Origin of the sequence: Bacillus sp. CR71 (assembly GCF_003429245.1) — a bacterium.
Lineage (GTDB): Bacteria > Bacillota > Bacilli > Bacillales > Bacillaceae_G > Bacillus_A > Bacillus_A thuringiensis_S.
This window is the reverse complement of sequence record NZ_CP031748.1, coordinates 3,640,402-3,755,744: the sequence shown is the minus strand read 5'-3', so window position 1 is coordinate 3,755,744 and position 115,343 is coordinate 3,640,402. Positions and strand designations below refer to the sequence as shown.

Genomic DNA, 115,343 nt, shown 5'->3' with positions numbered 1-115,343 from the left:
AAACTGTATACATACTAATATATCTTTCCATGAAAAATCAAATTCATACATAAGAAAAACGACTGATAGTTCTTTAGTATAAGTATCCAGCTATTAGGAGCATTATTTGTGTGTGCTATATTACTTAATCCATTCAACAATTGTATCCATAGTCTGTCTTGTTTTATCACGCTTTGGCTCTTCTTTACGGTAACCAAAGGCAACCATAACTGATGCTTCAAAGTTATCGCCTTGTATAATGCCTTCTTGACGAAGTAAAGAATCTACTTCCTCTTTATCAAATCCTTCTATTGGACAAGAATCAATACCGATTTGAGCTGCGCTCGTCATCATATTACCTAAAGCAATATAAGTTTGTTTAGATGCCCAATCAAATACAGCACGATCGGATTGTAATAAGTTAAAATCTGTTTCCTGGAACTTTTTGAAGAATTCATATCTAATTTTTTGAGTGTCTTCAGGCAATCCAATAATATCGTTCATCATATATTTAATATACTCTGCATCATAGTGCATATCTTTAATGTTTCTTGAAAGAACAATGACGAAGTGGCTTGCTGTTGCAAGTTGCCCACCAGCGCCCCATGAATACGGTTGTAGTTTTTCTCTTAATTCTTTATTTTGTACGACAATAAATTTCCAAGGCTCATATCCAAAAGAAGAAGGAGATAATCTGCCTGTTTCTAAAATGAATTTAAAATCCTCTTCTGAAATTTTGTGTATAGGATCGAACTCTTTACATGCATGTCTGAAATGAAAAGCCTCCATAATTTTCTCTTTTGTAATTTCTTTTGTATTTGTCATAAAAGTTCCTCTTTTCGTTAATTTATTTTGTAAGTAAATTATATTTTTAAAGTAACATAGACACAAGTACGCACATTTTTGTGTTATAGTATCAAAAAAGATACTATTGGTAAGGGAAAGGAGTTATGATGGATTGTTCGAATGAAAATAATATAAATTACCCATTTCTAAATAAATATTCTTGTCCAGTTGAAGCTATGGTTGAGGTTATTGGTGGAAAATGGAAAGGGGTTATTTTGTATCATTTATTAGATGGTACAAAGCGGTTTAATGAATTAAAAAGATTAAAACCTAATATCACACAAAGAATGTTAACACTGCAGCTGAGAGAACTTGAAGCAGACGGCATCATCCATCGTGAAGTATACCGTGAAGTTCCACCTAAAGTAGAATATTCGTTAACTGAGCTTGGTGAATCACTACGTCCAATGATTCTATTAATGATGGAATGGGCGACTCATAATATGGAGAAAGTTTTGGAAAGTAGGAATACGAAAAATAATAGTTAAGAGTTGTAGAAATAAAAGGTGTTTTCCATACGTAAAGACACCTTTTATCCCGCATTAACGGGCAGTAAGATCCCCACCTCAAAATTCAGTGGAAGCAAAGAAGTTAGGTGGGGGATGAACAAAACCCCCACTGATTAAAGTTTCACTTTATTTCTATGTTTTTACTTTTTAACTTCAACTGCTGAAATTGCAAAGTCATTCAAGTTTACAGTTTTACCATACCAATCAGAGTGTTTGAAGACGATACCTTTACCATATCCTTCAGTTGAAGTACGATCCCATAGTGTTGTCGAATAGCTAGCAGTAGGGGATGCTGTACTTACAGAAGAAATTCTATTTTGCCAATTAGGAGGCAAATTTTTAAAACCGCTACTAAGAGAAAAATACTCGCCACCTTTATTTGCATGTTCATAGAAATCTGTACTATTAGGTCCGCTCCCTCCAACACCAAGGGGATTGATTGTATTATTCAACCTTTGTTTGTCTTTTTCAATAAAAGAATCTAAACTTTCTTTGTTCGAAAATCCATAAGATAACCAGTCTCCATTTTGATTTTGTTTCGGTAGAACTACAGTTATTTTTACGTCTTCCTTAGATGGAGCACCCAATTTGTTAAACGAATCTACAGTCTTTTCATCTACAGTTACATATTCAAAAGAGCTAATCGAATAATCCTTTTCGGTACTAGCTGATACTGACCCCAGTCCTCCAGTTAACGACGAAACAGTTAATAATGCACCTGCTACCAACTTTTTCAGCATGGATTCATCTCCTTAAAACTTAGATTTTTTACATAACTAAAATGTATGTTAATTTGAATGTATTATAAATATTTAGAAATTTATAAAAATTAAACAGAATATTCTTTTATTAGTCTGGAGTAAGGAAAGTAATTAAAAATGAAAAAAGGTTTACTTAAAAAGTAAATCTTTTTTGCTGACCTATTTCAAAACTCAATGGATTAAAATTTCATTTTATCCATCTATGAATCATAAACTTCTTTTGCATTCGTAGAAGCAGCATCTAATAAAAGGAAGATGGCTGCTATCATATGTAGAAGGATTTCTATATAAGGAAAGAAGGCAACTAGAGTAACGATAATACCTATATAATGAGCGTACGTATTCATGCCTGCTTTTTTAGCTAATAAAATAGTAGTGATATGTAAAGCAATCAATAGTAGTAAAGGTATCCCATCTAGGTTAACAAGACTTGGAAATATATAATAGCAAGGAAGTAATAAAAGATGATAGATCCCTGTAGGCCACTTTAGTGCTTATATGTAAGTTTTCAAAGTAAATCCTCCTAAAATAATCAATATCTATATATTACCAAAAAAGTTAGGTGATTGGATATTAAACACTTGTGGTTTTTAGTATAATATAATTATTTTATGTTAACTAATTGTTTCCTTATCTATAAAATAGAAAAACCACCCAAACGAGGGTGGTTCGTATTATAAATAACTACTTAAAGAAGAAAGGGGAACCTTCACCTCACTACCTTCCTTCATATTCCGCAGCATAACGGTTTCTGTACTAAGTTCTTCTTCACCAATAATAAGCACGTAAGGGATATTCTCTTTATTGGCATAATTAAGAGCACGTTTTAATTTGCGTCCTGCTAGTTCGAGTTCGACTTTTAAGGAAGTGGTAGAACGTAATTGCTGGGCAATTTGTAAGCATTGTAATTCTGTCCCGAGTGAGATGATAAATACATCCGCTGTAGATGATATCGTTTCTTTCTGTGAGAGTGCTGTATAAATAACGTCTAAACCGAATGAAATACCGACTGTTGGATAGCTAATATTATCGCCACGGAATGCCCCAATAATATTATCGTATCGACCGCCGCTACCGATGCTAGATGTAATCGATCCATCTTTTAAAAAGATTTCATATACGGTGCCTGTGTACATTGTAAGTCCTCGCGCTAAAAACGGATTGAATATAGCATTTTCATTTATTCCAAGAGCGATTAAATATTGCTGTAATTGTTGCAATTCGTTTACTCCATCGGCAACGATTGGAGTATTGAAAGCGTCTTTAAAGTCATCAATTGAAAGCTTTAGACAAGATAATACAGTATTACATATTGTATCAGCCATTTCTTCAGAAATTCCGCGCTCTAATACATCTTTTCGTACACCATCAATCCCAATCTTTTCGATTTTGTCTAATGATAAAATGACGTCACTTGTTAATTCAGTAGGGATGTTAATGGCCTGAAGAATACCATTTAACAGTTTTCGGTTATTATATTGGATCGTTATCTCTAAGTTTAATGTTCGGAACAGCTCAAACGCCATGCTCATGAGTTCCGCTTCAGCCATGACTGATTCTACACCGACTATATCAACGTCGCATTGTATAAATTCACGAAATCTTCCTTGTTTAATTGGCCCATCTCGAAATACTTTCCCAATTTCATAACGTTTAAACGGAAGGCGGATGTTCGGATTCATTGCCACGACTTTTGCGAATGGAATAGTTAAATCGTATCGTAAGGCAAGGTCACGTTTTCCTTGATCCTGAAGTGTATATATTTCTTTTAATATTTCATCGCCACCACCGTACTTGTAAGACATAAGCTCATACATATTTAACATTGGTGTCTCTAACGGTTTGCATCCGTATCGTTCAAATGTATCTTCGCAAGTTCTTTTAATTTTATTTCGCAGCACTTGCTCCTCTGGTAAATAGTCTTTCGTTCCTTTTACATTTTTCATTTCCATTGTAATCACTCCTTTTTTTAATTAAAAAAAGCTATGCAGGTATAAAAATACCCACATAGCTTTATGAACGCTTCGTGGGTCAACAGGAAAAGCCCTGTACCCACGAAGAAAAATTTTTCTTCGGATACACGGCGTTACGTATGATGATGAAGTTGGAAAGAAGTATTAAAATTTCGCATTGCAAATCTCTCCTTAACGTAAGTTTTTCCAAATTATATCAGATGATTTTTGAATTATCAATATTTTTAGTTTTGAAATATACGTGAAGTTATGTAGGAGAAATGGAAAAGGGTGTATAATAAAACTTAATAATATGAAATAACCTTTTAAGGAGAACGTTATGAAAAAAGATAAAACAAATGCGATGCGAATATTAGATAAAGAAAAGATCGAATATTCGATGATGTCATATGATCCAGACGATGGGAAAATTGATGGCGTATCAGTAGCCGAGAAAATTGGACGAGAAGTGAGAGAAGTATATAAAACGTTAATCGCTCAAGGAAATAGTAAAAATTATCATGTGTTTATCATCCCAGTAGATGAGGAATTAAATTTAAAAGCTGCCGCAAAAGCAGTAAGTGAAAAGAAGATTGAAATGATTCCTGTAAAAGATATTACGAAAGTGTCAGGATACATTCGCGGTGGTTGTTCACCAGTCGGAATGAAGAAGTTATTTTCTACATGTATCGATGAAAGCGCCCAATCACTTGAAACGATGATCGTAAGTGGCGGGAAGATTGGTATACAAATTGAGCTGAAAGTGGATGACTTGGCGAAAGTGACGAGAGCGCAGTTTGGAGAGGTAACGAAGTAAATATACATATAAAAAGAAGTTCTAGTTTTATAGGACTTCTTTTTATTTTAGGAAGATTTTCATTAACGATTGCTGTAGGATAAACTAGTTTAGTATATAATTTTTTTACGATGTAAGTTATTTGGGAAGGTTATTTTTTCATCGGATTTATCTTTAAAAACGAACATTTTTAAAAACTTAACGAAAAATGTTCATGTTTTAATTGCGCGCACACTAATAGTTTGTTATATTATCCATATAATAATTTTGAATAACATCACTCGTATATACTCGGTAATATGGTCCGAGCGTTTCTACCTAGTTCCCAATGAAAGAACTGGACTACGGGTTAAAGTATTCGGCCGTTCTATGCTAATGAGCGCTACCGATCTATAATTTGGCATTTGTTTTATCTTTTGCTCAATTAACTTTGACTACCGTAGTTCTAGAAAGTAGAGATTCTTCTACAATTTCTAGAACTTTTTTGTTTGGACCAAAAGCATCGAGTATAGAAAACACAACAAGAGAAAGAGGAGAGATTATTTATGAAGAAGAATACGTTGAAAAAATGTGCTGCCCTAGTAACTACTGTTGCATTGTCATTCTCGATACTTGCGGGATGTAATGCGAGTCCGAAACAAGTTGAGGAAAAAAGCAATCAAAAACCTATCTTAATTCAAGGGCCAATGCCGATAGAAGCAGAAAAGTTTGCGAAAAGGCTAAAAAATGTGAAAGAAGAAAAGTCTGGAACTTTTGTATTTTATAAAGGAACTGTCGACAATTATCCTGTAATCGTTGCGAAAACAGGTAAAGGAATGGAGAATACAGCAGCTGCTACAGCGGTGGCTATTGAAAAATATAAACCTACAGCAATTATTAACCAAGGAACATCAGGTGGACATGATCCAAATTTAAATGTATTTGATATTGTATTAGGAAAACAAGTTGCAAATATAGGTTCATTAAAAACAACAAATATGGATGAGAATCAAGGAATTGAGCCGACAAAATGGATATCTATGGACTTAATGGCTTCTGAAGGAAGTGCAGGAGAAGATCCAAATGCTGAGAAAATCCGATACTACGAAGGAGATAAGGATTTACTTGCAGCAGCTAATGCGGTAAAAGATAAATATACAAAAGGTAAAGTGGTTGAAGGTACTATAGGCTCAGCAGACCTTTGGAATAATGAAGTAGATAGAATTAAGTGGTTCCATACAAAATACGGTACATCTGTAGAAGAAATGGAAGGAGCTGCTGCAGCTCAAATCGCGAAAGCTTATGATGTCCCATTTTTAGGGATTCGAGTATTATCTAATAATAAAACAAACGGCGGGAAATATAACCCAAATACAGCAGCCGCAAATCAAGAATATGTATATGAAGTAGTTAAAAAATATATAGATTCAATGCAAAGTAAATAGTAGTAGTTCTGCTCCAGCATAAACGTCAAGTAACTGTAAATGTTTTCGAGACGGATAAACTTGTCTTAGGAATGGTAGTTGAAAAAAAAAGCTTGTTTCTTATAGAAAATATAAGAAACAAGCTTTTTTATTTAAAATAAATTGGGTAATTAAACTATAACGTCAATATATACCGTTGAATATCATAATAATATAATGGGGGTGATGTTATATGGCACTTACTACAGGACCAATTGAAAACGTAGGAAATCAACCTGCTAATGCAAATAGAGTTAGGGTAAAGATCCTTAACCGTACTGCGGGCCCACTTACTGGAGTAGCTAGAGTTTTTAGACTTGACGGTTCATTAGTATTAATTGAACAGGTAAACTTCAATGTGAATTCTAATGCTTCTACTTTTGCAACTCTAAGTTTAGTTCATCCTGCTTTTGGACAAGCATTTGAATATGAAGTTCAAATTGTTCCTAATCAACCTGGTGGACTATATAGTGTTTATGGACTAACAGCTGACAGTGTTATCATTACTGCACAACGTGTTGTGAACTCAGAATTGACACAGTTTCTTTAATTAAAATAGATTGGTGCCTACATGGTATCCAATCTATTTTTGTACGTATTATTCAGAGAAAGAAAGGTTTTACACAAAAATAAAGACAGTTATAGAAAAGGGAAAAGTCGAGCTATCATCTTGATTTTTATTATTTCTGTCTTAGATTGTATCTGTTTTGTGGCATGGTTTTCTTTGAATGCTTTTTATTCAAACTGTTTTTTAAAGTATTTATCAAATATGCATTATTGCATAAATAAATTTAAATTTATAAGTTAATATTAAACTACTTTTTAATTGTAAAGAATATTTTAATAATCTTTATAAGAGAAGGATATTCCATGTAAAAAGTGAAATTGTTTGGAATGTGAATAAACAAAAAGTTTAGAAGTGATACAGACTGGATAGAGTCGTGTATTAAATAAACAGAAAAGGGGTATGGATTTCTAAAAGGTTTCGGGGGTTAGAAAGCACTTTTTAGTGAATAGCTTCAAATTATATTTTAAAGGGGAATGGGTATATGAAGTTTCGAAATACAAAGATTGCTATGATTACACTATCTTCATTTTTTATTTTAGGTTCTGCATCGCTATCATTCACAGATACTATACACGGTGAAGTAGCTCCTGCATCAGCACAAGAGATTATTGTAAAAAGTTATGACGATACATATTATAATAACGCAATAGGAAAAACGGGGTTAGAATTAAAGAAGGAACTGCATAATATTATTGATAATCATACAAAGTTATCATACAGTGCGGTTTGGGAAGCACTAAGAGATACTGATGAAGATCCAAATAATAAAAATAATGTGTTACTCTTATATACTGGTCGTTCGCAAGGGAAGCTTACGAATGGATCAGGAGTAAATAACTGGAACCGAGAGCATGTTTGGGCAAAATCTCACGGTGACTTTGGAACGACTGCAGGACCTGGAACAGATCTACATCATTTAAGAGCGACGGATGTATCTGTAAATAGTTCACGTGGAAATCTGGATTTTGATAACGGTGGTGTAAATCATTCTGAAGCGACAGAATGTAAATATGATAGTGATTCTTGGGAACCTCGTGATAGTGTAAAAGGAGATATTGCTAGAATGCTGTTTTATATGGCTGTTCGTTACGAGGGGGACAACGGCGAAATAGATTTAGAACTAAATGAAAAAGTGAATAACAATAAAGATGCATACATGGGGAAACTATCTGTTTTATTAAAATGGAATGAACAAGACCCGGTCGATGATTTAGAGCGAAAGCGTAATGAAGTGATTTTTACAAAATATCAACATAACCGCAATCCTTTTATTGATCATCCTGAATGGGTAAATAAAATTTGGAACTAAGATTTTTAAAGGTATTATATTTTGATAAAAGGGATTAATCATTATGATCAATCCCTTCTTATATGTTTACTAGAATAAATGATTTTTATAGGATTGAAGAGGAGAATAGGATAGATATTTTATCAAGTTAAGTATATATGGGTATTTTAGTACGGTCCCCACTCAATATTCACCCCAATAATAAGAAAAACAAGTCCAATGATAAACCAAATGAATGCAAGTGGAGCCATGAATCGAATCCATTTGCCGTAAGAAATGCCGCTTGCTGCGAGAACGCCCATTAAAACACCGGAAGTTGGATTTAAGCAGTTGACTACACCTTCTCCAAGCATAACAGCCTGTACTGTAACTTGGCGTGTAATGTGCATGAAATCAGCTAATGGAGCTAATATCGGAATAAAAATAACCGATTCTCCTGTCCCGGATGAAATAAGGAAATGTAATGCGGCACTACTTACGTACATACCGATAACACCAAATACAGGGCTTTGTCCTTCGAGAGCTTGTGCGAGTTGGTTAACAATTGTATCAAGCAATTTTCCTTGTTCTAAAATGACTGAAATACAACGAGCCATTCCAACGATTAAAGCACCATATATGAGATTTTGGCAGCCCGCTAGAAAAGTAGAAGCGATATCGTTTGCTTTCATGCCACCTATTATTCCGGCTGTAATTGCTATGAAAATAAAAGTAGCGGTCATTTCTGCGTCCGTCCAATGTAGACGAAAAGCGCCTATTAAAAATGCAATTAATGATAAAGCTGAAACGAGTAAAATTAATTTATGACGTATAGTCCAAGGAACTTCTTTTTTCTCTGTTTCTTTTTCGCTTGAAAGAGCGTTACTTGGAAACCAGTTATCGCCAAGAATGCTTCCTTTATTCGATTTTTTCAAGCGCTTTACATACCAATTTATATAAAGGATAGTGGCAAGTAAAAAAGATATATAGATTGCGGTGCGTAAACCAATTCCGGAAAACATCGGAAGTTCTGCAATCTTTTGTGAAATGCCTAAAGGTGAGGGAGATAAAATAGTAGCATTAAAGCCAGCATAAGTACCTAAATAAATAATTGCTACACCGACGATAGCGTCCCATTTCAATGTGCGTGCAACGATGATGCCGATGGGGATAAAACCGATAACTGAATTAACGATAATGCCAGTCGTTCCAAGAATAGAAAAAAGTGCAGCAACGATACAAATGAAAAGTAATTGCTGATTACGAAATTTGTTAATAACATGATAGATTAAACCGTCAAGGGCACCTGTTTTTTCAAGAATTGCAATGGCTCCACCTGTAAATAAAATTAGAAAGATAATAGGAGCAGCAAGTGTCATTCCTTTTTCAATAGCGGTAAAAAAAGAAACAAATCCTACGGGTGATTGCGGAACAGAATGGTAGCTACCTGGTATTGTTGTTGTAACGGTCCCGTTTGTAACCCTTTTAAATTCTCCAGCAGGAACGAAATACGTAGCAATGGCGCAAAGTAAGGCAATAAAAAATAGTAGTACGTAAGCATCAGGCATTTTAAACTTTTGTTTACTAGGTTGTTTTTTTGCCTCAGTTTGTATTTGCATAAAATCCCTCCTTCTTCACTTGGTTAATTTTTAATATTCTGAATTTAATCTGTGAAATAGATTATAATAAAGGTGGCTTCTTAAGGCAATAGTTTTTGTATCCTTTCCCGTACATACAAATTATTGCAATGTTAGACAGGGAAACGAAAATAAGCCAAGAATATGTTATGTAGAAAGAAAAAGGAAAAGAGGGAATAAGATGTGGAAAACTACGGATCTATGTGATGAATTTGAAAAGGAATTACAAATATGTCGTCAGTCTTTTCGATCTTTTGGGAAGAAAGAACAATTCCACGGGAAAATTGCAACTGTAAAAGTGAAAGATGATAATGTACTAGTGCAGGAAGGATTGCAAACATTACCAGAAGGAACAGTATTAGTTGTTGATGGCGGAGCGTCTACTAATTGTGCGTTACTCGGTGATAATTTGGCAGCTATTGCGGAAGAAAGAAAGTTAGCAGGAATTATTGTGAATGGGTATGTTCGTGATTCTAGCGAACTAAAGAATATTAATATTGGTATTTTAGCGTTAGGAACGATGCCAAATAGAAGTGTGAAAGAAGGAAAAGGAGAACGAAATATTTCATTGCACTTTGGAAAAGTGGATTGGAATCCAAATGAATATGTTTATGCGGATGAAGATGGCGTCATTATTAGTGAAAAGAGTTTACATAGTTAAGAGTTAATAAGTTATTATTCTTAGAAAATAAATCCGATAAAGCATGGACAAAATTCTTTGTCAATAGTAAAATAATACAGAAATTTAAAGTTTACAGAATGTATAGGTTTATCGTTTTACGATAACTTAAATGGAAGTAAGTTGTGCCAAGAAAAGTGAATGTTATCACAATGATACGTTCATAAACAAAATTATTTTTCCTATACAAATATAGCCGCGAATAATGCGGGTAGGAGGTGTTGTACATTTTTGTTCGACACTTACAAAAAGAGAGTGTCAATCGCACGCCCTTGAAGGGCCTTTTTTTGTGTAAATGGTAGTAAGGGAGGAAATTTTGGGATGGCAATGTTGAAAAAGTGGCTGCTTACGTCGTTAATGGCAGTGACACTTGTATTTGTTTCTTTTGCGAATACAGTACATATTACGTTTGCTGAAGAAAATACAGCAAAACTTGCAATTATTGGGGAATCACAAAAAGGCATTATGTTATGTCCGAAAGAAGAGCAAATTAAAGATGGGGAAACAGCTTTAAGTTTGCTGCAAAAGGTCATGGGGGACAAGGTAGAATCTGAAACGATGTCGTTTGGAACATATGTAAAAGGCATCGATGGCTTAATGGCCGGGGCTACAAGTGGTTGGACATACGATGTAAATGATACATCTGCACAAGTTGGGGCAGATAGTTATAAATTAGAGTCTGGTGATGTTGTTGTATTCCGTTTTGTTTCAGACTGGAGCAATATGAGCCAGGAAACATTGAAAGAAACGTTAGATAAGTTCGGGACTTGTAAAACAGAAGAACCTAACGGTGGCAAAACAGAAGAACCAAAATCAGAAGGTCAAGATGATAAAACGCCAGATGGGAAAAACCAAGGCGACCAAGACGGTAAAACGCCAGATGGGAAAAATCAAGGTGACCAAGACGGTGAAAAACCAGATGGAAAAAACCAAGGTGACCAAGACGGTAAAACGCCAGATGAGAAAAACCAAGGTGATCAAGACGGTAAAACGCCAGATGGGAAAAAAACAGAACAACCACAGCAAGAGAACATTCAAGATCCAAGTGCACAATTAAACGAAGCCATTTCTAAAACATCAGATAAGATGTTACAAGATGGAATTGAAAGTGACTGGGTAGCTGTAGCGCTTTCTCGTTCTGGAAAGAATGTGCCAATTGAGGCAAAATTAAATTATGTTAAGTCAGTAACTGAAAAAGTAGAAAAGCGTATTAACCGTTTTTCAGCGACAGATTTAGCTAGAACAATTATTATGATGAATGCAATGAATGCAGACCCTAAAAATGTAGGTGGACATAATTTAGTTCAAAAATTGTATGAGTCAGATAAAGTGAATTCTGTTACAGGTTATGCATTTGCTTTACTTGCATTTGATACGAAGAAGTATGAGATTCCAGTTGAATCAAAATGGAACAGAGTTGCTCTAGTGGAAGCACTGTTAAATAATCAGCATACAGACGGTGGATGGACTTATAATAGTTCAGGTAGTAAAGATAGTGCTAGTAGCGTTGATGTAACAGGTATGGTTTTATCAGCATTAGCTCCTTATCAAGAGCGATCAGATGTGAAACCAGCTATACAAAAAGCTGTTGCTTATTTATATAACGAACAGCTGCAAAATGGTGGTTTTTCAGCTGATGGACAAGAAAATTCAAATAGTACTGCGCAAGCAATTATTGGATTATCGCTTGTTAAAGATGTAGATCAAAACCGTCTTCATAAGGCAATACAAAACCTATTATCATATCAACTTTCAAATGGTGAATTTAAATGGTTACCAAGTGATCAAAATGGTAACGGAATGGCTACAGAACAGGCTCTTTTGGCATTACTTCAATTTAAGGAAATGGGAAAATCTATTTATGATTGGTCTAATGTAGACGTTGGTGATGTAATTAAGCCAAAACCGATTGAAGAGCCAGAAAAGGTCGTTGAACTAGAAAATAATGTAGTAGAAAAAGAAGTTACTGAAGAACCGAAAGAACAAGACCAAGTACAACAAGAAACAAAAGATGAAAATCTAAAAGTAGTTGTAGATAACGAACCGGTTAAGAATAAAAAAATCGGAAACGGTAACAGTCTACCAAAAACAGGAGCATCTTCTCATAGTGCAGCAACAGAAGTAGGTATGGGTGTATTATGTATTGCTTCTGCATATGTATTATGGAGACGTAAAGCAGCTTAACAAAAAATTAGGAGCAATTATTTGCTCCTAATTTTCGTATGAAAGGTGAGAGATAGGATGAGTAAGGTGAAATGGTTCATTTCTTTACTGCTTTCGCTCGGGCTACTTGCCGGATGTGAAGAGGCAGCTGTAAAGCCTGAGAAGAAGGTAGAACCGAAGCAAGAAGAGGTAGCGAAACAAGAAGAACAAAAAGATGAAGCGAAGCCGGAAGAAAAAACAGAAGAAAAGCAAGCTGAATCAGAGCAAAAGCAGCAAGAAGAGCAGAAAGAGAAACAAGAACAAAAAGTAGAAGAGAAGCCGAAAGAGGAAAAGCCGCAGGCACAACCAGAGGTAAAGAAAGAAGAGAAACAACAGGAACAACCGAAAGAACAGCCGGCTGTAAATAAGCAACCAGAGCAGCAACAAGCACAAGAAGAGAAACAACAACCGAAAGCACCAGAAGTAAAAGAAGAAGCAAAGGTTGTGAATCAGCCGAAAGAAACACCGAAGCAGGAGCAAAAGAAAAAGTCAGAAGAGAATAATAGTGTACCAGCTCCACCAACACCGGTACCACCACCAAACCCAGTGCCACCACCAGTACCACCACCAGTACCACCAGTACCTAAAGCAAAACAAGTAACAATCTCGGTAAAAGGAAATAACGGATATATAATGGGTGCGAAAAAGATGGATGTACAAGAAGGCGATACAGTGTATAAAGTATTGCAACGTACAGGATTAGATGTTGATGCAAGCGGATCTAGAGATAGTATTTATGTAAAAGGTATTAATGATTTATATGAAAAAGATATTGCGGATACTAGTGGATGGAAATATCGTGTGAACGGTGCTTTTCCAAACCATAGTGCTGGTGTAGCTACGGTAAAACCAGGAGATACAATTGAGTGGGTATACGTATTACAATAAGAAAGGCATTCGGTAAAGGGCTATGAAAATAAGTTTTTCTTCTTTACATCCTTTTGTGAATTTTTTCTATTATATCGGGGTGATGATACTATGTATGATGTGTCTTCATCCTCTTTTTTTAATTGGAGCAATACTATTAATTGTTATTTTAAATGTGATGCAAGGGAATAGCGAAAAGATAAGAAAGATGTTACCAAGCACAATTATTTTCTTTTTTATGGTCATTTTATTTAATTCGTTATTAACGCATAGAGGCCGAACGACATTATTTTGGTTAGGTGATAGCCGTATTAAGCTTGAGGCGATTATGTTTGGAATAGTAATGGGGTTATTACTAGTTGCAGTTATGTTTACGTTTGCGTCATACAATGATATTATTTCCAGTCATAAATTTTTATATTTGTTTTCAAGAATTTCACCGAAAGTTGCATTGTTAACGATGATTACAGTGAGATTTGTTCCTTTGTTTATAAGGCGATTAAAGAAAATCACACTCATTCAAAAGACGAAAGGTGTGCAGGTAGATTCAGGTTCGATAATTGAACGCGTCAAAAATGGTATGCAATTGCTGCAAGTATTATTAATTTGTTCATTGGAAGATGCACTGCAAACGGCAGATTCTATGCAAGCTCGTGGATTTGGTGTAACGGAACGAACGACATATATTCGCTATAGAATGGAAAAACGAGATTGGTATACGCTCAGTTATTTAAGTATTCTATTTATAATTGCTATCATATGTAGTACGTATGGCGGAGGAAAGTTAATCATTTATCCGAAAGTCGAATCTATTTTATTTCAGCAATACGATGGGATGATGTTTATCGTATTTACGATGTTTATTAGTTTACCAATTATAATGGAAGGAAGGGAATGGTTATGGTGGCGCATGCAGAAATAAACAATTTATCATTTGTATATGCTGATGAAAATGAAAAAGCGTTACAGCATATTTCTCTTTCTGTTCAAAAAGGTGAGTTTATTGCACTTGCTGGAGAATCGGGATCTGGGAAGACGACGTTATTAAAACATTTTAAAAAGGAGTTACTTCCAATTGGTACGCGTTCTGGAGAGATATTTTATGAGGGTGTTTTAATAGAGGAAGTAGCTGATTTGTTATCTGCCCAAGAAATTGGGATGGTATTTCAAAACCCAGAAAACCAGATTGTTATGGATACAGTGATTCAAGAATTAGCATTTTCTTTAGAAAATATCGGATTACCATCACATATTATTCAAAAAAGAATAGCAGAGCTTATTAGCTTTTTAGGATTTCAAGATTTATTGCATCAATCTGTTCATACGTTATCTGGTGGGCAGAAGCAGCTTGTCAATTTAGCTGCGGTATTAGTTATGCAGCCGAAATTGCTATTATTAGATGAACCGACAGCGCAGTTAGATCCAATTGCTGCAAAAGAGTTTTTAGGATTATTAAAACGGATTAATGAAGAACTTGGAATTACGATTATTTTAAGTGAACATCGTTTAGATGAAGTTATCCCGCTTGCAACACGCGTTGTTTGTATGGATAATGGCTGTATTATGTATGATGGTAGTCCTAAAACTGTTATTACGAATATGTGGGGAGTAGAAACATTCCGTCCATTTATTCCGCAAATTCCAAGGCTATTTTTAGAGTGGAATGTGAGAGATATTCCGTTTACGGTGCGAGAGGCGCAAATGAAAATGAATAATTTTTCAGCGATATCATATGTAAATGAGCTAATAGCACAAAGTGAAAAGCAAGAGGTAATTTTAAGCGCAGAGCATATTTCGTTCCAGTACGAAAAAAATAGTCCGCTTATTTTACGTGATTTATCAGTTTCGATTGAAAAAGGAAAATGGGTAGCGCTCGTTGGAAAGAATGGGACAGGGAAGTCTACACTGTTAACGCTTTTAGCTGGTTTGCAAAAAGTGAGAAGAGGGAAAGTAAAGTGGAATGGGAAAGTGATACATAAAATTGATTCGAAAGAACGATTTAAAAGTATTGGGTATGTATCGCAGCATCCATATTATCATTTTACATTTGATACAGTGTGGGATGAGGTGTATGAACGTGCACGTGAATTATACGGAGAACAAGGAAAAGAAATAGCAGAAGATACGCTAAAACAGTTTTGGTTGTACTCGCTTAAAGAACGCCATCCGCACGATTGTAGCGGAGGAGAGCAACAATTACTTGCGTTATGTACGACATTATTATCAAAGCCAACTTTATTATTACTGGATGAACCGACAAAGGGGCTAGATCCGTGGAAGAAAGAAAGAGTAGGAGAGCTATTTAGGAAGCTACAAAAAGAAGGTACAACAATTGTAATGGCAACGCATGATATTGAGTTTGCAGCGAAATACGTGGATCAATGTATGATGTTATTTGATGGGACAGTCATTATGAATGATGCACCGAAAGAATTTTTTAGTGGTAACTTCTTTTATACAACATCTATTAATCGATTCATTCGAAAAGAATTACCATATGCATTAACGTGGGAGGATGTGTACGAAGCGTGTCCAAACGATATGTTGCATTCATAATATGTATTTTTGCAGTAATAATAGGCACATTACTCTTTACTACACTTATTATGGACGGTTATTACATGTTAAGTAGTTTGTTTTTATTAGTTGTTATTATGTTACCTTTCTATATCCGTTTTGAAAGGAAGGCGTTTGTTTCACGTGAAATTGTTCTCGTTGCTGTATTAGCGGCAATTGCAGCAGTAAGCCGGGTGCCATTTTCTATTTTACCAAGTGTACAACCAACTTCTTTTGTCATTATCGTTTCTGCAATTGTATTTGGAAGTGAAACTGGTTTTATGATTGGTGCTACAGCAGCAATCATATCCAATATTTTTTTAGGACAAGGTCCATGGACACCGTGGCAAATGTTTTCATGGGGCATGATTGGTTTTATAGCAGGTCTACTTCGTAATACATTTTTTATGAAAAAGCTATGGGGAAGACTTCTTTACGGAGTAATTGTTGGCTTTTTATTTGGCTGGATTATGAATTTCTGGGGCCTTCTCGGTTTTATACGAGAAGCAACGTGGGAAACTGTCATTTCGTATTATATCGCAAGTTTTTACTTTGATTTGAGCCATGCGATTTCGAATGTTATTTTCTTATTACTATTTAGTACTTCATGGATTACGATTCTTACAAGATTTAAAAAGAAATACGGTATATTAGATGAGCATAACGTGACATAGAAAAGCATACTCATATAAGGTAGGGTCGCGACTTACATATTCGTTTGCCTCTTTCATGCTTCTTACATATTGTAAGGAGCATTTTTTTGTCAAAAAATTGATTTAATATGCATCCGTTATTATATAAAATTATTTGTATAATGGTAGGTGAGAACTTTTTTCAAAAGTGAGGTGTATAGTTAATGAAGTTAGTTATTCCGAAGCAACATGGTGCATGGGCCATGCTTGTTATTCCTTTTTTATTAAGTGTCGTACTTGGGAAACCTACTATTTATCATATTCCATTGTTTTTAGCGTGGTTTTTTATCTATTTAGCCACGTATCCATTTCTTACGTACATAAAGCAAAGACGAAAAAAAGAGTTTTTACAAGCTGCCATTGTTTATTTCAGCATTGCGTTCCTATTTGGGATGATTTCTTTATTATATGAGTGGCGAATTCTTTTATTCTTAATAGTAATGATTCCATTATTTATAGTGAATATGTATTACGCCCGTCAAAAAAATGAAAGAGCACTATTAAATGATATTTGTGCAATCATTGTGTTTTGTATCGGTGGGTTAATTAGTTATTACTTTTCAATGAAGCAAATCGATCATACAGCTTTATTCATTGCACTTATTTCATTTTTATACTTTTTAGGTAGTACGTTCTATGTGAAAACGATGATTCGTGAAAAAAATAACCCGAAGTATCGTCTTATATCTTGGGGATATCATATCTTATTAACGATAATTGTATTTGCGATTAATCCGTGGTGTTCTCTTATTTTTATACCAAGTGTCATTCGAGCAATTGTGTTGTATGGCAAAAAAATTTCTATTATAAAAGTAGGAATTTTAGAAATTGCTAATTCTGTATATTTTTTAATCATAACGGCAATAATTATGAAGTATGCCATTTGAAAAAACTTCCCATCAATAGATGGGAAGTTTTTAATCTTTTTCTAAAATGTGAACGGTGTACTCGCAACGTTGAATAGCTTGTTCAACAGCATAAAGTGATTGTTCAATACGAGCGCGATTAAAATCTTTTTCAACTGTTTCGAGCGCTTCTTCTAAACAATTTTTAGCTTCTTGTAATGATTGAAAAGAATCTTGTACATATCCGCGAGCATTTTGATGCATTTCATAATCCTCCTTGCATGTTCGTATATGGGTAGTATGAACAGTAAGGAAGAAAATATAATTTGTTATATTTATTATATTTGTTTGACAATTAAAGTGGAATTACGTATAGTAAGAATTAAGTGAATATTTTCTTATCCAGAGAGGTGGAGGGACTGGCCCGATGAAACCCAGCAACCGCGATGCAGGTGCTAATTCCAGCAGAACATATTTGTTCTGGGAGATAAGACGAAGATATATACGTAACTTCTTCTTATCGGAGAGGTTTTTTTATTGCAAAAAAACCGATTACGAAAATTTATATTAAGAAGAAAGGGGTTGCGCATTACTGTGACACTCGAAAAATACGTAAAACTGCGTAGTACAGTTTATGAATATATGATAGAGCAAGATAAGCCGATATCATTGTTAGATATTCAAGAACATATCGTTTCGCATCATGAAGGAAAATTCACGAAAAAGATGTTGCATCAATTTTATTTATCAAGATTATTAGACGAACTAAAACTGGATGGGAAAATTACATTAGCTGATGAATATCTCTATGCTGAAAAAGGTGTATTGTATAAGGCGAGAAAAGGGAGCTAAGCTCTCTTTTTTTCTTAAAATAACGGAGTATGTAGAGTAAAAGACTGCTAAAGCAGCCTGATACAGGGAATGGTGTTGAGTGTGTAGTGTCAAAAATTGAATGTGCCTGAAAGAGGCAATTCATATCGGCTGCAAATGAAAAGAGACACCTTCGCCGAATAGGTGTCAGTCGTTTTGTCACGTAGACTTGCTACTTAACAGTAATTAGAATAACATGCAGGATTTTTGAAGTCAAAAGGGAATTAAAGGAAGGGGTACAATTATGTACGCTTACTTATTAAAAGATATAACGAAATGGATCCCAAAGTACATTGTAGATAAGGGATATGAATATTATGAAGATGGGCATGTAGAAGATGTTGAAATACAAGATAAAAAAGTGTTTGCTTTCGTTACTGGAAATGCAGGGAATTATGAAGTAGTTATCGATCTCGAAGATTTTTCAGAAAGTAACTGTGAGTGTCCCTATGAAAATTATTGTAAACATATGGTGGCAGTTGTTTATGATATTCAAGGTGCTGGTGAGAGTGCAGTTAAAGAGAAACTGAAAGATTTAAAAAAAGAAGAGTTACTTATATTATTAAATCGATTGTTGCAAAGTTCGAAAAACGTACAAATTGTAGAGAAGTTATTAAAGAAGGAGAAACTTTAACGTATAGAGGGAGTTGTTTTGTAGTGAACGTACTAATTATATATGCTCATCCTAACCCTTCAAGTTTTAACGCGGCGATTTTCAATCATGTGCAAAAAGGACTACAGGAAACAAATCATTCAGTTACCGTACTTGATTTATACAAAGAACAATTTGATCCAGTCCTCGTATTTAATGAAGAGAAGAAAAGACGCGATTTAGTAAATGAAGAGGAAACAGCTCGGTATAGAACGTTAGTAGAAGAAGCAGATACACTTCTATTCATCTATCCAATATGGTGGTGGGGGATGCCAGCAATTTTAAAAGGATTTATCGATCGTATTTTCGTAGCTGGATTTGCTTATAAATATGAAGGGGCTCTGCCGAAAGGATTATTGCAAGGGAAAAAAGCATGGGTTATTAATACGTTAGACTCGCCTCTATGGTACGTCGCATTGTTATATCGATCAGCAGATTGGATTATGATGAAGAGAGGTATTTTACGTTTTTGTGGCATTCGCGATATAAAACGGTCAGTGTTTCAATCTGTGAAAACGAGTAAAGTATCAAAGCGTGAGAAATGGTTATTACAAATAGAAGAAAAGGCTCGTGCATTATGAATGAAGTCGATCGTATTATAAACTGTGTTCAGTATGATGGCGAACTTTTTCGGAAGTATGTTACGTGTTTACTTCAATTGAAAAAATGCAGCGAAACATTTCAGCAAATTCAAATAGAGTTAAGAAATGATTATTTAATAAGAGGAATTTGTGAAAGAGAAGTTGATCAGGTAGTACGGGGAAGTAAAGAATATGAAATGCATTTTCTTCCTAAAGTATTACAGTGGAATTTTTTGAGGGAAAATCCACATCTAATTGAAAAAGTGTGCGAAGATTTTTTTGCATTTGAGTCATTACATCTTACGGAGTTAGAGTGGGAGAAGATTATAAATTTCATGGGAAATAATTGATTTATTATGTAAAAAAGCTAGTATAAAACTAGCTTTTCGTTTAAATAAATAAGAAGCATAGACTAATGATAAAACCCGCATATAGTAAGTTCACAACACAAAATCCCATAATGTCACGAGCACCTAAACCAGCTATCGCTAATGCTGGTAATGCCCAGAAAGGTTGAATTAAATTCGTCCAAGCATCGCCCCATGCAATTGCCATTGCTGTTTTTGCAGCAGGTACACCAAGTTCAGCGCCAGCTGGAATCATAATTGGTGCTTGCACAGCCCATTGACCGCCGCCAGATGGAACGAAAATGTTAACAATGCCAGCACTTAAAAATGTAAAGAGCGGAAAAGTCGTTTCATTTGAAATGCTAATAAAGAAATTAGAAATAGCTCCTCCAAGTGAAAGTCCTTCACTATTTGCTCCAATCATCATGCCCATAATTCCTGCGTAAAACGGAAATTGAAGTAAAATGCCAGAAGCACTTTTCGTAGAGTCTGAAAAAGCACGAATATACTGAATCGGAGTACGGTGGAAAATAAGACCTGCAATTAATAACATAAAAATCACGATATCGAGAGTAAGGTTAAAACCTTTCGTATAAAAGTAATTGAAAATATAAATGAGACCTAACAATCCAACGCAAAGTGTAATAATAATGCTATTTTCCATCTTTTCAGCGAACGTATTTTTTTCTACTTCTTGAGCAGCAGCTTCTTCATGGAACACGCTAGGATCTACTGTAATCGTATGTTTTTCATCTGGATGCATCGCTTTATTAATGAGAGGCATCGTAATGAGAAAAATAATAACTGGAACGAGAGCGTATGGTGAGAATAACGTTTCTGTTATTGGAATCGCCTCTTTAATACTTCCAGCAGTCGTTTTAATTAACGTTTCACCGCCTGTTGCTAACGTAAGAGGAATAGAGGCAGAAAGACCGGCATGCCAAATGAGAAATCCAGAGTAAGAAGAGGCGATTGCTAGTCTATAATCTAATCCGTCCAGCTGCCTTGCCACTTCTTTTGCGTATAAAACAGATACAACAATTCCAAAGCCCCAGTTTATGTATGCACCGAGTAAACTTACAATTGAAATGGCAATAATGCCTTGTCCAATTGTTTTTGGTAGTCTGGCAGCTTTCGTTAATCCTTTTTTAATAAGAGGAGCATTTGCTAAAGCAGATCCAGTCACGAGTACAAGTGCCATTTGCATAGAAAAGGCGAGGAGTCCCCAAATTCCATTACCCCAGTGATTAATCATTTCTACAGGTGTTTGGTGAGTCGCAAACATACCAAAGAAGATAACGAAAACAGTTAGTAAACATGATAAAATAAACGGTTCTGGCAAGAAGCGTTGCACTAAGGCGACGCAACCATTTGTAAAGGAACGAAACAAAATAGATCAACCTCCTTATGTATATGTATTACAATTATTCGAGGTTGTTTAGGAGATAACCTTCAATGTAAAGAAAATTCAGATATTTATAGAGCGGTAATTTATTGATAGATTGATATAGAGCCTCGTATCAAATTCTGCTTTTAATATACTAGAAGAAAAACGGTTGGAAATGGGGTAGCACTTATAGGGATAGTATAGAGAAAGGTTACTAGCTGGCTTCAAAGCAACTGTTGCAAAGGGAGAGGAGATTCAATACAATAGTGTTGCATTACATGAGAAATATGTTTTAGCACAAATCTAGCTAAAAATGTTTATACAAATACATTTAAAATTGATGGGGGAATTATGATCAAAAGTTTTTATCTTTTAAAGCCTAAAATGTTTACGGCAGATATATATTATAAAGTTTTTATTACAGGTGACTGTATATATTTTATAAAGATTGGCGGACAGTTTCATAGCCGACATGCTTATAAAAAACAATTACCTGGTATTTCAGAGCTATTGTTTTTGTTTTGGTTCAAAAAAATTGAGAAAAAACAATTAAACTTAGAAACTGAAATAGATGCAAAAATACATACTGGCGATGTACATGAACTCTTGCAATTAAAGAATAACTTTTCAATTGAAATAAATATAATTGAAGAGGTACTATTAAATAAACGAGGAACGTTTCATACAGGTTTTAATGATAATGGAACAATTTCCTTTATGTTAAAAAATGATCAAAAAATAAAGTTCATCATACCGGAAGAAACTTTATTTTCATCTATAGAAGAAATTTTCGACCAATATGAACAGACAATCTTTGTAAGGGAAGTGTTTTAATACATTCTCCAAAAGATGTGGGTGTATTAGTTAAACGCTCAATTAAAATTGTAACCTGCTTATAAAATTTTCGATAGGTGTATTTTAGGTAATTGTTTTTTCAATCTTTTCTAATAACGAAAAGATAATTGGTATAGTAGTGTAAATAATGTACTGTAATGAAAAAGCTTCCACTACTGTGGAAGCTTTTCTAAATGATGTGCAATATCAATATACATATTTGAATAAACCGAATGTATTTCATTACTTGGCGTTGCGTTAGAAGAGAAATGAACGATTACCATATTTGCTTTCGGATCGATGTAAAGTGTTTGTCCGTAACTACCTAACACTTCGAAAGCACCTTGTTCATTGTGGGGAATCCACCATTGATTATGATAAGAAATAGAAGCGCCAATACTAATTTCAAGTTCACCTTCTTGTACATTTTTTACACTTTCTGTAATAGAAGAAGGGAGAATTTGTTTTCCGTTATATTCCCCGTTGTTTAATAGTAATTGCCCGAATCTCGCCATATCTCTAGCAGTTGCATTTAAGCCAGCGCTTGCTTGTTCTATTTTCATTTCATCTGTAACGTAATACGCGTTTTCTTCCATACCAATTTGAGACCAAATTCGTTCGCTTACATTTTCAGCTAGTGATTTACCAGTAATAGTTCTAATAATCCAAGCAAGCGTTTCTGTTGATCCGTTATTGTAAGAAAAGGAAGAACCAGGCGGTGCAGTTTCTTCGGCTTCCCGTAACATATCATAAATTTTCATCGGACCGTCGTAATTTTTGCCGCGGGGTAAAATATTGCTAGCTAAATATAATTGTGCATCTTGATTTTCTAGCCCAGGTTGCTCATATCCATGAGTAGGATATTCAGCTGAAACTTGCATGTCCATTAATTGCTGAAGTGTGGCATTACCGAACGGTGTGTTTTTTAATTCTTTTATGTAAGTGTCAGCTGTTTTTTCTAAGTCAATACGTTTTTCTTCAGCGAGAGATTGTATAATTGCCCCGGTAAAGACTTTTGCTAATGATGCCATACCATGAGGTTCATTCTGTTTATACCCATTGAAATATCGTTCGTAAACAAGTTGTCCATTATGTACAACGACAAAAGCATCTGTTTTGTTATCGTCTAAAAGTTTTTTTAGAGGAGTTGTATTTCCGAATCTACGCTCCACAGCAAAATCATCTAAGTTTTGCAATGCGGAAGGGAAGTGAGCAATTTGGTCAGGGTTGTTTTTTACGTTATTAACTAAAGTGAATTCTTTCATATGTGTATACGACCAACGTAAGTAAGGGTCATTTAACCAGTTTTCTTTTGTCACATTATGTTTTGATGGGGTCGTTTTATTATGTTTGAAGTAAGTAAACCCAAGCCCTGTAATTACAAATATGAATGTTAGTATAAGTAAGAGTAGGGGAGATTTTTTTAGTTTCATATATGGCCCTCCTTTTTATTTCTACTATAAGTATACGCTCGTCTTGAAAGAAATACAAAATAAGGAAAGTAAACGGGGAAGTTTACTTTCCTTATTAACGTTAAGCGGAAATTTTTCCGTCTGTAGGTTGTTTCTTGAATTTTTGTTTTCGTCCGTGTAATCCGTAATATAAAAGTAAAGTGAACGCAACGATAATAGCTGCGATAAAATACATATTATGATAACTGGATTTCGCTGCGACAATACCTAAAATGAAAGAACCAAAACCAATACCACTATCAAAGAATGAAAAATACGTAGCTGTCGCAGAACCACGTCTATGGTTTGGGGCGGCAGAAATTGCAATCGTTTGGAAACTCGGAATTAATGTTCCGTAACCTAAACCGATTAGCATACCTGCGCCAAGGAACCAAAATGAAGTTTGTGCTTGGCTTAATATGAACATTCCGATTGTGAAAATAATGATTGCAGGGTAAACGAGTACATTTTCACCGAAGCGATCAAAAATCTTTCCTGTAAATGGACGAGAAATGACAACAACAAGTGCGTATACAATAAAGAAGTAACTTGCAATTTCACTTAAACCGAGTTCTTTCGCATAAATAGGAATAAAGGATAAAATACCACTATAAGAAAAGGCTAAAACAAATCCTGTAAGTGCAATCGGAATAGAAGATGGTTCGATTAAGTCTTTCCATTTCATTTTTTCACGTTTTTGTTTGCTAACAGGTGCTTCGTGAGGAATATCGACAAGTAGCCCTAATAAAAATGCAAGTAATGAAAATACGGAACAAACGATAAATAACACAGTAAACGAAAAATGAGAAATAATTGTTAAACCTAAAAAAGGACCAATTACCATTGGCAGACTCATAAATACGCCGAAATATGCAAGTGCTTCGCCTCGTCGATGAGCTGGCGCAACATCAGTTACAATCGTACCAGTAGCTGTCGTTGCCATCCCGAACCCAATACCGTGTAAGAAGCGAAGGGCAAGTAATAAGAATAAACTTTGCGCACCGAAATACATAACAGTAGCGGCTAAAAATAATGAAAGTGAAATAAATAATATTTTCTTTCTTCCTAAATCATCGAGCCATTTTCCTGTGAATGGTCTACATAAAACAGAAGAAATAAGAAACACAGTTGCAACTAAACCAATTTCCTCAGGTTTTCCTTTTAGGCCGTCTATTACATAGACAGGCAGAGTAGTCATAAGCATGTAAAATGTTAAGAAGAGAAATAGACTACTAAAACAAGTTCCGAGGAAATCCTTCGTCCAAAGTTTCTCACTTTGCATCGTCATCCCTCCAATTTAATCTAAATTTTTAATAATTTGTTGTAACATTTGAAATGCTTGATGTAAATCATCTTCGTTAATACCTTCTAGCGTTTTTTCTTCGAAAGTGTCAACTTCTTCTTGCCATACTGGAATCATCTTTATCGCTGTTTCGGATAAAGAAATAAGCTTCTCGCGGCGATCTTTACCTTCTGTACGAATAATCCATCCCATCGTTTCCATACGTGTTAACGTACGAGTCATCGTTGGTGATTCAACATTTAAATACTGGCATAATTCTGTTTGCGTACAAGAACCAGTTTGATTAATGCGGAAAATAACAGCCCATTGCGCACTAAATAACCCTGTTGGAGATACACGTTCATTAAATTTCTTCGTAAACTTTCGAGAAGTCTGGCTGACGATGTGAAAAAAATGTTGTTTTTCGTCCATGTATTTTGATCCTTTCAAATTAGTTACCTAGCTAACTATATACTTTTTTATAATAATTGTCTAGTAATAGACATGTTGATTTATGTAAAAAATTCTTATAGGTTTTATGTTGCGAACGTATATTCTACGTGCTATTCTTTAATTAAGTAAAGAATTTTCTTTCTATTAAATAGAATGGGGGAACTTGTGATGATTAAGCCTGCAACAATGGAGTTTGTTTCACTATCGAACGGAGAAACGATTGCATATCAGGAAGTTGGAAGGCGAAATACAGATATTCTTGTACTCATTCACGGGAACATGACATCGTCACAACATTGGGATTTAGTCATTGAAAAGTTGCAAGATCAATACCATATTTACGCTCTTGATTTAAGAGGGTTTGGACAATCAACGTATAATCAGTCCATAGATTCATTACAAGACTTTGTAGAAGATATAAAATTATTTATCGACGAGTTAAAGCTAGAGAAATTCTCATTAATGGGCTGGTCAATGGGCGGTGGCGTTGCGATGCAATTTACAGCGAACCACCCAACTTTTGTAGAAAAGTTAATTTTAGTAGAATCAGTAGGAATGAAAGGATACCCAATCTTTAAAAAAGATACGAATGGGCAGCCGATTGTATCAAGTTTAGTAAAGACGAAAGAAGAAATTGCGCAAGATCCAGTACAAATCGCTCCAGTATTAGACGCGATAAAAAATATGAACAAACTATATTACCGTACAGTATGGAATCTATTAATATATACACATAATCAACCTGAACCGGACCGTTATGAAAAGTATTTAGATGATATGTTAACGCAACGTAATTTCGTAGATGTGAATTATGCGCTCATTACATTTAATATTTCAGATGAACATAACGGGGTTGTAGGGGGAAGTAAGCAAATTCATCGTATTAAAGCGCCAACACTCGTCATACAAGGTGATAGAGATTATGTCGTACCGCAAGTAGTCGGTGAGGAATTAGCGAAACATTTGCCAAATGCAGAGTTGAAGGTATTAGAAGATTGCGGACACTCGCCGTTTATTGATTGTTTAGATGTATTTATAAAACATGTAGAGGATTGGTTAGAACAGAAATAATCCCCGAAATGAGAAGTGTTGCATATACTATAACATTTGTATGTATAAGGGGAGATTATCAATGCATAAACCATCCTTAATCGCTTATTCGCCATATAATCATCATATCTATACAAAAATAATGATAGATCCGATGTATATGCAAGTTTCACCAGCTGTAGTTCCTTTACAGATGCAGCAGCCACTAACAGCTCATATGCAACATTACTTATATGGACCTTCATTTTATGAAGATCCATATTTTAAACACTTTCATTACAATGTGAAAGCGCAAGTTTGGGAAGGATAGGAAGCTAAAAGGTTCATTCTTTTAGCTTCTTTTTTATTATGAATATTCGTACACGCATTTGCAGAAACAGTTTATAATGAAAAGTGGAAGCGTGAGAAGGAGAGGGAAAGGGATGTCAATGCGTTTTACTTTTTGGATTATGGTTGGGATTGTAGCAATCTCGGGTTTGTCACAAGGAATGCTCTTACCTGCCATTGCAATGATTTTTGAACAAGAAGGGGTTAGTTCAAGTATTAACGGTATTCATGCAACGGCATTATACATTGGGATATTAGTTATTTCGCCGTTTCTTGAAAAACCGATGCAAAGGTTTGGAATGAAGCCAATTATCGTTATAGGTGGGTTTCTCGTTATTATTTCATTATTCTTTTTTACACAAACATTTTCGTTTTGGGTATGGTTTATCCTTAGATTTCTAGTTGGAGTCGGAGATCATATGCTGCATGTCGGAACGCAAACGTGGATCACGACAACATCAGACCCAAGTAAAATAGGGAGACAAGTATCGATATACGGTGTATTCTTCGGAATTGGTTTTGCTGTTGGTCCGTATTTAGCAAGCACTGTGCAGTACGGTCTTGCAACACCATTTATTATATCTACTATACTTTGTTTAATAGGTTGGCTTTTACTACTTCCAACAAAAAATGCATTCCCAGCGCAAGATGAAAGAGAAGTGAAGAGTGAATCATCATTTTCTCGTTATAGACAAGTTGTTGGATTAGGATGGATTGCGTTACTAGGACCACTTGCATATGGCGTACTTGAGGCGATGTTAAATAGTAACTTACCAGTATACGCGCTTCGTAAAGGGTGGTCTGTTTCAGATGTATCCTTCTTATTACCAGCATTTGCAGTTGGGGGTATTATTACACAAATTCCGCTCGGTATATTGAGTGATAAATACGGAAGGGATCGTATATTAACGTGGACGTTTAGCATAAGTACGGGCATTTTTCTACTTGCCGCCGTATTTGATCAATATTACTGGATCGTCTTTGCCTGCATGCTTTTAGCGGGTATGGTTATTGGATCGTGCTTCTCTTTAGGGCTTGGATTTATGACTGATTTATTACCGAGACACTTACTACCAGCAGGTAATATATTATCCGGAATCGCTTTTAGTTTAGGAAGTATTATGGGACCTGTATTAGGCGGCGTATTTATAGAAAAAATACAGTATACAAGCTTTTTTATTGCGGTTATGATTATAATGGGAATTCTCGCAATGTTATATATGGTCTACATGAAAAATCAATTCGCATCAAGAAAAATAGAAAGTAGGTTAGGGCATGACAAAACAACCTAATAAAAAGAAATTTGAAGTACTTGAAAATGAAACAATTACAGACTGCTTAGCACGTATGGAACAAGAAGGCTACGCTCCGTCTCGTCGTATGGAAGAGCCAATCTTTCATGAAGTAAAGAAAGACGGCAAAACAGTAGTTGAGCCGTGCGGTAGGAAGATTGTTTTTGAAGGGAAATTGAAGTAATCCAATAACAAATTCTCTTTATAGTATAGAGCCATCCAATAGTTGGGTGGCTTGTTTTTTTATTAATCAATGAAGGAATTGAATAGAATGAATCTCTCGTTCATTTCTCCTAATTGGCTTCTTTATATGGGGCAAAAGATTGCTACTTTTTTCGTATATTGGTAAAATAAGTTCTTGGGTCTTACTTATTGTTATCGGTATAATGTTTGTCGCTTGAATGAAAGAAATTAGTTACAAAAATTTCGCACTATGCAAAGGGGTACAGCAACGATCCCTTTTTTGGAGGCACCTTAAACATAAAGCGAGAGAAGAGGCTATATGAACGATTCTCCTATCTTGTTTAAATATTAAACGAGTTATTGCAATTGGAATAGGTATATCAAACTAGTCGACATCCTGATGGATTATGTTTTTCTAGCAATCTATCAATTCTGATGGAATTGATAGATTGCTAGAGAATGGAAAATGATTATCTGTATATTCCGAAGTAAATGTAACAGAGTGTCCTTCCATAATTAAGGGTAAAACCAAAATACGTTGTTTTAAAGAATGATTTGTTAGAACTGGTTATAAGTAATAAAACAGAAAAGAGGATCACATGTTAGATACTTTACAGAGAAGTAAAAAGTTTTTTTTATTATGTCTTATTTTTTTAGTGCTTTTAACTGCTTGTGGTAATACAGATGTTAAGACATCTAAAGCTTCATTACCACCGGCTGAATCTAATATAGATACATCATTAAAAGCACCAAATTGGGTAGAGAAGAGTCCTATCCAACAGTCTCCTAATTTTACGGAAGATAAAAAAGTAAAATCGGTTGTGAATTTAATAGCAACGGGTGATAATTTATATCATGACGCAGTAATTAAAGATGGCAAACAAAAAGACGGTTCATATGATTATAACTATATTTATGAAAATATCAAAAAAGCTGTTAAATCAAGTGATCTTGCTATCGTGAACCAGGAGACTCCAATTGCAGGAAATAATCTAAAAGTACAGGGATATCCGACTTTCAATACACCTGAAGAAGTAGGACAATCTTTAGTGGACACTGGATTCAATATAGTGACTCAAGCGACAAATCATGCTATGGATATGGGTATTAAAGGTGTTGCGAATACAAGAGAATACTGGAAGAAATATCCGGATGTTATCCCAGTAGGCATGAATGAGAGTCAAAACGAGCGTAATGAAATAAAAACGATTACAAAAAATGGTATTCGCTTTGCGTTACTAAATTATACATATGGTACGAATGGAATTAAAATTCCGGCTGATAAGTCTTGGGCTTTAAATTTAATTGATAAAAAAGCGATACAAAATGATGTGGAAAAGGCAAAGAGTAGCTCTGATATGGTGATTGTTATGGTGCATTGGGGAGTAGAATATACCTCAACACCTTCAAAGCAACAAAAAGAAGTTGCTCAATATTTAACAGATTTAGGTGTAGATGTAGTAATTGGAAATCATCCACATGTAATTCAACCAATTGAGTGGAAACAAAATAAAGAGGGACATGAAACGCTAATCTATTATTCTCTTGGAAATCTTATTTCTGCGCAAGAAAAATTAGAAACATTGGTTGGAGGATTATCTTATGTACAATTTGTTAAGTATGAAGATAAAACTTTTGGTATACGACAAGCGGCAATCGTACCGACAGTAACCGACTACGCTGATGGTAAGAAACAATTTAAAATTCAATTTTTAAAAGATTATTCGGATGAAGATTCTAAAAAACATGGAATTAAAAAATTTGTCGGCCCCGTTTCTTTGAAGGATTTTAAGGAGATTCCTAGAGACGTGTTGGGAAATTGGTATAAAGACTAATAAACAAAAAGGGAATGAGATACAATTAAAAAATTTATAATTTTAGCATTGGTATTGGCAATGGGATGGAGTCTTGCTGCTTGTAGTGGAAAGCAAACATCTCAGGAAACTACTAATAATAACGATAAAAATAAAAAAGAGATACATGCGAATAAAAAAGATGTTTTACCTATCTCTGATCCTAATGATTGGAGAATTATTCTTGTAAATAGAGAGCATATGTTATCAAAGGAACTAGGAATTGAATTAACAAGTATCACCCAAAATGCGAAGCCAAATATGAAAATAGATAGTAGAATTGCAACTTCCTATCAGGATATGGTAGCAGCTGCAAAAAAAGAGGGAATCAATCTTTATTTAAGATCAGGTTATCGAGCTATAAAATTACAACAAACTTATTATGATGCGTCAGTTAAAAGCTATAAATCTCAAGGTTTGTCGGATAAAGAGGCTAGTGCTAAGGCGTTGGAATATCTTCAGTATCCTGGTGCAAGTGAACATCATACTGGATTAGCGTTAGACATTATTTCAGTTGAATGGCAGAATACTGTAGAAGATTTAAATGCAAAATTTGAAACTACCGATGCATTCAAATGGTTAGATAAGAATGCTGCAGAGTATGGGTTTACTCTCCGCTATCCAAAAGATAAAGAGAATAGTACTGGCATTAAGTATGAGCCATGGCACTATCGTTATGTAGGAAAAGAAGTTGCCGTTTATCTAAAAGAAAAAGGGTTAACTTTAGAAGAATATAACGAAAAAATTAAGTCTGGTAAGTAAAAATATGCTTTAATTTTATTAAACATTATGCACTGCTACAAGAAAAGGTGAATCTGAGGATGTGTTAACCTTCCGCCTAGTATTGTAAAAACTGAGTATGATAATTTGAGCACGTACGAACCAGTTATCTTGTAAAAAGATGTATGTATTAAGAAATTAAAGTTAAGGATCTGATATTCATATCAGATCCTTTTTCTATCGTTCTTTTAAGAGCGACTGAGCCAAAATATTGGAATGAATATAGAAATAAAACAGCCAAAGGAATAGTAAAACGAATCAGGGAGTCTACTCGTACGCTTCATTGGGATTATCCAGAAATAGTTGTTGATGAAAATAAGAAAGAATTGGTCTTACTCTCAAGCAAGGATTTAATATGAATGAATTGGATAAAAGGTAGTAATAAAAAACACTGCGCCTGGCAGTGTTTTTTATTATTTCTGCACATAAATACATAGTCATATTGATTAAAGTTTCACTTTATTGAAGAAAAATGCGAAAGCCATTCATAAAATATGGAAATGTTAAAATCCCTTTGATAAAATAGCAATATGTAAAAATAATTATTTGTTAATTCTTAATGTAATGAATATTAATGTTTAAATATATGAATTTAACTACATAGTTATTGTGCTAAAGGGGGAGAAAGATGTTAGATGAATTGTACAATGCTTTTTTAAATGCGTCTGGTTTTACAGAAAGTGCGAGGAAACGAGATCGGTATGATGATTTACACGATTATTTAAAAGATAAAGAAAGAGAGTTAAAGCAATTCATTCAAGAGGCTGAATCAGCAAAGAGAGATTATGAGAGTAAAAGTAATGGTTTAGAAGCTAATAAAATTCCAGCAGTTGAATTTGAACAAAAACGTCATGAAAAGGATGAAGAATTACATACATTAGTATCCTATTTTAAAAGTGCATTAAGCGATATTGGATCTGCAAAAAGTACAGCTTATGCAAAGTATTTGGAATATAAAGCGAAAGCAGAATCGGAGAAAGCGTCAGCATACGCTGCCGCGACCAAGGCTTTTGAAGAAAAGAAAAAGGAAATTGAAAAACTTATCCATTAAGTATACAAAGAATGGAGGGAACGAACATGAGTGGTAAAGAGGTTGAAATTATAGGAAGTAACACTGCAAGTGCCATTTCTTACGCACAAAACATTGAAAATGGTATGAAGGATTCTTTAAACCAAGCGAAAGATTTAAAAGCATATGTCACAGGTGCGAAATGGAATGGAAAAACGAGAGATGCATTTTTAAGTTATCTTGATTTGATCATTCAATATAATTCAGAAATGGTAGAGGCATTTGAAGGACATACGAAAGCTTTGAAAGAGTTAGATAAAAGCATTCAAACGTACGGAGATAAATCGGAAGTAAGGGCGATAAAACAATTGTGATGGAGAAACGAGGGATAAAAGAATGGGGAAAGAAATGAGTTTTGCACCTGCTGAATTATATGTTCTCGCAGGTGCAGCTGGGGTTACCGATATATTTGGATTGCCAAACCGTGACGCAATTATTTTACTTGATGAAGAATGTGTCACGAAAGCAACTACGAGTTTAAAAGAAAAGGGCTTACTTACAAGTGAAAATGGAATTACCCCTGCAGCTTTTCAAATAATTGAACTATTAAAGGAATATGAAAATTGTCATGAATACACGAGAATGAATAATGTATTAATTGGCTTTTTAAAAGAGGATAAAGACCGAGTGGCTGTATTAACAGAAATAGAACCAAATAAAAAATACGAGATCGACTACATACCAAAACCGGACGTATATTTTTCATTATTAACACGCATACCCTTCTTATTGAGAGAACCGAGAGAAATAGAAGATACATTTTTCTCAAAGAGAATGACAGAGGCAGAACAACAAACATTTGAGGAAAAAGATTTATCAAATAAAGACGTTATAGCGATAGAAACGTATACGAGGCCTCGAAGTAATAGAGGAGGAAAATGGGAATGTTTCTTATATTTCACTGAAGGAGAAGATTTCGTTCAAATAGATGTAGATCGTAATCGATATGACTGGGTGAGCCTCTATGCGGTTAATAAGAAATTGTATGACGTGTTAAAAATGCCATATAAAAAGTTAATTGACCCGAGACAATTCTCGTTAGGAGGTATTCAATAATGCAAGTATCAATGGGAGATAGTGGTTCTGGTGGTGGAGAAGAAGTATTAGTTAATTTTCAAGAACTACTTGATATAGTAATGAAGTTAGAAAATATATATAAAATCCATGTAGACGTCATTGGAACGAATATTGAGAGTTTATTAAGCTGTGATTTTTATCAAAAAGGTGAAGCGATGAGAGTAATTGAAAAATATCCTGATATATTACACAAAACACTAGAATTGGCTGAACACTATTCTAGGTCAGCGACAGTTGTAGGAAATGTATGTGTAGAAATGCTTGAAAAGGACGAACAATTACGTGAAATATTAAGTAAGTTGTAGAAATCACCATACGGCTGGGGGATGAAAACGAAATGGATGTGAAATATAGACCTGAACCATGGCAAAACATGGGGGATGGTATGAATCGAATTACAAAAGATGCACTCATAAAATTACGGGACGCAAATGAACTATTAAAAAAAATTGATGGAAGAATACGAGATTTAGACTCGGATGGTAGTATACATTTTAATCCTAAAGATCAATCGCAAAAAATCGGGGAATTACTCGAGAGCTATTCGACATTACAAAAATATTGCGGAGAAGCAGGGCGATTAGTCTCTGAACATATAGATAAACCTTTTTTAGTAGAAATGGATAAATTCGCTCAAAAAGTGAGAGATACATCTATTCTCAGTTTTGAAACAAATAACCGAATTGGCTCCACAACAACGACAGTATTACCAGGTGCGCATGCGGGCTACGGAAGTGTACCACAAACAATACAGAAGAAGAAAGATAAAATAACAGTAGAAGATATTTTTAAAGATTCACCTGCATTTGATAATGTACTGAGAGAGGAATACAAAGAACTAAAAAAACGAAATCCAGATGCAAAACTAAATTATGAAGAATACAAGAAAGTAGTCCCATCCACACGAGGATTTGAATACAAATCGATAGAAGATGAACAGAAAAAACTAGAAATGGTGCGAGACATAGGAATAGGCGTAGGAATCATCATCACAACAATCCTTTGCCCACCACTCGGGGCCGCTGCCGCAGTAGTATACGGAGGTGTACAAATAAAAAGCGGTATCGACGGAGAAGACTGGGGAACACACCGGAAATTGAGCCAAGAAGAGCGGGTAGGAAACATCATTTTTGGCGGATTAGATGCAATCCCAGTTGTTGGAGCAGTAGGAAAAGGAGTAAAAGCATTCAAAGGGACGAGTGAATTAGCTGATTTAGCCAAATTATTAAAATTCAAAGAAGGAATGCCTGGTTTTAATCCAAATTTGGGTAAAAATGTGGTACAATCGCTTAAGGAAAATAAGACTTTAAAGAATGCACTAGATGCTATGAAAAATACTCCTATTCCAGTAGCAGTTAGGACGGTGGATACTGGAATAGGAATGAAGCTTCCTTATATAGAATCTTCAACTGTTGGAGAAGTAGCCGGAAAGTTTTCAAAGGCAAGTACGGCAGCTAAGGATGATGCTTATCAACTTGCTAAGGGTAGTGGTGGTTCAGGAGTTAGTAAGGAAGGTAGTGTGGCTAAGGGTACGGGTAAAATTGATTATGATTTAGCTAAAGATTATATTAGAGATGTAGAGTCAAAAACAGGATTGAAGCTTCATAAAAACCAAATAGAACAATTAAAGGCTGCTCTAAGGGAACATAAGTATGAAAAAATGACGCCATTGGAAACGTTAAAACACAGAAATAAATTTAACAATGTGAAAAACAAATTGATAAGTGAATGGGAAGAAAAAACAGGTCAAACATGGCCAAGATATACTGAGGAAGTTTATGATAAAAAAGGTAGAGTAGCAAGGGATATTGGGCAACCCTATGATGCGCATCATATTATAGAGAATAATTTTGGTGGGCCTCATGAATGGTGGAATATACATCCAGCTAAGTTTCCTGATGAACATCAGGCAGGAATTCATGGTAAAGGGTCACCATCAAATAAATTATTTCCAAGGAGGTAGTTTTTATGGCTACATTTGATTTTATAAAAAATAGTCATCATAAGTTTTTTAAATTACAAGAAAATGAACTTATAGTGGCAGAAGAGAGACTTGGATTTACATTTCCTAATGAACTTAGAAATTTTTACTTAGAAGTTGGCTATGGTTTTATAAAAGGAAATAATGTGGATGCAATAAATAGAATAATGGATCCAGATACTATAGCGGATATTACATTGAGAGAAGGTATTTACGAGTTTGATCCAGATTTAGAGGGAATATACGAGGAAGAAGATAAATTAGTTTTTTATGAAGTAAACGAGGGTGTATATTTAACACTTGATTTGAATACACCTCAACAAACTCCTGTATATTTTTTTGAGACTCAAATAGCTGATTCATTGGAGGAATTTATACGAAAAATTAATCAAGATACTGAATACTTTGTGGATATGGTTGATTAATGCTCTATAGTATAGATTAAAAGTCTTCAGTAATAAGTAAACAAACGAGATTGGTTATAGTAGCTTTATAAGTATCATAGTCATCGATACTACTCGATGTATACTTTACACACGAGAATGACAAAGTTCGTGATGCTAAAGTTAAATATACACTGGCACATAAGACAAGCAAACGAAAAAGTACTTTTTTTGAAGTGGACAGAAAAAGAATAGGCTGTTAAAAAGTATATACTCCATGATGGTTGTACCATCATAGAGTGTTATGTGCAATGATAGAATAGAAAATAAAGTACGAGCTTAGGCGAGATGACATTTTACTGGGCGATAAATATAAACACATGGAATGTATATTAAACTAACGAACTCGTACAAACTCGTAAGTTTTAATATAGTATTTGTCATGATGTACAAAGGGTGTCATACTGTTACTACAAAACTTACAAATTTACGCTACTTAAAAACATATGAACTTAAAGCACTTGATTGTCAATTAAAGGCAACAAGTGCTTTTTTGTGTTTTAGCGTAGAAAATGGAAAAACAGCATTAGCATTTTGGAAGCAATATCCGTCACCCTCTTGTTTAGAGGGGGCAAATATAAAGCAATTAACGGCTTTTTTAGTAGAGGTTAGTCACAATACATGTTCGGTAAAGAAAGCAAGCGACATATTAAAACTTGTAAAAGAAGATGGACATACAATGAAGGAATATTAAGACACACGAGACTTTTTAGTGAGAAGTATTATACGGGAGATTGAGTTTAAAAAGAAAGAAATGAAATACATCGAAAGAGAATTAAAACAGCTAGTAAATCTACTAGATTATCAATTAGAGACGATGCCGGGAATAGAACTTGTGACGGCATCAGCATTAATTGCAGAAATTGAAGATGTAAGACGATTTCCAAATGCCAACAAATTAGCACGATTTGCGGGGATTGCGCCTGTTTACTTTGGTTCTGGTGGGAAAGGTAAGACACACAAAAGCAAACAAGGAAACAGGCGCTACACGCTTTATTTTATAATTTAGCAGTGGTGCAGCAAGTGCAAGTAGCAAAAGGCAGTAAGATGCCACGAAATCCAGTGTTTCATGCGTACTATCAAAAGAAGCTTAAAGAAGGAAAAACAAAAGGACAAGCATTGGTATGTATTATGAGAAGGCTTGTAAACATTGTATATGGCATGATGAAATATAAAACGGCATATGAATTGCCGATAGTAGAAGAAAAAGAAGTAGTTTAATAAGGTTTACATGGTTTGCTTTTTTATTGTGAGGGTTTAAGATTACAACATAGGGTACGGGTGATAGTAGTAAGACAAACCCTAACAAAATTAAACTAACCCCGGAAAGAGAAAAATACTATCGAATAAAAATAGATGAAGCCAAAGCACGGGGGGATTATAAGGAAGCAGATAACATTAGGTATAATCGTCATTGTGAAGAAACAAAAGAGCCTTTAGAACGTAAAGAGTGGGATGTTAAGCGTGAAAATTTAAGGAAAAGTCAAGAGCGAGGAAGAGAAGAAGAAATAAAAGGGAGAAAAGCTTTGGGAGAACACCTAAATCGTACATTAGAGGACAATAACTCTGGCAAGGTTGTTACGTATACATCCAGTGAAGGGCATCTTACGCGTCCAGATAGTATAGGTCGTAATGCTAAGGATGAAATCGATTTAGTTCATGATCACAAACACAAAATAAGTGACAAAGAACACGTTATTCATAATGACAGTCAAATGCGAGCTGAAAGGGAAATGCTCGAAGATAAAAATGGAAGTCATATTGTGACAATATCAAGTGATAAACCCGATTTGAATGGGATACCTCCTCATCCAAGACCAAGTGGGCCTTTAGGAGAAAAGAGTGAGATTTACTATACTGACCCAAGTAGTGGAAAAGTGACTCATAAATGGGAGAACAATACACGTTTACCTGGTGGAGGTAGGTGGAAAAAGCTGTGAATAAAAATTATTATGTGACTATATTTTTTAATATTAAGGGGGATATACATGAAACCAGATTTTTTCACAATTACAATGTATCCTACAGTATCTTTTAACGAAGAAGAATTATTAGGTCGTCTTTTGGATGTGTTTGAGTCAAATGAAAAATTTGCTCCTACTCATTGGGGCAACTGTGAAACGGTACGGGTAGAATATAACCGTCAGGAAATGCTGGAAAAAGTAGATTCAGAGCGTATAGTATCAGAAGTTTACCTGTATCGTGATAAATCTGTGAACTACACAGGACGTTTTCAAGTTAACTGGAGCCATCGTTCATTTTTAGAGTTTGAGTTTCATAAATCAATACCTAAAAAATTATGGGCTGCTTTTTTTGAGTTATCTGACCAAATCGCAGAAATTGCGAAACCAAGTTATGGAGTAACTCAAATTTTTTGGCCTTTATCATATCCGTGGAATACCGAACATGAACGCTTACAAATGTGGATGGAAATATCTTCCCAACCAATACCAGTTAGGTTTCTTCCTAACGGTCCCTTAGGGATAGGGGCTAGAACATACTTTAGTGGTCATATTTTAGAAATGTTTGATAAGGAATTATTACAAAATAGTCCAGCTGTGGTATCTGAGCTAGATTGGGGTGGCCTTTGTATTGATATTTTAAATAATCCATTAGAGAGTGACAGTGATACATTACTTGATAATTGGCTACAAGTAATGAAGTATTTGGAACCAGCACAAGTAATGGCTATACCAAGTTTTGATGAAGATCAGATGGGTATAACTTATTCTCCAAATGTTGCTTGGAAGGAGTATCTGGAAAGTTAAATGAAAGGAATTTGTAATCATGGATGAGAAAAATAATGATAGAATAAAAGTCATGGAAATATTAAATCGATCTCAATACAATGATGAAATTATAGATGGGCTAGATATGAGCAATTTAGACCTTACTTTTTCTGATTTGTCAGAGGTGATGGCAGAGGGTATCATGGCAAAACAAGTCCATTTAAGAGCTTCTTCACTAATGAGAGCATCTTTTTTTGATTGTGATTTTGAGTTTGCTGATTTCAGAAGTTGTAATTTAGAGGAAATACACATTGCAGATTGTAGGTTTGGTGAAGCTAATTTCTCTAAAGCGAATATGAAATATGCAAAATTGAATATAAGTAGTTGTTTTGAAACATGTTTTGACGAAGTTGATTTTTCATATGGAGAATTAGTTGGAACAATTTTAAATCATGCTACTTTTCGACGAGCAAATTTATATAAAATAGATGCAAAACAGGCCGACTGTACGGGAACGGATTTCAGCAACGCGAATCTTACAGAAGGTAACTTTGAAAAAGCATATTTAGAAGATGCTAATTTATCAGAAGTAGATGCTAGAAATACAGATTTTACAAACGCAGATTTAACAGGAGCAATCCTTTTAAATGGGAATTTCACGGATGCGAATTTTACCGGTGCTAAACTTGACAATGTAGTTTGGAAGGGAGCAAAGGTAGAAGGAGCCAAGTTTGACGAAGATGTTAAGGAACAAGTCTTAAAAATGATTTAAATATGATGGGAAGTATATACATTTAAGCACTCGAAAACCTATGATTGGTAGCGAGTGCTTTTTTCTTAGAGATATTAGAGATTGATAAATAAGTAAAAATCAATATAGATTATTTTTAAGGATTGTTAGATAGATTAAGTCGTGAATATTATATAATTGAAAATACATTAGTAAAAGGTGTGGACTCCGTAACCCCATTCGCTAAAGGTGTAGAAATCATGCCAGATGGAAGTGTCGTTAGATCTGGAACGAACTATAACTATAGCGGGAAATTCCAAGAAGCCCATGATGCCTCAAAGGCGAGTATTCAGAGTAGGATTTCGAATTTGGAGAGTGGTGGGGTTAAGGGTACGGGTAAAGAATATAAAAACTATAAGGATGTAGAATATACTGGAACAACTAAAGTTAATGGAGAAGTAAGGGATATTAGCAGACGGGTTTTTCAAAGGTTAGATATTGATTATATGAGAATTGACCCTAAAACTGGTATGACAAATCTCCAATTGATGAAAAAAGGAAGAGCACCAATTTGGCAAGATGGGACTGCTATAGAACTTCATCATTTAATTCAAAGAGAGCCCGGATCAATGGTGGAGCTCCCGGGTAGTATGCATAAGGAATATTATAAAATATTGCATGGCTTAGTGGAGAATGGTGGAAGCTTTAGAAACGACCCTGTGTTAAAAAAGCAATATGAAAATTTTAGGTCGAAATATTGGAGATGGAGAGCTAAACAAATAGATAAAGCTGAATTATAAAAGGAGGAATTTTGAATGAATAAAGAGGAATTAACCAATTTTATTAAGATAAATATGGAATCAGATGACTTTACTGGTGGAGTAGATAAAAAACAAGTTGATTATGTTCAAGATACCCTACAGTTAAAATTGCCAGAAAGTTATAAGTGGTTTTTAACTAATTATGGCTCTGGTGGGTTATTTGGTGTTGATATTTTAGGGGTGGCTAAGTCTAATATAGCTTCTGTTGTTATTGAAACAGAGAGTTATAGGGATTTAGGAATGAGTGAGAATTTAGTAGTTATTGAAGATATTGGGGAATATGCTTATTGTCTAGACACTAGTAATATGGAAAACAATGAGTGCCCAGTAATAGCATGGGATAGACAAGGTGGACTTGATGACTACAATACAGCAAAGAATTTTTATGAGTTTTTATCACAAAGGTTATTGGATGCAAAAGAAGCATGGGAAGAAGAGTTTTAATATAGATAAATGACCTTGTTTAGCTTAAAGCTGAATAAGGTCATTTTTATTATAAGAAGATTAATTGTTTATGATGAATAGAAGTTATAAGTATTATTTGTATATTTTTTGTTTTATATATGATTATATTTAAAGTTTAATGCGTAGGTAGACAAGAAAAGAGAATGAAAACGAATTTGTTTTTGATGTGGATAGAAAAAATATATGGTGTTTGAAAGTAAGTACTCCATGATGGTTGTACCATCATGGAGTACTGTGTGCAATGATAGAATAGAAAACGAAGTATGAGCTTAGGCGAGATGACATTTTACTGGATGATGAATATTAAGGTATGGAATGGACATAAAACTAACGAATTCGTACAAACTCGTAAGTTTTAATGTAGTAGTTGTCATAACATGTAAATGGTGCCATGCTATTACTATAAAATTTACAAATTTATGCTACTTAAAAACATATGAACTTAAAGCACTTGATTGTCAACTAAAGGAACGAGTGCTTTTTTAATAGATAGACATGCTATAAATTTTTAGAAATTATTTTTTATGAATTCAGGCTAACAAAAATTACTAGTATTATATAATTGAAAGTACATTAGCAAAAGGTGTGGACTCCGTAACCCCATTCGTTAAAGGTGTAGAAATACTGCCAGATGGAAGTGTCGCTAGAACTGGAACGAACTATGGCGGGAAATTCCAAGAAGCCCATGATGCCTCAAAGGCGAGTATTCAGAGTAGGATCTCGAATTTGGAGAGTGGTGGGGTTAAGGGTACGGGTGAAGGTAGTACAAAAGTTAAAAAAACTGATAGTTTGTATAAGAGAAGTAGTTTTAGAAAAGGTACTCGTGTTAAAGCAGAAAGTGAAGCACCAAAAAATGCAACAGGAAAAATGATTTGTCCTACGTGCGGAAAAGATATTCCAGATAGTATTACCATTAATACTAAAAATGGACCAGTAAAAAGAATTGGATATGACTTAGATCATTATCCAGATACTTGGGCAGAAAGAGTTGTAAGTATGAAAACAGGTGAAGTAAAACCAACACGAAAAGAAGTATTGGATGAATATAATGCTCGAATAAGGGTTCAATGTCATGAATGTAATATAAGTCATAAATTTGAAGGAATAGAAGGAACATATAAAGGGGAGATAAAAGAATGATAAATTACGGAGAGCTTTATTATGACCATTATAGTAAATATTTAGGTGATCCAATAGACCGAGAGGTTTTTAAAAATAATGAAGAGCTTCCGAGTATGCAAATTTTAAAATATGAAAATGTATTTGAAGAATGTTTAGTTTTTAATACACTTGGACTCAGTAAATATGAAGAAATAGTAAGGGATAATGTTGAAATTTCAATGGTAGTTGATGGGGCATTTAATAGTACAGGGTATATCCTTGCAAGTGCTTTATTTTATTGTATAGGTAATGGAATAGAAATAGGACGAGGAACAGCAATTAGTGGTATTGAAAGTATTGATAAATCATTTGTTCAAAAATATAATAAAAGTGCAGTTTACTTTACTGAACCATTCGCTTTTCCAGAAGAATATGGTGATGTACGTACTGGAAGTGAAGATCAAGATGGTAAAATTTTGTTAGCATTCTTTATTTCCCAGTCGGAATATGAATGTTTTGTAAAATACGGAACAGAAAAATTTGAAGATTTGTTAGAGGAAAATAACGTAGATCCTTTTAATATTAGCAGGAAATCTATAATTTGAGGGTTAATTAGTATTGAAAGGTATAGACAATTAGGGTTAGAAATTAAAGAATTCACATAAGACAAGTAAACGAAAAAGAATTTATTTTTGAAGTGGAAAGAAAAAGAATAAGCTGTTAAAAAGTAAGTACTTCATGATGGTTGTACCATCATGGAGTATTGTGTGCAATGATAGAATAGAAAACGAAGTACGAGCTTAGGCGATATGACATTTTACATGGTGGTGAATATAAAAACATGAGATGGACATAAAACTAACGAACTCGTACAAACTCGTAAGTTTTAACGTAGTAGTTGCCACGATATATAAAAGGTGTCAAACTGTACTACAAAACTTACAAAATTAGCGATACTTAAAAATATATTAACTTAAAGTACTTGATTGTCAATTACAGGCAACAAGTGCTTTTTTTGTTTTAGTGTAGAAATAATATGGTACAATCGCCTAGGGAAAATAAGACTTTAAAAAATGCACTAGATGCTATGAAAAATACTCCTATTCCAGTAGCAGTTAGGACGGTGGATACTGGAATAGGAATGAAGCTTCCTTATATAGAATCTTCAACTGTTGGAGAAGTAGCCGGAAAGTTTTCAAAGGCAAGTACGGCAGCTAAGGATGATGCTTATCAACTTGCTAAGGGTAGTGGAGGGGTTAAGGGTACGGGTAAAGAAAGTAAGATTGATATTGGTAAAACTGATATAGATGCACTAAGGAAAAAATGGAATGTTCCAGAAACTGAAACAGTGGCAGTTGGAAAAACTGATGTAAAAGGATTAGAAGATTTGAATTTTGAAGGAGGATCGCCGAAAGTACGAAAAGAAGCTGGATTACCTGATTTAGATGAAGTAATGCCTGACAGGAATATTAAAGCCCCAGGGACTAACCCATTGTTCACTAGGCATGCAGAGGAAGGGGTTCTGAATGAATTTGATTCAGCAGTAATAAAGGCAGGTATAAAACCAGAAGATGTAACAGGAACATTAAAACTTCATCAATCGAATCCTTCAGGTGTATGTAGAAAGTGTTATCAAGGATTAGCGAACGATAAAGTTCCGCCTGGTGTGTTAAAGCAATTAAGTTTAAAATATCCTAATCTAAAAATCGAAGTAACATCGGAAACCGATGAAAGCATTAAAGTAACTGGTAGGCTTAATCTAATGATTAAAAATGGAAAGTATATTGATTAGTTGGAGGTTAATTATGGCTAATACTAACTTTAGTAGTTTAACAGAAGATGGTAAAGTAATATTTTTTCTTGGACTTTCAGAAAAAGTTTTGTCGGTATTTTCTCAAAAGGAAGATCAAATTTTAGCCCAGGAAGTTATATTTAAATGTTGGGAATGGCTAAAAGGTAAAGAAAATATAGGGGATATTCTTTATGAATTATTAGATAATGAGGAAAATGGTATAACAATAATTCAAGAGATGTCAGATAATGAAACAGATGTCATAGCTTGGAACTGTGTTATTGATGCAGTTGCTTATACTAGTAGAAAAGCATTTGAAAGAGAAGGTGTCAAATATTATCCAGAACCAATTGCTTTAGTTGATGATACATTAGTAGACCATTTTATGGATTGTTTCGCGAAATGTATAGAGAATTCAGATATTTATATTCAGAGAATAAATTTTTTATTGGATGATTATAAGAATGGGAATATTGCGAGTGATTTGCGGACAGAAGTTTTAAGGGAATTACAAATAAAAAATTAACTATTACTCTATTATTTTATGAATTTTTTTAATTAGAGTTATCAAATTAGAAAAGGATGTTTGCAGTTTAGAGTTGCAAGAATCCCTATTATGCATAGAAATAGCACTTGATTTCCTTTTAGGTAACAAGTGCTTTTGTTTTCTTATAAAGTATTTATGTCTGAACGATTAAAAATGCTTACTTGAAATTCAAAACTCATGATGGTTGTACCATCATGACATATTGTTTTAATACAGGTTTTGTGAGAAAAGTATGATAAATAGGTGAGATGACATTTTACTGGTTCACGAATATAAACACATGGAATGGATATAAGACTAACGAACTCGTACAAACTCGTAAGTTTTAACGTAGTAGTTGTTACCACATATAAAAGGTGTCATACTGTTACTATAAAACTTACAAATTTATGCTGCTTAAAAACAGATGAAACTTAAAGCACTTGATTGTCTATTTGAGCAACAAGTGCTTTTTGCGTTTTAGCGTAGAAATAATGTGGTACAATCATTGCGTGATAATAAAGCTATTATGCTTGACCGTTTGAAACTAGCGAGCCTTAAAATGGAGAAATCCGGAAATGAAAAGATGTATCAATTTGGCGAAAAAATAGCCAAAAGCATAGATGATAGGACAGCCAAATCGGCAAGTTTTGAAGTTGACGGAAATGGCTTACTAATATCTAAACAAGGTGGTACAGATCTCCAAAGCTGGGTGAATAAGCATCATACAGAAAGTAATAAGATTATAGATGATAAGATTAAGGGTGTGGAGGCTTCTCTTGCTAGTAAGGGTACGGGTGAAGCTACTAGACTTATTCCAGGTACCCCTGGAAAGGTTACAGGAGGTAGTTCTACAAAATTAGGGCAAAATTTATTGGAATCCATGGGGCTTCCACGTTCTGCATCACGGAAAGGATATCAGGCGCAACATATAATACCTAAAAATTTAAGAAATCATCCGGTATTAAAGAAAATTGGAATGGATATGGATCATGCTGATAACGGGATATTTTTACCGATACCAGCAAAAGATCCAAGTGCTTTGTCTAGGCATAGAGGATTTCATAGTGTATATAATAATGTGGTTAAAGATCAGTTAGATAAATTAAATATCAATCAAAGTATTAAGGAGTTGGAACAACAAGTATTTGAATTGCAACAAAAATTAAAAAAAGGTACAGAAAGTGGCTTGCCATTATACAAATCAAAGGTATTAGAAATTGGTATTGAGAAGTTTTACAAAACAAAATTAAATGAAGAAATAAAGATTTGGCAAAGAGGTGGCGGTGCTACTGAAGAACTTTGGGAAAGGTGGATAAATAAATGAAGTACGGAAAAAACACTCAATTAGTCGAAGAGGTTATTAATTTTATTACAAATTTACAACTTTTTCATAATGAAAACCTTCTAAATCGTGATGTTGTTATGGTTAATGAGTATGAAAGAGCACAAGAATTGGCATGGTCTCAAGATTTGGATGAGGTTGAAAACGTTTGGGAAGATATTAAATCCTCAGAAGGTGGGGAAATAATAGGACAATTATATGAGCATGATTTAAACTCTATGGAGCGTCCTATAAGGGAGATTATTCAATCATCTGAGAACTATCCAGGTGATTTTGTATTACAATATATTGATATTTTTGAAGAAATAATTGGAGATTTACATATGTGTGCACTAAATCGTTTAGTAAATGGAAAAGTTGATAATTTTTATGAAAGAATCTTTGAGGTTTATAAGCTTGGGGGATGGCCTTGTGGATGGGAAGGTGAATATCCACAAGGGAGAATAATTGTATATTCACCAGATAAAAAATAAAGTATATTTGTAGTGGAAAGAAAAACAATAAGTGGTTTAAAAGTAGAGACCCATGATGGTTGTACCATCATGGAGTATTACGTACAATGATAGAACAGAAAACGAGGTGCGAGCTTAGGTGAGATGACATTTTACCGAAAGATGAATATAAACGCATGGAAGAGACATAAAATTAACGAACTCGTACAAGCTCGTTAGTTTTAAATTAATATTTGTCACGATATATATAAGGTGTCATACTATTATTATAAAACTTATAAATTAAAGCTACTTAAAAACAGATGAACTTAAAGCGCTTGATTGTCAATTATGGCAACAAGTGCTTTTTTGCATTTTAGAGTAGAAATAAGTTGGTAAACGTATAATTTTATAAATGTATTAAGTGTTAAATTTTATAAACTGTAGTGGCTTTGTACAGTGTACGACACTACTAGAGAAAAAACTATTGTAAAAATAAAGGGTTGTATTATGTTTTGAAGTCATCGTAAAGTACGTTTTAACGGATTTACGTTACGAACACGTTATCCGCAAAAAAACGGATAAACGTTACAGGGACTCAAATTACTGTAACGGGAGGGGATTTATGATGGGAAAGAAAGTAGTTGGTTACATACGAGTTTCAACGGAAGGACAAGTACGTGATGGGTATAGTTTAGCGTATCAAATAGAAGAGATTGAACGTTACTGTAACGAAAATAATTTAGAACTACTTCGTGTGTATGAAGATAGAGGATTAAGCGGAGCGACTGTTGATGAAGAGGGATTAACAGTTGAACGTGATGGACTACAAGAGCTATTGTCCGATATGGCGTATAAACAAGTAAGCTATGTTGTTGTGTTGAATACATCACGATTGTGGCGCTCTGATATGGCGAAAGTATTGATACAACGAGAACTAAAGAAACATGAAGTAGATGTGAAGGCAATTGAACAATCAAGCTATAGTATTTACACACATGATCCAAATGACTTTTTGGTGAATGGCATGTTAGAACTATTAGACCAATATCAAAGACTTGAAATTGCATTGAAGTTAAGTAGAGGTAGAAAGAAGAAGGCTGAACGAGGTGGATATGCAGGTGGTGGCGTACTTTTTGGCTACAAGGCCAAAAAAGGACAAAAGGTGTTAGAAGTAGATGCTGGGAAAGCAGTAGTTGTACGTAGACTATTTGAGTTAAGACACATTTTTAAACATTGGTCACTTACCCAATTGGCAGAACAATTGAATGTAGAAGGCTACTGCGCAGCGAAAGGTAAACAATTTACGAAAGTACAAGTGAAACGCATGTTAGATAGAGAGAATTTTTATCGTGGCATGTATAAATACGGGAAAATACAAACAAAAGGACAACATGCAGCAATTATTTTATAAACTCACTTAAAAAATTAGCTCATTTTACTATACATACTACTAAAGAGATGAAAAATGGATAGGCTTGCGTACCTATGCGCATCGAAAGATGAACGCTCGAACTAAGGTTGCCGACATTTTTGTATATGACTAAATCATTGAATAGAGGGATGAGTTATGCATAATAGACAGAACTATTTGTATGTAGGAGTAGATTTACATAAGGAGCATCATACGGCTGTTATTATTAATTGTTGGCAAGAGAAATTAGGAGAAATACAATTTGAGAATAAACCATCTGCATTTTCGAAGTTTTTATTAGAAGTAGAGACATATGTGAGTGATGGTTTATCAGTTGTATTTGGTTTAGAGGATGTTGGCGGTTATGGAAGAGCATTAGCGAAATATTTAGTAGATCATGAACAAGTAGTGAAAGAAGTAAATCCAGCTTTATCATTTTTAGAACGAAAGAGCCAAGTGATGATACAAAAAAATGATAGTTGGGATGCGGAATGCGTAGCCCGTATACTAATAAATAAGTTAAATCAATTACCAGATGCAAAGCCAAACGATTTATTTTGGTCGATACAACAACTAGTGTCAAGAAGGAATGCATTAGTAAAAGCACAAAGTGCGTTAAAGAACCAATTACATATTCAATTAAACCACCATTATCCAAGTTATAAAAAGTTTTTCTCAGAGTTAGATGGAAAAACAGCATTAGCATTTTGGCAGCAATATCCGTCACCCTCTTGTTTAGAGGGGGCAAATATAAAACAATTAACAGCTTTTTTATTAGATGTTAGCAACAATACATGTTCAGTAAAGAAAGCAAGCGACATATTAAAACTTGTAAAAGAAGATGGACATACAATGAAGGAATATCAAGAAACACGAGACTTTTTAGTAAGAAGTATTGTACGGGAGATTGAGTTTAAAAAGAAAGAAATGAAATACATCGAAAGAGAATTAAAACAGCTAGTAAATCTACTAGATTATCAATTAGAGACGATGCCGGGAATAGAACTTGTGACGGCATCGGCATTAATTGCAGAAATTGGGGATGTAAGGCGATTTTCAAATGCCAATAAATTAGCACGATTTGCGGGGATTGCACCTGTTTACTTTGGTTCTGGTGGGAAAGGTAAGACACACAAAAGCAAACAAGGAAACAGGGCGCTACACGCTTTATTTTATAATTTAGCAGTACAGCAAGTGCAAGTAGCAAAAGGGAGTAAGATGCCACGAAATCCAGTGTTTCATGCGTACTATCAAAAGAAGCTTAAAGAAGGAAAAACAAAAGGACAAGCATTGGTATGTATTATGAGAAGGCTTGTAAACATTGTATATGGCATGATGAAATATAAAACAGCTTATGAATTGCCGGTAGTGGAAGAAAAAGAAGTAGTTTAATAAGGTTTTACATGGTTTGCTTTTTTATTGTGAGGGTTTAAGATTACAACATAGGGTACGGGTAAAAATCCAGAAATAGTGAAATTTACAGAGGAACAATTATCTACTAAACCCTTATATTCTAGAAATCCTGAAAAATGGCAGAAAAAAGGTGGGAAAATCGAAATTAGTGAGGAAGGAATATGGACTTATATTGATTGGGAGATTCCTCCAAATCGAGTTTCTTATCCTGGAGGTTTTCCCAACTTTAAATCTGCTGGGTTGGTAAGACAAGAAGTTCCGATAGGTGAATTTAATAGATATGACATTGATTTTGCTAAAGCTGATGAATTAGCTCCAAATGGACCAAAATTAGATGAAAACACATGGCACCATCATCAAGATTTAACAACAATGCAAGAAGTTAGTAAAGAGATACACAGAAGATTTCGACATATGGGTGGAATGTCATTAGCTAAGAAGTTAAAAGATTAAATAGGAGTGAAATAAATGAATTTAAATGCTTTTGGTAAAGCAACTGAAGAATCAATTGAAGAATTAGAAGAGTTTTTAGGATTTTTACTTCCGGAAGATTATAAAAAATTTTTAAGTGAATATAACGGAGGGACTTCGAAAGTTAGGTATAGTAAATTTTTTGTTAAAGAATTAAATCAGGAAATCCCTTTAGATGTTTTGTATGGTATAGGTGTAACAAAAACTTTTGATTTAAGTGAATGCTATGAAGAGTTTGAAGAAGATATGTTACCGACCAGTTTAATCATAGGAGATGATCCGAATTCAGGGTTAATTGTACTTATTACAGATACTGAAAACCATGGTGTATATTATTGGGATCAATCTTTTTATTTTCCACAGTCTAGTGAAGAAGAAAATACGTATAAAATAGCTGATAGCTTTAAGGATTTTATTAATGGATTGAAGAATCCTTAATTACCAGCTTTTGTATGTTGTAATTAATAATTTAAGATATTAAGCAAATATACGAAATGGGTTACAGTAACTTTATACATGAGAATGCTAAAAAATGTGGTACTTGGTTAAAGATAACAATCATATATGTAGATGAATAGAAAATAAAGTGTATTTGCAGTGGAAAAAAAGTAGGCTATTAAAAAGTGCATACTTCAAAACACATGGAATGCATATTAAACTAACGAACTGATAGAAACTCGTAAGTTTTAATGTAGTAGTTGTCATGACATATAAAAGGTGTCGTACTGTTACTAAAAAACTTACAGATTTATGCTATTTAAAAATACATGAACTTAAAGCACTTGATTGTCTCCGAAAGGCAACGAGTGCTTTTTTATTAGATAGACATGCTATAAATTTTTAGAAATTATTTTTTATGAATTCAGGCTAACATAAATTATTAGTATTATATAATTGAAAATACATTAGCAAAAGGTGTGGACTCCGTAACCCCATTCGTTAAAGGTGTAGAAATAATGCCAGATGGAAGTGTCGTTAGATCTGGAACGAACTATAGCGGAAAATTCCAAGAAGCCCATGATGCCTCAAAGGCGAGTATTCAGAGTAGGGTCTCGAATTTGGAGAGTGGTGGGGTTAAGGAGACAGGTGAAGGTAGTAATACAAACCCAAACAAAATTAAACTAACTTCAGAACGAGAAAAATACTATCGAATGAAAATAGATGAAGCCAAAGCGCGAGGAGATTATAAGGCAGCAGATGATATTAGATATGATTGTCATTGTGAAGAAACAAAACAACCTTTAGAGCGTAAAGATTGGGACGCTAGGACTGAAAATTTAAGGAAGAGCCAAGAGCGTGGAAGAGAAGAAGAAATAAAAGGGAGAAAAGCCTTGGGAGAACATCTTGATCGCCAATTAGAAGACAATAACGCTGGTGAGGTTGTTACATATACATCTAGTAGATGTTTAACGTTTAAATATAGGAAGAAAAACAATTAAGCTTTTATTTTATTTAAAATGGATACTCTATTAGTAGTGAATAATAAATAATTTTGCTTTGCTGTCTTAATTAAAATACGATCAGTTGTACCATATGCTGTTCCAATTCGGATTGCGCTTTTTTCTTCAACACCAGCATATGTATTATCTTCCGTTACCTCAGTGATTTCACATAATGGAATATGAATTTTAGAGAATTGCCATGAAATAATTAATTCATCTTTTGTTTTTTCAACATGAATACCTAACATATTACCAGAACCTTTCTATAATAAAATTTCACTCGTACTATTTTATTATACAAATTTATAAATTATATTTCTATTTTTTTACAGAGAGTATACAATTAACAACGAGAAAAAGGTTCATAATTACTTTCATTCCTATTATAACAAATTCTACAATAGAAAACAGAACGTATATTTGGTATAATCAAAATATACTATATGAAACGATGTACATGAGTTTGAGATTTATGAAAAAAGGTAAGTAATACATAATAATACATACGCTATAGGATTCAGTTCATGTTATAAAAATCAATAGTTAGAAAGGAAAAGAAGTATGAATCAAATTTCATTCGAAGATTTATTTGAAGAAGAAAACAAACGAGAAAAGTTGGAGGTAGCTGAGATTCCCGTACCTTTATCGCCCTTACAAAAGGCTATTTTAGAGTTAATTAATTCTGAAGAAATAAGTGCACTTGAGTTATGCGAGCAATTAATACGAGCTGGTAAAATATCAGATGAAAGATTCACAACGGATAAGCCTAAAGCATATGGGCAAGTATGCTTACTATTAGAAGGTTTTGTTAAAGAAGAAAAGCTTATTTTTGTCAAAAGTGATGAGAAAAGAGATAGAGTATATAAATTGAAAGAAGAAGATTCTAGCGAATAAAATGTGTAAAGTATAGTAATGAAATAAGGAAGTCCTCATATTTGTGTTGAAAGATTATTTTCACATAAGCGTGGGGATTTTTTTGAGGGAGGATGTATGAAAGCTATATTGCTAATAATTTTACGGAGTTTTTAAATAAGTTACATGATTAATAGTGGAAAGGATTCAAACTTATCTGGCAGTGATAAATGAAAATAGTTACATAACCTCGTTTCTAATAAAAAGGGGGGATTAAAATGAAACCGAATTATTTTACAATCGCAATGTATCCGACTGTAGCATTTAACGAAGAAGAGATATTAAATCGTCTTCTAGATGTATTTGAGTCAAACGAAAAATCCGCTCCTACTCATTGGGGAAACTGTGAAACGATGCAGGTAGAATATAATCGCCAGGAAATCATAGAAAAAGTAATTTCGGAGCGTAGAGTATCTGAAGTTCACCTGTATCGTGATAAAACAGTGCATTATTAACTCTACATCAGTAGAGTTAATAAATTATTTAAATAAAAAACTGTTAATAAACAACGAGAATTAATGACGGGTTATATTCACTTAAGAATATAACCCTATTTATTAGAACCAGTAGTATATAAGGAGATTATTCTACGAGTTATATACAAATATTAGACGAGGAATATTTGACGTTGTAAAAGAAAAAATATTTACTCTTATATCATTATTGATGTTGTCCTCAATTTTCCTCATGTAGCACTTGAAAATCAGTAACAAGTGAAACGATTTTTCCTGCTTCATCAATTCCCCAATAGGAAGGATAAAATCCATCTCCATAACCTGAACGGAATATAATGATATTACTTCCTGTTTCCTCACACACCACGCAATTTCCCCAATCTTCATCATGTTCTGTTAGTATGTCATCTATAAGATCATCATACAAACTAGTAAATTCTTCTCCTAGTTCTTGTTGTAACCTATCTTCTATTTCTTCTAACTTACCAATTGCTTCAACATCTGCAAAGCACCCTAAGCCTGTATCAACTGGGTAACCAAAAATATATCCGTCTTCCAGTTCACTGACATTTTGTCCTGGTTTTGTTGCCATCTTCCATCTTACCGCTTTTGACTCCGACAATTTCAATTCGGCACCAGCAATGACTCCATCTTCCTTATGCCACCAAGCAACAATTGGATATGTACCTGGCTGAATTGTTTGTTCGAAGTGATTTGTATTAAAAATAAGAGGATCACAAGCAACAATTTTACCTGAAGTAACTTTCAACTGTTCTAGTGCTTCGGAACGCAGGGCCTCACTATCCGGTTTAGATAATTCACGTAATAACTTTGACATAATGTTTCTCTCCCTTTCCTTTTAAAATATTTGTTGGTGCTGCCTCCCATATATTTTTACATGAGTTACATTTGTGTTCTGTGGTATTTCTAGCGCCTTTGTATGTTCCTATAACTTCGATATTATCGCCATGAACTTCTAAAACCTCTGCGGCATATCATACCCGCGTTTTCTAATAGTTCTGCAACATATTCTTCATGCGTTTTACGTTTTCGGATATATTGCTCCCCCGTACAAGTGTAGATAGAACAAACATTTATTCATTGAAAAATATAACAAATGAATTTGACTTTAAAATTAGAACCAGTTTTGAGGATGTAAATAATAATCCACCCGTTGATTATATTATTTTAAGGGTAAAAATGCATTAATTAAAAATTCAATAAAAGAAGATTAGACTAGATAGTGTTTCTAGATTGATCTTCTTATTTTATATTCTCAAGGGATATCCCACTTCACTGCGACTCATTGCAATATGTCTACTTCTGTGACACATTACACAATTGTACAGTGATAATGAAGTAATATGAAAAAAAATATAAAGATTTAAATTTAATCCTATATATTTTTTATAAATTCTAAAAGTAAATCCCTTATTTTTGGTATGATTGACAGAGACTATTTAATTTCTTATGAATATTCTTAAAAAGAGAGTGATGCTATATGAAATCAATAAATATAAATGGGAATATATATCATATTGAATCTGTTCCTTTTGAAGATAAGAGTGAGCAGGATGAAGAGGGATACTACGAATATTTTTACAAAGGAGTCAATTTATCGTTTCACTCGGACAAAGAAATAATTAAAGCCCGAATTTATGAAGAGGAAGAAATAATATATTTTTTAAAAAATCCATCTCTTGCATTTGGTAAAGATTTTGAAGCTATAAAAGTATATATAATTAAAGAATATGATGTAAATAAATTTAAAATTCCAGGTGAAAAAAAGTCTATATAGAATTATAGCTATAATTCTATATAGGCTTTACCATGACCAATTATAATAAAACAGGAAAACTCACAAAGTATTTATGCCTGTGGGTGATGAAAGGAATGTATTCGAAATTGAGTAAATCAAGTGAAATAAGTAGATTTGAAAATAGATTCTCAGAAAATGTGATTGAAATAGCAGCTGTCACAGGGGCATTAGGAATCGGCGCATCAAAAGGCGGTGACAACATTTTGTGGACTGCGTCAATTGATTTGATTGCGTGGAAAGACTTACATACCAATGAAACGATTACAAAAGAAGATATACGACTCGCATGGTTGGTTGATGATGCAGAATGGAGAAAATCAAAAGACATTTTGACAGCAAATACAGTTGTAACATTACAGGTGCGCAAGTCAGAAAATTCATTGATGCTTGTTAAGGTTTTGGAAACACCATATAAAGATGATGAGTTGGAAATCATCTTACAAGATGCAATGAAACCGCTTTTTTATCATGATGAGATGTTGGGTGTGTTCGAACTCGATAAAAGAGTGAAAACTTTTGAAAAGAGAATATCTTGGGCTGGTGAAGAATGTCATTTATATTTTGATTGGAGTGAAGACAAACATATGATGAAGTCTGCACTGGAAACAGCACATGCACTTTTCAAAGAGCAAGATGAATGGAAAATGAAAATGAAAATGTACGCTGCAAAAGAACTGGTAGAGTTAGCAAATGAATGGCTACAAGATGATGATGAAGCAGAAATCGACGAAATTACAAAAGAAATGTCCATTAATTCCATCACATTAAGCAGCTTAAGCGTTTATTCAGAAGGTGATTTTGAAATATTCTTTTCGGATGGAGATATATTTTGGGGACATTCTATCATTGTAAGCGGAAATATTCATGAGGGGCTCTCTTCGGCTGAGATTGCAGGATAAAGTGAAACTTCCATCAGTGGGGATTTTTCTTCATCCTTACTGATGGATTATTTGAACCACTCGGGCACTTACTGTCCGAAAGTAGCGAGGGAAAATGTATTTTTTGTGGCTAATCATTTTACGGAGTTTTTAAATAAGTTACATGATTAATAATATTATCCATATATAATGGTTCGTATAAATGTAAGAAGCAATAAAAGGAGAGAGAATGATGGACTTAGAGCATTTAAAAAAAGATATTTGGTATGGAGAAGTTTCTAATCATACAATTGAAACTCTTAAGTCTAACCTAAGGGATGGTCAACAGAGAAAGAATGCTTTATCTTAATTAGTGAATTGTTAAAGCTAGGTGATTTCTCTGTAAAGGGGTTACTAATCGAACTTATGAATAGTACTCGAGATGAGCTTGTGTTGAATTTATGTACTAGACTATTTTGCTCAGTAGCTACTCACGATGATTTATTAGAAACGAATAATTTGAAATTCCTTTCAAGTGCTTCAGAGGATGGAGTTCATAATTTTGTAGTAAGTGCTGGTGAAACTCTTTCATATCATGTAGTACCATATCTTTTAGCATTACTAGAAGAGTGGGAAGATACCTTTGTTGAAAAAGCTATTAGAAATGAACTTTCATGGATGCTTGGAATTGAGGACGAGTATTATGAAGTATCGTTAGAAGAATTTAATGAAGCTTATTCTGGTTTTATCGAAAATAATGATGCGCAAGAATATTATTATCGTAATAGACTATCTTTTCCTGGAGACTTGGCAAAGGAGTTAGTGTCGGAAGTTATGAGTTCTTTAAGAGATAGAACTACTTATAATGTTGTTACTATACCTTCCGTTTTATCAATTTGGAGTGGAATCAAATGTCCAATTCAATATGATACGATTATAACAAATGAAAAAAATAGAGAGTTGATGTCATATATTGATGTTTTAACAAAGAAAGAATGGAAGATTGGTAAAAAGTATTTTTATGGATATGTAGTCGTATAAGAAAACGATATATGCGATGAATATAAAACATTCTATGGCACCCTGCTAAGGAGTGATTTTTACTATAATGGAAAGCTTTAATGGATGGTATGTTTTATGGAGGAAAATAAAAAAACAACTAGTAGCTCAACTAAATGTAAAAAGATATAAACACATCAAGAAGGTGAACGAATGATATTGCCAGAGGATTTTCGAGAGAAATGGGATGTTAATAAAGATGGCCCACTCGTTACATTTCATGAAAAAGAATTAATAAACAAAAACTTTTCAGATGAAGTGAAACGATTTTTGTCTATAGGAGGCTTACCAGAAACACCGTCACCATATTTAGAGTTTACTTCATCTCAGTCTTTCGTAAGGTCTATTACAACTGTATTTCATATGCCAGAAGAGTTTCGAAAATATTGGTTTTTAGGAACAACTAGTTCTGGAGATCCAATTTGTCTAATTGAAAAACAAGAAAATGTAGTATTTCTAAATAATAGTGATGAGTATAAAGAAGTGTTTATGAATTCTTCTATACATCAATTTGCAGAATGTTTATTAGTATATTCAAAAATGATCGATAAGGCAGTAGAGATTAATGGTGAGGATGCCTTTATCGATAATAATATACCAGAGTGTACAATAAGTTGGTTGAAGGAAGAGTTGAAAAAAATTGATGATAAGTGTATGGAAAAGGATTCTTTTTGGTTGATTGAAATTGAGAACTTATATGAATAATTGAAAGTGAAAAAGAAAATGTATGGTGCATGGAAGAGGAGTATGGTGATAGTGAAGAATGCTATGAGTACATATTTTAAATTAAGAAAAGAATATTTTGATAGAGGTTTGAATTTCTTATTTAAAACACCATATAACGAAAAAGTTGATTTTGTTATATATCAAGGTGAAATAGAGGAAGATGAAATTTCATGGAAACCAGTTGAGAAATATATTGAAACTGATTTAACAATACTTGAGGAGCAATTCGCAATTAAGTTTCATGATTCAGTTTATCACTATTTTAATTCATATTGGTTCGCTGATTTGGATGGGTTTATCGGTGACCATTATATTAGTTTAGAAGCTGTATTACCAAATAAAGAGTTGGACTCTTTCAAAGAGAAGTTAGAAGGGTATGAGAAAAATCATTGTAAGCTAGATAAGATTCCTATAGGAGTAGAAGGAAATGGTTCATTAGTTGTTTTAAATAATGTAAGCGGAAAGGTCGAATTGGAGGATTTCGAACGTGGGTTGTTTATAGAGGTTTCGAATAGTTTAAATGAGTTGATTTCTAGTTTGAGATTACAAAATAGTAAAGTGAAGAATGTTTATATGAATTATAGAGGGGCGTAGAAAAGTGGAATATAGTGGAATGGTTTCAGTTTGGTTTGGAATTTCTAAATCACTTCAAAATCTTGAGGAGTATGTCGATATAGATTACACGATAGATGGTGATTCAGTTCATTCAAAGTTTGGGACGAGCTTTGAATTCGGTTATTATGATGAAGATAATATTGAAATTTGTTTTTATGAGAATAATAAAAGGGACGTTGAACATATTTTAAGTGATTTTTCTTATAGTGAACAAATTATTCCTAAAATAAAAAAGCTAATAAATGGAGATAGTTTAGCGAAAGATATTAACTTTGCTATTGTTCTATATGATTTTAAATATAATGAAGTAAAAAGAGAAGATATGTTTGATGGTTTAGAGGTTACATTGATTGGTTCTATGCCATACAGGTAGGTTGTACGGGGTTGCTAATTTATTTCACAAACACATGGATAAACCTTATAAAGGAGGGATACAAATGCATGCTTTGCTGAATTGTTTAGAAGAAGTTTTGGAAGAAGACATATATAAGCGGGCAGATAAAGAGCAGGTGAATGAAGTAATAAATAGATTAGGTGTAGAAGTATCTGATACATTTAGAGAGTTTTATTATCGATTTGCAGGACCTTTTTGGGAAGAGCACGTTCCTTATGAATTACTTGATATTATAGATGAAGAGAATAATATTGAATACTACACAATTATTGCTCGAAAGGAACATGGATTTCCTAATAAGTATTTAGTTTTAACGGAAATGACAGCAAATGCTGCATTGGTACTTGATAGTGTAACCGATCAAGTTTACTCAGTAAATTTTGAAGGTGGAGATGAATTACTTTTAAGTGGAAAATTAAAGGAGAGTTGGTCAACATTTTATCTGTTTTTGAAAGACTATTTTAAATGTTAGGTGTTAACAGAAATGAATAATAAACAGGGACATCTTTACGAGTAACATTAAAGAACTATTATTGGAAATAAAAAATGAAGATCCTGATATGTTTAGTGAATCTGTTAATGAAATTATTGAGCTTATCTAATAGTTGAATAACCTTAATTAAAAAGGTGTCAATCCTTCTCGAATTGACACCCAGATACGAATCTGTTTAACACCTTACATACTTACGCTTAAAACCAAGTCTTCCTCTATCAAGTTCTTTCTGAATACTTTCAGAAGCATTTAACAAACTGCTTTTTTTATTATCACGTTTGACTTCAACTATACCAACTTCTTTTGCAATCTCGACTGCTTTTTCGTGTAGTGGTACATATGAAATTGCCACAGTGTTTAGGAAATTATTCATAGCGGATTTTGTTCGTTCTGGAGAATGATGAATTGTATCTTTCACCATTTCAAGCATATCGGAAATTTTACTTTCGGAAAATTCATTGTCTTTGCGATTTCCTAAAAGCCAACAGTAGCAACTCCAGCCTGCAGACATTTTAAGCTCGTCCCCACTTGCAATCCATTTATCAGCAACATCTTGTGCAATATTTGACTCCGATAAAGTTACTGCCACTACATAATCAGATAGCATATAAAAATATGCCCCGTCTATCCAGCGGTCAAAATCAGACTCACTCATAGCTTTTGGGTCGGCAATAATACCTGCAAAGTACATAGCATCGTAGTTACCTGTGGCATAAAGCTCTTCAGCTAATTCTTGGTTTACTTTTATTTTTTTAGCGATTGGTTTCATAGCGCCTGTAGCTACGCCAAAAACTGGCTCATGGGCGCCGTTAGATATGTATATTTTTTTCGTTCGTTCCTTACCTAGAGCCTCAAGTTCTTGCATAATTGTTTTAAAATCCATAGCTGTGCACTTCCTTCCTTCATGTAAGAGCCTTTTTAAGTCTTTCATATTTCTTATTTTAATACTAATTGTATTTAAGAGGTATGTCTACTTTCTAAAGGCATCGAAACTTGGTTTGATTTTTAGATGAACTACATTACACTTTAGTGTAAATAAAGAGCTAATTAAAAGAATGGTATAATATAGAAAAAGTAAGTGATGAAAATTAAATAGGGGGAATTTAATTGGAAATAAAATTGAATCGATTATATAGAGAGATAGCGGAAACGGTTCATGCCATGATTCCAGAAGAATGGGAGAAATTTTATTTTTATGCACAAATATCAGAAGATGGAGGGGGAACTTACTTTTTCTATAACAACTTCAGAAATAAAGAAAATTATAAGTATAGTGTAGAAATTCCTTTTAAATACGAAGTTGATGAAGAGGAGTTTGAAAGGAAAGAAGATTTTTTATATAAATTGAGTAAGGAATTAAGAAATGTTTTCAAAGATAATCAGCAAGAGCTTTGGTACTCTTTTACAATGTCTCTGGAACATAGTGGGGAATTTAACATGCATTTCGATTATACAAATTGGTTCGATACAGAATATAGTTTTAGTGATCAGGTGATTATTTGGAAACATAAATACTTAGGTGAAGTACCAATTGATGAAAATGATAAAGAGCTAATTCATAAGTATGACAATGAATTTCCGAATAATCCTATTTGACTGAAAGGAAAGAAGAAATGGTTTTTATAAAAATCATGAATTTTAAAGCGTAAGTTGAATGAGAATATATATTCATAATGGAGGACGCTATTAATGGAAGTACACGGAATGGTTTCAATATGGTTCGGTAATATGCAAACGCAAGATCAGTTGGATACATATATAGATGTTACGTATGATGAAGAAGGAGACTCTATACCAGCAAGATTTTTTGTTGATTTTAATATTGATATGATTGATGTAGATGAAGATTTTATTGAAAAGGAAGTGTTAGAAGAAGCGAGTGATGACATTTCTATGTTATTAACGGGATGTTCATATGATGATAAAATACTTTCTCGAATTAAGGAAGTAGTTAAATTAAATAAATCCTATAATTCTATCGTTTTAATTTATAATTTTCAATATGACAATTCAGTAAGTAATTGTGAAGGTTTTAATTTTGTAACTGCTACAAGTTATCTATAGATACAAGAAAATTGCAGTAGAATAAAAAATACATTTGTATAGTTTTTCCAATGAATATTTGGTATGATGGTGAATGGGAAAAATATACAAGCAGTTAGTGGTTCATAAAAGGGGGATTGAATTGAAAAGAACGCCTGAATTTGTATTAGGTTTAATTGGTGGCATTTTGGGAATTATTATTTCTATAATATTAATAGTTGTAGCGTTTAATATTATGGAAGGTGTTGATTACGAACTTTTAGCTTATTACTCTATTATTTTAACGGTTCAAATAGGATTGCTTATTTTATCATGTTTAGTAAACAAGGTTAATAATAAAGTTTATGGAGTTTGTATGATTGTGATTCCTATAGTTATGTTGTTTATGTCATTATTCTTTTTACTTATTCCGACAATTTTACAAATTATATCTGGTTCATTTGCATTTAGAACATTAAAGTTAGAATCGAATGTAAGCTAAATATAATTATTAACGTCTGAATATTCGGTTTTTTAAACATTTTCGTTTGCAGTTCAAATTAACATAAAGTACAAAGTTGTACGCTTTAGGAGGAGAAATAAATGATTATTTGGTCTGGTTGGGGTTTTTTAGTCGCAATTATTGTAATTATTAATACTCTTTTGGGTAAGGCTATCTTTGGATCTATAACGGGGGACGCTACATATTTTCAAGATCATAGTTGGCCAATGGCGGTAATGTTTATTATATCAGGGGTTATGTCTTGGTATTTAGGTAAATATATTAATAAGCCAGATGGGAAAGTTTATATAGATACCGAAACTGGTGAAAAAGTTATGTTTAACAAAAAGCACTCATTATTTTTTATAAAAATGGAATATTGGGGACCGATTCTAGGAGTTATTGCGATTGTAACTTTAATTACAAGATAAAAAAAGAGGATGGGTATAGTAAGAGTAATTTATCCAAGTAAAAGGAGAAATCAGTCATGAATGCAAAGAAACTACTAGGGGTAGCAGTTCCGGTCATGTTGTTATTTGGTTGTGGAGTTTCTGAGAAAACGAACACTTCTAAACAGGAGAAAACAGAAGAGTCTAAAGTAAAAGAATCGAAGTCTAATAGTAAGAAAGAAAAAGTTTCAAAGGAAGACTATCCTAATAAAGTGTATAAATTAGGGATAGAGTTTGATAAGTTGTTTGCGGAGCATAACAATATTACAAGAGAGGTTTTTGACGGTAAGAAAAAGAAATCAGATATAGTAGATAGTGTGAAAGAATTAAATAAAACGTTAGATAAATTCGAGTCGATAGATCCCCCTGCAGAGTATGTAAATCAACAAAAGGATTTTGAAAAAGCAATTAGTTATTTTAGAGAGTCTTTTTCTTTAATCAATGAAGTATTCACCCGAAAAGAAAAAAGAGAAAAAGGCGATAAGACTGATAAAGAGTTAATGGAGAAATCCGAAAAGTTAGTGAAAGAAGGAGATATTTACTGGCTTAAGGCATTCAAAGACCTTGAAGGGGATATTAAAATCGGTGACGGTACAGTATCTGTGAAAGATTTGAAAGAGTTAGATAAGAAAGCTGGAATTAATACGGATAACGTTATGAAGAATGTGAAGGATGGTACGGAATTAATTGGTAATTGGGGATTCAAAGGAACAGACGGTTTCATTATGTCACTTATTTTAAAAGGTGATAAGACATTTGAAACGTATGGTAAAGGTGAGTATCCAAATAAAAAGAATTATATTGAAGGCACTTGGGAATATGATAAGGAAGCTTTTACAATCTATTTACATCTCAATAAACGTTTAGTAGACGGTGTAGAAGATACAATTCAAAAAAAGAAAATAGCATATAAAGTTCAAGATTATGATGGGGAAAACTTGCAATTATTTAATGAGACGTCATTTCATACAATTAAGTATGTGAAGCAAAGTTAAAGTTATGGAGGACTAGGTTTAAATGGCCTGTTCCTTCATTAAAGTGTGGGTATGTAAATAATATGTTATCTTTCGTTCTGTTTACTTAGTATCATGTTATTCTTTAATAGAGTAATGAATGGAATTTTACATTAAATATATGAGGTTGGTTACAAATGATAAAGAAATTCACTAGGTTAGTATTAATAGTGGTTATGCCAATCAGTCTTATTACAGGTTGTGGGGCTACTGAAAAAACTGAAGCACAAAAGCCGAAAGCGGTACAAACGGAGAAAAAGGACTATATGGATTATTCATATGGTAGCAAAGGTATATTAGTAAGTGGCAAAGCGAAAGAACGGCAACAATACGAGATTGGATATATGGATGATAATAAGTTAATTGGAATTGATGAAAATATTGAGGACTGTATTATTTTAGATAATAAAGATGAAGCAAGTCTCGTTTGGAAACAAATAGAGCGTGGGTCTATTATTGAAGTGCAATATAGTAAAAATCGCAACGATATCGTCGGCGTACAATTAGTAGAAGATCGTGAGCCATACGAAATTAGTGATAAGTTTGATCGAAATACGATAAACGAAATTGTTGAAAACGTTAAAGGGAATTTGTAATAGATGTATTTCGATAGTATAGGATCTCTTATTATGAAATTGTGAATCAACGGCATTTTTTATATGAAAATGCCGTTGATTTGTGTTAAAAAATAAATGCTATTCTATAGTCTTGTAGAAAAACACGTATTAATCATAAATGAATTATTCTTCGTTCAGCTGTGATGATCGCCGCAAGGTTATTATCCAAAATAAAAGAGCACAAGCACTAATAGATACACCTAATATGCATACGCCATCCCAACCATATTTTGCATACGTATTTGTTGAAAGAATTGCACCTGTTGCACTACCGATAGAATAAAAAATCATGTAACTGGCAGTAAGTCGACTTCTTGCTTCGGGACGCACTGTGAACAGCATACTTTGATTGGTGACATGTACAGCTTGCACCGCTAAATCTAAGAGGATAATGCCGAAAATTAGTAATAATAGAGAGTGATTAATAGATTTAATTAGGAGCCATGAAAGTACTAATAAAGATAAAGCTATGCCAGTTGTTCTTTGTCCTAATCCTTTATCAGCTAATTGTCCAGCTTTAGTAGCAGCTAATGCACCTGCAACTCCAGCAAGGCCGAACGCACCAATAGCTGTATGTGAAAGATTATGTGGTGTAGCACTTAGAGGTAATACTAAAGAAGTCCATAAAATACTGAATGAAGTGAAAATGAGCAATGCTAATATTCCGCGAATGCGTAAGAGTTGTTCTTCTACAAATAATAAGAGTACAGAACGTATTAACTTCCGGTAAGGCATAGTTGTCATTCTGCTCTGTTCAAGAGTAGGTAAATTACGATATAACAAAACAGTTACGAATAGTATAAGTGTAGCGGAGGTGAGATAAACGGATCGCCATCCAGCTAAATCTGTTAATGCGCCTGCAAATGTACGCGCAAGGAGAATGCCTATTACAACGCCGCTTGTAACGAAACCTACTATGCGTCCACGTTCAGCTGGATTTGCTAAAATGGATGCGTATGCGACGAGTGTTTGCGTAACTGTTGCAAGAATTCCTACTAAGGCCATACCTATAAAAAGTACGATGGCCGAGGGAGCGGTCCCAATTACAATTAAAGCGATAACGGATAAAACCATTTGAACAATAATGAGTCTTTTTTGGTTTAATAAGTCACCAAGTGGAACTAATAAAAGTAATCCGATTGCATAACAAACTTGAGTAATAGTAATCACAATACCGATAGTTGAATGACTAATCTTAAATTCATTTGATAAAGAATCAAGTAGCGGATGAGCGAAATATATATTTGCCACCGCCATCCCGCAAGCTATTGCGAATAATAGAGTCATGTAGCGGGACATGTTTGCGCTAATAGGTGAATATAACTGGGGATCATTATGTTTAAGAGTGGTCATCATCTTTTCCTTGCTATTCATAAAATCAGCTCCATTTTGTATTGGTGTAAATAACGTACCGAGCGGTATGTTATTTTGTAAGTAAAATATAATCTTGAGTAAATGTATATGTCAAGTTTATTTTGAGTTAATTCTGTTTTCTTTGACACATCGTTTATAATTTAATACGATATATAATATACTGATTGGTACATAAAGTGTTAGTTTATAATCTAAAAATGTAGAGGAAGGGGATATTTTTAAATGGCTCGACTACGCGAATTTGATGAAGAAAAAGCTTTGGATGCTGCTATGCAACTTTTTTGGGAGAAAGGATACGCTACTACTTCATTAAGTGATCTAACTGCAAGAATGGAAATACAAAAACCGAGTTTATATTCAGCTTTTGGTGATAAAGAGGGCTTATTTGAAGCGGCATTAAGGAGATACACAAATTTACATGCGGCTCGTATACGAACAAAACTTCAAAACGAACAATCTGTAAAAGAAGCAATTCGGATGTTTTTTGAAAATATGGTGGAAGAGGAATATAAAAAAGAGTTCAGTAAAGGCTGTTTTTGTATTAACACAATGGTTGAGCTTGCTCCTCATAATGAAAAGTTTGAAGTACTGACTAGAGAACACCAAATGTATCTTGCAGTTATTTTTCAAGAATTAATCATGAAAGGAATTCGATCAGGAGAACTACAAAGTGATTTGAACGCTAAAGCATTAGCGCAAACATTAGTCACGTCCTTAATTGGATTAACAGTGTTAATGAAATCACGCCCAGAACGTTCCGTTATAGATAATTCGGTATCTATAATAGTATCGTTAGTAAAATAATTTTTGAGTGAGATGTTAATCAGCAAATTAAATATTAAGAAAGTCGATTCCTTATTAAAATAAGAAATCGACTTGTTATAATTATATATTTTGTAAGTTGTCTTTCCAAAAATTATAGCTATTATCAATAACTTCTTTTAATTTGAAATAATTTTCTCAAGTAACTTGCACGTGGTAGAGAGTTTCTCCATCGTCTGTAAAAATACCTGAGTAATCATCTATATACTTCCACTCATCCTTATTGTTAAAGTAGTACATTGCGAATTGGTTGCCCTCATCATTTAACATGTTGTCTGCTAAAACGCCATCCCAGTTTATATAAATTTGTGTGCCAGTCATTTGTCTAAGTTTAAATTGATTAATTTCGTCTGGAGACTCTTCTTCAAATTCTTGACTAAATAAATTATGTTCAATGATCCAGCCTAAAAACATGCCAGTATGTACAAATGCTTTTGACGGTATTTGTAATTAGTTGTAAAATAATGTTTGTTGACGGATTTTGTAAAAAGTATGTTAGATGAAATTCATCTGTAGGGATGACATATAAATATTTTCTTAATGGTTATAAAATATAATTATTTAAATATATAAATAAAAAGAAGTCATATTAGAAGTACATAGTAGATTCATATTTTAACAAATTAATGTGAGAATAAAGGGAGGTTGAGATACACACACGGCGGGAATGTGTATGTATCTATTATAATAATGAATAAGACAATCAAACAACAAGTAATCGCACTATCAACAAGTCTAGTGATTTTAGGGAGCGTACCTTTATCAGTATCAGCAGAAGAGATAAACAACTCTCAAACTGATCAACTTAATATTCCCCAAGGAGAACACGGATCGAGCGGATTAAATTATTCTAATTTCAAGTTGGAAGTTCCTGATCATGTACAAGTTAACGAAGCAGAAGTATCTGAAAATGAAAAAATTCTTTTAGAAGAATATAAGCATAAACATGATGAAACAGAAGAATTAAACAAAATGCAAGATGCTAAGAAGGGGCAAGTAGCAGAAAAGGAAGCTATTTCAAACATTGAAAAGGCATTTGAATCTGTAGATGGTCGAAATGATGGGTCTGATCGTCAAATGAAACCTGTTGCAAAGCCAAGAGGTATTCAATATAGCGCACAGAGTACGAAGAAATATGGAACACTTGCAGGAGTTCCATTTGTGGAGTGGATTGTTCCAGCAGGAAATCCTGATATTCGTCCTGCAAATCCGATGAAAGCACGTTACATTACAATTCATGAGACCGCAAATACAGCCGCTGGTGCTAATGCTGAAAATCATGCGAAATATTTATACAAGCAAGCAACTGAAGGCACTTTCCGAACAGCTTCATGGCATTTTACTGTAGACGATAAACAAATTTATCAACACTTACCAACAAACGAAAATGGTTGGCATGCAGGAGATGGAGATGGATCAGGAAACAGGGAATCTATCGGTATCGAGATCGCGGTTAACCAAGATGGTGATTACAATAAAGCATTAGAAAATGCAAAACGACTTGCAGGTTATTTAATGAACAAAGAAGGAATTGGTGCAGATCATATTTACAAGCATCAACAATGGAGCGGGAAAAAATGTCCTGACATTTTAATTTCACGTGGTAATTGGGCTGGTTTCGTACAAGGAATTCAGTGGTATGCAAATATAAATGCGCAGATTGATACGCCTTTACAAGATAAAAATGACTCATTTAATCCAAATGAAAATAATCCAGCTGAACCTAGCATGGAACTAGTGGTAAATGGTAGTGGCATCAATGTACGTAGTGATGCGGGTATTGAACATCGTGTTGTACGTAAAGCTTCAAACGGAGATCGTTACAAAGTATTAGCGGTTAAAAATGGTTGGTATAAAGTAGGTAATGGAGAATGGATTTTCTATGACCCAAGTTGGATTAAAATTAACTACAATGTACCAAAGGAAGAAGTACAAAAACCAAAAGATGATATTACAGGTGGCTGGTTTGAAGGGCATATTCGTAAATTAAACAGTCTAGGTATTATGCAAGGCGAAGGTAATGGTGTATTTGCGCCATATCGAAATGTAACGAGAGCGGAGTTTGCGAAATTAATCTCGAATGCTCTTAAACTACCAGAGGGAAATAAGTCATTTGTAGATATTAATGAGGCACATCCATCACTTCATGACGGTATTAAACGTTGTGCAAGTGCAGGAATTATTAATGGTCGTGGTGAAGGGATTTTTGATCCTAACTCACCAATTACTCGTGAAGAAGTATCTATTATGATTGACAAAGCATTACGATATAAAGGAATTACAGGTGAGTTAGTAGCATTACCATTTACAGATAAGCATTTAATAACATACAAAGAATCGGTTCAACGATTATACAGTCTAAAGGTAGTTAATGGTGTTGGAAATAATGAGTTTGATCCCCGAGGTACAGCAACTCGTGGTCAGGCAGCTGCCTTTATTGTGAAGATGTTAGATTCAATGCAAAAATAAAATAAAACTTGAATCAGTGGGGCCACTCGCGTTGCAATCGAGCAGTTTATTCACCGAATTTTGAAATGAGAGTTTTACTGCCTGCAAATAGCAGAATAAATTGTATGTAGAAGCTGACATTGGTAGAAGTAAAAAATAAGAAGAATTTGAAAGGAGCTATCCAAAATAATAATTTTGAATAGCTCCTATTTAGTAGGAAGAAAAAATTGTATTTGATAGATTGTAATTAATGTAGAATGCCCTTCCAAGCCCCTCATAAGCCCCTACCAAGTAATAAATCACTAAGAAAAAACAAAAACAAAAACAACTACAAGAACAAAACAAGCACGAAAAAATGAAACCGGCGTTGTAGTAGTAAAAAAATTGTAATTCGAATGCCAAAACCATTCCCGCATGCCTATCTTTATAATGAAGGATTAAAATTTTCCTATTTACTAGCAAAGAGTGGAGGGAAACATATGGCGGTATACCGTAATGTGCAGGTGAACTTTTGGCAAGATGAATTCATATTAGATTTAACGCCAGAGGAGCGTTATTTTTACATATATTTGTTAACTGGTACGAAAACGAAGCAATGTGGTATTTACATATTACCGAAGCGTGTGGCAGAGCTTGAAACAGGTTATAGTATGGAGACTGTTGAGAAGTTGCTAAACAGGTTTGTTGAGTATGGAAAGATTTTATATGATACGGAAACGAAAGAGGTATTCATAATAAACTGGTTACACTATAACCCTATTTCAAATACGAATGTAGAAAAGTGCGTATTACGTGAGTTAAAGACTGTAAAAAGTAATGAGTTCATACATATGTTTTTACGTAAATGCCTTGAAGAAGAATACACGATTCCATTATTATTGCAGTATTTTGGTATGCCAGAAGAAGAGGATAATAGTAGTTCACAAGTAGTTATTGAAGAGAAAGAAGAAGCGGAAGAGATAGAAACCATAGAAGAGGGCGTTCCAAATAGTGAAGTTTATAAGTTTTATGAACAAAATATTAGTAGTTTATCCCCGTATATTGTGAAGGAATTGAAGAATTGGATACAAAGACTTTCTGGAGAGAAAGTGTTAGAGGCACTTAAAATTGCGTTTGAAAATAATAAGAAAACGTTAGCTTATGTGAAGGGGATTTTGAGGAATTGGTGTAGTGAAAAATTAAAGGATTTTAGTGGGGAGAAGTGCGTAATGGGAAGTTTAGAGAGAAGGAAATGTATTTTGAGTAGTGTATTTTAATTTACATTAACTTAACATAGAATGTATGTTCGTTTTCGTGGGATTTATGCTATACTACCATTAAATAAGGGTATTTTTATAATAGATAAAAAGATGCGGGGGGTACAAAGTTTGACTACTAGTACATCTGAGTTGTTTCAATATATTAATATGACAGAAGAACAGAAACAATTATCACAACGATATTTACAGACAAAAGAAGAAGAGATTTTAAAAGATATTCAACTAACGACAATTCGTGATCAAAAAAGAAGCGATTTTGCGGAGCGATTTATAAACGATTTTAGGAAAGTGCATAAACAAGATCCGGATTTTTTTCGATTATTTTACCATATACTCGAGGAGCAATTATTAAATGTTCTTGTAGTCCGTTTTGCGCATGTCAGTTTTTCTAAAATGAAGATTTATTTAGAAAAAAGTGCACTTCCTTTGGACAAACTTGTAGCAATCGCATGTAAATATTTATCCAGTATTTCAAGTTATGTGAATGAAGCAGATGTTTTTCTTAGAGAGTTAACAAGAGAGAATCCGAACTATATAGAGGGACAATTACATACTTTACCAACTAACCAGCAAGTAACATTACTTCTTGTAATGTTTGATGTAGATTATGAAAAGTTTCGTACATATAGTTCTTTATTGAATGAGAGGTTAGAAGAACATACAGAATTTATATTGAAACTGCTAGGGGAAAAGGAAAAGGTTGAAGCAGTTAAACGGTATTTAAAAGGTAAAGATGATAGTGAAGTATTTATAGGTTGGAATTTACCGGAACATATTTGGCGGCTATTATTTTGTGTTCATAAATATTCGGATGTTGCGAGGCGATATATTGAAATATTGGCGAAGAAAAATGTTTGGGGTTTTATAAACTATGCAACACGTTATATGTGTCACACTCTCGGTCAGTCTCAAAACTACAAAAAAACTGGTAGTGTAAATAGAGAAACATATGAAGAAATTCAAAGTTTTTGTACACAGTTTTGGATTTCTAAGGAACGATTTTTCGCGCATCGTCTAAGGCAACATGATTTGAATAGTGAGGATTTTTGTAAGACGTATGAATATGAATTGCTATGCTTTATGTTGGAGGAAGATCCTGAATTTATTCAACGTACTTTGCAATATGTAAGTAAAATGAATTATCTCATCATCGCACGCACGTTAGCTGAAAAAGGATATGAGCTAAATAGAGGGAAAATGCGAGAAGAATTTTTTGTTGCTGCTTTGCAAATAAAATTGTCTACAGTGCGGGATACATATTGTGATTATTTACTAGGGAAGTTGTCACTTGAGGATATAAAGCAAATACTTAAAAATCCGAAATATAGAAGTATGTATTGGGGTATGCCGGTGTTAGAGGTTGCGCTTCTTTGGGATATAGATGATGTAGCGAAAAGGGAAGCTGTACTTACACTACAGTTTGGAGATGATGATAGTGTTAATTTATACGAACTTCTTTACGAATGTTCTGTCAGAGGAGTAGAGCCGAAACAAGTATTAGAAGATCTGCTTTCGTATGGGTTAAGTAAGGAAAAACTTATCGCTTATGCAGTTGAAGAAGCTGCATGCTACAGTGAAGAGAGAAATAAGGCGAAGGAAGCGCTTGTTTGTGTAATTGTAAAAGAACAAGCATATATAATTGAACGGTTTGATGAGTATTCTGCTATGGCAAAAGCATATATTTTAGAAGAGTTAGCAAAGGATAACATGGTTAAAATGCGTCCGATTTTAATTAAAAGCTTAGGGGATTCATCTAAAAAAATGCGTGAGTCTGTAGTTAAACTGCTTTCAAAAGATGTAGAAGCTGCAGCAGATGTAGCAGTTGAACTTCATAATAAAAAGAAAATTGTTCGTGAAAATGTGATGAAAATACTTATAGAGTATAAGCTTGAAAAATATACGAAACTTGTACAGGAAGCTTTGCAAGAAAGTAAAAATGAATCTTTCGCAGGGAAATTCTCGTTTTTATTTCAAACGGAGGAAGAAAAGATAGAAGAACTATGTGCACGTATTTTAACTGAACAAACAAGAAATTCACTTCTGCAATTGATTGGGGATGAGCCACAAATCCGTTTACGTGACTCTGATGAAATTGCTGATGCTGCAATTCCGTTAGCCTATCTACAACAGTATATTTCAGATGTTGTTATTGAGAAGAAAGAAACAGCAGAAGTAATTGGTAGAGCTTTAAATGAAGAGGACTTAAAAGAATATGTGCAAACAATATATCAAATATGGATTTCTCAAGACGCAGATGTGAAGAAACGTGGAATTCTTTCGTTATACGGAATGTATAGTGACGACAAAATGGTCGACATACTTATAAAGCAAATTGATGAATGGGTGCTTCAAATGAGAGGAAAGATAGCAGCGGATGCCGTTCGTGCTTTAGGTTTGTCTTCATCTAAGCTTGCACTTATGTCTATTCATGCAATAGCATTTAAATATAAACATAAGCAAGTACGTAATGCAGCAAAAGAAGCGCTAAGTCTTGCTGCGAAAACACGTGGTATAACAGAGGAAGAGCTGGAAGATCAATTGGTGCCGGACCTTGGCTTTACTATACATGGTGAAAAGATAATTGATTTCGGGAATCGAAGTTTTACTGCCATTTTAACTACAGAGTCAAAAATTGAATTAGAGACAGAGGAAGGAAAACGTATGAAGTCACTTCCAAAGCCGAATGCAAAAGATGATGTAGAAAAGGCTGAAGAGGCTAAAAAAGAATTAGCCTCTTTAAAGAAGGAACTCCGAACTACTCTTTCCATGCAAAAACAACGATTGGAAGCGGCACTTTCGTTAAAGCGTTATTGGTCACATAATGCATGGAAGTCTGTATTTATGGATAATCCAATTATGAAGCAATTTTCTATTTCACTCATTTGGGGTGAGTATAAGGAAGGGAAGTTGCTGAACGCATTCCGTTATGCAGAAGGTGGCGTGTTCTGTACAATTGACGGGAAGAGTTATGAACTTTCATTTGGCACTGTTATTGGTTTCGTTCATCCGTTAGAATTGTCTGGGGCGGAGAAGGAATTATGGAAAGAGCAATTAGAAAGTGCGGGAATTGTTCAGCCGTTCCTACAAATTGAGCGTCCAGTGTTTGTAGTAGAAGAGAATGATGAGAGTGCTATTGAGAGATTTGGTGGTATTTTAGTAAATGGTCGTTTGTTATTCGGTAAGATGACGAAGCTTGGATGGATCCGTGGATCTGTTCAAGATGGCGGTGTGTATTATACGTTTTATAAAGAAGATACTCGTACTGGATTAGGGGCAGAGCTTTCATTTAGCGGAGCGCCGATTGGTTATGAAGATGAAGAAGATGTATGTGTATTTGACATTCAATTTTATAAAGCAGGTACAGTGAATCATGGTTCATATGAATACGATGAGATTGATGATGAAAGACGCATTGTACCAAAAGAAGTAGATAAACGCTTCTTTAGTGAAATGTTATATGATGTGCAAGTAGCGACAGGTGCAAATCTTGGGCATAATGAAAGTTGGCGTAGCAAACGATAAGAAAGACCCCCTTCATTGGTAGGAAAATGAAGGGGGTTTTTCAATGTTTTTAAAAGGTTCTTTCTCAAAAAGAAGCGAATAGTGTGAGAAAGGGGTGGTTATATGGAGGTAGTTATAAAGAAGAAACGAAAAAGGGGAAGAAGAATTTTTATTTGGGCTAGTAGTATCGTTCTCTTGTTAGTTATTTCCGCTGCGATTTTTTTGAATATATATACGCTGAAATCTATGCCAAAGATAGATGGAACGATAAAGCTAGAGGATTTACAACACGCTGTTACGGTAAAGCGGGATAGTAAAGGTGTCCCGCATATTAAATCGGAAAATGCACATGATTTATATTTTTCACAAGGATATGTACAAGCGCAAGATCGGTTGTTCCAAATGGATTTAAGTAGAAGACAAGCTTCTGGTATGTTAAGTGAAGTTGTTGGGGAAGCAGCTGTTGACCGAGATAAATTGTTTCGAACACTCGGTTTACGGCGAGCGGCAGAAGCTTCAGTTAGTCAATATGATGGAGAAGCAAAATATGCCCTGCAGTCATTTGCTGATGGGGTGAACGCTTTTATACGTGAGGCAAAAGTGGAAAAGAAATTGCCGGTTGAGTTTACTATATTAGGTTATGAGCCTTCTGAATGGTCAATCGTGGATTCTTTAACAATTGGAAAGTATATGGCGTTTGACTTAGGAGGACATTGGCATGGACAGGCGTTTCGATATTGGGCGCTGAAAAACCTTTCGAAAGAGCAAGCAAATGAGCTATTTCCTACATATCCGAAAGATGCACCTAGATTGCTAGCTGAACTAAAAACTACAAATGTGGACGTAGCACAAAGTTTTTCAAAAACGATAATTCCCCCGGAGTTTAACGGTAGTAATAACTGGGTTGTGAGCGGTGAGAAGAGTGCGTCAGGTAAGCCGATTTTAGCAGATGACCCTCATTTATCCCTTGCGACACCTTCTATATGGTATCAAACGAGACTTGAAATGAAAGATTTAAATGTGAGTGGCGTTATTTTCGCTGGAGTACCAGGTGTTATATTAGGCCACAATGACAAAATAGCGTGGGGCGTTACGAATACGGGGCCTGATGTGCAAGATTTATATATTGAGAAGAGAAATCCTAATAATGAAAATGAATTTCTGTATAACGATAAATGGGAGAAAGCTACGGTAGTTGATGAATCGATTAAAGTAAAAGGCAGGAAGACAATTCCTTATAACGTTACGATTACGAGGCATGGGCCAGTAATTTCAGAGTTTGCGGATAAGGGGAAGGAGAAAACGAAAACAGTATTTGCTTTAAAGTGGACTGCTTTAGAACCGTCAGCTGAGTTAAAAGCTGTATTAAATATGAACAAAGCAAAAGACTGGACGGAGTTTGAAACCGCTCTTCAAGATTTCCATACACCAACCCAAAACTTTGTGTTTGCATCAAACGATGGCACGATTGCTTATAAAGCGAATGGAAATATACCAGTGCGTAAAAAAGGCGATGGTAGCTTGCCTGTTCCAGGATGGACAGATGAATATGAATGGGAAGGGTATATTCCATTTGATCAGCTGCCGAAAGTTATAAATCCGAAAGAAGGTTTTATTTCAACTGCGAATAATAAAATTGTTGATGATGATTATCCGTACCATATTAGCAATACGTGGGCACAGCCATATAGGCAAATGCGTATTCAAGAATTTTTGCAAGAGAAGGAAAAGTATACGGTGAAAGATTTAGAAGAGTTACAGATGGATCAAAAGAATTTATACGGGAAAGAGTTTACTCCTATATTTTTAAAAGAGTTAAATAAAGCATCTTTAAATGAGGTAGAGAAAGAAGGCGTAAACCAATTAACAAAGTGGAATTTTTACGATAGTAAAGATGAACCGGCACCATTAATATTCTATTTATTAATGAAAGAGATTTCAAATACGTTATTTTCAAAAGAAATACCGAAAGATGTAATGAAGTTATTTGAAGGGAAGTCACAAGTTGTTGATGAATTGATTCGAAAAGAAGTAGCGGGAGAAAATAGCGCGTGGTTTACGAAGTACGGAGGTTTCACAAAAGTTGTGCATACATCGTACGAGAATGTAATGAAGAAATTGCAGAAGGAATATGGACCGGATGTTGGAGAGTGGAAGTGGGGCGATTACCATCAACTCGCTTTTACACATCCAATTTCAAAATCATCTAGTATGTTAGCACTACTCGCTTTTAATCGTGAGAAACCAGTCCTGATTGGCGGAAGTCAAGTTACCGTGCAAGCAGCGAGTTACGGCGATAACGGCATTGTAAATCACGGAGCGTCTTGGAGATTCATTATTGATACGAAAGATATGTCAAACGGTTATCATATAGTGGGACCAGGACAATCGGGACATTTTAGAAGTGATTGGTATCATGATCAAATAGATGATTGGGTAAGTGGAACGTATCATACGACTACATTGAATACGGAGGGAATAGAGGGGAAGGTGCTAAATTTAGAACCGAAGTGATAGGGGGTTTTTGTTTGTGGAGGGACTAGTAATAATCTTTTTGATAATGAAAGCTTATCATTTAGAACATAACCCAGTTCTTAAATAATTTTAACAGCCAGCCTACTATCATTTAATTTGATAGTAGGCTGTTTCCATCTTCGAAATACGCTGTAGCAACTTCTTCAGGATTACGATTATTTCCACATGCTGCAAGTGCTGTAACAAATAAAGCCATTACAACTATTAACATGATTATTCCAGTTTTGAGGGGAATTAGTTAACAAAGACCAGGTATTATTTGCAACAGAACGGTCCCTCTGTACCCCTTGTTTCGTCATTTTTCTACGCCATCCAACTTGACAAATGTTTTTTTATCAAACTACAATGAAAATCATTATCAATAATATAGGGAGGATACTTTTGTCAATAAATGAAAAACAATATATTTATAGGTTAATAACCAGATCTTGTTAAGTCGTATGTACTATTTTTAGTTTAGCGTTGCCCAGAATGTACACCAATTAATCTCGCGAATTACAAGAAAATTATTATTGAAATGAGGCGTGCATTGTGAAGTTGGACGTGAATGAGTTAGCAGAGTATCTTGCCAATAATCCTTTCCGAGTAGAAGGAGTATATCGTTATGCTAAAAATCCAGGTGTGCCTTGTGCTGAGTCTACAGATTCTTTCCCAGGATTTGTATTTCCACTTACAGGGAAGACGCAATTTCAATTTAATGGTACGCCGTATATCCTTTCCCCAGGAAAAGTTATACATGGGGGTGCAAAAATGACATTAGCCCATAAAATGCTTGGTGAAATAAACTGGGAATATATTCTTGTTTTATATCAGATAAGCAATCCAGAACGAGAAGACTCTGGCTTTACTCATCAGCATTTTGAATTATTAACAGGACAATCTCCTCGTCTTGTCGAATTACTTATGCGTCTTTGGGATGTGTATAATCAGCGTGGAGGCATTTCGATGCTTCAGACTGAAATGCTGTTTCGCGAAGCGTTGAATGAAGCTTTATTAAGTGTTGTCAATAGAGAAAACAACTATGAGTCGCATACTTTATTCGAACGAATATCTAGTTACGTTCGCAAATACTATTATAAAGATATTACAATACATACGCTTACAGAACAAAATAATGTTAATCGAAATCGTCTTTCTTACGTGTTTAGAAAGCATGCAGGTATGGGGCCAGCAGAATATTTATTGAACTATCGTATAAAGATGGCTCAAAAAATGTTATGTACAAGTGGTGTGCCTGTACAACAAATTTCGCAGGCTGTTGGAATTGCAGACCCTTTTTATTTTAGTAGAGTTTTCAAGAAGCGAGTTGGCATTTCGCCTACTAAATATCGCGAGAAGTTCATCAATAATCCATACTAATGTCAACAGGGGTCCATTCTTATTTGAAAATCACTGTTCTATACTTATGGAGAGTTAAAGGAAACATTGGATTGAAAGAACTTTCATTGAAATCACTCCTTTGTACTATCTGAATGAAAAGTTCTGGCCGGAGCATTTTCTTTTTAAGCGTAATGACGACTTTTTTACTTAGATTATTGTAATATAGTGGAAGTTAAAAATGAGGAGGGATTATTATCCATTACCAACCTATTAAACTAAATGACGAGTTATCTAAAATTAACGATTATTGGTATCCACGAGTGATTGGTGAAATGAATGATGATCAAATTCAGCTTTTTAAAGCTAATGGAGATTTTATATGGCATGAGCATCCTGATACGGATAAGCTATTTATTGTGCTTGAAGGGGAGATGTTCATCGATTTCCGTGAAGGACAGGTGAAAATTTCTAAGGGCGAGATGTTTATTGTCCCGAGAGGCGTTGAGCATAAACCTTTCACTGAAAAGGAATCCCACATCATGTTGGTAGAGCCTAAAAGGGAAATGGATTGATAATCGTAAAAAGATAAAAAAGGAGCGGAAATCCGTTCCTTTTTTATTTATCTTACTATTTTTAGGGGCTTAGTATGAGTAAGATGTGAATAAAGGATGAATAGCATTTTTATCAATAAAAATTTATTGGATTTTTTGTGGAATATATATGAAACGTTGTATAAAATAATCAAGAAAGCCAAAAATTATAGGGGGAAAGTTGTGAAGAAAAATAAGAGTTTAATAAGTTTTTTAGGAGTGTTTATTATGTTGTTTTCTTTTTGTTTTCAAGGAAATGTACAGGCAGATGTAAATACTGTTCAATCTGGAAAAATCAAATCAGGAAACGTAACAGTATGGGAAGTTGGAAATGTAGCGAAAGTATTAGCGGATGTGGAGCGCTTAAATTTAAATACAGTAAATGTACCGATTCAAGTGGATATCCCGAATGTGACTTCTACGAATATGGTAATTAATCAAGCGCAAAAGCAACAAGCTATTATTTTAATTCAAGAATTATTAAAGCGTAATATTCAAGTTATAGTGGAACCGTTCCCGTATATTCAGCAGGGGAATGTTGGAGAGACAGAATGGAACCCAAGTAACATTAATGATTTCTTCTGGAATTGGAAGACGGTTATTCTGCAAGATATTTTTAATTCCATTACAAGTAAATACAATGTGTATGGACTAAAGATTGCTTCTAATTTCGTGAACATGGAGTATGCAGAAGGATACTGGAGCGATACAATTGATTTTGTTCGTAATCAGTATAAAGGAAATGTTTTGTATCAAATGAACTGGTGGTTAACAGCAAGCTGGGACCCTTCTTATGAAGCGAAGTTTAAAGAGAAAATCAATCGTCCGTATTTAAAAAAGGTGGATATTGTAAGTATTGATAGTTGGTTTGAAGTTTCAGGAAAAAGAAATCCAACATATGAAGAAGTAAAGAAAAGTTTATTTGCGACGACAGTGTATAATCGTGGACAAAATGTTGTTCAGCAATTGGAACAATTACATAATGCAACAGGAAAACCAGTTTACTTCGGTGGGTTTAACGTTCCGGCGCGTGAACTTGGATTACAAAATCCGTGGAATCCAGATGTTTCAAATGTGTTTTCAAAAGATGTACAATTAAATGGATGGCGTGCTTACCGCGATGTATTAGAACCGAAACCATATTTTAAAGGTTTTTCAATTTGGTTTATTGGCTCTAATGATAGTACACATGCGTATCAAATACATAGTAAAGAAGCAGAGGCAGTTATTAACGGGTGGTACCGAAAATAATTTTTATAAAATAGGTAAGTTTTAAAGATTACTACATATATTTCTAGTGAAAGGCCTTTCACCATCTTATCACCTAGGGGGCAATCATAATGAAATTTTTGTCTTACCTTACAGTAATTTTGGTGATTCTCGGCGGTTTGAATTGGTTATTTGTAGCGTTAGATTACAATGTAGTTGAGAAATGGTTTGGTTCTATGCCGGCGCTTGTGGACACTATTTATTGGCTCATTGGTCTTTCTGCTATTTATCAAATTTTTGATCGGTTCTTCACGGACAATTAGCAATTATACTTTATTACTAGAGTGTTAAGTACGATTATGTACTTAACACTTTTTTGTATGTTTATAAAAATAGTTTGCACATGCAAGCGATTCCATTGCGTCTTGCGCCGTAATAATAGAAAACAAATTGACCACGTATTATATTTTGGGTTATAATTCAGAAAGTTTAAAAATTAATAAAAATGAGAAATAGGGAGGTTATGAGGGTAATGGAGAGAGTCTATAATTTTTCAGCAGGACCATCAATACTCCCTTTGCCAGTTTTAGAGAAAGTGCAAAAGGAGCTTGTAAATTATAACGGGACAGGCATGTCTATTATGGAAATGAGTCATCGATCTTCTTATTTTCAAAGTATTATAGAGGAAGCGAGTAACTTACTTCGTGAATTAATGAGCATCCCTGATGAGTATGATGTTTTATTTTTACAAGGCGGTGCGTCATTACAATTTTCTATGATACCACTGAACTTAATGAATACGTATAAAAAAGCTGGATACGTACTAACTGGCTCATGGTCTAAAAAGGCACTGCAAGAAGCCGAAAAAGTTGGGGAAGTACAAGTGATTGCTTCTTCCGAGCAAGAGAAGTTTACTACGATTCCTAAACTGGACGGTTTATTAAGTGATGAAAAACTAGATTATGTACATATTACAACGAATAATACAATTGAGGGGACAAAATATGTGGACATTCCACATGTAGAAAGAGTGCCGCTCGTTGCGGATATGTCCTCAAATATTTTATCAGAGCGATATGATGTTTCGAAGTTTGGTCTTATATATGCGGGGGCGCAAAAGAATTTAGGACCTGCGGGCTTAACGATTGCTATTATAAAAAGAGATTTAATTGGGGGAGCAGATCGCTCTTGTCCGACAATGTTAAATTATGAAACTTACAGTAAAAATAACTCCTTATATAATACACCGCCATCCTTTAGTATTTACGTAACAAAACTTGTACTAGAGTGGTTGAAAGAGCAAGGCGGAGTATCTGCGATTGAAGAACAAAATAGAATGAAATCTTCACTTATTTATCATTTTTTAGATGAATCTAAATTGTTTACTTCACCAGTTGATCCTACGTATCGATCACTTATGAACATTCCATTTACAACACCGTCAGAAGAACTTAACAATGAGTTTTTACAAAAGGCGAAGGAACGCGGCCTTGTTACGTTAAAAGGACATCGCTCAGTTGGCGGTATGCGTGCCAGTATTTACAATGCGATGCCAGCACACGGCGTAAAACGATTAGTAGATTATATGAAGGAATTTGAGCTTGAGAATAGATAGGGAGATGGGGATATGTTTCGTGTTCAAACGTTAAATCAAATTGCAGAAAAAGGCTTGCAAGTTTTTACTGAAGAACGTTATGAAGTAGGAGATAGAATCAATCATCCAGATGGAATTTTGCTTCGTAGCTACTCTTTACATCAAGAAGAGTTTTCAAAAGACTTAAAGGCGATTGCAAGAGCTGGCGCTGGTGTAAATAATATTCCTGTCGAGAGATGTACAGAAAAAGGAATTGTAGTATTTAACACGCCGGGGGCAAATGCAAACGCTGTAAAGGAACTCATTATTGCCAGTCTTATTATGTCTTCACGTAACATTATTAATGGTGTAAGTTGGACGAAAAACTTAGAGGGTGAAGAAGTACCACAGCTTGTTGAATCAGGAAAAAAACAATTTGTTGGATCAGAAATTGCAGGGAAACGTCTAGGTGTTATCGGACTTGGCGCAATCGGTGCTTTAGTTGCGAACGATGCGTTAGCGTTAGGGATGGACGTTATTGGATATGATCCTTATATTTCAGTTGAAACAGCTTGGCGTCTTTCTACACATGTGCAAAGAGCATTTAGCCTTGATGAAATTTTTGCAACGTGTGATTATATTACCCTTCATATTCCTCTTACAAATCAAACGAGGGGAATTATTGGGGAACACGCTATAGAGAAGATGAAAAAAGGTATGCGTTTATTCAATTTCTCAAGAGGAGAACTTGTAGATGAAAAGGTTCTTCAAAAAGCGTTAGAAGAAGATGTTATTACGCATTACGTAACAGACTTCCCGAATGAAAATGTGATAAAGATGAAAAATGTAACAGCGACGCCTCACCTTGGTGCATCTACGTCCGAATCAGAAGAAAACTGTGCATTCATGGCAGCGCGCCAATTACGTGAATATTTAGAGACAGGAAATATTCGTAATTCAGTAAATTATCCAAACGTAGAATTGCCGTATATCGGAAAGAAACGAATTACAATTATGCATCAAAACGTCCCGAATATGGTAGGGCAAATTACAGGATGCTTAGCGGAACATCATATTAATATTGCCGATATGATTAATCGTAGTAAACATTCTTGGGCGTACACAATGATTGATATCGATAACGGAATTGATGATATAATAAAAGAGAATATTGTAGAAAATATAAGCAAAATTACAGGTGTTGTAGCCGTTCGAATGATTGTGTAAAGGAGAGAGGAATGTGGCAAAAATACGACCGTTTCGGGCCATTCGTCCAGTAGAGGAAAAAGCGGCACAAGTGGCAGCTTTACCGTATGACGTATTAAATAGTGAAGAGGCAAGGGAAGTTGTAAAAGGGAATCCATATTCTTTCTTGCATGTTGATAAAGCAGAAATTGATTTAGACCCGGCACTTTCACCGTACGATGATCGTGTATATGAAAAAGCGGGTGAAAATTTAAATCGATTTATACGAGAAGAAGTGTTCATTCAAGACGAAGAGCCAGCGTTATACATTTATGAACTGACGATGCAGGGAAGAACGCAGTCAGGCCTTGTCGTTTGTACATCTATTGATGAGTATGAAGATGATACAATTAAAAAACATGAGAGAACGCGTCATGAAAAAGAGCTAGATCGTATTCGTCACGTAGATGTGTGTGATGCAAATACGGGTCCTATCTTTTTAACGTATCGTACAAAAGAAGAGATAAAGCATTTCATTGCCAGCTGGAAAGAAGAACATGCGCCAATCTATACATTTACAGCAGAAGACGGCGTTAGGCACGTTGCTTGGAAAATAGCTGATGAAGAAGTAATTGCAAGTTTAGTAAACTTATTTGAAGATATTCCTAACCTGTACATTGCAGATGGACATCACCGCTCTGCATCAGCTGCAAAAGTAGGGATCATGCGAAGAGAACAATATCCGAATTACACAGGAGAAGAAGAGTTTAATTTCTTCCTATCTGTATTATTCCCTCAGGATGAATTATCGATTTGGGACTATAACCGAGTTGTGAAAGATTTAAATGGCTTATCAGAGGAACAGTTTTTAAATCAAATTACGCAGTACTTTTATGTAGAAGAAGCACCTGTTTCTCCGTATAAACCAAATGAGCCAAAAACATTTGGTATGTATGTAAATGAGAAGTGGTATAAGCTTACTGTGAAAGAAGAAACATTTGATGCGAATGATCTTGTTAGAGGTTTAGATGTATCTATCCTGCAAGATCATTTATTAAGTCAAGTACTTGAAATACATGATCCGCGTTCTGATTCACGCATCGATTTTGTCGGAGGAATCCGCGGATTAGAAGAACTAGAACACCTTGTAAAGAGCGGTGAATATAAAGCAGCATTCGCATTATATCCGACATCAATGGAAGCTTTATTAGCAATCGCAGACGCTGGAGAAGTTATGCCGCCAAAATCAACGTGGTTTGAACCGAAACTGCGCAGCGGGTTGTTTGTACATTCATTAAAATAAATAGACTTCTTTAGATTGAAAAACCGAAATGATTTGAGTTTCGGTTTTTCTTATTTTGGCTCAGTTAACGTTTAATGTTGATTTTCATGTTAAGATTGAAATATGTAACAGCAGGTCGCTACAAAAAAATGGAGGAAATACGATGAAAATGCATCTTCAAAAAAGTTTTTATGTTGAATTGAAAAATGCAATTCGTTGTCATTATAACGAACTTTTAACTAGGTGCGGTGTTGACACAATATATGGGTACTCCATATTAACAGACGATTGTGTCAATAGCATTGGACCAGTGGCTAATGAAGAAAGACTAATCAAAGTTAATAAATCGGACCCTTTATACAATTATTATAGATACGGAGCTGTTGAGTGGAGCGAATGGGACGATTTTGGAATGTTTGATGAAGTGAAAAAAATTATTAAGAAATATCATAATATTGTCGAAGATGACTTTAACATACGAGTAAATACACTGTTGAAAGAAACATTAAATGTGTTAATGGAACTTGAATCAGAAGGATTGTTTGGAGATAGAGATGATAATCGATTTATTGTCATTTGTGTAACTGATTCTTCGAACGAAATCATGATTGAATCAGCTCGATTGCTTAATACATTAAAGACATACGAAGAATATGCTTCAGAATTTGCATAAGAATAAATATAAGTAAAACTGCTCTCTATAAGAGGCGATTTTCATTTGATCGAAAGTCACCAATTAATAGTAACTATTCGTTGTGACGTAACAATTGAACAATTAGAACCTGATGAAAAAAACGTACAAAGATAATTGCGATGTTTACATGTGTGAATCAAGTTGGAAAAGAAGTTATGAAGGGAAGTTTTTCGGGGATTATTCTTTAATAGGAGAAGTAATGAATAAGTGGGTTCTCCATGCCTCTCAGGCTTAGCGTTTTAATTCCCCCATAACGTATATTCTGTTCTTTTCTTAACTATTAGAAAATAGTTGAATAAGCTCGTCAACAAAAAGGACATTCCGAGTATTACAAGAAATGTCCTTTCTGCTAAAATGTAAGGTATTTTGCTAAAATTCAAACTCTAAAATCAGTTTACTAGTTTGACCTGTAAACTGATAATTATAGGACCCTCTCAGATTTTCTAAGTTACCAGTAGCTTTAATAATTGTTCCTGGGGAATCTAAATTTCCTTTATCAAATATTCCTTGCTCTATAGCTGTGAATGTCCCTTGTTGCCCCTTATAAATTCCTTCAAAGTGTAAAAATCCAGAAATTTTAGCCGTAGCCAAGTGACCATCATTTATATTTGAGTCTACATAATATAATAAGTATTCAACAAAAGCTTTTCCTTTTAATTCTCCATCAATATCATATTCAACATGGGCAATATTAATAGGGAAATCTTTTCTAGTATCATCAATTAGTTTTTCATCCCATTTACTTACTGTAAATGTTACTTCCATACACGTAAATCCCCCTTTATCATTAGATAAGTAATCTTCATATCATTTGAAAAGTACCAATTCACAGTCATATCTTATAGAAGTGTTTTTTATTTATTTGAGTCCTGTCATATCGTTATCTGCTCCTCCCCACGAAGGACTTACTGTCGCCACGGTATCTCCTGGCTGTAATCTCTTTGGTTTTTTTAACATGTTAACTCCGCTCCTACATAATGTAATGGACTACGATTATACAAACTGTATCATTGAAAAACATGATGTATGACATTAGTTTCTTCATCATTAATCCGTTTACCTGCTGGGATTCAAGAATTCAGTCTTAGTGTTGAATATAGGAATAACCGATTTATATTTGAAAATTACAGTATGCAACATTGCATGAGGAAAACGGTTGTTATTTTCACAACCTGTAACTATAATGATTACAGGTTGGTCGATACCAATCAAACAAATACAATCATCATGAATGGAGATGTTTCATAATGGGTATGAAAAAAATAATTTTAGCAGGTGCTTTAGGGATCGCAGCATTATCAGGAACAAATTTACCAGGACTAGAAGTAACAAAAGCGAGTGCAGCTTCTATTGAATCGAACTTCTCGACGTTAGAAGGACGAGTAGTAGAAGTAGATAACGGTGTAATTGTCGTAAAATCTAAGCAATACGAAGAACCTGTTAGTGTGTATATTGATTCATTTTCAAATGTGAAAGTAGGAGATGAAGTAAAAGCTACTGGATCTATGATGCGTAATTTTACAGAATATATGGTTGCAACTGCAGTTGAAAATACAACAAACAAGTTAGGTATGCACATGAAAGAAGATGGCTCACCTAATTATGTAATTGGAGAAGTATCAAAAGTAGGAACGATGGAAGATGAGGGAGACGGTGCTACTAAATATGTTGTAGTTGAGTATCCATCGCTAAATGGGAAGAAAGATATTATTGATGTTTTCTTAACAAAGGGACAAGTATTTAATGTGGGTGAGAAAGTGAAAATTGATATGAAGTATGTAGGCTGGGGTGGAAGTTCTATTAACTGGAACACAACGGATAACATTGAAAAAGTTCATGAGGTAAAGAGCAACGTTGAAAATAATGATGATGTTTGGGTTTGGTCTTAATAAGGCGAGTATAAGTCGTTATTTGCAATTTTCTCCAAACAATACATGTAAAAACTAAATGTATCATGCAGTACCCATCTAATTCTCATTGCGTATGACAATTAGATGGGTACTTTTTTATTTGAAATTTGTGCAAGTCAATGTTTAGCATTTCTTTTTAAGAGTAAATTACGGTTGAAATCAAAACTTTATTTGCAGTACATAATAAATAATGTTGATTTTTTATCTTATATTAAAATAAAAACAAACCACTGTTCGATTTGAATATTCCACGATATAATAGTGAGAGTTTATGGCAGAATAAATATTTACATAAGAAGTGAGGTACTGTATGAAAAAAAGAACGACAGACATTATTTTTATTATTATCGGTGCATTTCTTTTTGCGTTAGGTGTTAATTTGTTTGTTATCCCGAACGAGTTTGGTGAGGGTGGGGTAACAGGTATCACGATTATTACGTACTATTTATTTGAATGGTCACCGGGCTTAGTTAACTTAATTTTAAATGCGATTTTGTTAATAGCCGGTTATAAGTTTTTAAATAAGATTACAACAATTTATACGATTATCGCTGTAGTTACGAACTCGCTATTTCTTCATTTGACAGAAGGCTGGACGATTGCTTCGGATGAAATGCTTGTAAATGCCATTTTCGGAGGAATATTTATTGGGTGCGGGATTGGTCTTATTATTCGCGTTGGTGGAACAACTGCAGGTACTACGATTTTAGCAAGGATGACGCATAAATATTTAGGCTGGAGCATTAGCTACGGTCTACTGTTCTTCGATTTAATTGTTGCGTTTTCATCTTATTTCATCATTGGTGCAGAAAAACTGATGATAACAATTATTATGCTATATGTAGCAACGAAAGTGATGGAGTTTGTAATTGAAGGTTTAAATCCGAAGAAAGCCATTACGATTATTTCTGATAACCCGAATGAAATAGCTGGGAAGGTAACTACCTTAATGGGCAGAGGGGTTACTGTGTACTCAGGTCATGGCTATTACACGAAAACTCCAAAGGAAATTCTTTATGTTGTTATTAATAAGCAAGAAGTAGTGAAGCTAAAGCGGATTGTTCAAACTACGGATCCGGCGGCGTTCATCGCTATACACGATGTTCGTGATGTGTTCGGAGAAGGATTTGTTGATATTTCGAAGGCTTAGAAATTATTTTTGATTAAAATAATCTTAATACTAAAACGTAAGAATCTATTTTGAATAATCTTTTTTCAAAATAGATTCTTTTCTAATGGATCTATATTTATAATTAACCCCCATGCACTTTAAGCTCAATCTTTTACGTTCTAAAGAAAACTGCCGATAAAGCCCTCCAGTCTTTTCTTTAATTTTGAAATGTGAGAGTTGAATTACAATGGATTATATGTGATTGTTTAATCTATTCCCCATGAGTTTTGCCATTTGTTTCGCATCTGGATTTCCTTCATCGTACAATTTATCAATAATATTACTATAATCCCTCTCATTCCGATTTTGACTTAATTTATATGCAGCCTGGATGTCTCCTACTTTAATTTTAAACCCAACTATCCCTTTCAGTTCATTTTCTAAGAGAGTGGGGGAAAGTTTATCCCATAATATTGGATTTTCACGATGTTCTTCATATTTTTTCAACATTGTTGTTAATTCATCTATTAATTCCTGTTTATCTAAAATACTTGCTTTACCATATATATGAACGGCTTGATAATTCCATGTTGGAACTTCTTCATTTTCATACCAAGAAGAAGAGATGTAAGAGTGCGGTCCCTGAAACATTACAAGAACATCTTCGCAGGTTTCAAATGTTCTCCACTGGGGGTTCCCATAAGCCATATGTCCAGTAATAAAATAGTCATCGCCTTGTTTAGTTAATCCAAAGGGCAAATGAGTTGCGATTGGTTTCTCTTTTTTAGTTGTGACGATTGTTCCAAAAGAGTTTTTTTGAACAAAATCCCAAATTTCATCAACATTTGTGACTTTAAAATACTTTGGAATATACATAATAGCCCACCTTTCAAAAAAAGTTATATGAGTGTTTTGATCATTATAAGGTCAACTTGTTCGTTATCGCCCATATAAAAGGAATGAGAGCCAGCTTGTACAAAACCTAATTTCTTATAAAAAGCAATAGCATTTTCATTTTTCTCCCATACGCCTAGCCAAATATTCTTTTTATTATGTTCTATTGCAATTTCAATAGCATTATTTAGTAGATATTTACCAAGACCATGTTTTTGAAAGGAGCTCTTTATATAAATTCTCTCTACTTCAAGTGATTCATTTCCCATTTCTTCAGACTGAGCATCATCAATATTGACCTTTAAATATCCAGCAATTTCATCGTTAAAGTAGACAAAAAAGAATTGAGAAGAGATATTGGATAATTCTTTTTCTAATTGTTTTAAGTTAAATGCCTTTTCCAAATAGTGATTCATACTTTCGGGTGAATTCTGATGTTTAAAAGTCTCATTAAATGTTTCATAACTAATATCTTGAAGTCTGTGTATATCTTCAAGGGTGCACTTTTCTATATGTGTAGTCATTTGAATAGTTCGCTCCTTTATATAATCAATAATTTCTCTTATTTCCCTTTTTTACAAAATCCCAATCTTTTTCTATATTTTTTCTTACTCTTTGAAGAAGATTAGAAATAGTTTCCGCTTCTGTTTCCGAAAATCCCTCTAATGCAACAGTATTTGAATAATCGTTTTCTCTTTTAATAAAAGGATAGACATTTTTCCCTTTTTCTGTTGGGAAAAGTTTTTTGATTTTCTTGTTAGATTCATCTTCTTTCTTTTCGATAAATCCATTGATTTCAAGCTTTTTGATAGCACGGGCTGCAGTTGTACGATCTACTTTTATCATCTCAGATAGCTTTTCTTGAATGATTCCTGGGTTTTCACATATTCGCACAAGGTACAAATACTGACCTTTTGTAAGCTCATATTCTTTAAATTCTATATTACTAATAGAATCTAATGCTCTTGCAATCATGCCAATTTCACGAAGAATTTCTTTCATAATGAACTCCTTATCTTTTGTTTTTATTGCAAATGCAACAATTTGAAGTTACATTTAATATAAAATATTTTTATTGTAAATGCAACAAAAATGACGATGAAGAGGTTGATTAAAATGAAGTATGTTTTTTATGTATTAGGAATTTTAATATTAACCCTTGGTATTTCTGTCACAATACAATCAGATTTTGGCACTTCACCTTTTGATGCACTTTTAGTAGGACTTTCTTTAAATGTGGGGCTTACTGTGGGAAGCTGGGAAATAATAATAGCTTTATTATTAATATGTTGTAATTCGAAATTAAAAAGACAAAGACCAGAGGTACTAGGGTTGTTAACAGCATTCATAACGGGTATTGGTATTGATGTGTGGCTATTTTTATTACGCGATTTAATTACACCTGAAATATGGTACAGTAAAATGATTTATTTTGGAATCGGATTAGTTATTACAGGATTAGGAACTGCAATATATTTACAAACAAATTTTGCTCCCATTCCAATTGACCGATTAACTTTAATCATACAAGAATTAACTAGAACGAATATTTTTATAGCACGAACATTTATTTACCTTATATTCTTAATAATGGCAACGATTTTACATGGACCAATTGGTGTTGGAACTATATTAACTTTTTGTTTAGGTGGGTTATTACTGAATTTCTTTATACCACTTACTAAAAAAGTAATAGATCACTTATTCGTACACCAGAGTACGTCATCAAGTTATAAGAAAAATAAAGCAGCTGACCATAATGATAACAAAAGTATCTTCTAAGGAATCCTTTTCTTTAAATTACTTATACATTTGAAGACTGACTGTTTTTGAAACCTTCTTCAATCCACCAAGAACTTATAAATTCTGTTTTTCTTTTTCTTGCAAAAAATCCAATTGTTTCTTAAGGTAAGGATGTAGAAGGATGAACGAGAGAGGGTTTAATGAAGATGATACATATTTTATTAGCTGATGATGATAAACATATTAGAGAGTTATTGCATTATCATTTACAAAAAGAGGGGTTTAAAGTTTTTGAGGCTGAAGATGGAAATATAGCGCAAGAAGTATTAGAGAAGGAAAATATTCATCTTGCGATTGTAGACATTATGATGCCGTTTGTTGATGGTTATACGTTATGTGAAGAAATTCGTAAGTATCATGATATTCCTGTTATTTTATTAACTGCGAAAGACCAGTTAGTGGATAAAGAAAAAGGATTCATTTCTGGTACAGACGATTATATCGTAAAACCATTTGAGCCAGCTGAAGTCATTTTCCGTATGAAAGCATTACTTCGTCGTTATCAAATGCTGAGTGCTGATATTATTACGTTGCACGGTACAACAATTGACCGAAAAGGCTTTGAAGTGAAGTGTAACGGACAAACGATTTTGCTTCCACTGAAGGAATTTGAATTGTTATCGCAACTGGCTAGTTATCCTGGAAGAACATTTTCAAGGGAAGAATTAATTGAATTAGTATGGGGAATGGATTTTGAAGGGGATGAACGAACGGTTGACGTTCATGTAAAGCGATTAAGAGATCGTTTTTCAAAACGAACGGATGATTTTCAAATTACAACGGTGCGCGGCCTCGGGTATAAGTTGGAGCTGAAATAAGATGAAATCACTATATTCTAGATTTGTATTTATGACGGTCGGCATTATGCTACTTAGTAGTATTATAGGCTTTTTATTAACGAACGTATATTATCAAGTGAAGTTAAAACCGTATAATAGTGAAAAGATTTTAAAGTATGCTGAAGAAGTAAAATCGTTATATGAAAAGCAAAGTGAAGAAAATCAAGAGGCATACTTACGGTCTATTGCGAAGCTAGGATATGAAATTTATATTGTCGATGATCAAAAGAATGGAAAGCGTATCGGAAATGCATTTCGTAAGACGACAATAAGTGATGATACCGTTCATAAAGTATTGCAGGGGGAGACATTTAATGGTGTTTCTACTTATCCAACGCGCCTTTTCATTACAGGATTTTTCGATAATGAATTAATTAATAGCGTCGGTGTCCCGGTAAAACACGGTGATAAACAGTACGCTTTATTCATTCGCCCTGACATTCAGCAACAATTTGGCGAGATGCGAATTTTCTTAGCGGTATTACTTGGGTTTATCGTTTTACTAACTATTATTTTTATAGCGATTGCAGCAGGTTACATCGTTCGTCCCATTCGTAAATTTACGAAGGCTACGCAAAAAATTGCGAGTGGGGAATATGAAATTGAATTAGACGTAAAACGAAAAGATGAAATAGGAACGTTATCTACAAGCTTCCAAAAGATGACGAAGAGTATTAAAGAACTAGATGAAATGAGACAAGAATTCGTTTCGAACGTTTCACATGAATTTCAGTCGCCACTTTCTTCCATACAAGGTTTTTCAAAGACGTTGCAAACAGAAAAGATGAGTGAGGAAGAAAGAAATCATTACTTACAAATTATTGAGGGTGAAAGTAAGCGAATGTCTAGTTTATGTAAACAGTTACTTACGCTCGCTTCATTAGATAAAGAGGAAAAGGTTCTACAAATAAGAGAATTCAATCTACAGAAGCAAATTAAAGACGTCATTTTTATGCTTGAGTGGAAATGGCGGGAAAAAGATATCGCCGTTGAATTTGATGTGCCAGATATCACTATAAAAGGTGATGAAAACTTACTTCATCAAGTATGGAGTAACATTTTCACGAATAGCATTAAGTTTTCAAACGATGGTGGGACGATTGAGTTTTTCGTCGAAGAGTTAGAGTCTAGTGTCATTATCTCTATATCTGATAACGGAATTGGTATGGAAAAAGAAGAGATGGACCGTATATTTGATCGTTTTTACAAAGTAGATACGGCAAGAGCGAGAAACGTAGAAGGTAGTGGTTTAGGATTATCGATTGTGCAGAAGATTGTGGAACTGCATAACGGAGACGTTTCAGTGTATAGCACGAAAGGGGAAGGGACTACTGTTCGGGTGGAGCTTCCGAAATAGATGGAAGAGGCTGTTTGGAAACGGCCTCTTCTTTTTTTGGGCGCTAGTATACGTGTAAAGTGAAAGAATGGGAGTCATTTTAATTACATAATTGGACCGATTTGTGGCATAAGATTAGCAGGAAGTTTATTTAAAAATGTAGAATCTCTACAGAGTTATAAGGATTGTATTAAAACTTGAACCGTGTAGGGAGGAAATTAATTTGAAACGAACTGACTTGTTATTAAACGCACTAGATTCAACATTCGATAAAGAGAGTTGGTATGCACCGTTTAAACATGCTATAGAAGGACTTACAGCCGAACAGGCTATGTGGAAACCATCTGGTGAGGAAACGAATACCATTTGGGAGAACGTTAATCATCTCATTTATTACAAAGAGAGGCTTGCTGCAAACTTGGAAGGTCATGGATGGGCACATAACCTTGACGGTAATGACACTTTTTATCTTACTAAGCAATCTAATGATGACACGGAATGGAAGGAAGTCGTTGAACGTTCTGAAAATGCTCAGCGTAATTTAAGACAGGTATTGAGCGTGATTTCTGAAAAAGAGCTTGAACAAAATTCACTTGAAGAGAAATTACTGGACATCATGCTTCATGATGCTTATCATACAGGCCAAATTATTCAATTAAGGAAAATGCAGGGGGCATGGCCAGCAAAGCGTTAACGGAACGTATTAGTTATTCCATTAAAGGGTGCTATTTTGCATCAAAAAGTAAACAAGCATAACTTCGTTCGAAATTTCGAATAGGGTTATGCTTGTTTGAGCTTTGTAACAGAAAGAAAATATTTTCTTTCTGTTACAAAGCAGTACCTTTCACCTGTTCTTCCTTAAACCGAAGCTCAAAAGTATCCGCCGTAATTTCATCAGCTTTCGGCAAAGCCCGTAATTTTGGATGAAGCAGCCATACGAGGGAGATGAATAAAATCCCGATGCTAGCGAGCGCAAAAATGATTTGGCTACTATATACATTCGCAGTGTATCCGCCAATTAAAGAACCGAACGGCATAGCAATTGTGCCCATACTCCGTGTGACTGAATTGATACGCCCAAGATATTGGTTTGGAATTACAATTTGACCAATAGTCGCAAATAATATGTTGGTCGCACCAATTGGTATCCAAGCTAAGCCGAATAAAAAAATAGATAACCATTGAAACGGTACAACCGTAGAGAGAAACCAAAAGAAAGCACCAGTGGCAAAGCTAATAATGGAGACACGGCCAACATTATATTTACCAACCGATGAACTGAATAGTGCTCCAATTAAACAACCGGCGGATATAGCGGCTAAAAAGAAACCATATAATTTCACACCGCCTAAAGAATCAGCGAAAGAAGGGAGTATTGCCATCGTCATACCGATTGAAAAATTAGTGACAACGGAACCGATTAAGAAGACGCCCATCAATGAACGAAAGACGATTGAAAAGCCTTCTTTTAAATCAGAGAAATATTGCTTTGTTGAAAGTGTTGTGTCTGCTTCAGTTTGTTTTGGCATTTTTAATGAAAAGAACAAAAGGGCAGTAATCGCGAATGTAAAGGAGTCGATCACATATAAAGTAATTGCGCCAAATAGTGCTACTAATATTCCAGAAAGAGTCGTACAAATTAAATCAATGCCTTGATATGCAAATGAAAAGAGTGAGTTTCCTTTTAATAATTGTGTTTTATGCAGTAGAAGTGGTAAAGCTTTCGATTGTGCGGGATAGGCGAATTGTTCGATAAAAGCTACGATGGGCATGATGATGAGTAGTAGGTGGACTGTTAGTAGATCGAAGTAGTGTGTAATTGGAATGATTAAAATAAGAATGCATTGCAAAACTTGTGTGATGACGAGGGTGTTTTTTATTGACCATCTATCGACGAATGGACCAGTAAGAAATTGTAATGCAGAAGGTAATAACGTAAGAGAACCAGCCAATCCAGAATAAAAAGGATTACCACTTAATTTGTATACGAGCCACATTGCTGCTACATAATACAAGCTATCTCCTATGTTTGTAAAAATTCTCCCTAAAAATAATAAGAGGAAATTCCGGTTTTTTAATATGTCCACTTTATCTACTCCTTTATAATAATTTTATTCGGTAAAATAAAATTGACCGTCTCGGTAAAAAAAATCGTATTACGATTTTTCTTCTTTTTTAATAAATTGCTGCATTGTTCTCTCGGCGATTTGAAGTGCAGTAGTAGAAATATAATAAGGTTTGCTATTCGGATCTTTATCTGCACCTTTTGTGATTTCGTTTAATTCAGCCATTAATTCATAAAACTTTTTCACCCACACTTGAAATTGTTCTGGCGTAGCATCAAATTCCCAGCAGGATGAAACGTAATTCCACTTAGCTGGATCTTCACTTGCATTTTGTAATGTAAAAGCTTCTTCTGGTGCAGCAAGAATTTGGCTTTTCGTTCTTTCTATCATTTGTAAAAAGATTTGGCGACCTGATTCGCTTAATATTTCTAAATGAGGTAATAGATCTGCGGCAGGGGTGAAGCCTTTAGCGACAGATTGATAAAACTTTTGAACAATGCCATTCTTTTCTTCTGTATAAACAATCTCTATAAGACCATTCTTTTCTAATTCTTTTAAATGATAATGAATTTTCGCCCTTGAAATGCCGAATTTCTCAGATAGTAATTGTCCAGTATAAGGACGTTCGCATAGACGTATCATCATTTCGGCACGTAGTGGATCGCTTAATGCTTTTAGTTGGCTATAAGTGGTTAGTGTTAATACGGGCTTCAACATGATCAACTCCTTTAATAAAATTACTCGGTCAATATTATTTGACTGAATTGTATCAAGGATTCTATTTATTTTCAATACTTTCAGAAAATTTATTTTTTACTCTGTAATCTTCTGTTCATATTCCGTTCATATTTCTTTTTTATGATAAGTGCATAGAAAGAAAGAGGAAGGAGCGAGCATAATGTTTTTAGCTCTGCGTGAATTGAAACAATCAAAATTAAGATACGGATTAATTGGACTTATCATGGTTTTATTATCATTTTTAGTTCTTGTTATTTCAGGATTAGCAAATGGATTATCATATGATAATGCTTCATCGATTCAAAATATGGAGGCAAATAAGTTCGTTTTAGCAGATGATGCGGAAAATAAATTACTTCGTTCACAAATTAAGAAAGACGATGTAGATAACGTAGTAAATCAAGTGGACGAGAAAGAGGCAGTTCCATTTCGGGTGAAAGTTTCAACGTATGAAAAGAAAGATAGTTCGAAAAAGGTTGATATCGCTATTTTTTCAATTGAACGTGATTCATTTTTAGAACCGAACATTGTAAAAGGTGAGAAATTAGGTACAGCAAATAATGAAATGGTTGCTGATGAATCAATTAAAGAAAAAGGAATCGATATTGGGGATACAATTATCGATCCTGTTTCAAAGAAAGAATTTACAATCGTTGGATTTACGAAAGATCAAATGTTTAGCCATACACCAGTCGTTTATGTAAATGAAGACGTATGGGGCGCTATTTCACAACCAAACCAAAAAGATTATAGTGCAATCGCACTTAATACAGATAAAGAAGTAAAAAATGCACACGTAATTGACAAAAAAGAAGTGCTGCAAAGTATTCCAGGGTTTAAAGAAGAGCAAGGAACATTAACAATGATCATTGCATTCTTACTTGTTATCGCTGCATTACTAATTGGTGTATTCTTCTACGTCATTACACTGCAAAAAACACAGCAATTAGGTGTATTAAAAGCAATCGGTACAAAGAACTCGTATTTAGCAAATAGCTTAGTCGTGCAGGCGTTATTCTTATCAGTCGTTGCGATGGTAATCAGTATCGTTCTTGTACAAGGGTTAGAACAAATTTTACCAGCAGGTATGCCGTTCTTATTAACAACACCGATGATTGCACAATATGCAGCAATCTTTATCGTAATTAGTATTTTAGGAACACTTATTTCGTTATACCAAGTATTAAAAGTTGATGCGCTAGAGGCAATTGGAGGCGGGATGTAATGACTTCATTATTAAAATTAGACAAAGTAAGTAAAGTGTACGGAGAAGGGAATACGGAAGTAACAGCCCTTCATCCGATATCGCTTGATGTGAAAGCCGGAGAATTTATCGGAATCGTCGGTCCTTCTGGATCAGGGAAAAGTACGTTATTATCAATCGCGGGTGCATTATTATCACCATCAAAAGGGGATATTTACATTCGTGAGCAAAATATTACACAGTTATCAGAAAAGGAAATGACAGACATTCGTTTGAAAAAAATCGGCTTCATTTTCCAGTTTGCAAATCTTGTTCCATATTTAAATGTGAAAGAACAATTGCTTTACATTGCAAAGCTGAAAAAAGAAAGTAAACAAGAATCGGAAAAGCGTGCAGATCATTTATTAGCGGCATTTGGATTAGGAGAAAGAAAGAATCATTATCCAAATCAACTATCTGGCGGGGAAAAACAAAGGGTAGCAATCGCTCGTGCTTTCATGAACAACCCAGATTTAATATTAGCGGATGAGCCAACGGCAAGCTTAGACTCAAAACGTGCACGTGAAGTTGTAGAAATGATGAAACGTGAAGTGAAAGAGAGCCAAAAAGCAGCAATTATGATTACACATGATGAAAGAATGCTTGATGTATGTGATCGTATATTGATGCTTCGAGATGGACAGTTAATATAAAAAAAGGAAACCCGTACATGTATGTGCGGGTTTCCTTTTTTTTAATGGATTTATTTAGAGAATAACGTTTTAATTTTATTACGAGTAAGTAATAAAACACCGCCTAATACAGATAGCATTCCTAGAGCCATATTGTTTGATTGCTCGCTACCAGCGTTAGGAAGTTCTTTAGCGTTATTGTTTTTAGTACCATTAGTTTGTTTAGCCTGTGATACTTCATTAATCTTATTATCAACATTTTGCTTCGTTGTATGTATCTCAGCTAATTTGTCATCAATTTTTTTCTCAGTGTGTTTAAAGTCGTTGATTTTAATATCTAAGTCTTGTTTTTTCTTTGATAAATCGTCTGAAACAGTTTGTTTTGATTGTTTAATTTCGTTAATTTTATTGATTAAATCTTGTCTAGCTTCTTGTAATGCAGCTAGTTTGTTTTTCACATCTTGTTTAGCTAGTTCTAAGTTAGCGGAAAGACTGTCTAAATTGCCTTTAATTTTCTTAAGTTCCTCTAACGTGTTACCAGTATTCGGCTTGTTTTCTTTTAACTCAGCAAGTTTGTCCTCAGCAGTTTGTTTCGCTTTCTTTAACTCAGCTAATTTTTCATCTACTTGTTTTTTTACTTCCTTAAGTTCATTAACCTTTTGATCGATGTTCTCTTTATGTTGCTTCATTTCATTCACTTTTTCATCGACAGTTTGTTTATGTTCTTTAATCTCATTCACTTTGTTATCGATATTTTGCTTATGCTCTTTTACTTCAGCAACTTTATCTTCTACTTGTTTTTTATGCTCTTTAATTTCAGCGATTTTATCTTCGGCGATTTGTTTGTCTTGCTGAAGTTTTGCATCTAACTCTTGTTTATGTTGTTTAATCTCGTTAATTTTTTCATCAGCAACTTGTTTACGTTCATGTAGTTCATTCACCTTCGTATCAACATTTTCCTTAACCTTGTTAAGTTCATTCAATGTTTGATCCACGTTTTCTTTGTGTTGCTGCAATTTCGCATCTAACTCTTGTTTATGTTGCTTAATTTCAGCTAATCGATCTCCCGTACTTTGCTGAGGAGTAGCATCATTTACTTCCGCATGAGCAGGGTTCGCGCCAGCAATCATTGCTAAAGCTAGTGTAGACGCAGCGATTGTTTGTTTTGTTTTCATATTTTTGTACCTCTTTTCTTTCATATGCATGAACTGTTTTGTGTAAAAATGAGCATATAGAAGTAGATTATCTTATTATTATATACTATGTTAGGCGCTTAGAGGAAGGATTTGCATAATAATCTATGATTATGTAATTTTTATAATCTCTTATTTGGGGGTAGGGGATAAACCTTTAGCTAGATGAACAATTTCTTCTATAGTAAAGCTTACATCTTTATTATTGCGAATAACAAACAAATAATCAGCCTCGTTTTCTACAGGATCTACCACATCATCGTGAAGTGATTCAGTTTGTTGTCGATCAAGTACTTCTTTGAAACTAGAATATCCACCTCTAAAAATATTCGTACTTCGCGTGCTTCGAGCCACTCTTTCGTAAAGTACATCATCTGGAATGTCAAAATGAACTAATATGCGTACATATTCATTCTGTGGAAATAATTCGTTTAGTAAATAGAATCTTCCGCTTTTACTGCGATTGGAATTACAAATAATAAGGTGTAAATTTGTATGTTCTTTCGCATAATCAACAATGAATTTTGAAAGACCGTGCTTTAGTATATTTGAACCTTCTGTCGGCTGTAATTTTTCATAATGTGTGTTAATAAATTCAGCTTGGTTGTCCTGGTCCATAATAAAAGAATTAGGTAACTCTTTTTCTAGCTCTTTTGCAAATGTAGTTTTTCCACTGTGTGTTTTTCCAACTGTAATGATGACTAATCTTTTCATGACGCCCTCCATTTGTATTGTTATGAACTGGAATATTCGGTGTAGATCGAAATCTTCCTGCTAGAGATTACACAAATTATTGGAGCGTTAGTAGGCTGAAAACTTGACAAAAAAACTTATTTATTCTATAATTTACCAATATAAAAATAAGGTGTATAATAGGGTTCTCCTGGCCAGGGGAACCCTATTTTTGTTGTGAAAATGAAGGAGAGTGTATGTGTGTGAAACAAGGTGAAGCAAGTGTAACGTCGTTAGTATCAGCTTTCGGAAGGGCGTATCATAGTGAATTTGATAATCCTAAAATCTTTGATGATTATGTAGCTAAAGATTTCATTTCACAAAAAGAACGTAACAATATTGAAACGAACATGGTTCAAGGGATTCACTTTTTCAATAAAGAAATTGCAGAGCAGTTTCAAGACAATCCAAAAGAAATATTAAAATGGATTACGCAAGTTCAGTTATCACCAACACCTTTAGCACGTGCCGCATATTGTGAAAGAGTATTACTACATGAAATTACATTAGGAGCGAAACAATACGTCATACTCGGTGCAGGCTTAGATACGTTCAGTTTTAGACACCGAGAATTAGAAAATAAAATAGAAATATTTGAAGTGGATCATCCTTCTACGCAGGCGTTTAAGAAGGAAAGAATAAAAGAAGTAGAACTTGAAGTTCCAAATAACCTTCATTTTGTTTCGATGGATTTCACGAAAGGATTTTCCTATGAACAGTTACGCAATGAAGGATTTGAAAATAAAAAGACGTTCTTTAGTCTATTAGGTGTAACATACTATTTAACGAAAGAGGAACTTGCTAGTTTAATAGAGTGCTTGTTTGAGATAGTTCCAGTAGGGAGTTCTATCGTTTTCGATTATCCCGATGAAAACTTATTTAAGAAAAAAGGACTGTCCAATCGAGTTGAAAATATGGTGAAAATGGCTGCGGTAGGCGGAGAACCGATGAAATCATGTTATTCTTATGCTGAAATGGAAGAACTGTTAGAGAAGGCGGGCTTACTCATTTATGAGCATTTATCACCAGAGGATATTGATGTATTATATTTTGAAGGACGAAACGATTATTTAGAAGCTTTTGAGACAGTACATTATGTACATGCGGTAAAAAGGTAGGAAATTAGTAGGCATGGGGAGGAATCTCTGTGCTTTTTTGTGGAAAACAAGAGGATAGGTTTATTGGGAAAGATAATGATAAATATATTGCTATATAAGTTATTATATCTAAATGAACATCAGGAAGAGTTTCGGGTATATTTGTCGGAAAACATAGAATATTCAACAAAAATCCATGATTATATTATATAATGATTTTAATAAACCATATTTTAGAAATTACCCCCGATTGTGTAGAAGGTATATTTTGTTTTGATAAGCTAAAATGTTTAGCTAAAAGAACTTGTAGTGGGGCTTGCTACAAGTTTTTTATTTGTAAAATTTTTATTGGCTAAAATATGGAAAAAAGGAGGATGCAAGTTTGATAAGAAATTTAAAGAAAGCAGCACTTAATTCGTTAGATGGGAAATGGGGAGTAAGTATAGGGATATCGGCGTTATACTATTTTGTACCAACTTTAAGTGCATCAGCAATCGCTAGTTTTATATATTTAATATTTGGCTTGTTTATTGGGATAATTGGTTTGGATGTTTTCTTTATTTATTCAATGGGTGGGCAACTACAAGTAGATCTAACAGCACTAGTTTTACTTATTCTAAGTTATTTTTTTATAGGACTGATTTGTTTCTTAATTTACAGTGTCATACAAGGTATCTTTAATTATGGGTATTCTGTTTTCACCTTACGCTTAGGTAAAAATGAAGATGCTAAGGTGGACGATGTATTTGTGGGGTTTAGGAAAAATAATTTGTGTAAATCAATGAAATTAGGAGTGTTGCAGGCTGTTTTTCTATTTTTATGGAGTCTGTTATTAATTGTTCCAGGTATTATTAAATATTTTTCTTATTCAATGGCATATTATATTTTAATAGAGAATCCGGATTATACAGCAAGTGAAGCATTAAGGGAGAGTAAAAGAATAATGAAAGGACATAAGTTCAAGTTATTTGTTCTTTGGTTATCTTTTATTGGTTGGTTTTTATTAACTGCATTTATAGGCATGTTTACATTTAATCTGTCATTCATATTCATTTCCCCTTATTACAACACAACTGTCTCGCATTTTTACTTAGACTTAATTAAGAAACAAGATGCTAGAGAAGCGAAGGTAAGTATATAAAGAATATAATTAGTAAGAAAATATGTATAATGTATATTTTCTCGATTGTGGACATGCAATTAAGCATATCCCTTTTTAATGTGATATTGAAAGAAATAAAGAAGCTGCAATTGGATATGTTTTACTTATAATAATTTGGACAAGGATGTTATAACATTGGAGGAATTTAAAATGAGGAAGAGTAAAATGTTTCAGGATTTTAATTTTAAGTTAGTGGTAATTGAAGCTTTATTAGATAAAGAGCCACTATTTCTAAAAGAATTGAAAGACTTAATAGAAAAGCATACGAATTATTTTGAATGGTATTCAGGAGCTGGGCCAATTGTTGAAATCAAAGCTTTTTTAGAAGCGTTAACTTTGGAAATAAGTGATTTGGAAAAGATTGAGTCCCTTTGCTTTGATGGTGGGAATGAAATTTATCATATTTTAAAGCCTGATTGGGACGGTGAAGACAGTTTATTTGATGTTATATCTGTTGAAGGATTTCAAAATCTAAAAAATTTAAAAACAGTGGAATATATTTCAATGTGTTACCCGAAAGTATTAGAACCATTAAAACAGGCTGGAATAGAAGTTGAGGATTAATGAAGAGAATTTAAAATGGTAAAGTACTTTATTGAAATTGTGTAAAGGAAATTAAAACACAACATATTAAACGAAGTGATTTATCGTATAAATTTACATTCAGTTAATATTAGTAGGTTAATAGAAAAATTAGTGTTAATTGTTAAATGGGGCGTGTAAAAAAGACAAAATCTCTTAAAAAACACTTAAATTTTTACTCCATTAATCTTTACAATCGCCCCCTATAATGTGAATTGGACAAGCACCTAAGAGAAAGCAGAACATGTCAGTTTGTACATTCTATTATTAGGGGGAGAATTTGTATGAAAAAGACAGTTGCTTCGTTAGCAGTTATGGCGGCATTATTACCGACGTTTTCAGCACATGCGGAAGGGAAAGAGCAAGTCCGGAAATCAGCTACAACTTTTAACGTTATTAGTGATATTCAAGGGGATTTAGGGGATTTTGATCATGTGCTAAAAGATATGAACAAAGTGACGCCACTTTCTAGAGCGCTTATTATGAATGGGGATATAACGCCAACTGGACAACAGTCACAATATGATGATGTAAAGCGTGTGTTAAATAAAAATAAGCATCCAGAAAATGTATGGTCTACTGTTGGGAATCATGAGTTTTATGCTGGGAAATGGACAGCAGATGGGAAACTCTCTCAAAGTACATGGCCAAATGGTGTAACTGAGGAAACTTTATTTAACCGCTATCTGAAATTTAGTGGACAAGAAAAGGTATATCATAAAAAAGAATTAGATGGGTATCCGCTTCTATTTTTAGGAACTGAAAAATATATGAAATACCACGATTCAAAAATGTGGGACGAAGTATATATGAGTGATGAGCAATTAGGTTGGTTAAAACAAAATTTAGAAGAGTATAGTCAAAAAGATAAAAATAAGCCAATCTTTATTTTCTCTCATCACGTTTTACCTGATACGGTATCTGGATCAAGACAATCGCCGTATTTACAAGATTATTTAAACGTGGATAAATTGTACGATATATTAAAAGACTATCCGCAAGTTGTTTTCTTCACGAGTCATACGCATTGGGATTTAAACTTACCTGACTGGGCTGGTAAAAAGAAAATTAAAGGCGGAGATGAAAAAGGTTTCACTGTTGTAAATACGGGCGGGATTGAAACAGGCTGGATGTCAGCGGGACCAAATGGAGGAGAGAAAACTGCTCCAGATGGCTATTCATTTAAACAAGGGTTACAAGTGAAAGCATATGGTAACGATGTAATTGTGACAGCTTACGATTACAAACGTGATAAGGATATAAAGAAGTTATTAATTAGTGATTCAAAAATTGCGCAGATGGCACCAAATGTAGCGGCAGATGATAGTAAAAATATAATTGTCGGTGCAACTGAATATATGGAGTATTCTATAGAAGGAACGAATGAGTGGCATACGTATAGTAAAGCAAACCCTCCGAAATTTGATGGGGATAAAGTGGTATATGTACGCCATAAAGGTGAAATGAATTTAGAGCCGGGATTAACACAGTTACTTCGTTTTTCGATAAATAAGTGATTGGAGGGAGTCTGCATTTGAATGTGTGGGCTCTTTTTGTTGATGAGAAATGGCTGCCTGTCTGTCGTTTTTTGTCGATAGATTGATATATTGCAAGTTACGATAGATATATTTGAAAAATCGTTGATATATTGTAAGGAATGAACGATATATTTAAAAAATCGTTGATATAAATTTCATGTACCGTAATTAAGTTAAAATCATTAATACGGTTTTACTTATCAAAACGAAATTCTAATACATTTTTAACCCAGAAAGATGACTTCACCATTTTTACGTGTAATAATAGTAACGTTACATATATTGTGAAAGAAGTACAAAAGGAGCGTTACAATGAATTTAGCTAAATTCCCGAGAAAAAAATATACAGAATCATATACACCAATTGAAAAGTTAAACAACTTTTCTGAAGCACTTGGTGGGCCGACTATTTATTTTAAACGAGATGATTTACTTGGTTTAACAGCTGGTGGTAATAAGACGAGAAAGTTAGAGTTTCTAGTTGCGGATGCAGAGGCAAAAGGTGCAGATACGTTAATTACAGCTGGTGGTATTCAGTCAAACCATTGCCGTCTAACACTGGCAGCTGCGGTAAAAGAAAAAATGAAATGTATCCTTGTATTAGAAGAAGGGCTTGAACCAGAAGAGAAGCCAGACTTTAACGGAAACTATTTCTTATATCACTTATTAGGTGCTGAAAATGTCATTGTTGTACCAAACGGGGCAGATCTTATGGAAGAGATGCATAAAGTAGCGAAAGAAGTTAGTGAAAAAGGTAATACACCATATGTCATACCAGTTGGTGGATCAAATCCTACTGGTGCAATGGGATACGTTGCTTGTGCGCAAGAAATTATGGCACAATCATTTGACCAAGGAATTGATTTCAGTACAGTCGTTTGCGTAAGCGGTAGCGCTGGTATGCACGCTGGTTTAATTACTGGTTTTGCTGGAACACAAAGCCACATTCCTGTAATTGGAATCAACGTAAGTAGAGGAAAAGCTGAGCAAGAAGAGAAAGTAGCAAAACTTGTAGATGAAACTTCAGCACACGTTGGTATTCCAAACTTTATCCCGCGTGACGCTGTTACGTGCTTTGATCAATATGTAGGGCCAGGATATGCGTTACCAACGCCGGAAATGGTAGAGGCAGTTCAGTTACTTGCGAAAACAGAAGGTATTTTACTTGATCCAGTGTATACAGGTAAAGCGGTAGCGGGATTAATCGACTTAATTAAAAAAGGTACATTTAATAAAGAAGACAACATTTTATTCGTACATTCAGGTGGTTCACCAGCTTTATATGCGAATACGTCTTTATTTGCGTAAGTGTAAAAGCATTGGGTATCCAATGCTTTTTTGTTATATACTGGAATTATTGAGAGGTAGGAGGATGATATGAATTCAAATTTAAAATGGATTATATACAGTACTCGGCATTTCTATTCTATTAATCTTATTTGCGGCTTATGGGGTGTATTCTTATTTTGCATTTTAAAAGCGTAATGGAAGTGAACCATAATGTAATGTATGTTATAGTTTGATATGTTAATTACTTACAATAATTTCTACAAGGAGAATACATAATGAGAGCAAAGAAACTAGTAACGTTAGCAGTTCCATTTATGCTGTTAGTCGGATGCGAGGCAGGAGATAAAGATTCTACTCATAAGACTGAGCAAACTAGTAAAGCAATAACGAAAACAGTACTTTCCGAACAACAGTATCCGTACTACATATGTGAGCAAGTGGTAGAGTTCCAATTTAAGAAGGATGAACTATTACTAAACTTAGGAGAATCCTTAAAGGACAAAGAAAAAGCAAAAGCTGTTTTAAAAACATCAAACGAGATAGATAAAATTTTAGACAATATGGAACACATAAAAGTACCTGATACATACAAAGACATTCACAAATCCATACAAGAAGGGGTAACAGAGGCAAGAAAAGCAACGAAGTTAATTAAGGATGCTGGTAAAGAAGATAAACAGAAGGTTCAAGAAGCTACAATGAAAGGTACTGAATTTTTATCAGGTGTAGACGGAGAGCATTGGAAAAAAGCAATTTATGAGTTATCGCAGGAAAACAAAGATGCTTATAGTAAGGCACTTGATAAGAAAGTAAAGGAGCACTCAAAGTAAAACAGTAACTTGTAACAATACATATCCACCTAAAATTTCCGCGAATGCTATGCTAGGAAGTTAGGTGGGAGATTACTGTCCTTAAATGTGGTTGATTAAAGCTACAGCCACATTCTCCTGTTCTAATTAACTAAAAGAAGAACTTCCCCATCCCGATTAGACTACTAATCATTCCTATTCCACTCATGGTGCCTTTTCCTGCTGTAAATAAGTTTCCAAGCATTCCTAGCTGACCGTTACCTCCGTTATTTCCCCATCCCATTGGGGCCCACGGACTACCCCATCCTGGAGGGTTTCCAAAAACACCCGAGTTATTGGTATTGATATGAAAAGGCTTAGCTGGCGGCGATAATAAAGCGGCAAGATGACCTTGTGCGAACATCCCTGTATGATTGAATGGTTGGGCCCAGGGGAAGGGAGGTTTTTGAAAATTAAAACCTGCATGACCTGGTAATGGAGGCCAATTAGTAGGGTGACCTTGTGGCATTATCCCTGCATAATTGATTGGTTCCCCCCAAGAGAAGGGAGGGGGGTGGGGAGTGAATCCCGTATAATTGGCTGATGAATCCCAACTAACTGGATAGACTCGGTAACTCCAATTCTCAGGAATCTTCAAATCATTCATTACCTCAGATTTAGTTATTTCGGGCTGTGAATATAATGAAATTTGGTTAGTATATTGTTCCCCGTTTCCCTTTGAATTCAAATACCAATATTGGTGCATACGCTTATTCTCCTCACTTTAAAAATGTAATGTTAGACTTAGCCTATGTAATATTCCTTTTTATGGATGGTTACATAACTAGATCTACAAGCCTGTATTTAAAGGAATGGGTGTGTGGCCTTGTTGATTTAAAGTTTCACTTTATTTTAGAAGGGTATTTTCAGTCGCTTCTTTTATATATTTCAGCCTAATTTAAATTCCGTTAACAAACGTTTTTATAAAGGTTTAATCAAAAAAAGATTTTAAAATGTTATGTTGGGCAAGTGGAATTGCTAAAAAGAGAATATCCATTCGAAGAGTTTGGCAAAATACTGCAAGGGTAATGTTTTCTTGTGCAAATATGTAAACGATTTAAACGAATCAATGAAATTTATAATGAAGGGGCAATTAAATATATGAGTGAAACATTACATAAAAGAAAACCACCATATTTAATGCTTGTAATCCTTTTTATTGGGGCATTTGTTTCATTTCTAAATAACTCGCTTTTAAATGTAGCCTTGCCATCAATAATGAAAGATTTAGACATTCAAGATTATTCAACGATCCAGTGGCTTTCTACAGGGTATATGCTTGTAAGTGGTATATTAATTCCGGCATCAGCATTTTTAATAACGCGTTTCTCGAATAGAAGCCTATTCATTACATCTATGGTGATTTTTATTCTTGGTACTGCCTTAGCAGCTGTAGCGCCGAATTTTGGTTTATTACTTACTGGTCGGATGGTTCAAGCGGCAGGCTCTTCAGTTATGGGGCCTTTGTTAATGAATATTATGCTAGTAAGCTTTCCAAGAGAAAAAAGGGGAACAGCAATGGGGATTTTTGGACTAGTTATGATTACAGCTCCAGCAATTGGACCGACACTATCAGGTTATATTGTAGAGTATTATGACTGGCGTTTGCTTTTTGAAATGATTTTACCGTTAGCAATCATTAGCTTACTGTTAGGGATTTGGAAATCTGAGAATGTCATGAAACAAAACAAAAATGCAAAACTTGATTATCTCTCATTACTATTATCTTCTGTCGGTTTTGGCGGTTTGTTATATGGATTCAGTTCTGCAAGCTCCGATGGTTGGACAAATAAAGTTGTCTTAACAACCTTAATCATAGGCGCTATTGCCCTAATTGCTTTTATTATCCGCCAATTAAAAATGGATGAGCCGTTATTGGATTTACGTGTTTACAAGTACCCAATGTTTGCACTTGCGTCTGTAATTGCAATTGTCAACGCAGTGGCCATGTTTTCGGGGATGATTTTAACACCAGCTTATGTACAAAACGTCCGCGGTATTTCACCGCTGAGCTCTGGGCTGATGATGCTTCCAGGTGCGGTAATAATGGGGGTTATGTCACCAATTACAGGTAAACTATTTGATAAATATGGCCCTCGGATTCTTGGTATAGTAGGACTTTCCATTACAGCCGTTTCAACTTATATGCTGGCAAATCTGCAACTCGATTCTAGTCACACACATATTATTCTTATTTACACATTGCGGATGTTTGGGATGGCGATGGTGATGATGCCACTTATGACAAATGGCCTCAATCAATTGCCAACGCGCTTAAATCCGCACGGTACAGCTGTTAATAATACAGCTCAACAAGTGTCCGGTTCGATTGGTACTGCTATTCTTGTTACGATTATGAATTCTGTAACAAAAACAAAAGCTGAAAGTCTAATGGCTGATGTAGATCCAACAACCTTCACAGAGGCTACGAAGGCAATGTTAACTCAGAAGGCTTTATTATCCGGAATTCAATATTCATTCTATGTAGCGCTTGGCATGAATGTTGTTGCACTACTATTAGTTTTTTTCGTTAAACGTGTAGATACAAGTGCGGAAGCTGTCGAGAAGTTAAATCGGTAGAGAAGAATAAAACGCTAGATAATGATTCCTACAAGTTTTTTTGCTGCTAAGGCGCCGATATTTAAAGCTGGAAAAGAGCTGAAAGAAGCAGTGAAATAATTATATATAGTGAAAGAGGACCTGACGTTCATATCAGGTCCTCTTTCATTAGTAACACGGTATACTTGCTTATCGTATTGGTTTAACTAAACTACTGATTTTTCGAATACTACAATCTTAAGCTCGTCAACTTCTCTATTTTGGGGTGTTTTAGAAGAAAATAAATCAAAATGATCGTTTTATAAACAAATGCAAGAGATGAGATCCGTTTGCAAATTCTCATAAACATTATAATTTTAGCTTATCTTTTAACGCCAATATTAAAAGGATCCAATTATATTTATTCGCTTCATTTTAATTTAGTATTTTTCTACAATTTATAAATCTAATTGCCAAGCTTATACTCAATATCATAATCATGAATAGTTAGGGAAAAGATAAAATAAGGTAATCAATTACATATCTGTATCCCAGGCAATTAGTTGCTATTTCCTCTTTATTAAATGGGATATGCTATTTCATGCTTTTTTGAAAGGGTGTTTTAAATGGAAAAAAAAGTATCTGCCATTCCCCAGCCGAAAACATATGGACCGCTGGGTAATCTCCCATTAATCGATAAAGATAAACCGACTCTATCGTTTATTAAGCTGGCGGAAGAGTATGGTCCCATTTTTCGAATTCAAACTTTAAGTGATGCCATAATTGTCGTTTCTGGACATGAACTGGTAGCAGAAGTTTGTGACGAAACGCGGTTCGATAAAAGCATAGAGGGTGCTTTGGCAAAGGTTCGTGCCTTTGCTGGAGACGGATTATTTACTAGCGAGACTCACGAGCCTAACTGGAAAAAAGCTCATAATATTTTGATGCCTACATTTAGCCAACGGGCAATGAAAGATTACCATGCCATGATGGTCGATCTTGCTGTACAACTCGTTCAAAAATGGGCACGGCTTAATCCGAATGAAGACGTAGATGTTCCGGAGGATATGACTCGCCTTACGTTAGATACAATTGGTCTATGTGGTTTTAATTACCGATTTAATAGCTTTTATCGTGAGACCCCTCATCCTTTTATCACTAGCATGAGCCGTGCTCTAGATGAGGCAATGCACCAATTGCAGCGGCTGGATATAGAAGACAAACTCATGTGGAGAACGAAACGTCAATTTCAGCATGATATCCAATCTATGTTTTCTTTAGTAGATAATATTATTGCTGAACGTAAAAGTAGTGGAGATCAGGAAGAAAATGATTTACTTTCCCGTATGTTAAATGTACAGGATCCGGAAACTGGTGAAAAATTAGATGATGAAAACATTCGTTTCCAAATTATCACTTTTTTAATAGCTGGGCATGAGACAACAAGTGGATTGTTATCTTTTGCAATTTACTTTTTATTAAAGAATCCGGATAAGTTAAAAAAAGCCTATGAAGAAGTAGACCGTATTTTGACAGATCCTACTCCAACATACCAACAAGTTATGAAACTGAAGTATATACGGATGATTTTAAATGAATCGCTACGTCTATGGCCTACCGCTCCAGCATTCAGTCTCTATGCAAAAGAAGATACAGTGATTGGCGGGAAATACCCAATTAAGAAAGGAGAAGATCGTATTTCTGTTCTTATTCCACAGCTGCATAGGGATAAAGATGCATGGGGAGACAATGTGGAAGAATTCCAACCTGAACGATTTGAAGAGCTGGATAAGGTTCCTCATCATGCTTATAAGCCATTTGGAAATGGCCAGAGAGCATGTATCGGTATGCAATTTGCACTTCATGAAGCCACTCTTGTAATGGGAATGCTTCTTCAACATTTTGAATTAATCGATTATCAAAACTATCAGCTGGACGTAAAACAAACATTAACGCTAAAGCCCGGTGATTTTAAGATTAGGATTCTACCCCGAAAACAAACTATTAGTCATCCTACTGTTCTTGCACCTACAGAGGACAAGCTGAAAAACCATGAAATTAAGCAGCACGTTCAGAAGACACCTTCTATTATTGGGGCTGATAATCTTTCACTTCTTGTTCTGTACGGCTCGGATACAGGTGTAGCAGAAGGTATTGCAAGAGAATTAGCAGATACAGCTAGTTTAGAAGGGGTTCAAACGGAAGTGGTAGCTCTTAACGATCGAATTGGAAGTCTACCGAAAGAAGGAGCGGTTCTTATTGTAACTTCTTCTTATAATGGAAAACCGCCAAGTAATGCAGGACAGTTTGTGCAATGGTTGGAGGAACTAAAACCAGATGAGCTAAAAGGTGTTCAATACGCAGTTTTTGGTTGTGGAGATCATAATTGGACTAGTACCTATCAACGGATTCCAAGATACATTGATGAGCAGATGGCTCAAAAAGGAGCAACAAGGTTTTCTAAACGCGGAGAAGCAGATGCAAGTGGTGATTTTGAGGAACAGCTCGAGCAATGGAAACAAGGCATGTGGTCTGATGCGATGAAGGCATTTGGATTGGAATTTAACAAAAATATGGAGAAAGAGCGTAGTACTTTGAGTCTGCAATTTGTCAGTCGTCTTGGAGGATCTCCTCTTGCACGAACATATGAAGCAGTTTATGCAACTATACTAGAAAATCGTGAACTCCAATCATCCAGCAGCGATAGAAGTACACGACATATCGAGGTATCCTTGCCAGAAGGCGCTACATATCAAGAAGGAGACCACCTTGGAGTGCTGCCAATTAATAGCGAGAAGAATGTTAATCGAATTTTAAAACGCTTTGGATTAAACGGAAAGGATCAAGTCATACTGAGTGCAAGTGGACGAAGTATAAATCACATACCTTTAGACAGTCCTGTTAGTTTATTGGACCTTCTTAGTTATAGTGTCGAAGTTCAAGAAGCAGCCACTCGTGCACAAATACGAGAAATGGTAACATTCACAGCATGCCCTCCTCATAAAAAAGAATTGGAAGCATTATTAGAAGAAGGGGTCTATCATGAACAAATACTAAAGAAACGTATTTCAATGTTGGATCTTCTTGAAAAGTATGAGGCTTGTGAAATCCGATTTGAACGCTTTTTAGAACTGCTTCCTGCGCTCAAACCGCGTTACTATTCTATTTCAAGCTCTCCACTTGTTGCACAGAATCGTCTGAGCATTACGGTCGGTGTTGTTAATGCGCCTGCATGGAGTGGAGAAGGGACATATGAAGGAGTCGCTTCTAATTATTTAGCTCAGCGTCATAATAAAGATGAGATTATTTGTTTCATTCGAACGCCACAATCAAACTTTGAATTACCTAAAGATCCAGAAACACCAATTATTATGGTTGGGCCAGGTACTGGAGTTGCACCATTCCGTGGATTCTTGCAAGCGCGTCGTGTTCAAAAGCAAAAAGGTATTAATTTAGGACAAGCGCATCTATATTTTGGTTGTCGTCATCCTGAAAAAGATTATCTCTATCGTACAGAGCTAGAAAATGATGAAAGAGATGGATTAATCTCTTTACACACAGCTTTTTCTCGTCTAGAGGGACATCCCAAAACATATGTACAGCATTTAATAAAACAAGATAGTATCAATTTAATTTCGTTATTAGATAATGGAGCTCATCTTTATATATGTGGTGATGGCAGTAAAATGGCTCCGGATGTAGAAGATACCCTTTGTCAAGCATATCAAGAAATTCATGAAGTCAGTGAACAAGAAGCAAGGAATTGGTTGGATCGTGTGCAAGATGAAGGGCGATATGGAAAAGATGTTTGGGCTGGTATATGAATGTTTCTTAATTAGATACGTATTAACTAATGAACTTCTTTCGAATAAATTTCACTTTATTAGTATCGTGTATTTAGCTGAATAATGATTAACCGGACTATTTAGTATCTACTAAATAAAAAACAGGACCTGATATGCATCTATCAGGTCCTGTTTCACATAGACATTATACATGGATATTTTCCACACATTATCAATGTTTGTAATGTAGTTAGCCTTGTGGGTCAGCTATAAAATCAGATATTATTTTTTCAATATCGAAAGGAGTAATCCCTTTATCCAAAGAGAAAATAGTTTCTGCTTCTTCGATGTCTTGAACGAGTTCACCTCTAGCTTCAATATGTAATCGGAACAAGTCATATAAATTCGGTTTAACTAAATTAGTTAAAGCCTTTCCAACTAGTATCATACCTTTTTGATTCGCCTCGATGGTATTATCATAAGTTAGATCTCTTGTAAGAGATAAATCTGTCCAAATCAATTTTCGTTTCTTTAAGTCTAAGATAACTGGAATAGAGATTTGGGTGTCGGCAGTAATATCCACTTTATCTTGAACAGTAGAAGGTTCAAATATTTCACCTGAACCAGGATATTGACGAACCATCCAACCAGTAAAGCATTCTGGTAAATCTTTATATGGTTGGTCTGTGTAAGAAAGCAAAGTCATGACTACATAGCGTCCACCATATTTCAGCACAGACGGAATATCGAAATCAATGAATTCAGATGCCCCCTTTGGTGCAGAAGTAATGTCTCCGCTATGGTAGGCTTTGAAATTTTTTGAACGTAAGTTCGTGAAGGATACATGTTCTTTGTATTGCCAATCTTCGTCGTACATTGCAGCAGACAAATCAATGTCAACGCGTCCTGTATGTTGTCCATTCACATAGCCTTCTTTCCACCATAGGAAAAAACGAATCGTATCTCCTTCTGGCAAATCTACTTTACTTCCTCGAGATAATGTGCGAAGCGCTTTGCTGGCTGAACGTTGAGAGAAGGGAACTAAGTGATTTTTTAACTGTTCATCCAAAAATACTTTTCCGAGACTTGGAAGTTTTGCGAAGCGATTTTTTAAAGTATCTTCACACATTTTTACAATCATTAAACAAATATCCTCTGAGATAAATGGAAGTGTATTTTCAATACCTATAGCTTTTGCTACATTTCCCTTTGGAAAAAAGGTACGAAATTCATTTTTATCATTTCGATGCTTAAAATGAGCTGTGAGTTGAAGTAATACAGGAGTAGAAACGTCTCCTATTATACTTAGAAACTCTTCGAGAATATGGAAAACATCTGTTGACTTATCACTACATAAACGGATTAAATGATCCAAGCGTCTGGCAAATTCCCCAGGGCGAGTTTTTAAAAGATTTTTCGCTGTCATGATATCACGATTCAACAAAGCTGCTTCTATTTTTCCATTAAATGTTTCAACTTTAATGTTGTTGCGAAGAATCTCAAATGCTCGGTGGGTTTTTGGGAAACGAGTATGATATTCTGCTGGATGAAGAATTTCACCTAGACGAATCCAACGTTTTTTGTATCGAAGCATATCTTCGGTAATGTTTCCGCATTGCTCTAACAATCCTAAAAGGAAGCGTCTTTCTGCTCGGTTAAACTTCTTGAATCGAACGGAAGATGCTAAACTCACATCGCCTTCAGATAAAGCAACTGCAAGGCGAAGAACATCAGTTGCTGTTTTAAAATACTTTGCAGCAGCATCGGCTGATATTTTTCTGTTTATTAATAAAACTCCAATTATAAAAGACATATTTTCCTTATGAGGAATTACATTAGGTAGAAAACAGGAAACATCTTCAGTGTGTGTAATAGCCCATTCTACATCTGTCTTATCAGTTGAGGAAATAGAGCTGTTTGCACTAATCAATTGAGAAATCATTTGATTGAAATCTTCTTCACTTCCTAAGTTAATAACTTTCAAATCAACGCTATCTAAAAGAGGAAGTCGTTCTTCTACTTTTGATACAGGTAGGCGCAACGTCACATAATGAATAATAGCATTAATGTATAAATCAGCGTCACTTAAATCCATCATTTGTTGCGGAAAGTTTGGATACATAGGAGCAAACTGAATATGTGCACCAACCATTTCTTTTAAATGTTTTACCAACTCTTTGTAAAACGATGTGAATGTATCAACCGAAAGTGTTTGCAACTCTTCTATTAAAGGCTCGGAAAAAGTAAATCCTAAACTTTCCAAGTTTTTTAAAACAGTGGCTAAATAAATGTTCGGTAGTTTATTTTCTTCTCTTTTTATAATTACTTTCAAACTTCTTCTTATGTAAATAGAATTTTTCATGAGAACGCCAGCTATTCACTCCTTATAAAAGAGGGGAATAGTCTGACTGTCCTCCTTTCAGTGGTAGATTTTTATTTTTACATGCATAAACACACTAATTATAGAGAAATGCACTGAGGGTACATAGCTATTTTTTAGTGGAAAATTAGGGGTATAACATTTAGTTGTTAAGTGGTAATTTGTTAATTAAGAAAAGAAAACCTCTACATCAATGGTTGATAAACTAAAGTTTATTCAATCCCAAAGAAGAAAGAGGTTTTATAGTCTAATTATTTTCATAGGAAATTGACAACTCTAAAACAATTTGAAATTTCTGGAAAAGAAGGAAGAATTGTCATAGCCTATGTGTTTAGCAGGAAAGTAACATCCCTATTTGGTCAAAGAAGTTAGAAGGAAGGAACGTCATAGCCTGCTTTATTAGTATATTCTCTTGCGAAGAGCAATTCAAGTATACTGTCTGATTTTTTATATTTTTCTTAAAGGGGAATTTTCATGTTTATCCCGCATTAACGGGTAGCCCGATTGGTGAGTGGGATTAAAGTTTCACTTTATAAATAGGGAGACCATCACATGCCCTTTTTATAATACTATTACGGGAGGATTTTTATTTTTGATATATTATACCATTTATTTAATGGTATAATATGGTATTAGTTCTATGGAATGGAGTTGAATGAGTATTATAAATACAAAAGGTGAAATTAAAAAAAACAAAAAGAAAAGTATTACTAACTATAATTACTATGTTAGTAATTATAGTTGGGTTTGGATATTGGAAATTTTTTAGTTTGCAAGGTGTTCCAAAAGGGGAATTAATTCGAACAGTGAAATCTCCAGATGGAAAATATCTCATCAAGACTTATTTTCATAATGCAGGATCATTAAGTGCGGATGCTGTTAGGGGTGAATTAGTTAACCTTGATACAGATTCAGAGAAAAATATATATTGGAATTATCCAGATACCGATCCATATATTGAATGGGTAAATAAGAATATTGTTAGAATTGGAGATCAAACTTTAGATATTTCATAGAAAGAAACCTATGATTGGCGTGATGATGATAAGCACGTTAAAGAAATGCCTAAACAGTTTAGTAGATAAAGCAAGAAAATTTAAATTTATTTAATCTTATTCGTTTAACTATAGATAGGATTATATGAGTAAAAAAGTCCATTTAGATCTTCTAAATGGACTTTTTTAGGTTTCTAGATACGACTACTGATAAAAATGGAACAAACTTGTTACTTAAGTTGTCTATTAAGTATACGTATAAAACAGGTGTTCATGATAATTCGCTCATTTTATCCCGCTATTTACCCGTAAAAGCCCGATTGGTGAGGGCTTCTTGCATTTCACTTTATGAAAAGTGAGATGCAAGAAGAGTGATATCCGATAGACTTTTTCATTGTGTCGGTATGTATAACACCTAGAAAAACTATATATTCTTGAAAGAGGTTGAAAATGTATGATAGTCTTAAACAAGTTTTTTAACATTTTACATTACAAAAAGATGGTACCTGTAGTATTTCTTTCATGTGCAACGCTTATAGGCTGTTCCGATGGTAATACTCAATCTGAATCACTTAAACAAACGAAACAAACAAATCAAATCAAACAAGAAACTACTGGTAATGATTCTTTTGCTAAACTTGAAAAAGAATTTGATGCTAAACTTGGTATTTATGCATTGGACACTGATACGAATCAAACCGTTACGTATCAATCAGATAAACGGTTTGCATACGCATCTACCCACAAAGCTTTAGCTGTGGGAGTACTTTTACAAAAGAAATCAATAGAAGATCTAAATCAAAGAGTTTTGTATACTCGTGAAGATCTTGTTAATTACAATCCAATTACAGAAAAGTATGTTGATAGGGGGATGACTCTGAAAGAGCTTGCAGATGCTTCCCTTCGATATAGTGATAATACTGCACAAAATCTTATTCTTAAACAATTAGGTGGACCTAGCGAATTCAAAAAATCACTGAGAGAAATAGGAGATACCGTTACAAATCCTGAACGTTTTGAACCAGAGTTAAACGAAGTGCATCCAGGAGACGTACATGATACTAGTACCCCAAAGGCATTAGCTACTAGTCTTCAGGCTTTTGCGTTAGGAGATGTACTTTCAACTGAGAAACGGGATTTATTAATAGATTGGATGAAAAGGAATACTACCGGAGACAACTTAATTCGTGCTGGAGTTCCAGGAGGATGGGAAGTAGCTGATAAGACGGGCTCGGGATCTTATGGAACCAGAAATGATATCGCAATTATTTGGCCACCAAATAAAAAGCCAATTGTTCTTGCGATACTTTCTAATCATGATAAAGAGGATGCTAAATACGATGATAAGCTTATTGCAGAAGCAACCAAAATAGCGCTGGGTGTCTTAAAAGCTAAAAATAAATAATAATAGTATTAGTTATTGAAATTTTCCTGTTTTTCCGTCACAATACTGTGACGGTCTTTTTGTGTATTTTACAAAGAATCGTCTTAATTAAAGAAAAAAAGATAGAAACTATCTCTAGTAAGTTTATTAATTAAGTAACAACAAATATATGCTTTATTGTATACTTATTGCATTTAATGTGGAGGAATAATATGGAGTCAAAAATTCTTATTGTTGATGATGATAAAGAGATTAGAAATCTTATCTCTGTATATCTAGAAAATGAAGGCCTAAAAACTCAAAAGGCAGAAGATGCTATACAAGCTTTACAACTGTTAGAAGAAAAGGAATTTGATTTGGTTATTTTAGATATTATGATGCCGAATATGGATGGCATTGAAGCATGTATGAAAATTAGGGAAGATCGCAATATGCCTATCATTATGCTATCTGCAAAATCTGAGGATATAGACAAAATTCAGGGCCTAGCCTCTGGTGCAGATGATTATTTATCAAAACCGTTTAACCCATTAGAATTAATCGCTAGAGTGAAATCCCAATTAAGAAGATTTAAAAAATACAATACGTCCGTAGAACATAATAAAAGCATTCTAGAAATTGGTGACTTAACCGTAAATACAGATACACGTCAAGTATGGGTAAGAGGAAAAGAAACAAGGTTAACTCCAAAAGAGTTTGCTATTCTCGAACTACTTGCCCGCAATAAAGGGATTGTCCTGAGTGTAGCAAAAATATATGAAGCAGTTTGGAAAGAGGTTTTTTATAAATCAGACAATACCGTCATGGTGCATATTACAAAAATAAGAGACAAAATTGAAGAGGATTCTAAACATCCCATTTACATTAAAACTGTTTGGGGAATTGGGTATAAAATATGAAGAATGTTAGTTTCAGAAATAAGATCATTATAAAACTTCTTGGTGCTGTTGCAATTAGTTTTTTTATTTCATTTGGTTTAACAATCCTCATTTTGGCATACGTCATAGATCCATTATTTATAAAACACGAAGAATTTGGTATGTTTGAATTCAATGTCGCAATGTTGTTCTTATTCGCGTTCGCAATCTTTACCTTTATTATACTTTTTTTGATATTGGTTCGAAAGAAAATAGTATATTTGAAGCTTATTTCTGATAACGTGAATGATATTGCCAATGGAAAACTAGGTCTAACAATTGGGATTAAGGGGAAGGACGAATTGACCCAACTTGCTAAAAATATCAACTATATGTCTAAGGAATTGGAAAATACATTTGAACAAGAAAGACGATTAGAACGTACAAAAAATGAGCTCATAACTAACGTATCTCA

112 protein-coding genes, 8 pseudogenes and 2 riboswitches are annotated in these 115,343 nt (G+C 34.3%); of the genes and pseudogenes, 95 read left to right on the top strand and 25 right to left on the bottom strand.

Translation table 11 applies throughout. The annotated features are described in order from the left end of the window. Positions 1–120 precede the first annotated feature (120 nt). A complete protein-coding gene (locus DOS87_RS18825) occupies positions 121–804 on the bottom strand; it encodes an NAD(P)H-dependent oxidoreductase (protein WP_000185604.1) in 684 nt (227 codons plus the stop codon). A gap of 128 nt (positions 805–932) precedes the next feature. On the opposite strand from DOS87_RS18825, the gene DOS87_RS18820 reads away from it, so the two are divergent. After that, a complete protein-coding gene (locus tag DOS87_RS18820) occupies positions 933–1,313 on the top strand; it encodes a winged helix-turn-helix transcriptional regulator (protein WP_000340656.1) in 381 nt (126 codons plus the stop codon). Between the two features lie 161 nt (positions 1,314–1,474). On the opposite strand, the gene DOS87_RS18815 is transcribed toward DOS87_RS18820, so the two are convergent. The 3 genes from DOS87_RS18815 to DOS87_RS18805 all read right to left on the bottom strand — a co-directional run bounded on the left by DOS87_RS18815 (position 1,475) and on the right by DOS87_RS18805 (position 4,047). Beyond that, the gene (locus DOS87_RS18815; protein WP_000914419.1) at positions 1,475–2,074 is read right to left on the bottom strand and encodes a hypothetical protein; all 600 of its coding nucleotides are present in this window, start codon (positions 2,072–2,074) and stop codon (positions 1,475–1,477) included. A 221-nt stretch (positions 2,075–2,295) separates the two neighbouring features. Next, entirely contained in the window at positions 2,296–2,568 is a 273-nt protein-coding gene (locus tag DOS87_RS18810) for a hypothetical protein (protein WP_080598387.1), read from the bottom strand. Between the two features lie 201 nt (positions 2,569–2,769). Beyond that, complete coding sequence (locus DOS87_RS18805; protein ID WP_000425331.1) at positions 2,770–4,047, bottom strand: histidine--tRNA ligase; 1,278 nt, start codon at positions 4,045–4,047, stop codon at positions 2,770–2,772. A gap of 340 nt (positions 4,048–4,387) precedes the next feature. Between DOS87_RS18805 and ybaK the strand changes: the two genes are divergently transcribed. From ybaK to DOS87_RS18785, 4 genes are all read left to right on the top strand, one after another. Further along, entirely contained in the window at positions 4,388–4,864 is a 477-nt protein-coding gene (ybaK, locus tag DOS87_RS18800; protein ID WP_000710860.1) for a Cys-tRNA(Pro) deacylase, read from the top strand. A 240-nt stretch (positions 4,865–5,104) separates the two neighbouring features. Further along, positions 5,105–5,208, top strand: a riboswitch (purine riboswitch). A gap of 180 nt (positions 5,209–5,388) precedes the next feature. After that, the gene (locus tag DOS87_RS18795) at positions 5,389–6,267 is read left to right on the top strand and encodes a 5'-methylthioadenosine/S-adenosylhomocysteine nucleosidase (protein ID WP_000742457.1); all 879 of its coding nucleotides are present in this window, start codon (positions 5,389–5,391) and stop codon (positions 6,265–6,267) included. A gap of 211 nt (positions 6,268–6,478) precedes the next feature. Next, positions 6,479–6,835 carry a hypothetical protein gene (locus DOS87_RS18790; protein ID WP_001229421.1) on the top strand — a complete coding sequence of 119 codons (357 nt, stop codon included), beginning with the start codon at positions 6,479–6,481 and terminating at the stop codon, positions 6,833–6,835. Between the two features lie 499 nt (positions 6,836–7,334). Beyond that, positions 7,335–8,162: an endonuclease I family protein gene (locus DOS87_RS18785; RefSeq protein WP_000672181.1), complete on the top strand. Its 828-nt coding sequence runs from the start codon at positions 7,335–7,337 to the stop codon at positions 8,160–8,162. Between the two features lie 146 nt (positions 8,163–8,308). On the opposite strand, the gene DOS87_RS18780 is transcribed toward DOS87_RS18785, so the two are convergent. Then, a complete protein-coding gene (locus DOS87_RS18780) occupies positions 8,309–9,739 on the bottom strand; it encodes a YfcC family protein (protein WP_001166977.1) in 1,431 nt (476 codons plus the stop codon). A 199-nt stretch (positions 9,740–9,938) separates the two neighbouring features. Here DOS87_RS18780 and rraA point away from each other — a divergent pair, with 199 nt between their 5' ends. The 7 genes from rraA to DOS87_RS18745 all read left to right on the top strand — a co-directional run bounded on the left by rraA (position 9,939) and on the right by DOS87_RS18745 (position 17,640). Beyond that, positions 9,939–10,418 carry a ribonuclease E activity regulator RraA gene (gene rraA, locus DOS87_RS18775; protein WP_000266045.1) on the top strand — a complete coding sequence of 160 codons (480 nt, stop codon included), beginning with the start codon at positions 9,939–9,941 and terminating at the stop codon, positions 10,416–10,418. A 339-nt stretch (positions 10,419–10,757) separates the two neighbouring features. Further along, positions 10,758–12,620: a DUF4430 domain-containing protein gene (locus DOS87_RS18770; RefSeq protein WP_001241067.1), complete on the top strand. Its 1,863-nt coding sequence runs from the start codon at positions 10,758–10,760 to the stop codon at positions 12,618–12,620. A gap of 57 nt (positions 12,621–12,677) precedes the next feature. Then, positions 12,678–13,526: a DUF4430 domain-containing protein gene (locus tag DOS87_RS18765; protein WP_000048890.1), complete on the top strand. Its 849-nt coding sequence runs from the start codon at positions 12,678–12,680 to the stop codon at positions 13,524–13,526. Between the two features lie 22 nt (positions 13,527–13,548). After that, positions 13,549–14,427 carry an energy-coupling factor transporter transmembrane component T gene (locus DOS87_RS18760; RefSeq protein WP_098578126.1) on the top strand — a complete coding sequence of 293 codons (879 nt, stop codon included), beginning with the start codon at positions 13,549–13,551 and terminating at the stop codon, positions 14,425–14,427. Beyond that, positions 14,400–16,061, top strand: coding sequence for an ABC transporter ATP-binding protein (locus DOS87_RS18755; protein ID WP_142326435.1), 1,662 nt, complete (start codon positions 14,400–14,402; stop codon positions 16,059–16,061). The genes DOS87_RS18760 and DOS87_RS18755 overlap by 28 nt, the downstream gene beginning before the upstream one ends. Further along, a complete protein-coding gene (locus DOS87_RS18750) occupies positions 16,034–16,735 on the top strand; it encodes an ECF transporter S component (protein ID WP_000044893.1) in 702 nt (233 codons plus the stop codon). The genes DOS87_RS18755 and DOS87_RS18750 overlap by 28 nt, the downstream gene beginning before the upstream one ends. 182 nt (positions 16,736–16,917) lie before the next feature. Next, positions 16,918–17,640, top strand: coding sequence for a YwiC-like family protein (locus tag DOS87_RS18745; RefSeq protein ID WP_000779995.1), 723 nt, complete (start codon positions 16,918–16,920; stop codon positions 17,638–17,640). Between the two features lie 30 nt (positions 17,641–17,670). Here the strand turns inward: DOS87_RS18745 and DOS87_RS18740 are convergent, their stop codons facing one another. After that, positions 17,671–17,862: a hypothetical protein gene (locus tag DOS87_RS18740; RefSeq protein WP_000554032.1), complete on the bottom strand. Its 192-nt coding sequence runs from the start codon at positions 17,860–17,862 to the stop codon at positions 17,671–17,673. A 131-nt stretch (positions 17,863–17,993) separates the two neighbouring features. Further along, a riboswitch (SAM riboswitch) is annotated at positions 17,994–18,092 on the top strand. A gap of 100 nt (positions 18,093–18,192) precedes the next feature. Between DOS87_RS18740 and DOS87_RS18735 the strand changes: the two genes are divergently transcribed. The 4 genes from DOS87_RS18735 (at position 18,193) to DOS87_RS18720 (ending at position 20,051) form a co-directional block, all read left to right on the top strand. Further along, positions 18,193–18,450, top strand: a complete 258-nt coding sequence (locus DOS87_RS18735) for a hypothetical protein (protein WP_000171476.1) — start codon at positions 18,193–18,195, stop codon at positions 18,448–18,450. A 262-nt stretch (positions 18,451–18,712) separates the two neighbouring features. Then, positions 18,713–19,102 carry an SWIM zinc finger family protein gene (locus DOS87_RS18730; protein ID WP_000271530.1) on the top strand — a complete coding sequence of 130 codons (390 nt, stop codon included), beginning with the start codon at positions 18,713–18,715 and terminating at the stop codon, positions 19,100–19,102. Between the two features lie 23 nt (positions 19,103–19,125). After that, positions 19,126–19,701, top strand: a complete 576-nt coding sequence (locus tag DOS87_RS18725; RefSeq protein ID WP_001101572.1) for an NAD(P)H-dependent oxidoreductase — start codon at positions 19,126–19,128, stop codon at positions 19,699–19,701. After that, the gene (locus tag DOS87_RS18720) at positions 19,698–20,051 is read left to right on the top strand and encodes a hypothetical protein (RefSeq protein ID WP_001006476.1); all 354 of its coding nucleotides are present in this window, start codon (positions 19,698–19,700) and stop codon (positions 20,049–20,051) included. The genes DOS87_RS18725 and DOS87_RS18720 overlap by 4 nt, the downstream gene beginning before the upstream one ends. 40 nt (positions 20,052–20,091) lie before the next feature. Here the strand turns inward: DOS87_RS18720 and DOS87_RS18715 are convergent, their stop codons facing one another. Next, on the bottom strand, positions 20,092–21,438 hold the full coding sequence (locus tag DOS87_RS18715) for a short-chain fatty acid transporter (protein ID WP_000490007.1): 1,347 nt from the start codon (positions 21,436–21,438) through the stop codon (positions 20,092–20,094). A gap of 348 nt (positions 21,439–21,786) precedes the next feature. On the opposite strand from DOS87_RS18715, the gene DOS87_RS18710 reads away from it, so the two are divergent. Beyond that, positions 21,787–22,269: a hypothetical protein gene (locus tag DOS87_RS18710; protein WP_000597306.1), complete on the top strand. Its 483-nt coding sequence runs from the start codon at positions 21,787–21,789 to the stop codon at positions 22,267–22,269. 173 nt (positions 22,270–22,442) lie between these two features. Here DOS87_RS18710 and DOS87_RS18705 read toward each other — a convergent pair whose 3' ends face one another. The 3 genes from DOS87_RS18705 to DOS87_RS18695 all read right to left on the bottom strand — a co-directional run bounded on the left by DOS87_RS18705 (position 22,443) and on the right by DOS87_RS18695 (position 25,434). Next, positions 22,443–23,702 (bottom strand): serine hydrolase domain-containing protein, encoded by a 1,260-nt coding sequence (locus DOS87_RS18705; protein WP_000768733.1) that lies wholly within the window; start codon positions 23,700–23,702, stop codon positions 22,443–22,445. A 100-nt stretch (positions 23,703–23,802) separates the two neighbouring features. After that, positions 23,803–25,002: an MFS transporter gene (locus DOS87_RS18700; RefSeq protein WP_001190320.1), complete on the bottom strand. Its 1,200-nt coding sequence runs from the start codon at positions 25,000–25,002 to the stop codon at positions 23,803–23,805. Between the two features lie 15 nt (positions 25,003–25,017). Next, positions 25,018–25,434, bottom strand: a complete 417-nt coding sequence (locus DOS87_RS18695) for a MarR family winged helix-turn-helix transcriptional regulator (protein WP_000343679.1) — start codon at positions 25,432–25,434, stop codon at positions 25,018–25,020. Positions 25,435–25,623: 189 nt separating this feature from the next. On the opposite strand from DOS87_RS18695, the gene DOS87_RS18690 reads away from it, so the two are divergent. The 29 genes and pseudogenes from DOS87_RS18690 to DOS87_RS18540 all read left to right on the top strand — a co-directional run. After that, positions 25,624–26,526, top strand: coding sequence for an intracellular short-chain-length polyhydroxyalkanoate depolymerase (locus DOS87_RS18690; protein WP_000594885.1), 903 nt, complete (start codon positions 25,624–25,626; stop codon positions 26,524–26,526). Positions 26,527–26,587: 61 nt separating this feature from the next. Further along, positions 26,588–26,815, top strand: a complete 228-nt coding sequence (locus tag DOS87_RS18685; protein WP_000549499.1) for a hypothetical protein — start codon at positions 26,588–26,590, stop codon at positions 26,813–26,815. 112 nt (positions 26,816–26,927) lie between these two features. Further along, on the top strand, positions 26,928–28,124 hold the full coding sequence (locus DOS87_RS18680) for an MFS transporter (protein WP_000062800.1): 1,197 nt from the start codon (positions 26,928–26,930) through the stop codon (positions 28,122–28,124). Beyond that, positions 28,108–28,308: an NETI motif-containing protein gene (locus tag DOS87_RS18675; RefSeq protein ID WP_000166303.1), complete on the top strand. Its 201-nt coding sequence runs from the start codon at positions 28,108–28,110 to the stop codon at positions 28,306–28,308. Before DOS87_RS18680 ends, DOS87_RS18675 begins: the two co-directional genes overlap by 17 nt. Before the next feature lie 598 nt (positions 28,309–28,906). Further along, positions 28,907–30,142 (top strand): CapA family protein, encoded by a 1,236-nt coding sequence (locus tag DOS87_RS18670; protein WP_000887594.1) that lies wholly within the window; start codon positions 28,907–28,909, stop codon positions 30,140–30,142. A gap of 48 nt (positions 30,143–30,190) precedes the next feature. Continuing rightward, complete coding sequence (locus tag DOS87_RS18665; RefSeq protein ID WP_098578125.1) at positions 30,191–30,922, top strand: M15 family metallopeptidase; 732 nt, start codon at positions 30,191–30,193, stop codon at positions 30,920–30,922. 646 nt (positions 30,923–31,568) lie between these two features. Then, positions 31,569–31,991 (top strand): hypothetical protein, encoded by a 423-nt coding sequence (locus DOS87_RS18660; RefSeq protein ID WP_098578124.1) that lies wholly within the window; start codon positions 31,569–31,571, stop codon positions 31,989–31,991. Positions 31,992–32,017: 26 nt separating this feature from the next. Further along, positions 32,018–32,323 carry a WXG100 family type VII secretion target gene (locus tag DOS87_RS18655; RefSeq protein ID WP_000014535.1) on the top strand — a complete coding sequence of 102 codons (306 nt, stop codon included), beginning with the start codon at positions 32,018–32,020 and terminating at the stop codon, positions 32,321–32,323. A 22-nt stretch (positions 32,324–32,345) separates the two neighbouring features. Then, entirely contained in the window at positions 32,346–33,065 is a 720-nt protein-coding gene (locus DOS87_RS18650) for a DUF5081 family protein (protein WP_086398499.1), read from the top strand. Next, a complete protein-coding gene (locus DOS87_RS18645) occupies positions 33,065–33,391 on the top strand; it encodes a hypothetical protein (RefSeq protein ID WP_001198201.1) in 327 nt (108 codons plus the stop codon). Before DOS87_RS18650 ends, DOS87_RS18645 begins: the two co-directional genes overlap by 1 nt. A 32-nt stretch (positions 33,392–33,423) precedes the next feature. Beyond that, positions 33,424–35,049 (top strand): hypothetical protein, encoded by a 1,626-nt coding sequence (locus DOS87_RS18640; protein WP_098578123.1) that lies wholly within the window; start codon positions 33,424–33,426, stop codon positions 35,047–35,049. A gap of 5 nt (positions 35,050–35,054) precedes the next feature. Further along, positions 35,055–35,492: an SMI1/KNR4 family protein gene (locus DOS87_RS18635; RefSeq protein WP_000190066.1), complete on the top strand. Its 438-nt coding sequence runs from the start codon at positions 35,055–35,057 to the stop codon at positions 35,490–35,492. Between the two features lie 517 nt (positions 35,493–36,009). Then, positions 36,010–36,731 (top strand): annotated as a pseudogene (locus DOS87_RS18625) (transposase); the annotation flags it as partial. A gap of 68 nt (positions 36,732–36,799) precedes the next feature. Further along, a pseudogene (locus tag DOS87_RS30550) lies at positions 36,800–37,450 on the top strand (ADP-ribosyltransferase); the annotation flags it as partial. Between the two features lie 48 nt (positions 37,451–37,498). After that, complete coding sequence (locus DOS87_RS18615) at positions 37,499–38,278, top strand: hypothetical protein (RefSeq protein ID WP_098578410.1); 780 nt, start codon at positions 37,499–37,501, stop codon at positions 38,276–38,278. A 19-nt stretch (positions 38,279–38,297) separates the two neighbouring features. Continuing rightward, positions 38,298–39,011, top strand: a complete 714-nt coding sequence (locus DOS87_RS18610) for a pentapeptide repeat-containing protein (RefSeq protein ID WP_098578409.1) — start codon at positions 38,298–38,300, stop codon at positions 39,009–39,011. Between the two features lie 179 nt (positions 39,012–39,190). Next, positions 39,191–39,769, top strand: a complete 579-nt coding sequence (locus tag DOS87_RS30545; RefSeq protein ID WP_080029603.1) for an HNH/ENDO VII family nuclease — start codon at positions 39,191–39,193, stop codon at positions 39,767–39,769. Positions 39,770–39,784: 15 nt separating this feature from the next. After that, the gene (locus tag DOS87_RS18600) at positions 39,785–40,234 is read left to right on the top strand and encodes an SMI1/KNR4 family protein (RefSeq protein ID WP_001030887.1); all 450 of its coding nucleotides are present in this window, start codon (positions 39,785–39,787) and stop codon (positions 40,232–40,234) included. A gap of 606 nt (positions 40,235–40,840) precedes the next feature. Continuing rightward, positions 40,841–41,395: a GH-E family nuclease gene (locus tag DOS87_RS18595; protein ID WP_000378880.1), complete on the top strand. Its 555-nt coding sequence runs from the start codon at positions 40,841–40,843 to the stop codon at positions 41,393–41,395. Continuing rightward, on the top strand, positions 41,392–41,961 hold the full coding sequence (locus tag DOS87_RS18590) for a suppressor of fused domain protein (RefSeq protein WP_098578408.1): 570 nt from the start codon (positions 41,392–41,394) through the stop codon (positions 41,959–41,961). The genes DOS87_RS18595 and DOS87_RS18590 overlap by 4 nt, the downstream gene beginning before the upstream one ends. A 431-nt stretch (positions 41,962–42,392) precedes the next feature. Further along, positions 42,393–43,148: a hypothetical protein gene (locus DOS87_RS30320; RefSeq protein ID WP_257148877.1), complete on the top strand. Its 756-nt coding sequence runs from the start codon at positions 42,393–42,395 to the stop codon at positions 43,146–43,148. A gap of 13 nt (positions 43,149–43,161) precedes the next feature. Continuing rightward, a complete protein-coding gene (locus tag DOS87_RS18575) occupies positions 43,162–43,674 on the top strand; it encodes an Imm6 family immunity protein (protein ID WP_098578407.1) in 513 nt (170 codons plus the stop codon). Positions 43,675–44,416: 742 nt separating this feature from the next. Next, positions 44,417–45,001, top strand: a complete 585-nt coding sequence (locus DOS87_RS18570; protein ID WP_257148917.1) for an AHH domain-containing protein — start codon at positions 44,417–44,419, stop codon at positions 44,999–45,001. Beyond that, the gene (locus tag DOS87_RS18565; protein WP_000873545.1) at positions 44,998–45,492 is read left to right on the top strand and encodes a hypothetical protein; all 495 of its coding nucleotides are present in this window, start codon (positions 44,998–45,000) and stop codon (positions 45,490–45,492) included. Before DOS87_RS18570 ends, DOS87_RS18565 begins: the two co-directional genes overlap by 4 nt. A gap of 586 nt (positions 45,493–46,078) precedes the next feature. Then, entirely contained in the window at positions 46,079–46,864 is a 786-nt protein-coding gene (locus DOS87_RS18560) for a recombinase family protein (protein ID WP_098578584.1), read from the top strand. A 156-nt stretch (positions 46,865–47,020) separates the two neighbouring features. After that, positions 47,021–48,256, top strand: coding sequence for an IS110 family RNA-guided transposase (locus DOS87_RS18555; RefSeq protein ID WP_208730106.1), 1,236 nt, complete (start codon positions 47,021–47,023; stop codon positions 48,254–48,256). 78 nt (positions 48,257–48,334) lie between these two features. Beyond that, a complete protein-coding gene (locus DOS87_RS18550; protein WP_000673073.1) occupies positions 48,335–48,730 on the top strand; it encodes an HNH endonuclease in 396 nt (131 codons plus the stop codon). A 15-nt stretch (positions 48,731–48,745) separates the two neighbouring features. Next, positions 48,746–49,186, top strand: a complete 441-nt coding sequence (locus tag DOS87_RS18545; RefSeq protein WP_001052206.1) for an SMI1/KNR4 family protein — start codon at positions 48,746–48,748, stop codon at positions 49,184–49,186. Positions 49,187–49,665: 479 nt separating this feature from the next. Beyond that, positions 49,666–50,148, top strand: a pseudogene (locus DOS87_RS18540) (ADP-ribosyltransferase); the annotation flags it as partial. 35 nt (positions 50,149–50,183) lie between these two features. On the opposite strand, the gene DOS87_RS18535 reads toward DOS87_RS18540, so the two are convergent. Beyond that, positions 50,184–50,438: a SunI/YnzG family protein gene (locus DOS87_RS18535; protein WP_000900618.1), complete on the bottom strand. Its 255-nt coding sequence runs from the start codon at positions 50,436–50,438 to the stop codon at positions 50,184–50,186. A 313-nt stretch (positions 50,439–50,751) separates the two neighbouring features. On the opposite strand from DOS87_RS18535, the gene DOS87_RS18530 reads away from it, so the two are divergent. Both DOS87_RS18530 and DOS87_RS18525 read left to right on the top strand, forming a co-directional pair. Beyond that, positions 50,752–51,084 (top strand): DUF3895 domain-containing protein, encoded by a 333-nt coding sequence (locus DOS87_RS18530; RefSeq protein WP_001071926.1) that lies wholly within the window; start codon positions 50,752–50,754, stop codon positions 51,082–51,084. 236 nt (positions 51,085–51,320) lie between these two features. Then, positions 51,321–51,554, top strand: a pseudogene (locus DOS87_RS18525) (hypothetical protein); the annotation flags it as partial. Positions 51,555–51,777: 223 nt separating this feature from the next. Here DOS87_RS18525 and DOS87_RS18520 read toward each other — a convergent pair. Next, positions 51,778–52,395 carry a DUF4241 domain-containing protein gene (locus DOS87_RS18520; protein ID WP_000040620.1) on the bottom strand — a complete coding sequence of 206 codons (618 nt, stop codon included), beginning with the start codon at positions 52,393–52,395 and terminating at the stop codon, positions 51,778–51,780. Between the two features lie 663 nt (positions 52,396–53,058). Here DOS87_RS18520 and DOS87_RS18515 point away from each other — a divergent pair. The 8 genes and pseudogenes from DOS87_RS18515 to DOS87_RS18485 all read left to right on the top strand — a co-directional run bounded on the left by DOS87_RS18515 (position 53,059) and on the right by DOS87_RS18485 (position 57,499). Then, the gene (locus DOS87_RS18515) at positions 53,059–53,355 is read left to right on the top strand and encodes a hypothetical protein (protein ID WP_000836202.1); all 297 of its coding nucleotides are present in this window, start codon (positions 53,059–53,061) and stop codon (positions 53,353–53,355) included. An 86-nt stretch (positions 53,356–53,441) separates the two neighbouring features. Next, the gene (locus tag DOS87_RS18510; protein ID WP_142330489.1) at positions 53,442–54,275 is read left to right on the top strand and encodes a DUF2262 domain-containing protein; all 834 of its coding nucleotides are present in this window, start codon (positions 53,442–53,444) and stop codon (positions 54,273–54,275) included. Between the two features lie 78 nt (positions 54,276–54,353). Next, positions 54,354–54,425: pseudogene (locus tag DOS87_RS30535) on the top strand (SMI1/KNR4 family protein); the annotation flags it as partial. Between the two features lie 61 nt (positions 54,426–54,486). Further along, positions 54,487–55,274: pseudogene (gene imm47 / locus DOS87_RS18505) on the top strand (Imm47 family immunity protein). A gap of 171 nt (positions 55,275–55,445) precedes the next feature. After that, positions 55,446–55,997, top strand: coding sequence for an SUKH-4 family immunity protein (locus tag DOS87_RS18500; RefSeq protein ID WP_000602770.1), 552 nt, complete (start codon positions 55,446–55,448; stop codon positions 55,995–55,997). Between the two features lie 63 nt (positions 55,998–56,060). Then, the gene (locus DOS87_RS18495) at positions 56,061–56,612 is read left to right on the top strand and encodes a SecY-interacting protein Syd (protein WP_153578291.1); all 552 of its coding nucleotides are present in this window, start codon (positions 56,061–56,063) and stop codon (positions 56,610–56,612) included. A gap of 19 nt (positions 56,613–56,631) precedes the next feature. After that, positions 56,632–57,006, top strand: coding sequence for an immunity 22 family protein (locus tag DOS87_RS18490; RefSeq protein ID WP_002162741.1), 375 nt, complete (start codon positions 56,632–56,634; stop codon positions 57,004–57,006). Between the two features lie 64 nt (positions 57,007–57,070). After that, positions 57,071–57,499: an SMI1/KNR4 family protein gene (locus DOS87_RS18485; protein WP_000543081.1), complete on the top strand. Its 429-nt coding sequence runs from the start codon at positions 57,071–57,073 to the stop codon at positions 57,497–57,499. 196 nt (positions 57,500–57,695) lie between these two features. Here the strand turns inward: DOS87_RS18485 and DOS87_RS18480 are convergent, their stop codons facing one another. After that, positions 57,696–58,403: a DNA alkylation repair protein gene (locus DOS87_RS18480; RefSeq protein WP_000346304.1), complete on the bottom strand. Its 708-nt coding sequence runs from the start codon at positions 58,401–58,403 to the stop codon at positions 57,696–57,698. Positions 58,404–58,627: 224 nt separating this feature from the next. Between DOS87_RS18480 and DOS87_RS18475 the strand changes: the two genes are divergently transcribed. The 6 genes from DOS87_RS18475 to DOS87_RS18450 all read left to right on the top strand — a co-directional run bounded on the left by DOS87_RS18475 (position 58,628) and on the right by DOS87_RS18450 (position 62,102). After that, positions 58,628–59,116 (top strand): antitoxin YezG family protein, encoded by a 489-nt coding sequence (locus DOS87_RS18475; protein ID WP_000403549.1) that lies wholly within the window; start codon positions 58,628–58,630, stop codon positions 59,114–59,116. Positions 59,117–59,209: 93 nt separating this feature from the next. Further along, positions 59,210–59,584: an immunity 22 family protein gene (locus tag DOS87_RS18470; RefSeq protein WP_000451794.1), complete on the top strand. Its 375-nt coding sequence runs from the start codon at positions 59,210–59,212 to the stop codon at positions 59,582–59,584. 121 nt (positions 59,585–59,705) lie between these two features. Further along, entirely contained in the window at positions 59,706–60,044 is a 339-nt protein-coding gene (locus DOS87_RS18465; protein WP_000831726.1) for a DUF4064 domain-containing protein, read from the top strand. A gap of 101 nt (positions 60,045–60,145) precedes the next feature. After that, on the top strand, positions 60,146–60,475 hold the full coding sequence (locus DOS87_RS18460) for a hypothetical protein (RefSeq protein WP_000587855.1): 330 nt from the start codon (positions 60,146–60,148) through the stop codon (positions 60,473–60,475). 56 nt (positions 60,476–60,531) lie between these two features. Next, positions 60,532–61,488 (top strand): DUF3994 domain-containing protein, encoded by a 957-nt coding sequence (locus DOS87_RS18455; protein WP_000992199.1) that lies wholly within the window; start codon positions 60,532–60,534, stop codon positions 61,486–61,488. Between the two features lie 155 nt (positions 61,489–61,643). Further along, a complete protein-coding gene (locus DOS87_RS18450) occupies positions 61,644–62,102 on the top strand; it encodes a hypothetical protein (protein ID WP_000591641.1) in 459 nt (152 codons plus the stop codon). 144 nt (positions 62,103–62,246) lie between these two features. Here DOS87_RS18450 and DOS87_RS18445 read toward each other — a convergent pair whose 3' ends face one another. After that, positions 62,247–63,497: an MFS transporter gene (locus DOS87_RS18445; protein ID WP_001085016.1), complete on the bottom strand. Its 1,251-nt coding sequence runs from the start codon at positions 63,495–63,497 to the stop codon at positions 62,247–62,249. Between the two features lie 222 nt (positions 63,498–63,719). Here DOS87_RS18445 and DOS87_RS18440 point away from each other — a divergent pair, with 222 nt between their 5' ends. After that, on the top strand, positions 63,720–64,301 hold the full coding sequence (locus DOS87_RS18440) for a TetR/AcrR family transcriptional regulator (protein ID WP_000113335.1): 582 nt from the start codon (positions 63,720–63,722) through the stop codon (positions 64,299–64,301). Positions 64,302–64,382: 81 nt separating this feature from the next. Here the strand turns inward: DOS87_RS18440 and DOS87_RS18435 are convergent. Beyond that, positions 64,383–64,763, bottom strand: a pseudogene (locus tag DOS87_RS18435) (hypothetical protein). A gap of 246 nt (positions 64,764–65,009) precedes the next feature. On the opposite strand from DOS87_RS18435, the gene DOS87_RS18430 reads away from it, so the two are divergent. The 12 genes from DOS87_RS18430 to DOS87_RS18375 all read left to right on the top strand — a co-directional run bounded on the left by DOS87_RS18430 (position 65,010) and on the right by DOS87_RS18375 (position 81,894). Next, positions 65,010–66,788 (top strand): S-layer homology domain-containing protein, encoded by a 1,779-nt coding sequence (locus DOS87_RS18430; protein WP_033794151.1) that lies wholly within the window; start codon positions 65,010–65,012, stop codon positions 66,786–66,788. 458 nt (positions 66,789–67,246) lie between these two features. Next, positions 67,247–68,023, top strand: a complete 777-nt coding sequence (locus DOS87_RS18425; RefSeq protein WP_000312100.1) for a DnaD domain-containing protein — start codon at positions 67,247–67,249, stop codon at positions 68,021–68,023. A gap of 111 nt (positions 68,024–68,134) precedes the next feature. After that, the gene (locus DOS87_RS18420; protein ID WP_098577879.1) at positions 68,135–71,548 is read left to right on the top strand and encodes a DUF4132 domain-containing protein; all 3,414 of its coding nucleotides are present in this window, start codon (positions 68,135–68,137) and stop codon (positions 71,546–71,548) included. Positions 71,549–71,650: 102 nt separating this feature from the next. Further along, complete coding sequence (locus DOS87_RS18415) at positions 71,651–74,041, top strand: penicillin acylase family protein (protein WP_098577878.1); 2,391 nt, start codon at positions 71,651–71,653, stop codon at positions 74,039–74,041. Between the two features lie 552 nt (positions 74,042–74,593). Next, positions 74,594–75,421: a helix-turn-helix transcriptional regulator gene (locus tag DOS87_RS18410; RefSeq protein ID WP_000762792.1), complete on the top strand. Its 828-nt coding sequence runs from the start codon at positions 74,594–74,596 to the stop codon at positions 75,419–75,421. 293 nt (positions 75,422–75,714) lie between these two features. Beyond that, the gene (locus DOS87_RS18405) at positions 75,715–75,954 is read left to right on the top strand and encodes a cupin domain-containing protein (protein ID WP_208730105.1); all 240 of its coding nucleotides are present in this window, start codon (positions 75,715–75,717) and stop codon (positions 75,952–75,954) included. 201 nt (positions 75,955–76,155) lie between these two features. Then, entirely contained in the window at positions 76,156–77,223 is a 1,068-nt protein-coding gene (locus DOS87_RS18400; protein ID WP_000739768.1) for a glycoside hydrolase family 113, read from the top strand. An 89-nt stretch (positions 77,224–77,312) separates the two neighbouring features. Further along, on the top strand, positions 77,313–77,504 hold the full coding sequence (locus tag DOS87_RS18395; protein WP_000670803.1) for a DUF378 domain-containing protein: 192 nt from the start codon (positions 77,313–77,315) through the stop codon (positions 77,502–77,504). A 209-nt stretch (positions 77,505–77,713) separates the two neighbouring features. Continuing rightward, complete coding sequence (serC, locus tag DOS87_RS18390; RefSeq protein ID WP_000442939.1) at positions 77,714–78,796, top strand: 3-phosphoserine/phosphohydroxythreonine transaminase; 1,083 nt, start codon at positions 77,714–77,716, stop codon at positions 78,794–78,796. 12 nt (positions 78,797–78,808) lie between these two features. Further along, on the top strand, positions 78,809–79,981 hold the full coding sequence (locus DOS87_RS18385) for a 3-phosphoglycerate dehydrogenase family protein (protein WP_000490231.1): 1,173 nt from the start codon (positions 78,809–78,811) through the stop codon (positions 79,979–79,981). Positions 79,982–79,994: 13 nt separating this feature from the next. Next, positions 79,995–81,242 (top strand): DUF1015 domain-containing protein, encoded by a 1,248-nt coding sequence (locus tag DOS87_RS18380; protein ID WP_001063062.1) that lies wholly within the window; start codon positions 79,995–79,997, stop codon positions 81,240–81,242. 142 nt (positions 81,243–81,384) lie between these two features. Beyond that, the gene (locus DOS87_RS18375) at positions 81,385–81,894 is read left to right on the top strand and encodes a DUF4303 domain-containing protein (RefSeq protein WP_000781769.1); all 510 of its coding nucleotides are present in this window, start codon (positions 81,385–81,387) and stop codon (positions 81,892–81,894) included. A 390-nt stretch (positions 81,895–82,284) separates the two neighbouring features. On the opposite strand, the gene DOS87_RS18370 is transcribed toward DOS87_RS18375, so the two are convergent. Continuing rightward, positions 82,285–82,680 carry a DUF3224 domain-containing protein gene (locus DOS87_RS18370; protein WP_000454083.1) on the bottom strand — a complete coding sequence of 132 codons (396 nt, stop codon included), beginning with the start codon at positions 82,678–82,680 and terminating at the stop codon, positions 82,285–82,287. Between the two features lie 482 nt (positions 82,681–83,162). On the opposite strand from DOS87_RS18370, the gene DOS87_RS18365 reads away from it, so the two are divergent. Both DOS87_RS18365 and DOS87_RS18360 read left to right on the top strand, forming a co-directional pair. Further along, positions 83,163–83,804, top strand: coding sequence for a F0F1 ATP synthase subunit alpha (locus DOS87_RS18365; protein WP_000525476.1), 642 nt, complete (start codon positions 83,163–83,165; stop codon positions 83,802–83,804). Between the two features lie 331 nt (positions 83,805–84,135). Beyond that, positions 84,136–84,975: a YitT family protein gene (locus DOS87_RS18360; protein WP_000747488.1), complete on the top strand. Its 840-nt coding sequence runs from the start codon at positions 84,136–84,138 to the stop codon at positions 84,973–84,975. Between the two features lie 213 nt (positions 84,976–85,188). Here DOS87_RS18360 and paiB read toward each other — a convergent pair whose 3' ends face one another. Genes paiB through DOS87_RS18345 form a run of 3 tightly spaced genes read right to left on the bottom strand, consistent with a single transcriptional unit; the run spans position 85,189 to position 86,832 of the window. Further along, positions 85,189–85,812 (bottom strand): protease synthase/sporulation negative transcriptional regulator PaiB, encoded by a 624-nt coding sequence (paiB, locus tag DOS87_RS18355; protein WP_000275827.1) that lies wholly within the window; start codon positions 85,810–85,812, stop codon positions 85,189–85,191. A 23-nt stretch (positions 85,813–85,835) separates the two neighbouring features. Beyond that, positions 85,836–86,354 carry a spermidine/spermine N(1)-acetyltransferase gene (locus DOS87_RS18350; RefSeq protein ID WP_000207057.1) on the bottom strand — a complete coding sequence of 173 codons (519 nt, stop codon included), beginning with the start codon at positions 86,352–86,354 and terminating at the stop codon, positions 85,836–85,838. A gap of 25 nt (positions 86,355–86,379) precedes the next feature. Further along, positions 86,380–86,832, bottom strand: a complete 453-nt coding sequence (locus DOS87_RS18345) for a MarR family winged helix-turn-helix transcriptional regulator (RefSeq protein ID WP_000658983.1) — start codon at positions 86,830–86,832, stop codon at positions 86,380–86,382. A gap of 114 nt (positions 86,833–86,946) precedes the next feature. Between DOS87_RS18345 and DOS87_RS18340 the strand changes: the two genes are divergently transcribed. The 4 genes from DOS87_RS18340 (at position 86,947) to DOS87_RS18325 (ending at position 90,502) form a co-directional block, all read left to right on the top strand. Next, complete coding sequence (locus DOS87_RS18340) at positions 86,947–87,612, top strand: YczE/YyaS/YitT family protein (RefSeq protein ID WP_098577877.1); 666 nt, start codon at positions 86,947–86,949, stop codon at positions 87,610–87,612. A 161-nt stretch (positions 87,613–87,773) separates the two neighbouring features. After that, positions 87,774–88,451 carry a response regulator transcription factor gene (locus tag DOS87_RS18335; RefSeq protein ID WP_097825871.1) on the top strand — a complete coding sequence of 226 codons (678 nt, stop codon included), beginning with the start codon at positions 87,774–87,776 and terminating at the stop codon, positions 88,449–88,451. Position 88,452: 1 nt separating this feature from the next. Continuing rightward, complete coding sequence (locus DOS87_RS18330; protein ID WP_000839511.1) at positions 88,453–89,829, top strand: sensor histidine kinase; 1,377 nt, start codon at positions 88,453–88,455, stop codon at positions 89,827–89,829. 202 nt (positions 89,830–90,031) lie between these two features. After that, the gene (locus DOS87_RS18325) at positions 90,032–90,502 is read left to right on the top strand and encodes a DinB family protein (protein ID WP_000831311.1); all 471 of its coding nucleotides are present in this window, start codon (positions 90,032–90,034) and stop codon (positions 90,500–90,502) included. Positions 90,503–90,635: 133 nt separating this feature from the next. Here DOS87_RS18325 and DOS87_RS18320 read toward each other — a convergent pair whose 3' ends face one another. Both DOS87_RS18320 and DOS87_RS18315 read right to left on the bottom strand, forming a co-directional pair. Continuing rightward, positions 90,636–91,895, bottom strand: coding sequence for an MFS transporter (locus DOS87_RS18320; protein ID WP_000353374.1), 1,260 nt, complete (start codon positions 91,893–91,895; stop codon positions 90,636–90,638). A 69-nt stretch (positions 91,896–91,964) separates the two neighbouring features. Next, positions 91,965–92,588 (bottom strand): ArsR/SmtB family transcription factor, encoded by a 624-nt coding sequence (locus DOS87_RS18315; protein ID WP_014895296.1) that lies wholly within the window; start codon positions 92,586–92,588, stop codon positions 91,965–91,967. Between the two features lie 184 nt (positions 92,589–92,772). Here DOS87_RS18315 and DOS87_RS18310 point away from each other — a divergent pair, with 184 nt between their 5' ends. Both DOS87_RS18310 and DOS87_RS18305 read left to right on the top strand, forming a co-directional pair. After that, positions 92,773–93,837, top strand: a complete 1,065-nt coding sequence (locus tag DOS87_RS18310) for an ABC transporter permease (protein ID WP_208730104.1) — start codon at positions 92,773–92,775, stop codon at positions 93,835–93,837. Then, on the top strand, positions 93,837–94,508 hold the full coding sequence (locus tag DOS87_RS18305) for an ABC transporter ATP-binding protein (RefSeq protein WP_000202594.1): 672 nt from the start codon (positions 93,837–93,839) through the stop codon (positions 94,506–94,508). Before DOS87_RS18310 ends, DOS87_RS18305 begins: the two co-directional genes overlap by 1 nt. Before the next feature lie 50 nt (positions 94,509–94,558). Here DOS87_RS18305 and DOS87_RS18300 read toward each other — a convergent pair whose 3' ends face one another. Together DOS87_RS18300 and DOS87_RS18295 are read right to left on the bottom strand one after the other, a co-directional pair. After that, positions 94,559–95,662 (bottom strand): LPXTG cell wall anchor domain-containing protein, encoded by a 1,104-nt coding sequence (locus DOS87_RS18300; RefSeq protein ID WP_000850999.1) that lies wholly within the window; start codon positions 95,660–95,662, stop codon positions 94,559–94,561. Positions 95,663–95,812: 150 nt separating this feature from the next. Beyond that, positions 95,813–96,394, bottom strand: a complete 582-nt coding sequence (locus DOS87_RS18295) for an ATP-binding protein (protein ID WP_000826975.1) — start codon at positions 96,392–96,394, stop codon at positions 95,813–95,815. A 215-nt stretch (positions 96,395–96,609) separates the two neighbouring features. Here DOS87_RS18295 and DOS87_RS18290 point away from each other — a divergent pair, with 215 nt between their 5' ends. From DOS87_RS18290 to DOS87_RS18265, 6 genes are all read left to right on the top strand, one after another. Next, positions 96,610–97,530, top strand: coding sequence for a class I SAM-dependent methyltransferase (locus DOS87_RS18290; protein ID WP_000337839.1), 921 nt, complete (start codon positions 96,610–96,612; stop codon positions 97,528–97,530). A gap of 361 nt (positions 97,531–97,891) precedes the next feature. Further along, complete coding sequence (locus tag DOS87_RS18285; protein WP_000620770.1) at positions 97,892–98,650, top strand: DUF975 family protein; 759 nt, start codon at positions 97,892–97,894, stop codon at positions 98,648–98,650. 171 nt (positions 98,651–98,821) lie between these two features. Next, entirely contained in the window at positions 98,822–99,235 is a 414-nt protein-coding gene (locus DOS87_RS18280; protein ID WP_001232168.1) for a DUF6892 domain-containing protein, read from the top strand. A gap of 302 nt (positions 99,236–99,537) precedes the next feature. Beyond that, positions 99,538–100,770 carry a DUF4073 domain-containing protein gene (locus tag DOS87_RS18275; protein ID WP_000754274.1) on the top strand — a complete coding sequence of 411 codons (1,233 nt, stop codon included), beginning with the start codon at positions 99,538–99,540 and terminating at the stop codon, positions 100,768–100,770. Between the two features lie 333 nt (positions 100,771–101,103). Beyond that, complete coding sequence (locus tag DOS87_RS18270; protein WP_098577876.1) at positions 101,104–102,099, top strand: D-cysteate sulfo-lyase; 996 nt, start codon at positions 101,104–101,106, stop codon at positions 102,097–102,099. 257 nt (positions 102,100–102,356) lie between these two features. Continuing rightward, entirely contained in the window at positions 102,357–102,911 is a 555-nt protein-coding gene (locus DOS87_RS18265; RefSeq protein WP_001201794.1) for a hypothetical protein, read from the top strand. A 130-nt stretch (positions 102,912–103,041) separates the two neighbouring features. On the opposite strand, the gene DOS87_RS18260 is transcribed toward DOS87_RS18265, so the two are convergent. Continuing rightward, positions 103,042–103,635 carry a hypothetical protein gene (locus tag DOS87_RS18260; RefSeq protein WP_208730103.1) on the bottom strand — a complete coding sequence of 198 codons (594 nt, stop codon included), beginning with the start codon at positions 103,633–103,635 and terminating at the stop codon, positions 103,042–103,044. Positions 103,636–104,030: 395 nt separating this feature from the next. Here DOS87_RS18260 and DOS87_RS18255 point away from each other — a divergent pair, with 395 nt between their 5' ends. After that, positions 104,031–105,509, top strand: coding sequence for a DHA2 family efflux MFS transporter permease subunit (locus DOS87_RS18255; RefSeq protein ID WP_000005102.1), 1,479 nt, complete (start codon positions 104,031–104,033; stop codon positions 105,507–105,509). Between the two features lie 584 nt (positions 105,510–106,093). Beyond that, positions 106,094–109,291, top strand: a complete 3,198-nt coding sequence (cypD, locus tag DOS87_RS18250) for a bifunctional P-450/NADPH--P450 reductase (protein WP_098577875.1) — start codon at positions 106,094–106,096, stop codon at positions 109,289–109,291. Between the two features lie 211 nt (positions 109,292–109,502). Here cypD and DOS87_RS18245 read toward each other — a convergent pair whose 3' ends face one another. Then, the gene (locus DOS87_RS18245; protein WP_142330488.1) at positions 109,503–111,614 is read right to left on the bottom strand and encodes a TerD family protein; all 2,112 of its coding nucleotides are present in this window, start codon (positions 111,612–111,614) and stop codon (positions 109,503–109,505) included. Positions 111,615–112,287: 673 nt separating this feature from the next. On the opposite strand from DOS87_RS18245, the pseudogene DOS87_RS18240 reads away from it, so the two are divergent. From DOS87_RS18240 to DOS87_RS18225, 4 genes and pseudogenes are all read left to right on the top strand, one after another. Further along, positions 112,288–112,717 (top strand): annotated as a pseudogene (locus tag DOS87_RS18240) (DUF5412 domain-containing protein). 364 nt (positions 112,718–113,081) lie between these two features. After that, entirely contained in the window at positions 113,082–114,032 is a 951-nt protein-coding gene (gene bla, locus DOS87_RS18235; RefSeq protein ID WP_000636466.1) for a class A beta-lactamase, read from the top strand. Positions 114,033–114,223: 191 nt separating this feature from the next. Continuing rightward, on the top strand, positions 114,224–114,910 hold the full coding sequence (locus tag DOS87_RS18230) for a response regulator transcription factor (RefSeq protein WP_000444082.1): 687 nt from the start codon (positions 114,224–114,226) through the stop codon (positions 114,908–114,910). Further along, a partial coding sequence (locus DOS87_RS18225; RefSeq protein ID WP_208730102.1) for a HAMP domain-containing protein occupies positions 114,907–115,343 on the top strand: 437 nt, incomplete at its 3' end. The genes DOS87_RS18230 and DOS87_RS18225, both read left to right, overlap by 4 nt.

Bases quoted from the DNA above. Each gene is read 5' to 3' on its own strand.
- DOS87_RS18405 (WP_208730105.1), top strand. From the start codon at position 75,715: ATGAATGATGATCAAATTCAGCTTTTTAAAGCTAATGGAGATTTTATA.
- paiB (WP_000275827.1), bottom strand. From the start codon at position 85,812: ATGTATATTCCAAAGTATTTTAAAGTCACAAATGTTGATGAAATTTGG.
- DOS87_RS18795 (WP_000742457.1), top strand. From the start codon at position 5,389: ATGAAGAAGAATACGTTGAAAAAATGTGCTGCCCTAGTAACTACTGTT.
- DOS87_RS18740 (WP_000554032.1), bottom strand. From the start codon at position 17,862: ATGCATCAAAATGCTCGCGGATATGTACAAGATTCTTTTCAATCATTA.
- DOS87_RS18545 (WP_001052206.1), top strand. From the start codon at position 48,746: ATGAATTTAAATGCTTTTGGTAAAGCAACTGAAGAATCAATTGAAGAA.
- rraA (WP_000266045.1), top strand. From the start codon at position 9,939: ATGTGGAAAACTACGGATCTATGTGATGAATTTGAAAAGGAATTACAA.
- DOS87_RS18600 (WP_001030887.1), top strand. From the start codon at position 39,785: ATGAATAAAGAGGAATTAACCAATTTTATTAAGATAAATATGGAATCA.
- DOS87_RS18305 (WP_000202594.1), top strand. From the start codon at position 93,837: ATGACTTCATTATTAAAATTAGACAAAGTAAGTAAAGTGTACGGAGAA.
- DOS87_RS18760 (WP_098578126.1), top strand. From the start codon at position 13,549: ATGAAAATAAGTTTTTCTTCTTTACATCCTTTTGTGAATTTTTTCTAT.
- DOS87_RS18645 (WP_001198201.1), top strand. From the start codon at position 33,065: ATGCAAGTATCAATGGGAGATAGTGGTTCTGGTGGTGGAGAAGAAGTA.
- DOS87_RS18710 (WP_000597306.1), top strand. From the start codon at position 21,787: ATGATCAAAAGTTTTTATCTTTTAAAGCCTAAAATGTTTACGGCAGAT.
- DOS87_RS18470 (WP_000451794.1), top strand. From the start codon at position 59,210: ATGGAAGTACACGGAATGGTTTCAATATGGTTCGGTAATATGCAAACG.
- DOS87_RS18535 (WP_000900618.1), bottom strand. From the start codon at position 50,438: ATGTTAGGTATTCATGTTGAAAAAACAAAAGATGAATTAATTATTTCA.
- DOS87_RS18635 (WP_000190066.1), top strand. From the start codon at position 35,055: ATGGCTACATTTGATTTTATAAAAAATAGTCATCATAAGTTTTTTAAA.
- DOS87_RS18700 (WP_001190320.1), bottom strand. From the start codon at position 25,002: ATGCAAAGTGAGAAACTTTGGACGAAGGATTTCCTCGGAACTTGTTTT.
- DOS87_RS18365 (WP_000525476.1), top strand. From the start codon at position 83,163: ATGGGTATGAAAAAAATAATTTTAGCAGGTGCTTTAGGGATCGCAGCA.
- DOS87_RS18705 (WP_000768733.1), bottom strand. From the start codon at position 23,702: ATGAAACTAAAAAAATCTCCCCTACTCTTACTTATACTAACATTCATA.
- DOS87_RS18590 (WP_098578408.1), top strand. From the start codon at position 41,392: ATGATAAATTACGGAGAGCTTTATTATGACCATTATAGTAAATATTTA.
- DOS87_RS18395 (WP_000670803.1), top strand. From the start codon at position 77,313: ATGAAATTTTTGTCTTACCTTACAGTAATTTTGGTGATTCTCGGCGGT.
- DOS87_RS18565 (WP_000873545.1), top strand. From the start codon at position 44,998: ATGAAGTACGGAAAAAACACTCAATTAGTCGAAGAGGTTATTAATTTT.
- DOS87_RS18510 (WP_142330489.1), top strand. From the start codon at position 53,442: ATGAAAGGAATGTATTCGAAATTGAGTAAATCAAGTGAAATAAGTAGA.
- DOS87_RS18655 (WP_000014535.1), top strand. From the start codon at position 32,018: ATGAGTGGTAAAGAGGTTGAAATTATAGGAAGTAACACTGCAAGTGCC.
- DOS87_RS18610 (WP_098578409.1), top strand. From the start codon at position 38,298: ATGGATGAGAAAAATAATGATAGAATAAAAGTCATGGAAATATTAAAT.
- DOS87_RS18455 (WP_000992199.1), top strand. From the start codon at position 60,532: ATGAATGCAAAGAAACTACTAGGGGTAGCAGTTCCGGTCATGTTGTTA.
- DOS87_RS18345 (WP_000658983.1), bottom strand. From the start codon at position 86,832: ATGAAAGAAATTCTTCGTGAAATTGGCATGATTGCAAGAGCATTAGAT.
- DOS87_RS18335 (WP_097825871.1), top strand. From the start codon at position 87,774: ATGAAGATGATACATATTTTATTAGCTGATGATGATAAACATATTAGA.
- serC (WP_000442939.1), top strand. From the start codon at position 77,714: ATGGAGAGAGTCTATAATTTTTCAGCAGGACCATCAATACTCCCTTTG.
- DOS87_RS18295 (WP_000826975.1), bottom strand. From the start codon at position 96,394: ATGAAAAGATTAGTCATCATTACAGTTGGAAAAACACACAGTGGAAAA.
- DOS87_RS18375 (WP_000781769.1), top strand. From the start codon at position 81,385: ATGAAAATGCATCTTCAAAAAAGTTTTTATGTTGAATTGAAAAATGCA.
- DOS87_RS18575 (WP_098578407.1), top strand. From the start codon at position 43,162: ATGGCTAATACTAACTTTAGTAGTTTAACAGAAGATGGTAAAGTAATA.
- DOS87_RS18480 (WP_000346304.1), bottom strand. From the start codon at position 58,403: ATGGATTTTAAAACAATTATGCAAGAACTTGAGGCTCTAGGTAAGGAA.
- DOS87_RS18445 (WP_001085016.1), bottom strand. From the start codon at position 63,497: ATGAATAGCAAGGAAAAGATGATGACCACTCTTAAACATAATGATCCC.
- DOS87_RS18745 (WP_000779995.1), top strand. From the start codon at position 16,918: ATGAAGTTAGTTATTCCGAAGCAACATGGTGCATGGGCCATGCTTGTT.
- DOS87_RS18460 (WP_000587855.1), top strand. From the start codon at position 60,146: ATGATTATTTGGTCTGGTTGGGGTTTTTTAGTCGCAATTATTGTAATT.
- DOS87_RS18765 (WP_000048890.1), top strand. From the start codon at position 12,678: ATGAGTAAGGTGAAATGGTTCATTTCTTTACTGCTTTCGCTCGGGCTA.
- bla (WP_000636466.1), top strand. From the start codon at position 113,082: ATGATAGTCTTAAACAAGTTTTTTAACATTTTACATTACAAAAAGATG.
- DOS87_RS18820 (WP_000340656.1), top strand. From the start codon at position 933: ATGGATTGTTCGAATGAAAATAATATAAATTACCCATTTCTAAATAAA.
- DOS87_RS18485 (WP_000543081.1), top strand. From the start codon at position 57,071: ATGCATGCTTTGCTGAATTGTTTAGAAGAAGTTTTGGAAGAAGACATA.
- DOS87_RS18265 (WP_001201794.1), top strand. From the start codon at position 102,357: ATGAGAGCAAAGAAACTAGTAACGTTAGCAGTTCCATTTATGCTGTTA.
- DOS87_RS18340 (WP_098577877.1), top strand. From the start codon at position 86,947: ATGAAGTATGTTTTTTATGTATTAGGAATTTTAATATTAACCCTTGGT.
- DOS87_RS18370 (WP_000454083.1), bottom strand. From the start codon at position 82,680: ATGGAAGTAACATTTACAGTAAGTAAATGGGATGAAAAACTAATTGAT.
- DOS87_RS18675 (WP_000166303.1), top strand. From the start codon at position 28,108: ATGACAAAACAACCTAATAAAAAGAAATTTGAAGTACTTGAAAATGAA.
- DOS87_RS18245 (WP_142330488.1), bottom strand. From the start codon at position 111,614: ATGAAAAATTCTATTTACATAAGAAGAAGTTTGAAAGTAATTATAAAA.
- DOS87_RS18270 (WP_098577876.1), top strand. From the start codon at position 101,104: ATGAATTTAGCTAAATTCCCGAGAAAAAAATATACAGAATCATATACA.
- DOS87_RS18615 (WP_098578410.1), top strand. From the start codon at position 37,499: ATGAAACCAGATTTTTTCACAATTACAATGTATCCTACAGTATCTTTT.
- DOS87_RS18680 (WP_000062800.1), top strand. From the start codon at position 26,928: ATGTCAATGCGTTTTACTTTTTGGATTATGGTTGGGATTGTAGCAATC.
- DOS87_RS18330 (WP_000839511.1), top strand. From the start codon at position 88,453: ATGAAATCACTATATTCTAGATTTGTATTTATGACGGTCGGCATTATG.
- DOS87_RS18555 (WP_208730106.1), top strand. From the start codon at position 47,021: ATGCATAATAGACAGAACTATTTGTATGTAGGAGTAGATTTACATAAG.
- DOS87_RS18415 (WP_098577878.1), top strand. From the start codon at position 71,651: ATGGAGGTAGTTATAAAGAAGAAACGAAAAAGGGGAAGAAGAATTTTT.
- DOS87_RS18660 (WP_098578124.1), top strand. From the start codon at position 31,569: ATGTTAGATGAATTGTACAATGCTTTTTTAAATGCGTCTGGTTTTACA.
- DOS87_RS30320 (WP_257148877.1), top strand. From the start codon at position 42,393: ATGGTACAATCGCCTAGGGAAAATAAGACTTTAAAAAATGCACTAGAT.
- DOS87_RS18530 (WP_001071926.1), top strand. From the start codon at position 50,752: ATGAATCAAATTTCATTCGAAGATTTATTTGAAGAAGAAAACAAACGA.
- DOS87_RS18720 (WP_001006476.1), top strand. From the start codon at position 19,698: ATGAATGAAGTCGATCGTATTATAAACTGTGTTCAGTATGATGGCGAA.
- DOS87_RS18780 (WP_001166977.1), bottom strand. From the start codon at position 9,739: ATGCAAATACAAACTGAGGCAAAAAAACAACCTAGTAAACAAAAGTTT.
- DOS87_RS18280 (WP_001232168.1), top strand. From the start codon at position 98,822: ATGAGGAAGAGTAAAATGTTTCAGGATTTTAATTTTAAGTTAGTGGTA.
- DOS87_RS18300 (WP_000850999.1), bottom strand. From the start codon at position 95,662: ATGAAAACAAAACAAACAATCGCTGCGTCTACACTAGCTTTAGCAATG.
- DOS87_RS18755 (WP_142326435.1), top strand. From the start codon at position 14,400: ATGGTTATGGTGGCGCATGCAGAAATAAACAATTTATCATTTGTATAT.
- DOS87_RS18815 (WP_000914419.1), bottom strand. From the start codon at position 2,074: ATGCTGAAAAAGTTGGTAGCAGGTGCATTATTAACTGTTTCGTCGTTA.
- DOS87_RS18290 (WP_000337839.1), top strand. From the start codon at position 96,610: ATGTGTGTGAAACAAGGTGAAGCAAGTGTAACGTCGTTAGTATCAGCT.
- DOS87_RS18230 (WP_000444082.1), top strand. From the start codon at position 114,224: ATGGAGTCAAAAATTCTTATTGTTGATGATGATAAAGAGATTAGAAAT.
- DOS87_RS18490 (WP_002162741.1), top strand. From the start codon at position 56,632: ATGGTTTCAGTTTGGTTTGGAATTTCTAAATCACTTCAAAATCTTGAG.
- DOS87_RS18440 (WP_000113335.1), top strand. From the start codon at position 63,720: ATGGCTCGACTACGCGAATTTGATGAAGAAAAAGCTTTGGATGCTGCT.
- DOS87_RS18785 (WP_000672181.1), top strand. From the start codon at position 7,335: ATGAAGTTTCGAAATACAAAGATTGCTATGATTACACTATCTTCATTT.
- DOS87_RS18650 (WP_086398499.1), top strand. From the start codon at position 32,346: ATGGGGAAAGAAATGAGTTTTGCACCTGCTGAATTATATGTTCTCGCA.
- DOS87_RS18640 (WP_098578123.1), top strand. From the start codon at position 33,424: ATGGATGTGAAATATAGACCTGAACCATGGCAAAACATGGGGGATGGT.
- DOS87_RS18670 (WP_000887594.1), top strand. From the start codon at position 28,907: ATGTTAGATACTTTACAGAGAAGTAAAAAGTTTTTTTTATTATGTCTT.
- ybaK (WP_000710860.1), top strand. From the start codon at position 4,388: ATGAAAAAAGATAAAACAAATGCGATGCGAATATTAGATAAAGAAAAG.
- DOS87_RS18685 (WP_000549499.1), top strand. From the start codon at position 26,588: ATGCATAAACCATCCTTAATCGCTTATTCGCCATATAATCATCATATC.
- DOS87_RS18825 (WP_000185604.1), bottom strand. From the start codon at position 804: ATGACAAATACAAAAGAAATTACAAAAGAGAAAATTATGGAGGCTTTT.
- DOS87_RS18500 (WP_000602770.1), top strand. From the start codon at position 55,446: ATGATATTGCCAGAGGATTTTCGAGAGAAATGGGATGTTAATAAAGAT.
- DOS87_RS18260 (WP_208730103.1), bottom strand. From the start codon at position 103,635: ATGCACCAATATTGGTATTTGAATTCAAAGGGAAACGGGGAACAATAT.
- DOS87_RS18255 (WP_000005102.1), top strand. From the start codon at position 104,031: ATGAGTGAAACATTACATAAAAGAAAACCACCATATTTAATGCTTGTA.
- DOS87_RS18495 (WP_153578291.1), top strand. From the start codon at position 56,061: ATGAGTACATATTTTAAATTAAGAAAAGAATATTTTGATAGAGGTTTG.
- DOS87_RS18790 (WP_001229421.1), top strand. From the start codon at position 6,479: ATGGCACTTACTACAGGACCAATTGAAAACGTAGGAAATCAACCTGCT.
- DOS87_RS18770 (WP_001241067.1), top strand. From the start codon at position 10,758: ATGGCAATGTTGAAAAAGTGGCTGCTTACGTCGTTAATGGCAGTGACA.
- DOS87_RS18805 (WP_000425331.1), bottom strand. From the start codon at position 4,047: ATGGAAATGAAAAATGTAAAAGGAACGAAAGACTATTTACCAGAGGAG.
- DOS87_RS18690 (WP_000594885.1), top strand. From the start codon at position 25,624: ATGATTAAGCCTGCAACAATGGAGTTTGTTTCACTATCGAACGGAGAA.
- DOS87_RS18360 (WP_000747488.1), top strand. From the start codon at position 84,136: ATGAAAAAAAGAACGACAGACATTATTTTTATTATTATCGGTGCATTT.
- cypD (WP_098577875.1), top strand. From the start codon at position 106,094: ATGGAAAAAAAAGTATCTGCCATTCCCCAGCCGAAAACATATGGACCG.
- DOS87_RS18730 (WP_000271530.1), top strand. From the start codon at position 18,713: ATGTACGCTTACTTATTAAAAGATATAACGAAATGGATCCCAAAGTAC.
- DOS87_RS18310 (WP_208730104.1), top strand. From the start codon at position 92,773: ATGTTTTTAGCTCTGCGTGAATTGAAACAATCAAAATTAAGATACGGA.
- DOS87_RS18560 (WP_098578584.1), top strand. From the start codon at position 46,079: ATGGGAAAGAAAGTAGTTGGTTACATACGAGTTTCAACGGAAGGACAA.
- DOS87_RS18695 (WP_000343679.1), bottom strand. From the start codon at position 25,434: ATGGACGAAAAACAACATTTTTTTCACATCGTCAGCCAGACTTCTCGA.
- DOS87_RS18450 (WP_000591641.1), top strand. From the start codon at position 61,644: ATGATAAAGAAATTCACTAGGTTAGTATTAATAGTGGTTATGCCAATC.
- DOS87_RS18430 (WP_033794151.1), top strand. From the start codon at position 65,010: ATGAATAAGACAATCAAACAACAAGTAATCGCACTATCAACAAGTCTA.
- DOS87_RS18520 (WP_000040620.1), bottom strand. From the start codon at position 52,395: ATGTCAAAGTTATTACGTGAATTATCTAAACCGGATAGTGAGGCCCTG.
- DOS87_RS18350 (WP_000207057.1), bottom strand. From the start codon at position 86,354: ATGACTACACATATAGAAAAGTGCACCCTTGAAGATATACACAGACTT.
- DOS87_RS18275 (WP_000754274.1), top strand. From the start codon at position 99,538: ATGAAAAAGACAGTTGCTTCGTTAGCAGTTATGGCGGCATTATTACCG.
- DOS87_RS18385 (WP_000490231.1), top strand. From the start codon at position 78,809: ATGTTTCGTGTTCAAACGTTAAATCAAATTGCAGAAAAAGGCTTGCAA.
- DOS87_RS18515 (WP_000836202.1), top strand. From the start codon at position 53,059: ATGAAATCAATAAATATAAATGGGAATATATATCATATTGAATCTGTT.
- DOS87_RS18425 (WP_000312100.1), top strand. From the start codon at position 67,247: ATGGCGGTATACCGTAATGTGCAGGTGAACTTTTGGCAAGATGAATTC.